The organism is Nonomuraea sp. NPDC047529, from assembly GCF_040642995.1.
Classification (GTDB): domain Bacteria; phylum Actinomycetota; class Actinomycetes; order Streptosporangiales; family Streptosporangiaceae; genus Nonomuraea.
On the sequence record NZ_JBEYTJ010000005.1, the window covers coordinates 220,148 to 320,757 of the forward strand.

Annotated in this window: 96 protein-coding genes, 1 pseudogene and 1 riboswitch; of the genes and pseudogenes, 48 read left to right on the plus strand and 49 right to left on the minus strand. The window is 71.4% G+C overall.

Annotation, left to right across the window (positions count from 1 at the left end; translation table 11 throughout):
* Positions 1–180: 180 nt before the first annotated feature.
* Together ABZ815_RS11220 and ABZ815_RS11225 are read left to right on the plus strand one after the other, a co-directional pair.
* Complete coding sequence (locus ABZ815_RS11220; protein WP_357696478.1) at positions 181–3,060, plus strand: BTAD domain-containing putative transcriptional regulator; 2,880 nt, start codon at positions 181–183, stop codon at positions 3,058–3,060.
* A gap of 232 nt (positions 3,061–3,292) precedes the next feature.
* A complete protein-coding gene (locus tag ABZ815_RS11225; protein ID WP_357696672.1) occupies positions 3,293–4,249 on the plus strand; it encodes an acyl-CoA desaturase in 957 nt (318 codons plus the stop codon).
* Positions 4,250–4,252: 3 nt separating this feature from the next.
* Here the strand turns inward: ABZ815_RS11225 and ABZ815_RS11230 are convergent, their stop codons facing one another.
* A complete protein-coding gene (locus ABZ815_RS11230; RefSeq protein ID WP_357696480.1) occupies positions 4,253–4,468 on the minus strand; it encodes a hypothetical protein in 216 nt (71 codons plus the stop codon).
* A gap of 47 nt (positions 4,469–4,515) precedes the next feature.
* On the opposite strand from ABZ815_RS11230, the gene ABZ815_RS11235 reads away from it, so the two are divergent.
* The 4 genes from ABZ815_RS11235 to ABZ815_RS11250 all read left to right on the plus strand — a co-directional run bounded on the left by ABZ815_RS11235 (position 4,516) and on the right by ABZ815_RS11250 (position 8,458).
* The gene (locus ABZ815_RS11235) at positions 4,516–5,637 is read left to right on the plus strand and encodes a sensor histidine kinase (protein ID WP_357696482.1); all 1,122 of its coding nucleotides are present in this window, start codon (positions 4,516–4,518) and stop codon (positions 5,635–5,637) included.
* Positions 5,634–6,302, plus strand: coding sequence for a response regulator transcription factor (locus tag ABZ815_RS11240; protein WP_357696484.1), 669 nt, complete (start codon positions 5,634–5,636; stop codon positions 6,300–6,302). The genes ABZ815_RS11235 and ABZ815_RS11240 overlap by 4 nt, the downstream gene beginning before the upstream one ends.
* Positions 6,303–6,400: 98 nt before the next feature.
* The gene (locus ABZ815_RS11245; RefSeq protein ID WP_357696486.1) at positions 6,401–7,651 is read left to right on the plus strand and encodes a cytochrome ubiquinol oxidase subunit I; all 1,251 of its coding nucleotides are present in this window, start codon (positions 6,401–6,403) and stop codon (positions 7,649–7,651) included.
* A gap of 66 nt (positions 7,652–7,717) precedes the next feature.
* Entirely contained in the window at positions 7,718–8,458 is a 741-nt protein-coding gene (locus tag ABZ815_RS11250; protein WP_357696487.1) for a cytochrome d ubiquinol oxidase subunit II, read from the plus strand.
* A gap of 116 nt (positions 8,459–8,574) precedes the next feature.
* On the opposite strand, the gene ABZ815_RS11255 is transcribed toward ABZ815_RS11250, so the two are convergent.
* Genes ABZ815_RS11255 through ABZ815_RS11265 form a run of 3 tightly spaced genes read right to left on the minus strand, consistent with a single transcriptional unit; the run spans position 8,575 to position 11,858 of the window.
* Positions 8,575–10,326: a 5'-nucleotidase C-terminal domain-containing protein gene (locus ABZ815_RS11255; protein WP_357696489.1), complete on the minus strand. Its 1,752-nt coding sequence runs from the start codon at positions 10,324–10,326 to the stop codon at positions 8,575–8,577.
* A 25-nt stretch (positions 10,327–10,351) separates the two neighbouring features.
* Complete coding sequence (locus ABZ815_RS11260) at positions 10,352–11,125, minus strand: alpha/beta hydrolase (RefSeq protein WP_357696491.1); 774 nt, start codon at positions 11,123–11,125, stop codon at positions 10,352–10,354.
* A gap of 10 nt (positions 11,126–11,135) precedes the next feature.
* The gene (locus tag ABZ815_RS11265) at positions 11,136–11,858 is read right to left on the minus strand and encodes an SDR family oxidoreductase (RefSeq protein WP_357696493.1); all 723 of its coding nucleotides are present in this window, start codon (positions 11,856–11,858) and stop codon (positions 11,136–11,138) included.
* A gap of 68 nt (positions 11,859–11,926) precedes the next feature.
* On the opposite strand from ABZ815_RS11265, the gene ABZ815_RS11270 reads away from it, so the two are divergent.
* Positions 11,927–12,520: a TetR/AcrR family transcriptional regulator gene (locus tag ABZ815_RS11270; RefSeq protein ID WP_357696495.1), complete on the plus strand. Its 594-nt coding sequence runs from the start codon at positions 11,927–11,929 to the stop codon at positions 12,518–12,520.
* Between the two features lie 69 nt (positions 12,521–12,589).
* Here the strand turns inward: ABZ815_RS11270 and ABZ815_RS11275 are convergent, their stop codons facing one another.
* The gene (locus ABZ815_RS11275) at positions 12,590–14,254 is read right to left on the minus strand and encodes an alpha-amylase family protein (protein ID WP_357696497.1); all 1,665 of its coding nucleotides are present in this window, start codon (positions 14,252–14,254) and stop codon (positions 12,590–12,592) included.
* Positions 14,255–14,446: 192 nt separating this feature from the next.
* Between ABZ815_RS11275 and ABZ815_RS11280 the strand changes: the two genes are divergently transcribed.
* Complete coding sequence (locus ABZ815_RS11280) at positions 14,447–14,911, plus strand: MarR family transcriptional regulator (protein ID WP_357696499.1); 465 nt, start codon at positions 14,447–14,449, stop codon at positions 14,909–14,911.
* Between the two features lie 13 nt (positions 14,912–14,924).
* On the opposite strand, the gene ABZ815_RS11285 is transcribed toward ABZ815_RS11280, so the two are convergent.
* Entirely contained in the window at positions 14,925–16,037 is a 1,113-nt protein-coding gene (locus ABZ815_RS11285; RefSeq protein WP_357696501.1) for an FAD-dependent oxidoreductase, read from the minus strand.
* Between the two features lie 163 nt (positions 16,038–16,200).
* Between ABZ815_RS11285 and ABZ815_RS11290 the strand changes: the two genes are divergently transcribed.
* From ABZ815_RS11290 to ABZ815_RS11300, 3 genes are all read left to right on the plus strand, one after another.
* On the plus strand, positions 16,201–16,608 hold the full coding sequence (locus tag ABZ815_RS11290) for an SgcJ/EcaC family oxidoreductase (RefSeq protein ID WP_357696503.1): 408 nt from the start codon (positions 16,201–16,203) through the stop codon (positions 16,606–16,608).
* 34 nt (positions 16,609–16,642) lie between these two features.
* Complete coding sequence (locus tag ABZ815_RS11295; protein ID WP_357696505.1) at positions 16,643–17,620, plus strand: sigma-70 family RNA polymerase sigma factor; 978 nt, start codon at positions 16,643–16,645, stop codon at positions 17,618–17,620.
* Between the two features lie 61 nt (positions 17,621–17,681).
* Positions 17,682–19,085: an MFS transporter gene (locus ABZ815_RS11300; RefSeq protein WP_357696507.1), complete on the plus strand. Its 1,404-nt coding sequence runs from the start codon at positions 17,682–17,684 to the stop codon at positions 19,083–19,085.
* Between the two features lie 4 nt (positions 19,086–19,089).
* Here the strand turns inward: ABZ815_RS11300 and ABZ815_RS11305 are convergent, their stop codons facing one another.
* On the minus strand, positions 19,090–20,073 hold the full coding sequence (locus tag ABZ815_RS11305; RefSeq protein WP_357696509.1) for an aldo/keto reductase: 984 nt from the start codon (positions 20,071–20,073) through the stop codon (positions 19,090–19,092).
* 62 nt (positions 20,074–20,135) lie between these two features.
* On the opposite strand from ABZ815_RS11305, the gene ABZ815_RS11310 reads away from it, so the two are divergent.
* Entirely contained in the window at positions 20,136–21,014 is an 879-nt protein-coding gene (locus ABZ815_RS11310; RefSeq protein WP_357696511.1) for a LysR family transcriptional regulator, read from the plus strand.
* Between the two features lie 17 nt (positions 21,015–21,031).
* On the opposite strand, the gene ABZ815_RS11315 is transcribed toward ABZ815_RS11310, so the two are convergent.
* Positions 21,032–21,547 carry a GNAT family N-acetyltransferase gene (locus ABZ815_RS11315; protein WP_357696513.1) on the minus strand — a complete coding sequence of 172 codons (516 nt, stop codon included), beginning with the start codon at positions 21,545–21,547 and terminating at the stop codon, positions 21,032–21,034.
* Positions 21,548–21,689: 142 nt separating this feature from the next.
* On the opposite strand from ABZ815_RS11315, the gene ABZ815_RS11320 reads away from it, so the two are divergent.
* Positions 21,690–21,890: an EF-hand domain-containing protein gene (locus ABZ815_RS11320; protein ID WP_357696515.1), complete on the plus strand. Its 201-nt coding sequence runs from the start codon at positions 21,690–21,692 to the stop codon at positions 21,888–21,890.
* 78 nt (positions 21,891–21,968) lie between these two features.
* Here ABZ815_RS11320 and ABZ815_RS11325 read toward each other — a convergent pair whose 3' ends face one another.
* Positions 21,969–23,255 (minus strand): hypothetical protein, encoded by a 1,287-nt coding sequence (locus ABZ815_RS11325; protein ID WP_357696517.1) that lies wholly within the window; start codon positions 23,253–23,255, stop codon positions 21,969–21,971.
* Between the two features lie 227 nt (positions 23,256–23,482).
* Here ABZ815_RS11325 and ABZ815_RS11330 point away from each other — a divergent pair, with 227 nt between their 5' ends.
* Positions 23,483–24,727 (plus strand): MFS transporter, encoded by a 1,245-nt coding sequence (locus ABZ815_RS11330; protein WP_357696519.1) that lies wholly within the window; start codon positions 23,483–23,485, stop codon positions 24,725–24,727.
* Here ABZ815_RS11330 and ABZ815_RS11335 read toward each other — a convergent pair.
* The 3 genes from ABZ815_RS11335 to ABZ815_RS11345 are packed head-to-tail and all read right to left on the minus strand — an operon-like array spanning position 24,719 to position 27,086.
* Positions 24,719–25,198: a hypothetical protein gene (locus ABZ815_RS11335; RefSeq protein WP_357696521.1), complete on the minus strand. Its 480-nt coding sequence runs from the start codon at positions 25,196–25,198 to the stop codon at positions 24,719–24,721. The two genes, ABZ815_RS11330 and ABZ815_RS11335, sit on opposite strands and share 9 nt — an antisense overlap.
* Before the next feature lie 58 nt (positions 25,199–25,256).
* Entirely contained in the window at positions 25,257–26,411 is a 1,155-nt protein-coding gene (locus tag ABZ815_RS11340) for an FAD-dependent oxidoreductase (RefSeq protein WP_357696523.1), read from the minus strand.
* A gap of 39 nt (positions 26,412–26,450) precedes the next feature.
* A complete protein-coding gene (locus ABZ815_RS11345) occupies positions 26,451–27,086 on the minus strand; it encodes a hypothetical protein (RefSeq protein ID WP_357696525.1) in 636 nt (211 codons plus the stop codon).
* 91 nt (positions 27,087–27,177) lie between these two features.
* Between ABZ815_RS11345 and ABZ815_RS11350 the strand changes: the two genes are divergently transcribed.
* The 7 genes from ABZ815_RS11350 to ABZ815_RS11380 all read left to right on the plus strand — a co-directional run bounded on the left by ABZ815_RS11350 (position 27,178) and on the right by ABZ815_RS11380 (position 33,756).
* Positions 27,178–27,807 (plus strand): helix-turn-helix domain-containing protein, encoded by a 630-nt coding sequence (locus tag ABZ815_RS11350; protein ID WP_357696527.1) that lies wholly within the window; start codon positions 27,178–27,180, stop codon positions 27,805–27,807.
* 77 nt (positions 27,808–27,884) lie between these two features.
* On the plus strand, positions 27,885–29,054 hold the full coding sequence (locus ABZ815_RS11355) for a homogentisate 1,2-dioxygenase domain-containing protein (RefSeq protein WP_357696529.1): 1,170 nt from the start codon (positions 27,885–27,887) through the stop codon (positions 29,052–29,054).
* Entirely contained in the window at positions 29,036–29,809 is a 774-nt protein-coding gene (locus ABZ815_RS11360; RefSeq protein WP_357696531.1) for a hypothetical protein, read from the plus strand. Before ABZ815_RS11355 ends, ABZ815_RS11360 begins: the two co-directional genes overlap by 19 nt.
* Positions 29,806–30,909, plus strand: coding sequence for a fumarylacetoacetase (fahA, locus tag ABZ815_RS11365; RefSeq protein WP_357696533.1), 1,104 nt, complete (start codon positions 29,806–29,808; stop codon positions 30,907–30,909). Before ABZ815_RS11360 ends, fahA begins: the two co-directional genes overlap by 4 nt.
* 78 nt (positions 30,910–30,987) lie before the next feature.
* Positions 30,988–32,139 (plus strand): Ig-like domain-containing protein, encoded by a 1,152-nt coding sequence (locus ABZ815_RS11370; protein ID WP_357696535.1) that lies wholly within the window; start codon positions 30,988–30,990, stop codon positions 32,137–32,139.
* 89 nt (positions 32,140–32,228) lie between these two features.
* Positions 32,229–32,660, plus strand: coding sequence for an NfeD family protein (locus ABZ815_RS11375; protein ID WP_357696537.1), 432 nt, complete (start codon positions 32,229–32,231; stop codon positions 32,658–32,660).
* A gap of 4 nt (positions 32,661–32,664) precedes the next feature.
* Positions 32,665–33,756: an SPFH domain-containing protein gene (locus tag ABZ815_RS11380; RefSeq protein ID WP_357696539.1), complete on the plus strand. Its 1,092-nt coding sequence runs from the start codon at positions 32,665–32,667 to the stop codon at positions 33,754–33,756.
* A 33-nt stretch (positions 33,757–33,789) separates the two neighbouring features.
* On the opposite strand, the gene ABZ815_RS11385 is transcribed toward ABZ815_RS11380, so the two are convergent.
* The 5 genes from ABZ815_RS11385 to ABZ815_RS11405 all read right to left on the minus strand — a co-directional run bounded on the left by ABZ815_RS11385 (position 33,790) and on the right by ABZ815_RS11405 (position 39,702).
* Complete coding sequence (locus ABZ815_RS11385) at positions 33,790–34,959, minus strand: Gfo/Idh/MocA family oxidoreductase (protein ID WP_357696541.1); 1,170 nt, start codon at positions 34,957–34,959, stop codon at positions 33,790–33,792.
* 26 nt (positions 34,960–34,985) lie between these two features.
* Positions 34,986–36,608: a hypothetical protein gene (locus tag ABZ815_RS11390; RefSeq protein ID WP_357696543.1), complete on the minus strand. Its 1,623-nt coding sequence runs from the start codon at positions 36,606–36,608 to the stop codon at positions 34,986–34,988.
* Positions 36,609–36,624: 16 nt separating this feature from the next.
* Positions 36,625–37,506 carry a carbohydrate ABC transporter permease gene (locus tag ABZ815_RS11395; RefSeq protein WP_357696545.1) on the minus strand — a complete coding sequence of 294 codons (882 nt, stop codon included), beginning with the start codon at positions 37,504–37,506 and terminating at the stop codon, positions 36,625–36,627.
* Positions 37,503–38,414 (minus strand): ABC transporter permease subunit, encoded by a 912-nt coding sequence (locus tag ABZ815_RS11400; protein WP_352325034.1) that lies wholly within the window; start codon positions 38,412–38,414, stop codon positions 37,503–37,505. The genes ABZ815_RS11395 and ABZ815_RS11400 overlap by 4 nt, the downstream gene beginning before the upstream one ends.
* A 154-nt stretch (positions 38,415–38,568) precedes the next feature.
* On the minus strand, positions 38,569–39,702 hold the full coding sequence (locus ABZ815_RS11405; RefSeq protein WP_357696547.1) for an ROK family protein: 1,134 nt from the start codon (positions 39,700–39,702) through the stop codon (positions 38,569–38,571).
* 170 nt (positions 39,703–39,872) lie between these two features.
* Here ABZ815_RS11405 and tdh point away from each other — a divergent pair, with 170 nt between their 5' ends.
* From tdh to ABZ815_RS11425, 4 genes are all read left to right on the plus strand, one after another.
* Entirely contained in the window at positions 39,873–40,901 is a 1,029-nt protein-coding gene (gene tdh, locus ABZ815_RS11410; protein WP_357696549.1) for an L-threonine 3-dehydrogenase, read from the plus strand.
* Entirely contained in the window at positions 40,901–42,073 is a 1,173-nt protein-coding gene (locus ABZ815_RS11415; RefSeq protein ID WP_357696551.1) for a glycine C-acetyltransferase, read from the plus strand. The genes tdh and ABZ815_RS11415 overlap by 1 nt, the downstream gene beginning before the upstream one ends.
* A 13-nt stretch (positions 42,074–42,086) precedes the next feature.
* Entirely contained in the window at positions 42,087–42,989 is a 903-nt protein-coding gene (locus ABZ815_RS11420) for a LysR family transcriptional regulator (protein ID WP_357696553.1), read from the plus strand.
* A gap of 123 nt (positions 42,990–43,112) precedes the next feature.
* Positions 43,113–44,270, plus strand: a complete 1,158-nt coding sequence (locus ABZ815_RS11425; RefSeq protein WP_357696555.1) for an MFS transporter — start codon at positions 43,113–43,115, stop codon at positions 44,268–44,270.
* Between the two features lie 6 nt (positions 44,271–44,276).
* Here the strand turns inward: ABZ815_RS11425 and ABZ815_RS11430 are convergent, their stop codons facing one another.
* The 6 genes from ABZ815_RS11430 to lhgO all read right to left on the minus strand — a co-directional run bounded on the left by ABZ815_RS11430 (position 44,277) and on the right by lhgO (position 51,903).
* Entirely contained in the window at positions 44,277–45,884 is a 1,608-nt protein-coding gene (locus tag ABZ815_RS11430) for a YfjP family GTPase (protein WP_357696557.1), read from the minus strand.
* A complete protein-coding gene (locus ABZ815_RS11435) occupies positions 45,881–47,746 on the minus strand; it encodes an ABC transporter (protein ID WP_357696559.1) in 1,866 nt (621 codons plus the stop codon). Before ABZ815_RS11435 ends, ABZ815_RS11430 begins: the two co-directional genes overlap by 4 nt.
* Positions 47,747–47,856: 110 nt before the next feature.
* Positions 47,857–48,516, minus strand: a complete 660-nt coding sequence (locus ABZ815_RS11440; protein ID WP_357696674.1) for a response regulator transcription factor — start codon at positions 48,514–48,516, stop codon at positions 47,857–47,859.
* A 74-nt stretch (positions 48,517–48,590) separates the two neighbouring features.
* The gene (locus ABZ815_RS11445) at positions 48,591–50,003 is read right to left on the minus strand and encodes a HAMP domain-containing sensor histidine kinase (protein ID WP_357696561.1); all 1,413 of its coding nucleotides are present in this window, start codon (positions 50,001–50,003) and stop codon (positions 48,591–48,593) included.
* Positions 50,003–50,695, minus strand: a complete 693-nt coding sequence (locus tag ABZ815_RS11450; protein ID WP_357696563.1) for a response regulator transcription factor — start codon at positions 50,693–50,695, stop codon at positions 50,003–50,005. Before ABZ815_RS11450 ends, ABZ815_RS11445 begins: the two co-directional genes overlap by 1 nt.
* Before the next feature lie 17 nt (positions 50,696–50,712).
* On the minus strand, positions 50,713–51,903 hold the full coding sequence (gene lhgO / locus ABZ815_RS11455; RefSeq protein WP_357696565.1) for an L-2-hydroxyglutarate oxidase: 1,191 nt from the start codon (positions 51,901–51,903) through the stop codon (positions 50,713–50,715).
* A gap of 72 nt (positions 51,904–51,975) precedes the next feature.
* On the opposite strand from lhgO, the gene ABZ815_RS11460 reads away from it, so the two are divergent.
* Complete coding sequence (locus ABZ815_RS11460) at positions 51,976–52,347, plus strand: hypothetical protein (RefSeq protein ID WP_357696567.1); 372 nt, start codon at positions 51,976–51,978, stop codon at positions 52,345–52,347.
* Between the two features lie 4 nt (positions 52,348–52,351).
* Here the strand turns inward: ABZ815_RS11460 and ABZ815_RS11465 are convergent, their stop codons facing one another.
* Positions 52,352–53,356, minus strand: a complete 1,005-nt coding sequence (locus tag ABZ815_RS11465) for a hypothetical protein (protein WP_357696568.1) — start codon at positions 53,354–53,356, stop codon at positions 52,352–52,354.
* Between the two features lie 35 nt (positions 53,357–53,391).
* The gene (locus ABZ815_RS11470) at positions 53,392–54,663 is read right to left on the minus strand and encodes an MATE family efflux transporter (protein ID WP_357696570.1); all 1,272 of its coding nucleotides are present in this window, start codon (positions 54,661–54,663) and stop codon (positions 53,392–53,394) included.
* Between the two features lie 70 nt (positions 54,664–54,733).
* On the opposite strand from ABZ815_RS11470, the gene ABZ815_RS11475 reads away from it, so the two are divergent.
* A complete protein-coding gene (locus tag ABZ815_RS11475; RefSeq protein WP_357696571.1) occupies positions 54,734–55,702 on the plus strand; it encodes an aldo/keto reductase in 969 nt (322 codons plus the stop codon).
* A gap of 146 nt (positions 55,703–55,848) precedes the next feature.
* Here ABZ815_RS11475 and thpR read toward each other — a convergent pair whose 3' ends face one another.
* The 4 genes from thpR to ABZ815_RS11495 all read right to left on the minus strand — a co-directional run bounded on the left by thpR (position 55,849) and on the right by ABZ815_RS11495 (position 59,648).
* On the minus strand, positions 55,849–56,406 hold the full coding sequence (thpR, locus tag ABZ815_RS11480) for an RNA 2',3'-cyclic phosphodiesterase (RefSeq protein WP_357696573.1): 558 nt from the start codon (positions 56,404–56,406) through the stop codon (positions 55,849–55,851).
* A gap of 30 nt (positions 56,407–56,436) precedes the next feature.
* Positions 56,437–57,645, minus strand: coding sequence for an MFS transporter (locus ABZ815_RS11485; protein WP_357696575.1), 1,209 nt, complete (start codon positions 57,643–57,645; stop codon positions 56,437–56,439).
* 56 nt (positions 57,646–57,701) lie between these two features.
* Positions 57,702–58,148: a MarR family transcriptional regulator gene (locus tag ABZ815_RS11490; protein WP_357696577.1), complete on the minus strand. Its 447-nt coding sequence runs from the start codon at positions 58,146–58,148 to the stop codon at positions 57,702–57,704.
* 126 nt (positions 58,149–58,274) lie between these two features.
* Positions 58,275–59,648, minus strand: a complete 1,374-nt coding sequence (locus ABZ815_RS11495) for an NCS2 family permease (RefSeq protein WP_357696579.1) — start codon at positions 59,646–59,648, stop codon at positions 58,275–58,277.
* Between the two features lie 154 nt (positions 59,649–59,802).
* On the opposite strand from ABZ815_RS11495, the gene ABZ815_RS11500 reads away from it, so the two are divergent.
* Positions 59,803–60,015: a DUF2530 domain-containing protein gene (locus tag ABZ815_RS11500; RefSeq protein WP_357696581.1), complete on the plus strand. Its 213-nt coding sequence runs from the start codon at positions 59,803–59,805 to the stop codon at positions 60,013–60,015.
* A 104-nt stretch (positions 60,016–60,119) separates the two neighbouring features.
* The gene (locus tag ABZ815_RS11505) at positions 60,120–61,580 is read left to right on the plus strand and encodes an alpha/beta hydrolase (protein WP_357696583.1); all 1,461 of its coding nucleotides are present in this window, start codon (positions 60,120–60,122) and stop codon (positions 61,578–61,580) included.
* Positions 61,581–61,664: 84 nt separating this feature from the next.
* Here the strand turns inward: ABZ815_RS11505 and ABZ815_RS11510 are convergent, their stop codons facing one another.
* Both ABZ815_RS11510 and ABZ815_RS11515 read right to left on the minus strand, forming a co-directional pair.
* Positions 61,665–64,697: a hypothetical protein gene (locus ABZ815_RS11510; protein ID WP_357696585.1), complete on the minus strand. Its 3,033-nt coding sequence runs from the start codon at positions 64,695–64,697 to the stop codon at positions 61,665–61,667.
* Between the two features lie 87 nt (positions 64,698–64,784).
* Positions 64,785–65,585 carry a DUF3027 domain-containing protein gene (locus ABZ815_RS11515; protein WP_357696587.1) on the minus strand — a complete coding sequence of 267 codons (801 nt, stop codon included), beginning with the start codon at positions 65,583–65,585 and terminating at the stop codon, positions 64,785–64,787.
* A gap of 125 nt (positions 65,586–65,710) precedes the next feature.
* Here ABZ815_RS11515 and ABZ815_RS11520 point away from each other — a divergent pair, with 125 nt between their 5' ends.
* On the plus strand, positions 65,711–67,219 hold the full coding sequence (locus ABZ815_RS11520) for an MFS transporter (RefSeq protein WP_357696589.1): 1,509 nt from the start codon (positions 65,711–65,713) through the stop codon (positions 67,217–67,219).
* On the opposite strand, the gene ABZ815_RS11525 is transcribed toward ABZ815_RS11520, so the two are convergent.
* Both ABZ815_RS11525 and ABZ815_RS11530 read right to left on the minus strand, forming a co-directional pair.
* Complete coding sequence (locus tag ABZ815_RS11525; RefSeq protein WP_357696590.1) at positions 67,216–67,611, minus strand: cold-shock protein; 396 nt, start codon at positions 67,609–67,611, stop codon at positions 67,216–67,218. The genes ABZ815_RS11520 and ABZ815_RS11525 overlap by 4 nt on opposite strands.
* 90 nt (positions 67,612–67,701) lie before the next feature.
* Positions 67,702–68,310 carry a haloacid dehalogenase-like hydrolase gene (locus ABZ815_RS11530; RefSeq protein WP_357696592.1) on the minus strand — a complete coding sequence of 203 codons (609 nt, stop codon included), beginning with the start codon at positions 68,308–68,310 and terminating at the stop codon, positions 67,702–67,704.
* A gap of 124 nt (positions 68,311–68,434) precedes the next feature.
* On the opposite strand from ABZ815_RS11530, the gene ABZ815_RS11535 reads away from it, so the two are divergent.
* The gene (locus ABZ815_RS11535) at positions 68,435–68,824 is read left to right on the plus strand and encodes a hypothetical protein (RefSeq protein ID WP_357696594.1); all 390 of its coding nucleotides are present in this window, start codon (positions 68,435–68,437) and stop codon (positions 68,822–68,824) included.
* 34 nt (positions 68,825–68,858) lie between these two features.
* Positions 68,859–69,476, plus strand: coding sequence for a helix-turn-helix domain-containing protein (locus ABZ815_RS11540; RefSeq protein ID WP_357696596.1), 618 nt, complete (start codon positions 68,859–68,861; stop codon positions 69,474–69,476).
* On the opposite strand, the gene ABZ815_RS11545 is transcribed toward ABZ815_RS11540, so the two are convergent.
* The gene (locus ABZ815_RS11545; RefSeq protein WP_357696598.1) at positions 69,469–70,167 is read right to left on the minus strand and encodes a hypothetical protein; all 699 of its coding nucleotides are present in this window, start codon (positions 70,165–70,167) and stop codon (positions 69,469–69,471) included. The genes ABZ815_RS11540 and ABZ815_RS11545 overlap by 8 nt on opposite strands.
* 46 nt (positions 70,168–70,213) lie before the next feature.
* Between ABZ815_RS11545 and ABZ815_RS11550 the strand changes: the two genes are divergently transcribed.
* Positions 70,214–72,544: a helicase-associated domain-containing protein gene (locus ABZ815_RS11550; protein WP_357696600.1), complete on the plus strand. Its 2,331-nt coding sequence runs from the start codon at positions 70,214–70,216 to the stop codon at positions 72,542–72,544.
* A gap of 22 nt (positions 72,545–72,566) precedes the next feature.
* On the opposite strand, the gene ABZ815_RS11555 is transcribed toward ABZ815_RS11550, so the two are convergent.
* Both ABZ815_RS11555 and ABZ815_RS11560 read right to left on the minus strand, forming a co-directional pair.
* A complete protein-coding gene (locus tag ABZ815_RS11555) occupies positions 72,567–73,922 on the minus strand; it encodes a hypothetical protein (protein WP_357696602.1) in 1,356 nt (451 codons plus the stop codon).
* A complete protein-coding gene (locus tag ABZ815_RS11560; protein WP_357696604.1) occupies positions 73,919–74,104 on the minus strand; it encodes a hypothetical protein in 186 nt (61 codons plus the stop codon). Before ABZ815_RS11560 ends, ABZ815_RS11555 begins: the two co-directional genes overlap by 4 nt.
* A 241-nt stretch (positions 74,105–74,345) precedes the next feature.
* On the opposite strand from ABZ815_RS11560, the gene ABZ815_RS11565 reads away from it, so the two are divergent.
* The 3 genes from ABZ815_RS11565 (at position 74,346) to ABZ815_RS11575 (ending at position 77,963) form a co-directional block, all read left to right on the plus strand.
* A complete protein-coding gene (locus ABZ815_RS11565; RefSeq protein WP_357696606.1) occupies positions 74,346–75,821 on the plus strand; it encodes an AMP-binding protein in 1,476 nt (491 codons plus the stop codon).
* Positions 75,822–75,889: 68 nt separating this feature from the next.
* Positions 75,890–76,243 (plus strand): hypothetical protein, encoded by a 354-nt coding sequence (locus tag ABZ815_RS11570; RefSeq protein WP_357696608.1) that lies wholly within the window; start codon positions 75,890–75,892, stop codon positions 76,241–76,243.
* A 67-nt stretch (positions 76,244–76,310) separates the two neighbouring features.
* The gene (locus ABZ815_RS11575) at positions 76,311–77,963 is read left to right on the plus strand and encodes a DNA repair helicase XPB (RefSeq protein WP_357696610.1); all 1,653 of its coding nucleotides are present in this window, start codon (positions 76,311–76,313) and stop codon (positions 77,961–77,963) included.
* Positions 77,964–78,263: 300 nt separating this feature from the next.
* On the opposite strand, the gene ABZ815_RS11580 is transcribed toward ABZ815_RS11575, so the two are convergent.
* Positions 78,264–79,448 carry an MFS transporter gene (locus tag ABZ815_RS11580; protein ID WP_357696612.1) on the minus strand — a complete coding sequence of 395 codons (1,185 nt, stop codon included), beginning with the start codon at positions 79,446–79,448 and terminating at the stop codon, positions 78,264–78,266.
* Positions 79,449–79,531: 83 nt separating this feature from the next.
* Between ABZ815_RS11580 and ABZ815_RS11585 the strand changes: the two genes are divergently transcribed.
* Both ABZ815_RS11585 and ABZ815_RS11590 read left to right on the plus strand, forming a co-directional pair.
* Positions 79,532–80,131 carry an NADPH-dependent FMN reductase gene (locus ABZ815_RS11585; protein WP_357696614.1) on the plus strand — a complete coding sequence of 200 codons (600 nt, stop codon included), beginning with the start codon at positions 79,532–79,534 and terminating at the stop codon, positions 80,129–80,131.
* A complete protein-coding gene (locus ABZ815_RS11590; protein ID WP_357696616.1) occupies positions 80,131–80,775 on the plus strand; it encodes a TetR/AcrR family transcriptional regulator C-terminal domain-containing protein in 645 nt (214 codons plus the stop codon). The genes ABZ815_RS11585 and ABZ815_RS11590 overlap by 1 nt, the downstream gene beginning before the upstream one ends.
* 46 nt (positions 80,776–80,821) lie before the next feature.
* Here the strand turns inward: ABZ815_RS11590 and ABZ815_RS11595 are convergent, their stop codons facing one another.
* Together ABZ815_RS11595 and ABZ815_RS11600 are read right to left on the minus strand one after the other, a co-directional pair.
* Positions 80,822–81,991, minus strand: a complete 1,170-nt coding sequence (locus ABZ815_RS11595) for a HAMP domain-containing sensor histidine kinase (RefSeq protein ID WP_357696618.1) — start codon at positions 81,989–81,991, stop codon at positions 80,822–80,824.
* Positions 81,988–82,644, minus strand: a complete 657-nt coding sequence (locus ABZ815_RS11600) for a response regulator transcription factor (protein ID WP_357696620.1) — start codon at positions 82,642–82,644, stop codon at positions 81,988–81,990. Before ABZ815_RS11600 ends, ABZ815_RS11595 begins: the two co-directional genes overlap by 4 nt.
* A 140-nt stretch (positions 82,645–82,784) precedes the next feature.
* On the opposite strand from ABZ815_RS11600, the gene ABZ815_RS11605 reads away from it, so the two are divergent.
* The 4 genes from ABZ815_RS11605 to ABZ815_RS11620 are packed head-to-tail and all read left to right on the plus strand — an operon-like array spanning position 82,785 to position 86,108.
* Positions 82,785–83,225, plus strand: a complete 441-nt coding sequence (locus ABZ815_RS11605) for a hypothetical protein (protein ID WP_357696622.1) — start codon at positions 82,785–82,787, stop codon at positions 83,223–83,225.
* 11 nt (positions 83,226–83,236) lie between these two features.
* The gene (locus ABZ815_RS11610) at positions 83,237–84,262 is read left to right on the plus strand and encodes a peptidoglycan-binding protein (protein WP_357696624.1); all 1,026 of its coding nucleotides are present in this window, start codon (positions 83,237–83,239) and stop codon (positions 84,260–84,262) included.
* Positions 84,259–84,921 (plus strand): ABC transporter ATP-binding protein, encoded by a 663-nt coding sequence (locus ABZ815_RS11615; protein WP_357696626.1) that lies wholly within the window; start codon positions 84,259–84,261, stop codon positions 84,919–84,921. The genes ABZ815_RS11610 and ABZ815_RS11615 overlap by 4 nt, the downstream gene beginning before the upstream one ends.
* On the plus strand, positions 84,918–86,108 hold the full coding sequence (locus ABZ815_RS11620) for an ABC transporter permease (protein ID WP_357696628.1): 1,191 nt from the start codon (positions 84,918–84,920) through the stop codon (positions 86,106–86,108). The genes ABZ815_RS11615 and ABZ815_RS11620 overlap by 4 nt, the downstream gene beginning before the upstream one ends.
* Positions 86,109–86,117: 9 nt before the next feature.
* On the opposite strand, the gene ABZ815_RS11625 is transcribed toward ABZ815_RS11620, so the two are convergent.
* Positions 86,118–86,453 (minus strand): hypothetical protein, encoded by a 336-nt coding sequence (locus ABZ815_RS11625; RefSeq protein WP_357696630.1) that lies wholly within the window; start codon positions 86,451–86,453, stop codon positions 86,118–86,120.
* A 120-nt stretch (positions 86,454–86,573) separates the two neighbouring features.
* Between ABZ815_RS11625 and ABZ815_RS11630 the strand changes: the two genes are divergently transcribed.
* Entirely contained in the window at positions 86,574–88,574 is a 2,001-nt protein-coding gene (locus ABZ815_RS11630; protein WP_357696632.1) for an AAA family ATPase, read from the plus strand.
* Positions 88,575–88,636: 62 nt separating this feature from the next.
* Entirely contained in the window at positions 88,637–89,167 is a 531-nt protein-coding gene (locus ABZ815_RS11635; protein WP_357696634.1) for a YbhB/YbcL family Raf kinase inhibitor-like protein, read from the plus strand.
* Positions 89,168–89,334: 167 nt separating this feature from the next.
* Here the strand turns inward: ABZ815_RS11635 and ABZ815_RS11640 are convergent, their stop codons facing one another.
* The 6 genes from ABZ815_RS11640 to ABZ815_RS11665 form a co-directional block, all read right to left on the minus strand.
* Entirely contained in the window at positions 89,335–89,760 is a 426-nt protein-coding gene (locus tag ABZ815_RS11640) for a hypothetical protein (RefSeq protein WP_357696636.1), read from the minus strand.
* A gap of 152 nt (positions 89,761–89,912) precedes the next feature.
* Positions 89,913–91,541 (minus strand): chaperonin GroEL, encoded by a 1,629-nt coding sequence (gene groL / locus ABZ815_RS11645; protein WP_357696638.1) that lies wholly within the window; start codon positions 91,539–91,541, stop codon positions 89,913–89,915.
* A 344-nt stretch (positions 91,542–91,885) separates the two neighbouring features.
* Positions 91,886–92,086, minus strand: coding sequence for a cold-shock protein (locus ABZ815_RS11650; protein WP_068927743.1), 201 nt, complete (start codon positions 92,084–92,086; stop codon positions 91,886–91,888).
* A gap of 243 nt (positions 92,087–92,329) precedes the next feature.
* Positions 92,330–92,605 carry a MoaD/ThiS family protein gene (locus ABZ815_RS11655; protein ID WP_357696640.1) on the minus strand — a complete coding sequence of 92 codons (276 nt, stop codon included), beginning with the start codon at positions 92,603–92,605 and terminating at the stop codon, positions 92,330–92,332.
* Between the two features lie 25 nt (positions 92,606–92,630).
* Positions 92,631–93,863, minus strand: coding sequence for a threonine synthase (gene thrC, locus ABZ815_RS11660; RefSeq protein WP_357696642.1), 1,233 nt, complete (start codon positions 93,861–93,863; stop codon positions 92,631–92,633).
* A 13-nt stretch (positions 93,864–93,876) separates the two neighbouring features.
* Positions 93,877–94,017, minus strand: a riboswitch (SAM riboswitch).
* Between the two features lie 79 nt (positions 94,018–94,096).
* Positions 94,097–94,651 carry an RNA polymerase sigma factor gene (locus tag ABZ815_RS11665; protein ID WP_189654051.1) on the minus strand — a complete coding sequence of 185 codons (555 nt, stop codon included), beginning with the start codon at positions 94,649–94,651 and terminating at the stop codon, positions 94,097–94,099.
* 31 nt (positions 94,652–94,682) lie between these two features.
* On the opposite strand from ABZ815_RS11665, the gene ABZ815_RS11670 reads away from it, so the two are divergent.
* Entirely contained in the window at positions 94,683–96,107 is a 1,425-nt protein-coding gene (locus ABZ815_RS11670; RefSeq protein WP_357696644.1) for a trehalose-6-phosphate synthase, read from the plus strand.
* A 41-nt stretch (positions 96,108–96,148) separates the two neighbouring features.
* Positions 96,149–97,333 (plus strand): hypothetical protein, encoded by a 1,185-nt coding sequence (locus ABZ815_RS11675; protein WP_357696646.1) that lies wholly within the window; start codon positions 96,149–96,151, stop codon positions 97,331–97,333.
* On the opposite strand, the gene ABZ815_RS11680 is transcribed toward ABZ815_RS11675, so the two are convergent.
* The 3 genes from ABZ815_RS11680 to ABZ815_RS11690 all read right to left on the minus strand — a co-directional run bounded on the left by ABZ815_RS11680 (position 97,311) and on the right by ABZ815_RS11690 (position 99,110).
* Complete coding sequence (locus tag ABZ815_RS11680) at positions 97,311–97,892, minus strand: hypothetical protein (RefSeq protein WP_357696648.1); 582 nt, start codon at positions 97,890–97,892, stop codon at positions 97,311–97,313. The genes ABZ815_RS11675 and ABZ815_RS11680 overlap by 23 nt on opposite strands.
* A 108-nt stretch (positions 97,893–98,000) precedes the next feature.
* Positions 98,001–98,771 carry a trehalose-phosphatase gene (gene otsB, locus ABZ815_RS11685; protein ID WP_357696650.1) on the minus strand — a complete coding sequence of 257 codons (771 nt, stop codon included), beginning with the start codon at positions 98,769–98,771 and terminating at the stop codon, positions 98,001–98,003.
* Between the two features lie 39 nt (positions 98,772–98,810).
* Positions 98,811–99,110: a DUF3263 domain-containing protein gene (locus tag ABZ815_RS11690; protein WP_357696652.1), complete on the minus strand. Its 300-nt coding sequence runs from the start codon at positions 99,108–99,110 to the stop codon at positions 98,811–98,813.
* 120 nt (positions 99,111–99,230) lie between these two features.
* Between ABZ815_RS11690 and ABZ815_RS11695 the strand changes: the two genes are divergently transcribed.
* Both ABZ815_RS11695 and ABZ815_RS11700 read left to right on the plus strand, forming a co-directional pair.
* Positions 99,231–100,046, plus strand: a complete 816-nt coding sequence (locus tag ABZ815_RS11695; protein WP_357696654.1) for an SAM-dependent chlorinase/fluorinase — start codon at positions 99,231–99,233, stop codon at positions 100,044–100,046.
* Positions 100,047–100,184: 138 nt separating this feature from the next.
* Positions 100,185–100,610, plus strand: a pseudogene (locus tag ABZ815_RS11700) (hypothetical protein); the annotation flags it as partial.

The window sequence follows — 100,610 nt, forward strand, 5'->3', positions numbered from 1 at the left end:
CCACACCGCTCGGCCTCTTCGACCGGCTCTTTCGGCGGGCTGAGCCACACCGCGCGCCCTTGCCCGAGCTGCTCGAACGCGGTGCGTGCGGGCTCCGCGCCGGAAACCGGTCGTGGGCGGGCGCGGTCGCGGGCCGTCCGTGCCGGCCTGCCCGGTGCCGCCGGTGCGTACGGTGGGGGCATGCGGATCGGGGTTCTGGGGCCGCTCCAGGTGGCTGGGGCCGAGATCGGCGGCGCCCGCGTACGCGCCCTGTTCGTCCGCCTGGCGCTCGACCCCGGCCGGGTGGTGACCGCCGACCGGCTGATCGACGACCTGTGGCCCGGCGAGCCGCCCGCGCATCCGGCGGCGGCGCTGCAGTCCCTGGTGTCGCGGGCTCGCCGGCAGGCGCCGGGGCTGATCTCCTCGCACCCGGCCGGCTACCTGCTGGACGTGCCGCCCGGCGAGGTGGACGCGTCGGCGTTCGAGCGGCTGGTGCGGGCCGGTGACCCGCGCGGCGCGCTGGCGCTGTGGCGCGGGCCCGCGCTGGCGGACGCGGCCGGCCTGCAGTTCGCCGCCGCCCCGGCCGCCCGCCTGGAGGAACTACGCCTCACCGCCCTCGCCACCGCGATGGCCGCCGACCTGTCAGCCGACCCGGCGGCCGGGAGACCCGGGCCCGGGGTCGTGGCGGAGTTGGAGGGGCTGGTGGCCGAGTTGGAGGGGCTGGTGGCGGCGCATCGGCTGCGGGAGCCGTTCCACGCCCTGCTCATGCGGGCGCTGGTGGCGCGCGGGCGGCGGGGCGAGGCGCTGGAGGTCTTCGAGCGGATCAGGGCCGACCTGGCCGACGAGCTGGGCGTCGATCCCGGCCCCGAGCTGCGCGCGGCCCACATGGCGGCGTTGCGCGACCCGGCCCCCGCGCCGAGGGGCAACCTGCCCGCCCGGCTCACCGGCTTCGTCGGCCGGAAGGGCGACGTCGCCCGGCTGCGCGCACTGCTGGACGGCCAGGACGAGCGGCTGGTCACGCTCGTCGGCCCCGGCGGCGTGGGCAAGACCCGCCTGGCGCTGGAGACCGCCTCGGGGCTCGACGTGCCGGACGGGGTGTGGCTGGTCGAGCTGGCCTCCGCCACCGGCGTGCGGGCCGCGGTGGAGAGCATGCTGAGGACGACCGACGTGGTCCGCACGCTGCGCGGCACGTCGCCGCTCATCGTGCTGGACAACTGCGAGCACGTCGTCGAGGAGGCCGCCCTGGTCGCGCGGTGGCTGCTGTCGGAGGTGGCCGGGCTGCGCGTCCTGGCGACCAGCCGGGAGCCACTCGACGTCCCCGGCGAGAACCTGCACCCCGTCCTCCCGCTGCCCGAGGCCGCCGAGCTGTTCCTGGCGCGGGCCGCGGCGGCCAGGCCCGGCCTGGAGGTGGGCGCGGCGGACGCCGAGCGCATCTGCCGCGAGCTCGACGGCATCCCGCTGGCGATCGAGCTGGCCGCCGCCCGGCTGCGCACGATGCCGGTGTCCGTGCTGGTCCGGCAGCTCGGTGACCGGCTGACCTTCCGCGGCGGCCGCACGTCGGAGCCGCGTCACCGTACGCTGCGCGACGTCATCGACTGGAGCTGGAACCTGCTGTCCGCGTCCGAGCGCGAGCTGCTGCGCGGGCTGACGGTCTTCTCCGGCGGCGCGACGTACGAGGCCGTCGCGGAGGTGTGCGGCGGCGACCCGGACGACCTCGCCTCACTCGTGGACAAGTCGCTCGTGTCGGTCTCCGGCGACCGCTACTCGATGCTGGCCACCATCAGGCAGTACGCCGCCGCCGACCTGCCCGCGCTCCGGCAGGCCCACGCCCACTACTACACCCGGCTGGCCGAGGACGCCGAGCCCCTCCTGCGTACCGGCGAGCAGCTCGCCTGGCTGGAGGTGCTGGACGCCGAGCAGGACAACCTCGACGCCGCGCTGCGCCACTCCGACGACCCGCTCAGGCTGATCCTGCCCCGGTTCTGGCCGTGGATCATGCGTGGACGGCGGCGTGAGATGAGCGAGCGGGCGGCGGCCGTGCTGCGCCGGGTCGGCGACGTGCCGCCGCCGGGGCGCGAGCTGGCGCACGGGCTGTGCCGGGTGCTGACGGGCGGCGAGCCGACCCCGGCGGTGCTGGGCTCCGGCCATCCCGCCGCGCTCAACTTCTGGGCCATGAGCGGCGCGCGACGTCCGCCCGCCGAAGTCGTCGAGCTGACCGAGGACACCGTCGAGCGCCTGCGCGACTCCCCCGACCTGTGGACGCGCTCGGCCGCGCTGCTGCTCGGCGGCATCGTCCGGTTCGAGTACGGCACGGTCGCGGGCGCCGAGGACCTGCTCGGCCCGGCCCTCGACGGCTTCCGCCGCACCGGCGACCGCTGGGGCCAGTGGGCCTCGCTCTACTGGCTGTCGCTGGTCGCCGAGAACCGGGGCGACTTCGCCGCCGCGCTGGCCCGCGCCGAGGAGCCCGGACGCCTGGCCGAGGAGCTGTCGGGCCTGGACGCGCCGCTCGGCCCGATGACGTACCTGCTCCGGCTCGGGCAGCTCAAGGCGCGGGCGGGCGACCACGAGGGGGCCGCGGTCACGCTGGAGGAGGCGTGGCGGTCGGCGCTGCGGGCCGAGGACGCGGTGACCCAGGCCAGGGTTCTGCACGCCCGCGCCGAGCTGGCCCGGCGCACCGGCGACCGGACCGGGGCGGCCCGGCTGCTCGACCGCGCGCTGGCGCTCGGCAGCGGGGAGGGGCCCGCGCAGTTCAGGGCGTTCATGCACGTCGAGCTGGCCCGCGTGGCCGCGCCGGAGCCGTCGCTGCGCACCGCCCTGGAGCTGATGGAGACCTGCGGCGACCGGACGGCCCGCGCGGCCGTGCTCGAAAGCGCGGCCGAGCACCTGCCGCCCCGGGCGGCGGCCGAACTGCTGGGCGCCGCCCGCGCGCTGCGCGGCATCGACGGCTCCGCCGATCCCCTCGTCGTCGCCCTCGACGGGCGGTGCCGCTCCGCGCTCGGCGCCGACGCCTTCCACGAGGCCCTGACCAGGGGAGCCGCGCTGCCGGACCCCGAACGGCACGCGCTGTTCCTGCTGGGCTGAGCCCGTCGCGTGCGCGGCACGGGGTGTCGCACCATATGGTCTGGGGAGAGGCCACGGAACCGACGACGAGCCCCCTTCTCCACCGCTCCCCGGATGACCACGGAACACCTTCCGGTTTTGCGGTGGATACGCCAGGGTTGTGGCAACTTTCCACCGCAATGTGAGGAGATCTGTGGCCAGTCCTAGTGTGGTCGACACCCGGGGCAGTGACTTCGCCCGACTAGCCCGCCGAATCTCGGACGCCGGTCTCCTCGACCGGCGTCCCGTTTATTACGCGGTGCGGCTCAGCATCGTCGTCGCCGCGTATCTTGGCTGCTGGGCGCTGTTCGCCTGGGTGGGCGACTCGTGGTGGCAGCTCCTCGTCGCGGTCGCGCTGGCCGTGGTCTTCGCCCAGTTCGGTTTCGTCTCCCACGACCTGGGCCACCGCCAGGTGTTCAGGACGCGGCGGCCGAGCGACGTGACCGGTCTCCTCCTCGGGAACCTCGGCATCGGCCTGGGCTGGGGGTGGTGGACCACCAAGCACAACCGCCACCACGCCAACCCCAACCACGAGGACCACGACCCGGACGTCTCGCCCGCCGTCCTCGTCTGGTCGGACGACCAGGCGGCGCGGAGCGTCGGCCTGCCCCGTTTCGTCGCCAAGTACCAGGCGTTCTGGTTCTTCCCGCTGCTCACCCTTGAGGCCTGGCACCTGCACGTGGCCAGCTTCAAGGCGCTGCTCGCACCGTCGGCCAAGCGGCCGTGGGCGGAGCTGGCGCTGCTGACCGGCCACTTCGTGCTCTACTTCGGCGCGGTCTTCACCGTGCTGCCGTTCGGCAAGGCCCTGGTGTTCCTGGTCGTGCATCAGGGGCTGTTCGGCCTCTACCTGGGGTCGACGTTCGCGCCCAACCACAAGGGCATGCCCGTCCTCACCAAGGACGACAAGCTGGACTTCCTTCGCAAGCAGGTGCTGACCTCCCGCAACGTCAGGGGCGGCCTGTTCACCGATGTGGCGCTCGGCCAGCTCAACTACCAGATCGAGCACCACCTGTTCCCGAACATGCCCGCGCCCAACCTGCGCAAGGCGCAGCCCATCGTCGAGAGCTACTGCGCCGAGGTCGGCGTCAGCTACCTGCAGACCGGGCTCGTCGCCTCCTACGGCCAGGCCCTGCGCCACCTCCACGAGGTGGGCGCCCCGCTGCGCCGCTGAGCCTCAGCCCTCCTCCTCGACCCGTCTCTCCAGGTCGGCACGGCGTCGTTCGAGGTCGGCGATCAGTTCGGACTGCTCGTCGGCCTGGGCGATCATGGCCGAGGTCTCGATCTGGTCGGTCGCGCCGATGTCGCCCACCTGGTCGCGCAACTCCTGGTTCTCCGCCTTAAGCCGGGCCAGGTCCTCTTCGACCTGCCGGAGCTCATCCTTAGTCGTCATCCCGCTCAACTACCCCATGACCCGCATGACCATACAAAATGGAGCACATGCGCAGATTGCAGGCGAGCACCACGGTGTCCCTCTTGGTGGTCGCCGTCGCGCTCGCCGGCACTGTGGTCGCCGCGTTCCGGAGCGTGCAGCCTCCCAACGTCCTCGACGTGGTGCTGCCGATCGTGTCGTGCGGCGCGCTGATGCTGCGGCGGCGCCTCCCCGTCGCGTCGCTGATCGTGGTCGTCGCGGCGGTGTCCGTCTACTACCCGCTCGCCCGGCTCGACGGGCCGCTGATCGTGCTGGTGTTCGTGGCCCTGTACACCGCCGCCGACCAGGGCCGGCTGGTCGCGGCGATCGCCACCGGGGCCGCCGTCCTGCTGGCCATGGGGTTCGGCGAGGCCCACGGGGTCAGGCACGTGGACGACAGCATGTTCGGCGCGATCACCGGCTGGGTGGTGGCCGCGATCGCGTTCGGCGGGGTCACCAGGAACCGCCGGGCGTACCTGCTGGAGGCGCAGCAGCGCGCGCTGGACGCCGAGCGCTCCAAGGAGGAGGAGGCCAGGCGGCGCGAGAGCGAGGAACGGCTGCGCATCGCCAGGGAGCTGCACGACGTGCTCGGGCACAACATCTCCATGATCAACGTGCAGGCGTCGGCCGCGCTGCACGGGCTCGCCAGGCGCCCGGAGAAGGCCGAGGCCGCGCTGCGGACCATCAAGGAGACCAGCAAGGAGACGTTGCGCGAGCTGCGCACCACGCTCGGGGTGCTGCGCCAAGTGGACGAGGACGCGCCGACCGCCCCCGCGGGCAGTCTCACGCGGCTGCCGGACCTGGTCGCGGCGTCGGGGCTGGAGGTGGCCACCGAGCTGTCCGGCCCGCTGGACGACGTGCCGACCGAGGTCGACCTGGCCGCCGCGCGCATCATCAGGGAGTCGCTGACCAACGTCGCCCGCCATTCCGGCACGACGAAGGCCACCCTCGCGGTCAGCAACTCATCCGGAAATATCCTGATCCGGGTCGATGACGACGGCCCGGGTGTCACATACACCGAAGGCAGCGGCTTCGGCCTGCAGGGCATGCGCGAGCGCGCCACCGCGCTCGGCGGCGACCTGGAGGCCGGCCCGCGCCCCGAGGGCGGCTTCCGCGTCGTCGCCCGCCTGCCACTGAACGGAGCCCGATGATCCGCGTACTGCTCGCCGACGACCAGACCCTGGTACGCGCCGGGTTCCGGTCCATACTGTCCGACGAGGACGACATCGAGGTCGTCGGCGAGGCCGGCACCGGCGCGGCGGCCGTGGCGGGCGCCCACGAGCACCGGCCCGACGTCGTGCTCATGGACATCCGCATGCCCGAGCTCGACGGCCTGGAGGCCACCCGGCGCATCGCGGGCGACCCGCGGCTCGACGGCGTCAAGGTCATCATCCTGACCACCTTCGACCTCGACGACTACGTCTACGGCGCGCTGCGCGCGGGCGCGGGCGGGTTCCTGGTCAAGGACACCGAGCCGGCCGAGCTGATTCACGCGGTCAGGGTCGTGGCCAGGGGCGACGCGCTGATCTCGCCGTCGGTGACGCGGCGGCTGATCGCGGAGTTCGCGGGCCGGGTCAAGCGGCCGGAGCCGGGCCCCGAGCTCAACGCGCTCACCGAGCGGGAGCGGGAGGTCATGGGCCTGGTGGCGGCCGGGCTGTCCAACGACGAGATCGCCGCCCGGCTCGTGCTCAGCCCCGCCACGGCGAAGACGCACGTCAGCCGCATCATGACCAAGCTCGCCGTGCGCGACAGGGCCCAGCTCGTGGTGCTCGCCTACGAGGCCGGGATGATCACCCCGGGCTGGCTTACAACTTGAGTCGTACGTCCAAAGTGATCTTCCGCCCGGGGTTGTACGCCGGATTGCAGACCCCGGCATGACGCGGCGGAGCACGACGTAACGCCAAGCTTTCCGGCATGGACACCGTGGACCTCGCCCGCCTGCAGTTCGCGTTCACCGCGGGCGCGCACTTCCTCTTCGTCGCGCTGACGCTCGGCCTGGCGACGCTGGTGGCCGTCGTCCAGACCCGGGCCACCTTCAGCGGCGACCCCGTCCACCTGCGGATGACGAGGTTCTGGGGGCAGCTCTACATCATCAACTACGCCATGGGCATCGTCACCGGCCTGGTCATGGAGTTCCAGCTCGGCCTGTCGTGGAGCGGGCTGACCGACTACGCGGGCAACGTCTTCGGCGCCTCGCTGGCGATCGAGACGCTGGTGGCCTTCTTCGTCGAGGCCACGTTCCTGGGCCTGTGGATCTTCGGCTGGAACCGGCTGAACCGCTGGGCGCACCTGGCGCTGATCTGGGTCGTCACGCTGACCGCGTACGCGTCGGCGTTCTGGATCATGATCTCCAACGGCTTCCTGCAGAACCCGGTCGGCTACGCCCTCGACGGCGGCAGGCTGCGGCTCACGGACTTCGGCGCGATGGTCGCCAACCCGGCCGCGCAGATCGCGTTCGGGCACGTCATGGGCGGCGCGATGATCGTCGGCGGGTTCTTCATGGCCGGGGTGAGCGCCTACCACCTGCGCAGGCGCACGGCCGAGCAGGCCCTGTTCAGGAAGTCGCTGCGCATCGGCGTCGGCGTCGCGCTGCCGGCCTCGTTCTTCACGGTGACGTTCGGCGGGCTCGGGTTCCAGACCCTGCAGCCGTCCAAGGCCGCGGCCTGGACCGGCCAGGCCGACCGGCTGGCCGCCGTGCAGGCGGACATGGCGGCCCGGTTCGGGCCGGGCGACTACCTGCCCGCGACCGGCTGGGTGCAGGGGGCCGGCATCACGATGATGATCCTCTGGGTGGTGATGACGATCGTGGCGGGGCTGAGCCTGCTGCTGATGTTCTTCCCGCCGGTCGTGCGCGGGTTCCGGGCCTGGCACTGGCTGCTGACGCTGATGATCCCCGTGCCGTTCGTCACCATGCTCGCCGGGTGGACGTTCCGGGAGATGGGCCGCCAGCCGTGGGTGGTCTACGGGCTGCTGAAGACGTCCGACGCCATGTCGCCGGTGACGGCGGGCCAGATGCGGTTGTCGCTGACGGCGTTCGTGACGGTGTTCACGGTGCTGATCGCGGTCAACTACTGGCTGCTGGCCAGGGCGGCCCGGCGCGGGCCCGACGCGGTCGCGCTCGGCGCCCTCCCGACCGAGACGCCGGTCCCGGTCCCCGCCTTCTGACCGGTCCCCGCCTTCCAGCCCGTCCCCGCCTTCGCCCCTCCCCTCCTCGCCTTCTAGGAAGCGAACATGGAAATCTTCGTCCTGGCCTTCTTCGCGCTCGGCTATCTCGTGCTGGGCGGGGCCGACATCGGGGTCGGCATGGCGCTGCCGTACCTCGGGCGGTCGGCGGGCGAGCGGCGCGAGGTGATCGCCGCGATCGCGCCGTTCTTCCTCGGCAACGAGGTGTGGCTGGTGGCCTCGGCCGGGGTGATCGCCGGGCTCTTCCCCGAGTTGGAGGGCCACCTCCTGAGCGGCAACTACGTGGTGGTCGTCGCGCTGCTCGTCTCGTGGGTGGTCCGGGACATGGGCCTGTGGCTGCGGGGGCGGGTGCCCGGCGCGCGGTGGCAGGCGTTCTGGGACGGCGGGATCGTGGCCGGGAGCTGGGGGCTGGCGCTGAGCTGGGGGCTGCTGCTCGCCGAAGTGCTGCTCGGCATGCGCGGCCCGCTCGTGCTGCTGGCCGCGCTGGTGGTGGCGGCGCTGTTCGCGGTGCACGGGCTGGCGTTCGCGGCGCTGCGGCTGCGCGGATCGCTGCGGGAGCGGGCCGGGCTGCTGTCCGGCGAGGCCGGCGAGGGCCGCACGTACGCGCTGACGGCCGGCGCGATGCTGATGGTCGGGGTGCTGGCCGGGCTGCGGCTGCCGCTGACGGCGGGGTCGTCGGGCGCGTTGCTGACGCCGGTGATCCTCGTCCTGATCCCGCTGCTGGTGGCCTCGCAGGGGTGGGTGTGGTGGACGTTCAGGCACCGCGTGACCGGCCCGTCCTACCTGTGACAAGGCGGGTGGCTGGTCCTGCTGTCCGGGACAAGGCGGGTGCCGGTTCTGCCACCTGAGGACCGCTGGCTGTGACGAGGCGGGCGGCCTTCATGGCGCGCCCGCCCTGTGTCAGGTCAGAACAGCGGAGCCCCGTCGCGGGTCAGCTTCCAGTTGGCGGAGGCGAAGTCGGCGGGGTTGATCGTGCCCTTGGCGGTGGCGTACTCGATCAGCGCCTGGCGGATCTCCACCTGGGCGTTGTACAGCACCGGGGCCGTGGTGACGTGCGGGAACCCGCCGCCGCCCGACTGGCGGTAGTTGTTGATCGCGACCACGAACTCCTTGTCGGCCGGGATCGGCGCGCCCTCGAAGGTGAGGTTGGCGATCCGCTGCCCGGCGGGCTTGGCCACGTCGATGTCGTACGAGACGCCCGAGAGCTGGTCGTAGTTGTAGTCCGGGGTGTTGGCGGCGTTCGTCAGCTTGGTGACGTCCACCGGGTCGCCCGGGTTGAGCTGGTTGAAGTAGCGGGCCGAGTACTCCAGATAGTCCTTGATCTGGGCGCCGGTCAGCTTGATCGCCAGCAGCGTGTTGTCGTAGACGTAGAGCCCGGCCACGTCCCTGACCCGTACGTCCCCGGCGGGGAAGACGGCGGTGCGGCTGAACGGCGCGGCGATGGACAACACCGGCAGCGTGTTGCCCGGCAGGGCGGCCTTCACGGTCTCGGTCTGCACCTGCTGGATGTAGTCCAGGATCGGCGTGTCCTTGTACGGCGACTCGGCCGCCGACAGCTCCTCGGCCGACTTGGCGACGACCTTGTTGACGTAGCCGACCGTGGTGTCGTGCTGCGGCTTGAGCAGCGAGACGATCTTCGGGTCCTCGGCGACCGTGTTGGTGTTGAGCGTGGCGGAGGTCTTCCCGGTGACGACCCACTTGCCGCGCTGCTTGGCGAGGGTGAAGTCGAGCCGCGACAGGCGCTGGCCCCACTTGCCCGGCTCGGTGAGCAGCACCTGCTGCCCGGTGGCCTTGTTGGTCACGAAGCGCTGGGCGACCTCGTTGTGCGCGTGCCCGAACAGCACCGCGTCGATGCCCGGCACCTGCTCGGCGACCATCGCCGAGGCGTTCTCGACGGGCAGGTCGGTGCCGTAGGAGGAGATGCCGCTGTCGCCCGCGTGCGCGGTCACGACGACCACGTCCGCGCCGAGGCCGCGGATGACCGGCACCCACTTCCTGGCCGACTCGACCAGGTCGGTGAAGCGCAGCTTGCCCTCGACGTTCGCCTTGTCCCAGATGGCCACGCCCGGGTTGGTCAGGCCGAGCACCCCGACCTTGATCGGCTTCTCGCCCTTGACCTTCATGGACTTGATCACGAACGGCTCGTACGCCGGCTTCCCGCTCCCGGCGTGCACGGCGTTCGCGCCCAGCACCGGGGCCTTCATCTGCTTGATCCAGGTGGCCAGCAGCGGCAGACCGTAGTTGAACTCGTGGTTCCCGAGGGTGACGGCGTCGTAGCCGATGGCGTTCATGGCCTTGGCCATCGGGTGGGTCTGCCCGGTCTCGGTGATCGGCTCGACCTTGGCGTAGTAGTACGCCAGCGGCGTGCCCTGGATCGTGTCACCCGAGTCGAACAGCAGCGTGTGGTCCGCCCCGCGCTCGGCCCTGACCTTGTTGACCAGCGACGACACCTGGGCCAGGCCGATGGTGTTGCCCTGCTTGTCGGAGTAGGCGGCGTCCTTGAAGTAGTCCCAGTTGAGGACGTTGCTGTGGATGTCCGACGTCCCCATCACGGTGACGGTGACGCTCTTGTCCCCGCTCGCGTGGGCGGGGAGCGCCCCCAGGGCCAGCGCGGTCAGCGCGGCGGCCCCGGTGGCGGCGAGCTTCTTGGTCTGCATGTGCCTGGAGAGTAACTAGGACAAATTACTCGTTGGTTACGAAATCGCGGATCAGGGCTGTCACCTCTTCAGGACGTTCGTGCACCACCATGTGACCGCTGTCGAGCTCGGCGTACCGGCTGCCGGGCAGCGCGGCGTGCAGGGCGCGGGCGTGCCCGACCGGGACGAGGTGGTCCTGGGTGCAGCCGATCACCAGCGTGGGGGCGGTGATGCTCGGGAGCAGGCCCCTGATGTCGGTCCGCAGGTCCAGCTCGATCTGGCGTACGATGCCGGGCGGCGGGTCGCCGGCCATCATGGCCTTCACGCCCTCCTCGCCCAGGCCGCTCACGAAGGCCGGGCTCGATCCGACCAGCGGGCCGTACGCCGCGAAGCTCTCGGGGTCAGTGGCCGCCAGCCGGGCCCAGGTACGCAGGCCGAGCCGCAGACGCGGGTCGCCGGCGTGCGTCCAGCCGGCGATCAGCACCAGCCGCCTGACCAGCTCGGGATACCGGGCCGCCACCCCGGCCGCGACCAACGCCCCCAGCGAGAAGCCGACCAGGTCGGACGGGCCGCCGTCGGGGAAGGTCGCCGCCATTTGCTCGATCAGCAGGTCGAGCGTGAGGTCGCCGCCGGGGTCGGTGGTCTCGCCGCTGCCCGCGTAGTCGGGGGTGATGACCGTGCGGATGTCGGTGAAGTTCTGGACGAGGTGGCCGTAGTTGCCGGCGGCGTCGCCGCCGGAGCCGTGGACCATGACCAGGCCGGGGCCGCTGCCCGCCCGGTCGAAGTGCACGTGTCCGCCGTCGTGGATGACCGTGGGCATGAGGTGACTCCTAGAGGTTTCCGCCGCCGGTGGCGTCGAGGGTGGTGCCGGTGATGAAGCTCGCCTCGGGCGAGACGGCGAACGCGACCACGTTCGCGATCTCGCCGGGCTCGCCGATGCGGTTGAGCGCGTGCCTGCTCGCGGCGTACGCGCGGGCGTCGGGGTCCTGCAGCCAGCCCGCGTTGACGTCGGTGTCGATGATGCCGGGCGCGACGTTGTTGACCGTGATGCCACGCGACCCCAGCTCCTTGGCCAGGGCCAGCGTGAACACCTGCACCGCGCCCTTGGTCATCGAGTACGCGATGCCCTCGGGGAAGGCGATGCGGGCCACGCCGGAGGTGATGTTCACGATGCGGCCGCCGTCCGGGATCAGCGGCAGCAGTTGCCGGGTGAGGAAGAACAGGCCCTTGACGTTGACCGCGAACACCCGGTCGTAGCCCTCCTCCGTCTCCTGCGCGATGGGCCTGGACATGCCGATGCCCGCGTTGTTGACCAGCACGTCGAGCACATCCGTCTCGTCGGCCACCCGCCGGGCGAGCCGGTCCACGTCCTCCGGTACGCCCAGGTCGGCCTGTACGGCCACGGCGTGCGCCCCGATCGTCCGGACGACCTCCTCGGCGGCGGCCGCGTCCCTCGCGTAGTTCACGATCACCCGGAACCCGTCTTCGGCCAGGCGCAGCGCGATGGCCCGGCCGATGCCTCTGCCGGCTCCCGTGACCAGGGCAGTCCTCATCGCTCGAATCCTTTCTTTAGCGATCGATACAGAAAACCATAACATAGCGATCGCTATAGAATGGCGGCATGGCGAGGCAACGGGCATTCGACAGGGACACGGCACTGGAGAGCGCGCTGCGCGCGTTCTGGACCCACGGCTACGAGGCGACCTCGATCGCCGAGCTGACCGCCGCCATGGGCATCAGGCCCCCCAGCCTGTACGCGGCCTTCGGCGACAAACGGCGGCTGTTCGAGGAGGCGGTGCGCCGCTACCAGCTCACCTACGGCGCCTTCACCACCAGGGCGCTCACCGAGGAGCCCACCGGCCGGCAGGCGGTCGAGCGCGTGCTGCGCGAGTCGGCCGCCGAGTACGCGAGCGCGGACCACCCGCGCGGCTGCCTGATCATCAGCGCCGCGGTCAACTGCGGGCCCGAGTCCGCCGAGGTGGAAGAGCTGCTGCGGGGGTTCAGGGAGGAGGCGAAGGCGGCGATCAGGAGGCGCGTCGACGACGACGTGGCGGCCGGCCGGCTGGCTCCCGGCACCGACACGGGAGCCCTGGCCACCTTCTACGCGTCGGTGATCCAGGGCATGTCCACGCAGTCACGCGACGGCGCCCCCTACGCCGACCTGCTGAAGGTCGCCGAACTCGCGATGACCGCCTACCCGCCCCCCACGCCTTGACCACCGCACGGCGGCTTGGCCGTGCGGTGGCGCGGATCAGGGTGGTTCGATCCTGCGCGGCCGCACGGGTCATTGCGACATGACGCTCGCGTCCTCCGGGGGCAGCTCGGGGGGCGACGCGCGCAGCCAGCGGCAACCGTGCGGTCCCAGCGCGAGCTTGGCCGTGCCGTCGGCCGACACCTTGATCGTGCCGTCCACCAGCAGGTCCGTGAGGTCGCAGTGCTCCAGGCCGTCCAGCCGCAGCTCGACGTCCTTGGCCGTGTCGCACAGGTTGTGGGCGACCACGACCGTCGCGCCGTCGGCGTCGCAGCGGTGCGAGAAGATCGCGTCGTCGCCGGTGTCCAGCACGGTGTACTGCCCCCACGCCAGCTCCGGGCACTCGCGGTACCGCTCGATGAGGAGCTGGAACCAGCGCAGCAGCGAGTCGGTGTCCCGCTTCTGGTCGGCCACGTTGACCCGGTCGGGCGCGAAGGAACCCTCCGGGATCTCGCGGACCGTGTCCTCCGTCTGGCTGAAGCCGCCGTCCTCGGACCACTGCATGGGGATGCGGACGGCCATCCGCCCCTCTTCGTCCAGGTTCTCCCCCATGCCGATCTCCTCGCCGTAGAAGACCACGGGGGTGCCGGGCAGGGAGAACAGCAGGCTGTAGGCCATCTTGATGCGCCGCAGGTCGCCGCCGAACATCGTGGGCAGCCGCCGTCGCAGCCCGCGGCCGAAGATCTGCATGTCCTTACGGGGGCCGAACGCCTCGAAGACCTCCTGGCGTTCGGCGTCGGTGAGCTTGTCGAGGGTCAGCTCGTCGTGGTTGCGGAGGAACATCGCCCATTGGCAGTCCTTGGGGGCCCGGGGGCGTTCGCGCAGGGCGTCCATCAGGGGGCGGGCGCTGTTGCGGGCGAAGGAGAGCCAGCTGCTCTGCATACCGATGAAGTCGAAGCACATGGTGATCTGGTCACCGAGCCCTTCACCGAAGTACCGCAGTAACTCCTTGTAGGGCACGTTGACCTCGCCCAGCAGGATCGAGCCGCCCTTGCGCCTGGTCATGAAGGCCCGCAGGTCGGCCAGGAACTCGTGCGGGTCGGCCAGCTTGGGGCTGACGTTCTCGATGAGGAACGGCACCGCGTCCACGCGGAAGCCCGACAGCCCGAGCTCCATCCAGAAGCCGAGGATGCGGGTGATCTCGTCCCTGACCTCGGGGTTGCCGACGTTCAGGTCCGGCTGGTGACGGTAGAAGCTGTGCAGGTAGTACTGGCCGCTGCCCTCGTCGTACTGCCAGATCGAGTCCTCCTTGTCGGGGAAGACCACCTGCTTCGGGTCGTCCGGCTCGGGGGTGTCGGACCAGACGTACCAGTCGCGCATCGGCGAGTCCTTGCTCTTGCGCGCCTCCTTGAACCATGGGTGCTGGTCCGAGGTGTGGTTGACGACCAGGTCCGCGATCACCCGCAGGCCCCGGTCGTTGGCCGTCCGCATGAACTCCACGAAGTCGCCCAAGGTCCCCAGCCGGGGATCGATGCTGTAGAAGTCGGTGATGTCGTAGCCGTCGTCCCGGTTGGGGGTGGGGAAGAACGGCATCAACCAGAGACATGTCACGCCGAGGCCCGCGAGATAGTCGATCTGCTGGGTCAAGCCGCGGAAGTCGCCCACACCGTCGCCGTTACCGTCCTTGAACGTCTCGACGTCCAGGCAGTACACGACGGCGTTCTTCCACCAGACGTCGGAGGTGTACGTCAGTCGCATGGCGGCCCCGCTACCCACCCGCCCAGAAGAAATGTCCCCTTGGCGGTCTCCGTCCGGTTCTGATCGCCTGACCTCGGGCGACGACGGCATGGCCAAACCCCGGCCTGCGCGCGGATCCTGTCTTCGAGCGGTTCCCGGCGCGCTTCGTCCGGGCCAATAGTTCGGTAGCCGAACTGATGTTAGACTGATCTTATGGCCAAGCCCGAGGAGCAGCTGGGAGTCGTCTCCGCCCTGGTGCGGTCGACCTTCCTGGTCAACGCCGTCTACGCCGAGTCCGCCCGCGAGTACGGCCTGACCTCGCAGCAGGGCCAGCTCCTGTGCGTGCTGATGGCCCAGCCGTACGGGATGAGCGAGCTGGGCTCGATGTTGCGCCTGGCCAAGTCCAGCCTCACCGAGCTGGTCGACCGCACCGCGCAGCGCGGCATGGTCCGCCGCGAGCCCAATCCCCGCGACCGTCGCGCGGTCCAGGTCACGCTGACCGAGCAGGGCGCCAAGCTCGCCGACGAGTTCTACACCGAGGCCTGCCGGCGCATCGACGAGCTTCCGTCGGGGCTCGACGAGAGCGAGCGCGCCACGCTCGCCGACCTGCTCTCCCGGCTGGTGCGGGACAACAACGCCCCTACGGTCTTCATCGAGCGCGCCGCCGAGGTCTCCTGACCTCCGGCCGGGGTCAGACCCCCGCCGTCGCCGGCTCCCCGGCGATCCCGAACAGCTCCGCGAACCGTCCGGTGAACAGGTCCCTGCCCTTGTAGTCGGCGACGGACTCGGCCGGCAGCACGATCGGCCCCTCGGGCGAGGGCAGCTGGCCGACGCCCCCCTCGGCCCCCAGCGGCAGCAGGACGAACGGCAGCGGCGAGGGCCGGTACACCGAGGAGGGCTGCTCGCCGCGCACCTGGGCGATGATGTTCGCCGCCACGACCTCGGCGTGCTGCATCGCGTTCCCGGCCATCTTGGCCTCGGCGAGGTCGGTGATGTCGCCGATCGCGTAGACGTGCTCGTGCCCCTCGACGTTGAGCCGTTCGGTCACCCGTACGTGGCCGCGGGGCGTGCGCGCGTCGCCGAGGTCCCCGCCGAGGTAGCCGGTCCGGACGCGCACGCCGTACGCGCGGAACCAGATGTCGGCCGACAGCTCCCCCGCCGTGGACCCGACGGTGAACGGCCCGGCCAGCCCGGGCTCGGCGGGCGGCTCGGCGTCCAGGGCGGTGCCGAGCAGCAGCTCCACCCCCAGCTCGTCGAGCTGCCTGCGCAGATCGGCGCGTACCGCCGGCTCGAACCCGGGCAGCAGCTCCGTCCCGTGGTCGACGATCGTGACCTGCTTGCCCGGCCACACGGCCTTGATCTCCCCGGCCAGTTCCAGCCCGACCGGCCCGGCCCCGGCGATCAGCACCCGGCCGGCCTCCGCCAGCTCGCCGTGGACGGCGCCGATGCGCTCCCGCGCCTGCCCGGCCAGGTCGTCGTCGAACTTGAACGGGAAGGGATACCCCGAACCGGTGGCCAGCACGAGATAGTCGGCCTCGACCCGCTCCCCGGACGCCAGCAGCACACCCCGTGAGTCCACCGAGACCGCCCGCTCCCGCACGATCCGGCCACGCCGCATCAACCCGTCATAGGGGAAGAACATCTTCTCGGCCCATTCGGGCCGGGCCAGCGCCCGCATGGACGCGGCGTTCTGCACGAAGGCGTCCTTGGGCTCGACGAGGACGACGTCCGCGTGCTCGTCCAGCGCCTTGGCGGCCGCCGCGCCGCCGTAACCCCCGCCGATGATCGCCACAGTTCGGCTCATGGTGCACAACTCCCCGTCGAGACAACGACTTGTTCGTGATACGAACCATAATAGTTCGCAACCCGAACTGCAACTCGCGAAAAAGATCTCCAGGAGCGCGATGAGTTCCGGGAGCCTCGCCGGTATGTATCCGTGAACCGTCACGAACGATGAGGAGACAGTCATGACCGAGAACCGAGCGCACGACGTGGCCGCCATCAAGGCCGTGCTGGAGGACCTGTACCAGGCCTGGGCCGCGGGCGACGCGGACGCCTTCGTCAAGGACTACACCGAGGACGCCACCGCGATCATGCCCGGCAGCCGGCGCACGTCGAGGGAGGAGGTCCGCCGGAACATGGCCGAGGGCTTCGCGTCCTACCTCAAGGGCAGCACGACCGTCGACAGGCTGGAGAGCCTCCGCTTCCTGGGCGATTGCGCCGCCATCGCGGTGAGCGAGACCGGCGTCAAGTTCCCGGGCGAGACCGAGGTCCCCGCCGAGCGCATGGTGCACGCGACCTGGGTGCTGGAGAAGCGGGACGGCGCCTGGCTGCTCGCGGCCTATCACAACAGTCCGGCTGTGGCGGCCGGCTGATCTACCCATAAGGTGCAGGGGGCGAGGAAAGGGCGTGGGCGCGGTGACGCCAGGAGAAGAGGGCTTCGACCTCCGGATCGAACCGTTCCGGACGGAGCTGCTGGCGTACTGCTACCGGATGCTCGGCTCGGTCCACGACGCCGAGGACCTGGTCCAGGACACCTACCTGAGGGCGTGGCGGAGCCGGGACCAGTACGACGAGACGCGCAGCTCCCTGCGCACCTGGCTCTACCGGATCGCGACGAACGTCTGCCTGACCGCCCTGGAGGTGCGGGGGCGGCGGCCGCTGCCGTCGGGGCTGGTGGCGGCGTCCGAGCCGCTCGCGCCGTTCGTCCAGGGGGAGAACCTCGCCTGGCTCCAGCCCCTGCCCGACTCGATGCTGGACGGGGGCGACCCGGCCGGCGCCGTGGTCGCGCGCAGCGGCCTGCGCCTGGCCTTCGCCGCCGCCCTGCAACACCTGTCGGCGCGGCAGCGCGGCGCGCTGATCCTGCGTGACGTGCTGAGCTTCTCCGCCTCGGAGGCGGCGGAGATCCTCGGCACCACCGTCGTGTCGGTGAACAGCTCCCTGCAGCGGGCGCGTGCCCGGGTGAAGGAGGCCGGGGTCCGGCGGGAACCGCTCGACGAGCCGCCCGCGGCCGAACAGCGCGGCTGGATCGACCGCTACATGAAGGCGTTCGAGCACGCCGACGTCGAAGGGCTCAAACGGCTGCTCACCGAGGACGTCATCATGGAGATGCCGCCGATGCTCAACTGGTTCGCCGGCCGCGTCAACTACGGCCTGTTCATGGAATGGGTCTTCCAGGCGGCCGGCACCGACTGGCGGCTGGAGGCGATCACGGCCAACGGCCAGCCCGGGTTCTGCGCCTTCCAGCGCGTCGGCGACCGGTACGAGCCCCACACCCTCCAGATCTTCACCGTCACCGCCGAGGGCATCAGCCGCAACTCGGTCTTCCAGGGCGCCGAGCTCTTCGCTCCCTTCGGCATGGCGGCCGGCTTCGACGCCACGCGATGACCACGGCCGGCGCGCAAATTTCTTCAAGACCGGGCGGGGGCGGGCGGCCGATGCTGGACGCGTGATCCTTTCCGCTCCTCCCCGGGCGACGGCCGTACGCCCTGGCCCGATGCTCGCCGTGCTGCTCACCGGCCAGGTCATGGCCTCCATGGACGGCTCGATCGTGTCGGTGTCCGCGCAGAGCATCAGCGAAGACCTCCACGCCGGCGGCACGGCGATCCAGCTCGTCGTGTCGGGCTATCTCCTGACCGTCGGCGTGCTCCTGGTGACCTGCGCGCGCATCGGTGACGTCGTCGGGCAGCGGCGGGCGTTCCTGCTCGGGCTGGGCTGGTTCACCGGCGCCTCGCTGCTGTGCGGGCTGGCCCCCGACGTGGGCGTACTGGTGCTCGCGCGCGTCGCGCAGGCCGTGGGGGCGGCGCTGCTCACCCCGCAGATCTTCTCCCTCATCCAGACGCACTGGGAGGGCGTGGCGCGCCGCAGGGCGATCGGCCTCTACAGCATGGTGCTCGCCCTGGGCGTCGCCTTGGGGCAGGTCGTCGGAGGGCTGGTCGTCAGCGCCGACCTCCTCGGCCTGTCCTGGCGGCCCGTCTTCCTGATCAACGTCCCGATCGGCGTGATCGCGCTGGCCGTGGGCCCGCGCCTGCTGCCGGCCTCCGCCGGGGACAGGCGGGCGCGCCTGGATCCGGGCGGCGTGGCGCTCCTGACCGCGGCCATGGCCGCGATCACCGTCCCGCTGATCTTCGGCCGCGACCTGGGCGGGCCCGTCTGGGTGTGGATCTCGCTGGCCTGCGGCGCCGCGCTGTCGGTGGCGTTCGTCCGTCATGAGACCAGGGCGCGCCATCCGCTGCTGGACCTGGCCTCGGTACGGCCAAGCGGGGTCAAGCCGGGGCTGGCCGCCTGCTGGACCGTCATGGGCTGCTACACCGTCTTCCTGCTCACCCTCACTCTCCACCTCCAGACCGCGCTGGGGTACTCGCCGTTGCAGGCGGGGCTGGCCTTCGTCCCGTACGCCCTGGGCTTCGGCGCGCTCAGCCTGAGCTGGACCCGCTATTCGCCGGGGTTGCGGCGCGTCCTGCCGGTCGTAGGTCCGATCGCCTTCGCGGCCGGAGCGGGCCTGCTGGTGCTCCTGTGCCGTGACCAGTGGCGGCCGGTGGTGGCCGTACCGCTGCTGCTCCTGGCCGGGGCCGGGCACGCCGCCGGGTACAGCCCGCTGATCGCCCGCATCACCACGCTGGTCGAGCCCCGGCTGGCCTCGGCGATCTCGGCCCTGAACGCCACCGGGCCCGTGCTCGCCGGGGTGACCGCCGTCGCCGGGCTCGGCAGCGTGTACTTCGCCGCGCCCTCCTCGGCCGACGGTCTCCTGCGGGTCGTCGTCGCGGTCATCGTCCTGCTGGCGGGCGGGGCCCTGTGCGCCCTGCGGGTGGTCCTGACCGGCCGGAGCGCGGACTCCCCCGCGACGCCCTGAGCGTTCAGAGGAGGGTGCCGCCGCTCACGTCGAACCTGGCCAGCGCCTCGTCGATCCTGGCCAGAGTGTCGGGGTGCAGGGTGAGGTCGGCCGCGGCCAGGTTCTCCCGGATGTGGGCCGGGGTGCGGCTGCCCGGGATCGCCACCACGTGCTCGTCCTGGTGCAGCAGCCACGACAGGGCCAGTTGGGCGGGGGTGATGCCGAGGCTGGTGGCCAGGGCGCGGATCGGGGCGTACCGGTCGTTGTTGCCGGCCAGGTTGTCGGCCGAGAACCGGGGCGCGTTGTGGCGGAAGTCGCCTTCGTCCAGCCGCTGGACCGTGCCGGTCAGGAACCCGTTGCCCAGGGGGCTCCAGGCCACCAGGCCGACGCCGAGCTCGCGGGCCGCGGCCAGGAGAGCGGGCTCCACCGGCCGCCACATCGACCACTCGTTCTGCACGGCCGTCACCGGATGGACGGCGTGCGCGGCCCTCAGCTGCTCCGCCGTCACGTTCGACAGGCCGATGTGCCTGATCAGGCCGTCGCGCACCAGGTCCGCCATCGCGCCGGCCGTCTCCTCCACCGGGACGCCGGGGTCCGGGTAGTGCAGGTAGTAGAGGTCGATCACGTCGGTGTCCAGGTTGCGCAGGCTGCGTTCGGCGTAGCGGCGGACCAGGCGCGGGTCGGCGTTCACGCGGAGCTCGTTGAACGCGTACCCGACCGGGTGCGGGCGGCTCGGCTCGCCGTCCGGGATCGTCAGGCCGAACTTGGTGGCCACCACGACCTCGTCCCGGTTCCGTCCCTTGAGGGCGCGGCCGACCAGGCGTTCGTTGTGGCCGTCCACCCCGTAGGCGTCGCTGGTGTCGATGTGGGTGGCGCCGGCGTCCAGGGCCGCCCGCAACGCCGTCGCGGCCCGGGTGTCGTCGATGTCGCCGTACACGCCGGGCGAGAGCACCATCGCGCCGAAACCGAGCGGGGGGACCTGCAGTGTTCCGAGTTCACGTGTCTTCATGACGGAGATCGTGCCGCCGGAGGGCGCGCGGCGTCCAAGACCCTTTGCTATAACCAACGGTTATGGACGTGCATCTGCGGGAGCTGCGCTACTTCGTCGCGGTGGCCGAGGAACTGAACGTGACGCGCGCCGCCGAGCGGCTCTTCGTCTCGCAGCCCGCCCTGTCCAAGCAGCTCAGGGTGCTGGAGCGGCAGCTCGGCTTCGCGCTGCTCGAACGGGTGCACAGCGGCGTCACACTGACCCGCGAGGGCGAGGCGCTGCTGCCGGTGGCCCGCGACCTGCTCGGACGCTGGGCCGCCGGGGTGGAGACGGCACGCGCCGCCGCCCCCGCCGGGACGCTGGTCATCGGGATGCAGACGGCCGTCGGCCGCGGGTTGCAGCAGGAGGCGCTGCGGCTGTTCCGGCAGGCCCGGCCGGGATGGGAGGTCTCGCTCCGGCTCGTGGGCTGGGACGACCCGAGCGGCGGCCTGGCCGACGGCTCCTCCGACGTGGCGTTCATCTGGCTGCCGGTGCCGCCGGGGCTGGAGACGCACGTGCTGGTCACCGAGGAGCGTGGGGTGGCGATGCCGGCCGGGCACCGGCTGGCGGGGATGGCCGAGGTCCCGTTCGCCGAGCTGCGGGACGAGCCGTTCATCGCGCTGCCCGCCGCCGCCGGCCCGCTGCGCGACTTCTGGCTCGCCCGCGACGCGCGAGACGACGACCCGGTCGTCGGCGTCACCGCGAACACGCCCGAGGAGGTGTTCGAGGCGGTGATCAGCGGCCTGGGCGTCGTCCTCGTGGCCGAGGGGAACGCGGCCCTGTACAAGCGTCCTGGCATGGTCTACCGCCCGGTGACCGGCCTCTCGCCGGGCCGGCTCGCCATCGCCTGGCGCCGCCAGGACGTCCGCCCCCACGTCACCGCCTTCGTCGACGCCCTGAAACAGGCCGCCACCACGGTCTGACGCGGCGGGGGGGCCGGTCAGGCGAGCGAGCGCCGGTAGCGGACCTCGGTGAGGACGAAGCCCCGGCTGCCGTCCTCCTTGGCCACGCCGTCGTCGTGCCATCCGGCGGCCTCGTAGAACCGTCGGGCGCGGACGTTGGTGTCCAGCACCCACAGGACGGCCTCCTGGTAGCCGGCCTCGGTCAGGGCGGCGAGGACCGCGTCCATCAGCGCCCGGCCGATGCCCCGCCCCCAGCTCTCCGGCGCCAGGTAGATCGTGGCCACCTCGGCGACCGTCGCGCCGTCCTCGCCGTCCCGGGCGGGCAGCACGCCGGCGAAGCCGACGACCCGTCCGTCGGACTCGGCGACCAGCGCTCCCTGCCTGGGCCAGGCCGTACCGGCCAGCCAACGCTCCCAGCCGGGCCTCCGTGCCGCGGGGTCCAGGCGGTCGAGATGGTCCTGAGGGACGAGCCCGCGGTACGCGGCCTGCCAGGACCGTACGTGAACCTCGGCGATCGCCTGGGCGTCGGCCGGGGTCGCCTTTCGGATACGCATCCATCCGTGCTATCACCCCGGGAGCCGCAAATCACGCAAAGCCCCGCTCTTCCGGCGATCACCCCGAATTCATCGGCCTGTTTCGGGAAGTCGCCACTAAGGTCTGACCCGACGCACCGGTAACACAGGAAAGGCACCCCCTATGAACGACCATGCCATCACCTTCGACCTGATCGACGCCGACAAGGACGGCCGCATCTCCGCCGTCGAGCTCGTCCGCCTGATGGAGGTGCTCGGCCAGCCCGTCACCCTGGAGGCCGCCCAGGCAGGCGTGCGGAAGCTGGACAAGGACGGCGACGGCCTCATCGACGTGGACGAGTTCGGCGCGTTCCTGCAGAAATGACCGAGCCGCCCCCTTGCTAGGCGAACTCCTGCCGCCCGCCCCCCGTACGGGCGGGCGGGCGGAACCGGGCGGTTTCCGTCAGGCGGTGTGCAGGTACACCTGGCCGAAGACCTCGGACAGGTTCTTGATGTCGGTGGCGACGTCGGTCTCGGGGCTGCTGTAGTCGTAGACGGTGGCCAGCCTCGGGCGGACGGTGCCGAGCTTCTTGAGCTGGTCCCAGGTGGCGTTGGCCGCCCACTTCTCGCCGTACACGCGGTTGACCTGGCCCTGCGCGTCCTGCCAGCGGCTCCACAGGACGACCGTCTCGGCGGCGTCGGCCTGGAGCGGGGCGGCGATGCGGTCGGTGATGGCCTGGGTGGCCTGCTCGGCGGTGAGCTTGGAGGTACCGGCCGCCGTGAACCCGGCGTCCTCGGCGGCGATCTGGGCGTAGGCGTCCCAGGCGCGGGCGCGGACCTGGATCCACTGGTTGCGCTGGGCCTCGTTGGCGTCGATCTTCCAGGTGGCGTACTCGGTGGCCATGTGGCCGGTGTCCAGGGTCAGCTGGTCGATCTGGCCGCCGGACAGCCAGGCGCCGATGCGGGCCGGGTCGAGCAGCGGGTACTTCTTGGTCATCTCGGCCTTGCAGGCGTCGTTGGCGCCACAGCCGAACAGCGGCACCACCGTGTGCGCCGCGAGCTTCTTGCCGGGCACGAGGTTGCGCAGCGCGGTCGTGGTCTCGGTGACGAACTTGTCCAGCTCCTCCGCCGTGGCGAAGGTCTGGTTGTAGCCGAGCTGCGAGGTGAACCTGATCCCGACGACCCCCGGCTGCGCGGCCAGGGCGGCGACCTTCTTGGCGGCCTCCGCCAGCTTGCCGGCCTTGTAGTCGTCGGCCAGCTCGGTCTCGATCCAGGTTCGCAGGCCGGCGCCGACCGCGCTCTTCACGGCCTGGCCCGCCGGGCTCTCGGCGGCGGCGGTCTTCGCGGCGGCCGAGATCTCGTCAGGGTCGACGTAGCACTTCTGGCCGTCCTGGCAGTCGTCGGGGGTGCCGCCGTCCTCGGCGCCGTCGACGTCCGGGGAGCCGACGTCGTGCATCTCGCCGTCGCCCTCGGAGTCGGTCGCGCACTCGTTGCCCGGCTCGGTGCAGTCGACCACGATCTCGCGCATCGGGCCGGAGTCGATCATGTTCTTGCCGTCGTTGTCCAGCCAGAACCGGGCGATGTCGGCGGCCTCGTCGGGAGTGGCCAGCCAGCGGCAGACGACGTACGCCGGGGTGTCGGCGGACATCAGGTCGTTGCAGCCCCGTGGATCGTCCTCCGACCAGGCGGGAACACCGACGCCGAGCAACGACAGGGCCAGTCCGATGACGAAGATCTTCCGCAGTCGCATGGCGCCTTTACTCCCATGTGGGGGTGATCGTGGGCAGATAGCACAATATCTGGACGATCAACAACGTTCAATGAGATCCACCCCGATTCCCCACAGCCAGCAAGCCCCTCGGTCGAGCCGGCCACCGGCGACTCCCCACGACCGTCACGCCGAATATTCGGACGACAGCACCCGCGCAAGGACGGCAGAATAGTTCGGCTTTGACCGTTTTTGAGGGGACCGGCCCAGTGCACAGCTACCTCCGCGACCTCGGGCTGCTCCGCGACCGCAAGTTCGCCCTGTTGTTGTCCGCGCGGACCATCTCCATGCTCGGCAGCGCCTTCGCGCCCGTGGCGCTCGCCTTCGGCATCCTCGAACTGCCCGGCGCGAACGCCACGACGTTGTCGGTGGTGCTCACCGCCGAGTCACTGCCCATGATCGTGTTCATGCTGCTCGGCGGGGTGATCGCGGACCGGCTGCCGCGGCAGCGGGTGATGATGGCCGGCGAGCTGCTCATGGCGCTGGGCTATTTCGCGCTGGCGGCGATGCTGCTGACCGGCTGGGCGCCGCTGCCCGTGATGAGCGTCGCGGCGGCCGCCTGCGGCGTGGGCATGGCGATCATGTTCCCGGCGCTGACCGGCATCATCCCCGAGGTCGTGCCCGCCGAGCGGCTGCAGGCCGGCAACGCGCTGCTCGGCCTCGGGGCGAACGCCTCGCGCGTGGCCGGGGTGGTGCTGAGCGGCGGCACGGTGCTGCTGTTCGGCGGCGGCTGGGCCCTGCTGGTCAGTGGCGCGATGTTCGCGCTGGCCGGCGTGCTGATCGCGCTGCTGCGCCCGACCCCCGCCGAGCGCGCGGCGGCGGAGCGGCACTCGGTGCTGGCCGACCTGCGCCACGGGTGGCGGGAGTTCAGCTCGCGGCAGTGGATCTGGGTGGTGGTCGCCCAGTTCTCGGTGCTGGTGATGGCGATCCAGGCCGGGCACGGCGTGCTCGGGCCGCTGCTGGCCAAGGAGACTCTGGGCGGGCCGGCGGCCTGGACGGCGTTCCTGGCGGGCGAGGCCGTCGGGACGATCGCCGGGGTGCTGGTGTCGTTGCGGCTGCGCCCGCGCCGGCCGATCCTGCTCGGCACGCTGTTGTGCCTGCCGACCGCGCTGCCGTACGTGCTGCTCGGGCTCGACGCGCCGCTGTGGGCGATCGTGGCGGGGGCGTTCGTGCTGGGTGTGTGCTTCGACGTCTTCGGCGTGCTGTGGCAGACGACGATGCAGCGTGAGATCCCGGCCGAGTCGTTGTCGCGGGTCAGCTCGTACGACGCGCTCGGGTCACTGATGTTCGGGCCGATCGGGCTGATGCTGGCCGCGCCGGCGGCGGTGGCCTTCGGCACCGAAGGGGCGCTGCTCGGCTGCGCCGCCCTCGTCGTGCTGTCCACGCTCGCCGCGCTGGCCGCGCCGGGGGTGCGCAACCTGCGCGCCCCCGAGCCGGAGCCGGTCTCACCGTGAGCGGAACCAGGCGTTGGCCCTCGGCTGGAACATCAGCGTGACGGCCCCGAGCACGGCCGTCAGGTGCAGCACGCGGCTGATCGTGAAGAGCCAGACGACCGTGTCGGCCCCCGCGGCGGCCTCGGCGATCGAGCCGCCGTGCAACAGCCACTGGACGGGCCCCACGACCAGCGACAACGTGCCGAACACACCGAGCCCGACGGCCAAGGTGAGCCTGGCCCAGTTCTGACCCCGGCGCATCCGCAGCGCCAGGACGACCGCGGCGACGAAGACGACTACCCGGAGCCCGGCGCCGGGCAGCAGGTCCACGACGCCGGACGTGCCCTCGTACAACTCCCTGCCGACGGCGAGCACGGTCTCGAACGCCCCCGCCGCCACGGCCGACAGCCACAGCAGCGTGGCGGCGTGCACGACGGGCGGCGGCTGGGGGGTACCGGGCTGGGCGGCATGCGAGGCGAGGGCGGTGGTCATGGCGGGCTCCCTGTATTCGTCGGTTACAGGGGAAGTCTGCGCCCTGCGCCCGCGCGGATCACGCCCGTCGTCCCCCGAATCCCGGTGAGGCGGGCCCTACCCCGAGGTCACCGCTCGTCCGCAGGCCACGGGCCGCCGCGCGCTCGTGCCCGAGCCCGAAACGCGGTTCGGGGACGCGTTCGCCGTCCAGGATCGCGGCCACGTACGCGGCCAGGGCCGGGGCGTGCTTGAACCCGTGCCCGGAGTCGCCGCCGAGCAGCCACACGCCGGGCGAGTCCTCGGCGATGATCCATTCGGCGTCGGGGGTGAGCGCGTACTGGCAGACCTGGCTGAACAGCACCGGCGCGTCCGCCAGCGACGGGAACCTGCGCCGCAGGTAGCCGCGGGCCTGCTCGACCGCGGACGGGTCCACCACCCGGTCGCCCTCCTCCGGCTCGTACGGCTCCCCCTCGGCGTCGGAGGTGGCCTTCACGCCGACCCCGTCCACGTCGCCGTGCCCGTAGGCCGAGGAGCCGTAGTCCACCCAGGCGGGCGTCTCGGGGGTCGACCAGGCGGCGGGCGCGGCGAAGTGCACCGTGTCCTGCCTGGTCACCGTGACCGGGACGGCGAACAGGCCCGGCAGCCAGGCCCCGCACGCCCAGACGACCCGGTCGGCCCGCCGGATCTCGCCGTCCACCTCGACCGCGCTCAGCCCCGGCACGGGCGCCGCCTTGGCCCTGACCAGCCGTACCCCGGCCGCCACGGCCAGCCGGGCGGTCACCTGGGTGGCCCGCCGCGCCCTGAGCACGCCCGCGTGCGGCTCCCACAGCAGGAAGCTCAGGTCGTCGCCGCGGTAGTCGGAGAAGAACCGCCGTCCGTCGGCCGGATCGAGCACCTCAGCAGGTATATCCAGATTTTTCAGCACTTGGGCGCTGGCGTGCTCCCACCCGTCCGGCCGGGCCGCGAACCACACCATGCCCGACTCCAGGAACAGTTCCTCGCCGGCCCGCTCGCCCAGCCGCCGCCAGCCCTCCCGCGCCTCCCAGGCCAGCCGCGCGTACCAGTCGTCCGTGCCGTGGGCGCAGCGCAGAAGCCGCGTCTCACCCGCGCTGGCCTGCCGGACGTGTCCGGGCTTGTACTGTTCGACCAGAGTCACCTGCCAGCCGGTTTCGGCCAGCCGCAACGCCAGCGACGACCCCCATATACCGGCTCCGACCACAATGACCGATTTCATGGAACCACCGTGACCTCAGGACCGCGCCCGCGCAAGAGCTCAGACGATGATCAACCGGACCACGACGCCCGCGCAGTTGCCCGCCACGCAGACGCGCACCGGGACCTCGGAGATGCCGGCCGCCTGGGGCACGCCGCCCACGTGCCCGTCGGGGCCGATCGTCACGCCGGCGGGCAGCTTGGCGTGGTCGGTCACGCTGAAGGTCGGGATCACGCCCTGGGGGCCGCCGTTGATGCCGATCTCGCCGCCGAGCGCGATGCCTGTCCGGCCGGGGAAGGTCAGCTCGCGCGGCTCCCATGGAACGTTCCCGAGCACGACGAGGGTGATGAGCTGCTCCTCGCACGACTGCCCTGTGCAGAGCCCGACCGGGGCGATGAACGTGCCCACGCGTGAGGGCGTGCCGTACAGCCGCCCGCTCGCGTCGACCCTGACTCCCACGGCGACGTAGCCGGGGCGGAAGGCCACCCCCTTGGCGACCGGCAGCAGCCACTGGCTCACCGTGATGCCCTGGGTGAGGTAGAAGGTGTCCTCCACCAGCCGCTCGCTCGCCCGGTCGGGCGGGTCGATCAGGGTCTCCCTCGCCATGTGCGCGATCGGCGTCGTGAGCGACGGGACGGGGGGCGGCAGGGCGCAGAGAGCCAGCCCGGCAACCAGGAACAGCCACCTCTGCCGCATCTTCCCCCCCGACGCTTCTTGTCCTACGTACCCCCTCGCCGCGCTCTTTCACTGCTCTTCCACCGTCGCCCGCCACTCCATAATCGAAGTCATGGCCGCCGAATCCGCCCAGACGCTCGAACGCGGGCTGCGCCTGCTGCGACTTCTCGCCGACGGGAAGGGCGGGCGCACCCCCACGGAGCTGAGCACCGAGCTGTCGCTGAGCCGGCCGGTGGTCTACCGGCTGCTGACGACGTTGCTGAACGAGGGGTTCGTCCGCCGCGACGCCGAGGGGCGGGTGCACCTCGGGTTCGGGGTGCTGGTGCTGGCCCAGGCCGTGCAGCCGTTGCTGCGGGCGGCGGCGGTGCCGACGCTGCGCCGGCTGGCCGAGGAGGTGGGGGCGACCGCCCACCTGACCGTGGCCGAGGGCGACGACGGGCTGGCGGTGGCGGTGGTGGAGCCGTCCTGGACCGACATGCACGTGGCCTACCGGGAGGGGTCGCGTCATCCGCTGGCGAAAGGCGCGGCGGGCCGGGCGATCCTGGCCCTGCGCGAGGGCCGGGACGAATACCTCGTGACGGAGGGGCAGTTGCAGGAGGGGGCGCGGGGCATCGCCGCCCCCGTGACCGGACTGCCGTGGCTGGAGGCCTCGGTGGGGGTGGTGACGTTCGGCCCGCTGGAGGAGGGGACGGGGCCGCGCGTGGTGGCGGCGGCCGCCGAGCTGGCCGCCGCGCTGGGTTGACATCTCCACACCGATGGCGGACGGTAGTCACACATAGAGGACACATGCGTCCGGTAATCGGACAACATGGAGGGCGGATGCCGTACTACCGCGTCGTTGGGGAAGTGCCACGTAAGCGGCACACGCAGTTCAGGCGGCCGGACGGCGGCCTCTACGCCGAGGAGCTGATGGGCGAGGAGGGCTTCTCGTCCGACTCCTCGCTGCTCTACCACCGCTACCTGCCCACCGCGATCATCAAGGCCGAGGCGGTCACACCCACGTCGGCGACGCGGCTGGAGCCCAACCTGCCGCTCTCCCCGCGCCATTTCCGCACCCAGGAGCTGGCCGGCGCCGGTGACCTGGTCGACGGCCGCATCCTGCTCGCCGGCAACGCCGACGTCCGGTTGTCGTACGCCACCAGCGACCAGCCGAGCGAGCTGTACCGCAACTCCATGGGCGACGAGTGCGTCTACGTGCAGCGCGGCTCGGTCCGCTTCGAGTCCACGTACGGTGTCATCGAGGCCGGCGAGGGCGACTACGTCATCATCCCGACCGGCACGATCCACCGCTGGGTCCCCGACGGCCAGGTCAACGTGCTGGCCATCGAGGCGTCCGGGCACATCAGGCCGCCCAAGCGCTACCTGTCCCAGTACGGGCAGTTCCTGGAGCACGCGCCGTACTGCGAGCGCGACCTGCGCGCCCCTTCGCAGACCCTGCTCGTCGAGGGCGAGGAGGTGCCCGTCCTGGTCCGCACGCGGGGCGGCCTGACCAGGCTCGTCTACCGCAACCACCCCTTCGACGTGGTCGGCTGGGACGGCTACCTCTATCCGTACGCCTTCAACATCGACGACTTCGAGCCGATCGTGAAGAAGACGCACGCGCCGCCGCCGGTGCACCAGACGTTCGAGGGGCCCGGGTTCGTGGTCTGCTCGTTCTGCCCGCGGCCGCTCGACTACCACCCCGAGGCCATCCCGATCCCGTACAACCACCACAACGTGGACTCCGACGAGTTCATGTTCTACGTGGGCGGCGACTACACCGCGCGCAAGGGCTCGGGCATCGACGTCGGCTCGGTCTCGCTGCACCCGGCCGGGTTCACGCACGGCCCGCAGCCCGGCGCGGTCGAGGCGGTGATCGACGCGGTCGCCCGCGGCGTCACCACGACGAGCGAGATGGCCGTGATGGTCGACACCTTCCGGCCGCTCGACCTCGGGCAGGGCGCACTGTCCTGTGAGGACCCCGGCTACGCATGGACCTGGGCACGATGACTCTCTACACCGAACTGGTCGACGACGCGGGCCTGTTCCCGCCGACCTCCCTGCACATGGACGAGGCGCTGACCCGCAACCAGCGCGACCTGGAGCGCGGCGACGACGTGCTCACCCACCGCTTCCTCTGCCCGGCCAGCCGGCTCGACCGGCTGCGCGGGCACGCCTACCGGCCGCGGCGCATCGGGGTGATCGTGGACACGCCGGAGGTCCCCGAGTTCGGCGACCTGCCGGTGGACTTCGTGGAGATCCCGCTCGGGGCCGACGAGTCCGTCGCCGGCCTGGCCCGGCGGCTCGGCCTCCCCGCGCACGTACGGCTGTTCGTCGAGGTCCCGCCGGACAAGAAGGTCACCGGCGTGCCCGACGGGGTGGGCCTGAAGGTGCGCTGCGGCGGGCTGAAGGCCGAGGCGTTCCCGCCGGTCGAGCACCTCGCGGCGTTCATCCGGTCCTGCGTGGACGCCGACGTCCCATTCAAGGCCACGGCCGGGCTGCACCACGCGGTGCGGCACTTCGACCCGGCGCTCGGCGTCGACCGGCACGGCTTCCTCAACCTGCTGCTGGCCGTCTGCGAGGCTGTGGAAGGGCGCGATCCCGCACCCGTGCTGCGCACCACCGACGTCGGCCACCTCGTCCGGCTGGCCGGAGCCGTGACGGAGGAGACCGCCAAGCGGGCGCGGCGGCTGCTGGTCAGCTACGGCTCCTGCAGCACCGGCACGCCCATCGAGGACCTGCGGACGCTAGGAGTGATCCAGTGAGCTGGGGAGTGGACAACCTGCCCTACGGCGTGTTCTCCCGCCGGGGCGAACCGCCGAGAGTGGGCGTCAGGTACGGCGACAAGGTGCTCGACCTGGCCGCGGCGCTGCACGACGAGGTGTTCGCCGCCCCCTCGCTCAACCCGTTCATGGCCCGGGGCCGCTCGGCCTGGCACGACACCAGGGCCCTCATCCAGAACAAGCTGACCGGCGACTCCTCGGTCACCGAAGGCCACCTGATCCCGCTCGACCAGGTGCGGATGCATCTGCCGTTCGAGGTGGCCGACTACGTCGACTTCTACTGCTCGCTCGACCACGCGAGCAACATCGGCCGCATCTTCCGTCCCGACGCCGAGCCGTTGCTGCCCAACTGGCGGCACCTGCCCGTCGGCTACCACGGCAGGGCGGGCACGGTCGTCGTGTCGGGCACGCCGGTCCGGCGGCCGCGGGGCCAGCTCAGGGCCGGGGTCTACGGGCCGTGCGCCAAGCTTGACATCGAGGCCGAGCTGGGGTTCGTGGTCGGCGTGCCGTCCGAGCTGGGCTCCCCGGCGGGGGCGTTCGAGGACCACGTGTTCGGGGTGACGCTGGTCAACGACTGGAGCGCGCGCGACATCCAGGCGTGGGAGTACGTGCCGCTCGGCCCGTTCCTGGGCAAGTCGTTCGCGACCTCGGTCTCGCCGTGGGTCACGCCGCTGGAGGCGCTGCCCAGGATCCCCGGCCGCGCCCAGGACCCGGAGCCGCTCGACTACCTGCGCAGGCAGGGCGACTGGGGGCTGGACATCGCCGTCGAGGTCCTGCTCAACGGCGACGTGATCTCGCGGCCGCCGTACCCGAGCATGTACTGGACGCCCGACCAGATGCTCGCCCACATGACCGTGAACGGCGCCTCCCTGCGCACCGGTGACCTGTTCGCCAGCGGCACGATCTCCGGCCCCGAACGAGACCAGCGCGGCTCGCTCATCGAGCTGACCTGGAACGGCGCCGACCCGATCAAGCTGTCCGGCGGCGACACCCGCACCTTCCTCCAGGACGGCGACACGGTGACGATCCGGGCCACCGCCGGCGACCTGACATTGGGCGAGGTGTCCGGAACCATCGGATAAGTAACTCAGGGTGCTTCGGCCGTCGCTCACCGCTAACCTGGGAACTCCCCTTCCCTCGGAAAGCCCTCGGAGAGTGACGTGCGGCGTGCCGCGATCCTGTGTGTCGGCTTCCTCCTGGCCTGCTGCGGCTGCGGTCCCGTCTCGGAGTCCGCGGCCGCGCCCGCGGTCGTGCACGTCTTCCCCGCCCTCGACTCCAAGCGGGCCCGTCCCGACAAGGGCCTGGTCATCACGGCCCGGGGCGGCCGGCTGTCCCAGGTCCTGGTCTACGAGGGAGGCGAGCACGTCCCGGGCCGGTTCGACGCCTCGCACACCACGTGGCGCTCCGACTGGACGCTCAAGCCCGCGACCGAGTACACGGTGACCGCCACGGCCGCGGGCGAGAACGGCCCGTCCACCGTCTCCATGGGCCGCTTCCGCACCCGCGCCGCCGAGCAGACGTTCGGGGTGGCCGCCACCGCGCCGCTGCCGGGCGAGACCGTCGGCGTCGGCATGCCGGTCGTCATCGACTTCGACACCCCGATCCAGGACAAGGCGGCCGTCGAGCGCTCCCTTGAGGTCACGACGAAGACCCCGGCCGAGGGCGCCTGGCGATGGACCAGCGACACCCAGGTGGTCTACCGCACCCGCCGGTTCTGGGCCTCCGGGCAGCAGGTGATGGTCAGCGCCCACCTGGCCGGCGTGCACCCCGCGCCGGGCGTCTACGGCACCCTCGACTCCACCTTCGCCTTCACCGTGGGCCGCAGGCAGACCAGCACGGTCGACACCCGCACCCACCAGATGGTCGTGCGCCGCGACGGCAAGGTGGTGCAGCAGATGGCCATCAGCGCCGGCATGGCCACCACCCGCGAATACACCACGACCAGCGGCATGCACCTGACCATGGACAAGGGAAACCCGGTCCGCATGATCTCCCCCGGCCGCTCCAAGGGCGACCCCGGCTACTACGACCTGCTGATCGAGCACGCCGTGCGCATCTCCAACAGCGGCGAGTACGTGCACGCGAAGGACAATGTCTGGGCCCAGGGAAAGGAAAACGTCAGCCACGGCTGCATCAACGCGCGCCCCGACCAGGCGTCCTGGTTCTACGCCGGTTCGCTGCGCGGCGACCCCGTCCTGATCACCGGCACGGCACGCGAGCTGGAATGGGACAACGGGTGGGGTTTCTGGCAACTCCCGTGGGACAAATGGCTCCAGGGAAGCGCGTTGCCCGCGCCGCCGTCCAGCAGGTGACGGGTGCCTGCGGACGAATGGGGGATTACGGTGGTAAGGGGGAACCAGTCACACACACAGGCCCGTTATAGGTTCAGGAGGGCCGGAGCATGGATGAATGGGTCATCTGGATAATCCTCGCAGTCGTCCTCGGTGTGGCCGAACTGTTCACTCTCACGGCGGCGCTGGGTCTCCTGGGCGTGGCCGCTCTCCTGACCGCCCTGACCGCCGCCGTCGGGCTGCCCGTCCCGCTGCAGATCCTCGTGTTCGCCCTGTCGTCGGCGGCCGGGATGGTGGTCATCCGGCCGCTCGCCCTCCGCCACCTCCAGCAGCCGCCGTTGCAGCGGTTCGGTGTGGAGGCCCTCGTCGGCAAGCCCGCGTACGTGGTCGCCGAGGTCACCGGCCGCGACGGGCGGGTCCGCATCGGGGGTGAGGAGTGGTCCGCGCGCGCATATGACGAGACCCTGGTGATCCCCACCGGGGCCACCGTCGACATCATCGAGATCGAGGGCGCCACAGCCCTCGTGTATCCACGGGAGTGAGCACATGGACCCGTTGCTGATAGCCGGACTGCTGATCATCCTTTTCGCCGCGTTCACCGTGCTCAAAGCCGTGCGGATCGTGCCCCAGGCGCGGGCGCGCAACGTGGAGCGGCTCGGCCGCTACCACCGCACGCTCAAGCCGGGCCTCAACTTCGTCATCCCGTACGTCGACCGCGTCTATCCGATGATCGACCTGCGCGAGCAGGTGGTGACGTTCCGTCCCCAGCCGGTCATCACCGAGGACAACCTGGTCGTCGAGATCGACAACGTCCTGTACTTCCAGGTCACCGACCCCCGGGCGGCGGCGTACGAGATCGCCAACTACATCACGGCCATAGAGCAGCTCACCGTCACGACCATGCGGAACGTGATCGGCTCGATGGACCTGGAGAAGACGCTCACCTCGCGCGACACCATCAACAGCCAGCTGCGCGGCGTGCTCGACGAGGCCACCGGCAAGTGGGGCATCCGCGTCAACCGCGTCGAGGTCAAGGCCATCGACCCGCCCAAGACCATCAAGGACGCGATGGAGAAGCAGATGCGGGCCGAGCGCGACAAGCGGGCCGCGATCCTCAACGCCGAGGGCGCGCGACAGTCGCAGATCCTCACGGCCGAGGGTGACAAGCAGAGCCGCATCCTGCGGGCCGAGGGCCAGCGTTCGGCCGCCATCCTGGAGGCCGAGGGCCAGTCGCGCGCCATCGACCAGGTCTTCCAGGCCGTCCACCGCAACGACCCCGACCCCAAGCTGCTGGCCTACCAGTACCTTCAGGTGCTGCCGCAGCTCGCCCAGGGCAACGGCAACACGTTCTGGGTCATCCCGAGCGAGGTCACCTCGGCGTTGCAGGGCGTCTCGAAGGCGTTCACCGAGGCGCTGCCGAAGTCGGCCGCCACCCGCGAGGATCAGCCCCGGCCGTCGGAAGAGCTGGACAAGGAGATCGCGGCGGCCGCGGAGGCGGCGGCCGAGGCGGTCGCCGACGCGCAGCAGGCCGAGAGCCCCAAGGGGCCGCGCCAGATCGCCCAGGCCGTGAACGAGCCGTCCCCGTTCGCCGACCTGGACCGCGAGCGCGAGAGCGCCCCCAAGGAGAGCGACCGCTGACGTCCGCCGGGGCCCGCGCGGCCCCGGCGTCGCTCAGCGCTGGCCGTTGTCGAAGTAGGCGGCCAGCTCCGGGTCCAGCGGCGGCACGTCGTACGGCATGCCGCCGTCGCGCAGCGACATCGTGGCCATGTATCCGGCCGCCACGCTCATCCTGGCCGCCACGGGTGAGGTGTCGGTCGCTCCGCCTTCCCTGACGAACCTGCAGAACTCGGCCAGGATCTGCGGGTCGGCCCCGCCGTGTGTGCCCTTCGCGGCCGGCACCTGGTAGGCGATGTCGCAGTCGTCCCGGTAGGAGGTGGGGCCGGTGTTCCACACCTTGACCGTGTCCCCCGGGCCGTCGCCGAAGTTCTCCAGGCGGCCCTCGGTGCCGATGACGGTGTAGTTGCGCACGTAGTCGGGGCTGAAGTGGCACTGCTGGTAGGCGGCGATGACGCCGTTGTCCAGGCGCATGTTCATCACCGACACGTCCTCGACGTCCACCACGTGGTGCAGGTCCCGCCGCTCGGTGGGCGGCCAGTCGAAGTCCCGCAGCCAGCCCTCCGGCCGGGGCGTCCCGGGCTCGCGGCGCGGCAGGTCGCCGTAGACCATCAGGTCGCCCAGGGCGTTCACGCGGGTGGTGTAGCCGCCGGCCAGCCAGTGGATCACGTCGAGGTCGTGCGCCGCCTTCTGCAGCAGCAGGCCCGTGGTACGGGTGCGGTCGGCGTGCCAGTCCTTGAAGTAGTAGTCGCCGCCGTAGGACACGAAGTGGCGTACCCACACGGTCTTGGGCTCGCCGATCACACCCTTGCCGATGATGTCGCGCATCAGCCGCACCACGCCCATGTGGCGCATGTTGTGCCCCACGTACAGGCGGGTGCCGGTCTCGCGGGCGACCCTCAGGATGTTGTCGCAGCCCTCGACGGTGATCGCCATCGGCTTCTCCAGGTAGACGGCCTTGCCTGCCTGGAGGGCGTCGATCGCGATGCGCTCGTGCGTGTCGTCGGGGGTGTTGACGATGATCGCGTCGAGGTCCGGCCGGTCGAGCAGCTCGCGGTACTCCCCGGTCAGGAACTCCGCCTCGAACCGCTCCGACTTCGTCTTGAGCACTGCCGGGTCGGAGTCGCACAGCGCCGCCACGACCGAGCCCTCGCCGGGCCGGTGCGCGGCCAGAGCGAGGCTCGTCCGCAGCCCGAGCCCGATGACTCCGATGCGCAGGTCTTCCACAAGTGTCCTTTCAAACGATAGAACGGTCAGCCCTTGGCGATGGAGGCCTCGTACTCGGCCCGCATCGCCTCGCCGCCCCTGCCCAGCCACTTCTTGACGAAGGCCGGCCAGTCCGACATCGACTTACGGCCGGTCACGATGTCGTCGACCATGTCCTTGCCCATGGTGCTCAGCTCACCGTTCTTCTGCGTGTAGGTGTCGGAGAAGTGGCCGGTGGTGACGCGCTCCTGAAGCATAGGGGCGACCTTGGTCTCGAAGTCGTGGATGAGCTTGGTGCGCTCGGGCTGGCCGGGCAGGAACAGCGCGGACGGTGAGCCGATCACGAACGAGAGCGGCTGCTGCGTGGTGGGCACCTCGGCCGCGCCCTTGTCGGTGAAGGCGAGGTCGCCGTCCTTCTTGGTGAAGTGGGTGCCCTCGACGCCGAAGTTGACGCGCTCGTACTCCTCCGTGCCGAACGGGGCGGCCAGGTAGTTGAGCACGCCGAGCATGGTCTCGATGCGCTTGGGGTCCACCTTCTTGCTGATCGAGGTGAAGCCCACCGAGCCGAGGCCGGCGTTGTAGACCGGCTTGGACGACGGCGTGGCCGCGAAGGGCACGATCGCGCCCAGATTGTACTTCTGGGTCTTGGCGTCGTTGAGGAAGCCGGGGAACGACTCGACGTACGCGCCGATCTGGCCGTTGGCGACCTTGTCCTTGATGGTGGCCAGGGCGGGGTCGGGCCAGAACAGGTTGGCCTTGAAGCACTTGACCGCGAGCTCCAGGGCCGCCTGGTACTCGGGCGTCTCGAACTGGTGGGTCAGCTTGCCCCCGGCCAGCTTCCAGGTGTTGGGGGCGCCGTACCAGTGGCTGAACATGTGCACGTGGTTGTAGTAGCTCGGTTCGAGCGGGTACTTGTTCTTCTTCACGTCCAGCAGCTGCTTGGCCTTGGCCAGGAAGTCGTCGGCGCCGGTGAAGGCCGTGCCGCCGACCGGCTCCCAGTAGTCGGTGTTGACCAGGAACACCTGCCCGAACCGGCTGTAGGCCACCGCCACGCCGTACAGCTTCCCGTCGGTGACCGCGGACTTCCAGGTCACGTCGCCCAGGTTGGCCAGGTTCGGATACTTCTTGATCGCGTCGCCGCTCAGGTACGACGTCAGGTCGTGGAACTTGGCCGCCAGCAGCTCGGGCACCCGCTGCAGACCCTGGTTCGGCGGGAACCAGACCAGGTCGGGCAGGTCGTCGCTGGCGATGATGGCGTTGAACTTGTCGGGGTAGCCGTCGCCCACCACGATGTTCATGCTCCACTCGGAGCCCAGGGCCTTGCCCAGCTCCTGGAGGTAGGTGTTCTGGCCGGGCGCGGGCGGCGCGACGTCCCACGTCTGGGTGAGCGAGGTGATCTTCTGGCCGTCGCCGGGCGCGGTGGCGACGGACTTGACCAGCTCGCTCGGGTACTTCAGGTACGCCGGGTCCTGGCCCGCGTCGATCGGCAGGTCGGGCGTGGGGATCTTGGCGGCGGTGTACGTCGGCAGCGTCAGCTTCTTGGACAGATCGGCGCCGCCCTGCTTCACACCCGCGGGGCCGCCCTCGCCTCCGCAGGCCGCGAGCCCGGCTACCGTGGCGCCGGCGAGCGCGAGTCCGAGGAATCCACGACGGGACATGATGGATGACATGGTTGCTCCCGGGTTCTCAGCCCTTGATGGCGCCGGTGAGGACGCCCTTGGTGAAGTACTTCTGGAGGAAGGGGTAGGCGAGCAGGATCGGCACGAGCGCGATGATGAGCACCGCCATCTGCACCGATGAGGCGGGCAGGTCGCGCACGATCGCGACGTCCGAGCCCGTGGCCGCGGTGCCGCGGAAGATGAACTGCCGCAGCACGACCTGGATGGGGTGCTTGGTCTGGTCGTTGATGTAGAGGATGGCGTTGAAGAACGTGTTCCAGTACGAGACCGCGTAGAACAGGCCGACGACGGCGATCACCGCCTTGGACAGCGGGAGCGCGATCCGCCACATCATGCGGAACTCGCCGCACCCGTCCATGCGGGCGGCCTCGAACAGCTCCTCGGGCAGGTTCTGGAAGAACGACCTGACCACGACCACGTTGAACGCGTTGACCAGCACCGGCACGATGAGCGACTGGTAGGTGTCGATCATCCCGAGTTCCTTGACCATCAGGTAGCTCGGGATCATGCCGGGCGTGAACAGGAACGTGGCCAGCACCATGAGCAGGATCGGCTTGCCGCCGAGCATGCCGCGCCGCGACAGCGCGTAGCCGAGGAAGACCGTGCAGATCAGGCTGAGCGCGGTGCCGGTGAGCGTGATGCCGATGCTGATCAGCACCGACCGGGTGACCGCGCCGCCGGACAGGATCAGCGAGTACGCCTCGAACGTGGGGTGCGAGGGCCAGAGCACGTAGCTGCCGCCGTTGGCGATGCTCTCGGCGCGTCCCATCAGGCTCGTGCCGACGGCCAGCCCGAACGGGTACAGCACGACCACGGTGATCGCGGTCAGCACGACGAACTTGAGCGTGCGCCCGGCGACGGTCGGGCGCTCCATCCACGGCGGCCTCATCGATAGATCCCTTGCTCTCCGAAGCGGTGCGCGAGCTTGTTCGCCGCGTAGATGAGCGCCGCGCCGATGAGCCCCTTCATGAGGCCGGCCGCGGTGCTCATGCCCCAGTCGCCGTCCCGGATGCCGTGGTAGTAGACGTAGGTGTCGATGACCTCGGCCGCTCCGGCGCCCACGGCCTCCCGTTGCAGGACCATCTGCTCGAAGCCGACGGACAGGATGTCGCCCAGGCGCAGGATGAGCATCATGAGGATGACCGAGCGGATGCCGGGCAGCGTGACGTGCCACAGGCGGCGTTTCCAGTCGGCGCCGTCGATCGCGGCGGCCTCGTACTGGCTCATGTCGATCGCGGTGATCGCGGCCAGGAAGATGATCGTGCCCCAGCCGCAGTCCTTCCAGATCACCTGGGCGGTCACGAGGAGCTTGAAGGTGTCGGCGTTCGACATCAGGTTGCCGATGGTGACGCCGTGCGAGTTCAGGAACGAGCTCACCGTGCCGGCCCCGCCGATGACCTGCTGGAACATCGCCACCACGACCACCCACGACAGGAAGTGCGGCAGGTAGACGACGGTCTGGATGAACCGCTTGACGCGGTGGCCGATCAGGGAGTTCAGCAGGAGCGCGAGCGCGATCGGGGCCGGGAAGTAGAGGACGAGCTGCAGCGCCGTGATCTGCAGGGTGTTGCCGACCGCGCTCCAGAACTCGGGCTCCTCCAGCAGCATCACGAAGTTGTCCAGGCCCACCCAGGGGCTGCCCGCGATGCCGAGGAACGGCGCGTAGTCCTTGAAGGCGATGACGTTGCCCAGCAGCGGCACGTAGAAGAAGGCCACGAAGTACAGGACGCCGGGCAGGCACAGGGCCAGCAGCGTCCAGTCGCGCTTCAGCCGCTCAAGCAGGGTGACAGCGGCCACACGCTCACCTCCAGTCGGGTCGGGATTGGCTGGAGGCTAGTACCGATTTATGCAAATAACTAGCTTAAATCGAGCAGATCTACGCATGACCGCTGGATCGATGTCACCCAGCGACATGGCCGTGACAGAACGGTGACCTAATTAACCAAGAAAGCTACGTAAAGAGCAGCCGATTCGCCTGGTCGAGGGCAAAACGGACAGCACCCAGCGTGATGCACTCGCTGCCCAGCCCTGACGCGACCACCTCCGGCGGATAGAGGCAGTACTCCTCGAACACCTCGCGCACCGGCTCGACCAGCAGGTCTCCGGCCGAGGACAGGCTGCCGCCGATGACCACCATGTCCGGGTCGAGCGGATTGACCACCGTGATGAGCCCGGCGGCCAGGCCGCGCGCCAACTCCCTGACCGCCCGGCCCGCCCGCTCGTCGCCGGCGCGGGCCCTGGCGATCGCGAACTCGGCGCTCTGCCTGCTGGAGCGCAGCTCGCCCGGCTCGACGGCCATCGCGTACTCCAGGACGTGCCGGAAGGCCGTCCAGTTGTTGTGCGGCTGGGCGCCGATCTCGCCGCCGGCCGCGTGCGCCCCCCGGTACGGCCGGCCGCCGATGAGCAGGCCCATGCCGATGCGGTCGCCGGTGAACAGGTAGACGACGTCGTCGCGGCCCTGGGCGGCGCCCCGCCAGTGCTCGGCGAGGACGGCCAGGCGCATGTCGTTCTCGACGAGCACCGGCGCGGGGATGCGGGCCGACAGCTCGCCCTGGAGGTCGATGCCGGTCCAGTCGGACAGGGCGACACTCTTCACGACGCGCCCGGAGCCGTCGACCGTGCCGGTGGTGCCCACGCCGACGACGGTGACGTCCGCGAGCGCCAGCCCTGCCTGGGCGGCGGTCGCCGAGGCGAGCTCGACGATCTCGTCCAGCCGCTCGGCGGCGGGCATGTCCCGGTGGTTGGGCGCGCGGCGGGTGACCGTGATCGTGCCGTTCAGGTCGGCCAGCATGGCGCGCAGGCTGGAACCGCCGATGCCGACGCCCAGCACGTGCCCCGCCGAGGCGCGGAACCTGAACCGCTTGGCCGGTCGCCCTCGCTGGCGGTCGCCGGCCTCCTCCTCGCACTCCTCCGCCCAGCCCTCGGTGACCAGGTCGTCGACGATGACCTCGGCCGTCGGCCTGGACACCCGGGCCGCCCTGGCCAGCTCCGACAGCGTGGCCACGTCGGCCTCGCGCAGCACGCGCAGGATGGCCGCCGAGTTGAGCTTGCGCAGGAGCGAGGCGTCGCCGCTCTGCTGTCGCACCGATACCTCCGAGTCGACGGGCAGGTCATCTACAAGCTTATTTCGTAATTGTGCCTGGTCCCGCTGCCGCGTGAAGCTGAGCTGTGGGGGCACTTAAGAATCCCTCGATGGACAGGTTCCGAGGGGAGCGGGCACAGTGCGTTAGGTTCGGAACAGGGGGAAGTGAATCGATGAAAGCGCTGGTCAAGCAGAAGGCCGAGCCCGGCCTTTGGCTGGTGGACGTGCCGGAGCCCGAGGTTCGGCCGGGCGAGGTGAAGATCCGGGTGCTGCGTACCGGCATCTGTGGCACCGACCTGCACATCCGCAAATATGACGACTGGGCGCGGCACACGCTGAAGCTCCCGCTCGTCGTCGGACACGAGTTCAGCGGCCACGTGGTCGAGGTCGCGCCCGGTGTGGAGGACATCGCCGTCGGCGACCTGGTGAGCGGCGAGGGCCACATCGTCTGCGGCAAGTGCCGCAACTGCATGGCCGGACGCCGCCACCTGTGCCGCAACACGGTCGGCCTCGGCGTGAACCGGGACGGCGCGTTCGCCGAGTTCGTCACCCTGCCCGCCTCGAACGTGTGGGTGCACCGGGTGCCCGTTCATCCCGACGTGGCGGCCATCTTCGACCCGTTCGGCAACGCCGTGCACACCGCACTGTCCTTCCCCCTGGTCGGCGAGGACGTGCTGATCACCGGCGCCGGCCCGATCGGCCTCATGGCCGCGGCCGTGGCCACGCACGTCGGCGCGCGCAACGTGGTGATCACCGACGTCAGCGACGAGCGCCTCGACCTGGCCGGCAAGCTCGGCGTCTCGCTCGCGCTCAACGTCTCCAGGGCGTCGATCGGCGAGGGCGTGCGCCAGCTCCACATGCGGGAGGGCTTCGACGTCGGGCTGGAGATGTCCGGTAACCCAGGGGCCATGCGAGACATGATCGCGAACATGACGCACGGAGGGAAGATCGCGATGCTCGGTCTTCCCGCCGAGGAGTTCGCCGTCGACTGGGCGACCGTGGTGACCTCGATGCTCACGATCAAGGGCGTTTACGGCCGGGAGATGTACGAGACCTGGTACAACATGTCAGTCCTGCTGGAAAAGGGGCTCGACCTCTCCCCCGTGATCACTGATCGGTTTTCGTACCACGACTTCGACGCCGCCTTCGACACGGCCGCGAGCGGCCGTACGGGCAAGGTCATCCTCGATTGGAGCGCTTGATGTTCACGAACGTGCGCGAGCAGCTGCGTACGACGCTCGACGAGATCACCGAGGCCGGGCTGCTCAAGCCCGAGCGGGTGATCACCACCCCGCAGAGCTCCCAGGTCGGCGTGGCCGGGCGCGAGGTGCTGAACTTCTGCGCCAACAACTACCTGGGCCTGGCCGACAACCCCGAGGTGGTCGAGGCGGCCAAGCAGGCGCTCGACCGCTGGGGCTTCGGCATGGCGTCCGTGCGGTTCATCTGCGGCACCCAGGAGGTGCACAAGGAGCTCGAATCGCGCCTGTCGGACTTCCTGGGCATGGAGGACACCGTCCTCTACAGCTCGTGTTTCGACGCCAACGGCGGCGTCTTCGAGACCCTGCTCGACGCCCAGGACGCGGTGATCTCCGACGCGCTCAACCACGCGAGCATCATCGACGGCATCCGGCTGTCCAAGGCCCAGCGCTTCCGCTACGCCAACCGTGACATGGCCGAGCTGGAGGCCAGGCTCAAGGAGGCGTCCGACGCCCGGCGGCGGCTGATCGTCACCGACGGCGTCTTCTCCATGGACGGCTACCTCGCCCCCCTGCGCGAGATCTGCGACCTGGCCGACCGGTACGACGCCATGGTCATGGTGGACGACTCCCACGCCGTCGGCTTCGTCGGCCCCACCGGCCGCGGCACGCCCGAGCTGCACGGCGTGACCGACCGCGTCGACATCATCACCGGCACCCTGGGCAAGGCGCTCGGCGGGGCCAGCGGCGGCTACGTCTCGGCCCGCAAGGAGGTCTGCGAGCTGCTGCGCCAGCGGTCGCGGCCGTACCTGTTCTCCAACTCCCTGGCCCCCGTCATCGCGGCGGCCTCGCTGCGCATCCTCGACCTGCTGGAGACGTCCGGCGAGGCGCGCGAGCGGCTGCGCTCGAACACCGCGCGCTTCCGCGGCGAGATGACCAAGGCCGGGTTCGACATCCTGCCGGGCGATCACCCGATCGTGCCCGTGATGATCGGCGACGCCGGCGAGGCGGGAGCCATGGCCGAACGCCTCCTCGACCTGGGTGTCTACGTGATCGGCTTCTCCTACCCGGTCGTCCCGCACGGCCAGGCCAGGATCAGGGTGCAGCTCTCGGCCGCCCACTCGGCCGAGGACGTCGACCGGGCCGTGGCGGCGTTCGTCCAAGCTCGCCAGGGTTGAGTATTCTCGCTGCGTGATTGACACGCGGCGGCTTCGCACACTGCGGGCGGTGGCCGACCACGGCACGGTCACCGCCGCCGCGGCGGCGCTCCACCTGACCCCTTCGGCGGTCTCCCAGCAGCTCGTGGCTCTGGAGCACGAGGTGGGCCACCGGCTGTTCACGCGTGACGGCCGGGGCGTGCACCTCACCGCCGTGGGCAAGATCATGGTGGGGCACGCCAACGAGGTGCTGGCCCAGCTCGAACGCGCCGAGGCCGAGGTGGCCGCGTACACCACGGGCGAGGCCGGCGAGGTGACCGTTGCCTGCTTCGCCACCGCGATCAGCGCCGTGCTCTCCCCCGCCATCGCCGCCCTGCGCGCCACCGCGCCCGCCCTCAAGGTCCGGGTGCTCGACGCCGAGGGCGACCACAGCCTGGCCATGCTGCTCGACGGCGGGGCCGACCTGGCGGTGACGGTCGAGTACCGGGGCGGGCCCGACGCCGCCGACCGCCGGCTGTCGCGCATCCCCCTGTACGCCGAGCCGTTCGACCTGGTCCTGCCCGAGGGGCATCCGGAAGCGGGGTCGGCCACGCTGGTGTCGCTCGCCGCCGACACCTGGATCGGCCCCTACCCGGGCAATCCCGTGCACGACGTCATCACCTTCGCCTGCCAGCAGGTGGGCTTCACGCCCAACGTCGTCCACTGCTCCGACGACTTCCGGGCCGTGGTGGCGCTGGTGGGGGCGGGGGCGGGGGTGGCGCTCGTACCGCGGCTCGCGCTCCGGGACATGGCGCTGACGGGGGTCGTGGTGCGCCACACGCCGGGGCCCGACCGCCGGGTCTTCGCCGCGATCCGCCGGGGCTCAGACGCACACCCCCTGCTCCTCCCCCTGCTCTCCGCCCTGCGCACGGTCGCCGCCTCCCTCACCTCCGACTGACCGCCCCCGAAGGGCCGCTCCAGGGCCGTCGCGACCCTGTGGAAGGCCGGGGCGGCGCTCTGCCGCCTTCCGGACGGGGAAGATCGGCGATCTTGGGGTTAGCGTGGGCGTATGGGAATGGATATGCCGTATCGGGGCCTGTTCAGGATGCCGGGGGTCGGGGCGCAGGCCGTGTTCGGCTTCCTTTCCCAGCTCACGCAGCAGGTCGCGCCCGTAGGGATGGTCCTGGTCGTGCAGGCGGCGACCGGGTCGCTGGCGCTCGCCGGGACGTGCGCGGCGGCGTTCTCGGTGGGCGCGGGCATGGGCAGGCCCGTCCAGGGGCGGCTGATGGACCGGCGCGGCCCTCGGGCGGTGCTCGCGGCGACGGCGTTCCTGCACGTCGCCGGGCTGATCGCACTGGTCGCGGCGGCGGCGGGCGGCTGGCCGGCGTGGACGTTCGTGGCGCTGGGCTGGGTCGCCGGGGCCGGGCTGCCGCCGATCTCGGTGAGCATGCGCGTCGAATGGGGGCGGCAGGTCGGCGACGACGCCCGTACGGCCGTCTACAGCCTGGTCTACCTGGTGCAGGAGCTGGCCATGCTGGTCGGGCCGCTGCTGTTCGGGCTGGTGATCGCGGCGGCCTCGTCCTCGCTGGCGCTGGGGGTGGTGGCGGTGGCCGCGGGGGCGGGCACGCTGGCCTTCTCGCGGGCGCTGCGGGCCGACGGGGCGGCTCCCGTACGGGAGGGCGGGCGGGTCTTCGCCGACCGCGGGATGCTGGTGCTGCTGGCCGTGGTGCTGCTGCTCGGCGGGACCATGGGCGCGCTGCAGGTGGGGGTGCCCGCGATGGCCGCCGCCCGGGACGTGCCCGCCGCCACCGGGCTGCTCGTGGCGGCGCTCTCACTGGGCGGCATCGCCGGGGCGGCCGGGTACGGGGCCCGTACGTGGGCGTCCTCGCCGGCGGCGCGACTGGTGGGGTTGATGCTGGTGCTCGGGGTCGTGCTGGCGCCGCTGGCGGTGGTCGGGGCGTTGCCGGCGTTCTGGGCGGTGCTGTTCGCCGGGGGGCTGGTGCTGAATCCGGCGCTGACGACGTCGTCGCTGCTGGTGGACCGGTTCGCGCCCGGGGCCCAGGGGGAGGCGTTCGGGTGGTTGTCCACGGCCATGGGGATGGGCGCCGCGGCGGGATCGGGGGTGGCGGGGGTGGCCGGGCAGTGGTCCGGGGCGTCGGCGCCGTTCCTGGTGAGCGCGGCGTCCGCCCTGCTGGGCGCCCTGCTCGCGGTCCCACTGCTCGGTAGGAGAAAAGCGTGACGACGGTCAGGAGCGGGCTGTGGTGACGGCGTCCGTGAAGCGGGTGTAGCGGTCGAGTTCGGCAGTCACGGGGTCCAGCACGTAGTTCTCGGCGACCTCGCCGATGGCGGTACGCAGGGCCCGCGCCGTACGTCCGGCCCTGCGCCGCCCGCCCGCCCACGCGGCCAGTCGGGACAACAGCGCGATCACCACCCCGGCCAGCGCGCCGCCCGCCAGCAGCACGGTCGGCCACGGCACCGCGCCCAGGGTGGGGAGCGGCGGCTGCGGCAGGCGCAGGTAGTCCATCCCGAACAGCACGCCCAGCCACAGGGCGCCCGCCGCCATGGTGGCGAAGACGACCCACTGCAACACGTTCACCATCCGCCACCACCGCGGCCTGCGGGTGGTCCCGGCGGTGGTGCGGCCCACGGCCCGGTCGACCGCGTCGGCCAGTTCCGGGGAGCGCGAGCGCGCGGCCTGCCGCACCGCCGCCGCCCACGGGCCGGGCAGGTCCGCCGCGGCCGCCTCGCCGACGTCCCTGATCGCCGTCTCGACCTGCGTGCGCTGTACGGCCGACGCCGCCGGCACCGACGTACGCCCCACGATCTCCTTGTCCGGCCGCCCCACCCCGATCCTGAGCCTGCGCAACGGGTCGGGACGGAACCTGCGCAGCCACCGGGTGACCGGCCAGCCCGTGGCGACCACGGCACGGTGCCGGTGCCCCTTGGCCACGGCCTCCAGGACCAGCGGCACCCCGGCGGCCTGGGAGAGCGCGCCCGTGAGCCGCCGGTCCAGCCCCGCCACCCGCTTGGCGCCGGGGCCGGGCGGCGGGCCGTCCACGGCCAGGTGGCCGGCGGCGGTGGTGACGTCGGCGGCCAGGCGGGCGGCCCACGACTCGCGCCGGGCGACCCGGTCGGCCAGGATCGAGCGCAGCTCCGGCAGGCCGGCGCCGGTCCTGGCGGAGACCGGCAGCACCGGCACGCCCGCGAGCCCGTCCTCCTCCAGGAGGCGGCGCAGGTCGGCCACGCAGCGTTCCACAGCCTGTGGAGGCAGGCGGTCCACCTGGTTGAGCACCACCAGCATCACGTCGCGATGTCCGGCCAGCGGACGCAGGTAGCGCTCGTGCAGCGCGGCGTCGGCGTACTTCTGGGGGTCGACGACCCAGACGAGGAGGTCCACCAGCGCCACCAGGCGGTCCACCTCAAGGCGGTGGGAGAGCCGGATCGAGTCGTGGTCGGGCAGGTCGAGGAGGACGAGACCGGACGTCCCCGGCGCCTCGGCGGCGGAGTGGCGGCGCGGGACGTCGAGCCAGTCCAGCAGCGGACCGGCGCCCTCGCCGTCCCACAGGGCGGCCTGGGCGGTGGAGGTCGTGGGCCTGGTGACGCCCACGGCGGCCAGTTCCTCGCCGGCCAGGGCGTTGTAGAGGGAGGACTTGCCGCTGCCCGTCGCGCCGGCGAGCGCGGCCACGGTGTGGTCGACCGAGAGGCTGCGGCGTGCGCCGGCCCGTTCCGCGACGGCCCGCGCGGCGGACACGTCCTGCTCGGGGAGGCGTCCCTCGGCCAGTTCGGCGGCCTCCAGCAGGGCGGCCAGCCGGGCGTCGAGCGAGGGCCCCTCCTTACGGCGCAGCAGCTTCACGGCCCCTCCGCACGGTCGGGAGCGGGCGACTCGGCCGTGGGACCGTCAGGAGCGGGCAGCTCGGCTGTCGGGGCCTCAGGAGCGGGGAGTTCAGCTGTCGGGGCCTCAGGGGCGGGGAGTTCGGCCGTGCGGGCGGTGGGGGTGGGGAGTTCGGCGCGGTGGTCGTGGATCGCGCGGGCCGCCGCGCGCAACGCGTCGGCCGTGCCCTTGGGCGGTTCGACGGTCTCCAGCCGGGCGGTGAAGCGGGCGGCCTCCTCCGCCAGCAGCACGCGCACCCGTTCGCGCAGGTCCTCGCGGGCCCGCGCGGTCAGCGAGCGCACGGCCTGGTCGCCGAAGACGGCCTCCAGCAGCTTCTGCGACAACACGCTCGTCCCGCCCGCGATGCCGACCTCGATCCCGGTGAGCCCGCCGGTCGAGGCGAACACGGCCAGCATGAGCAGCAGCCCCGCCCCGTTGACCCCGAACGACGCGAGCCGCGCCGTGGTCCGCTTCTCCGCCCCCTCCTCCCGTACGAGGTCGAGGACGAACTCCTGCCAGCCGCGCACCGCCGCCTCGGCCCGCCTGCCCAGGTCCGGAGAGGCCCGGCCGAGCCGCGCGGCCTCCATGGCGCCGAGCCGGTCGAGCAGCCCGCCCCCGCCGGGCGCGGCCGACCACCCTTCGAGCGCGCGTTCGGCCGCGCCGTCGGCCGCGCCCCTGATCAGCGACTCGACGCCGCTCTCCAGGGCGTCCTTGAGCTCGACGGCGGGGGCGCGGCCGGTGAAGAAGCCGACGATCCGGTCACGCAGCCACCCGACCCGGCTCTCCAGGGACCGCATGAGGTCGCCGGTGCCGATGAAGTCCTGCCAGCGGGCCAGCACCTCGCCGCGCAGCAGGGAGCCGTCGCGCATGCCCTCGTCGAAGTCGGCCATGCCGCCCGCGTACGCGCCGGTCACGATCGTCCGCAGCCCGTCGAAGGCGGCCTGCTGGCGCTCGACGGCCGTGGCCAGCGCGGGGACGCGGGTGTCCAGGCTGTCCAGGGCGCCCGACAACGTCTGGCGTACGACCCGGGACCGTTCGGCGGCGTCGGCGGCCAGCCCCGTGAGCCAGGAGACGATGGGTCGCACCGACTCCTCCGGCAGCCGCGCCTTCTCGTCGGGCAGCGCGGCCTCCGGCACGGTGAACAGCCGGGTGCCCGACAGGCCGTTCTCCGCCAGGAGGCGGTCGAGGTCACGGGAGACGGGCTCGACGGCCTCGGGCGCGATCCGGTCGAGGACGACGGCCAGGGCCGTGCTGCGTTCGCGGGCCGAGCGCAGGAAGCTCCAGGGCACCTCGTCGGCGTACCGGGCGGCGGTGGTGACGAACAGCCACAGGTCGGCGGCGGCGAGGAGCTGCGCGGCGAGCTCCCGGTTGGAGGTCACCACGGAGTCGATGTCGGGGGCGTCGAGCAGCGCCAGCCCGGCGCCGAGCGCGTCGGACACGACCACGCGCAGCGAGCCGGCACCGCCGGCAGCACTGGGCCTCCCGGGGCCGCCGGTGGCGCGGGACAGGCCGGGCAGCACGTTCTGGCCCGTGAACCAGTCGCGGTCGGCCGGGCTGACGACGAGCGTGGGCACCAGCGTGGTGGGCCGCAGCACGCCCGGCTCGGCCACGTCGGCTCCGACCAGCGAGTTGACCAGCGTGGACTTGCCCGCCCCGGTGGACCCGCCGACGACGGCCAGCAGCGGCGCGTCGATCGCCCGCAGCCGCGGCAGCAGGTAGTCGTCGAGCTGGCCGGTCAGCTCGCGCAGGGCACGCCGGTCCGCCGCGGCCTCGCCGATCGCCAGCGGGAACAGCTCGCGATCGAGCGGGCGGCGCAACGACTCCAACGCCCCCAGCAGCTCCATAGGTGCCAACCCCGCTTCCCGCGGTACGCCGCTCGACACCTCGCGCCCGCAGGTCCACGCTACGGTGAGCGTGCCGGGACGGTCCACAGCGCGTGGCCGCGGGCCGGGGATCAACCGGCGGGCGGCGGCTCCCTGAGCACGTACCCGACGCTGCGCAGGGTGTGGATCAGGCGGGGCTCGACGTCGTCCACCTTGCGCCGCAGGTAGGAGACGTACGACTCGACGACGCCGGCGTCGCCGCCGAAGTCGTAGTTCCACACGTGGTCGAGGATCTGCGCCTTCGACAACACCCGTCCGGCGTTGACCATGAAGTAGTGCAGCAGCTTGAACTCGGTCGGGGACAGCCGGACCTGGCGGCCGGCCCGCCAGACCTCGCGGGCGTCCTCGTCCAGCTCCAGGTCGGCCACCTTGAGCCGGCTGACCGGCGCCCCCTCGGTCCTGGTACGCCGCAGCACCGCCCGGATCCTGGCCTGCACCTCCTCCAGGCTGAACGGCTTGGTGACGTAGTCGTCGCCCACCCGGAGACCGGCGATCTTGTCCTCGGTGGCGTCCCGGGCGGTGAGGAACAGCACGGGCGCGTCGATCCGTCTGGCCACCTCGAACCCGTCCAGGTCGGGCAGCATGACGTCGAGCACCACCAGGTCGGGCGCGGCGCGTTCGGCGACCTCCACGGCCTCCTGCCCGTCGGCGGCGGTCAGCACCTCGAACCCGGAGAAGCGCAGGCTGGCGGAGAGCAGGTCCCTGATGCTGGGCTCGTCGTCCACCACCATGATCAACGCCTCGCGGACCTCGGGTTTTGTCACGATTCCAGGGTGGCTCAGGCACCTGAGGGTTAGCTGAAGGCTCACTCCAAGGCGAGTGGGAGTTCGACCCTGAAGGTCGAGCCCTCCTCGGGCGAGCTGGTCAGCGTCACGGTCCCGCTGTGGGCCCGGACGAGCGCCTGCACGATGGCCAGGCCCAGCCCGCTGCCGCGGTCCTCGGAGGAGCGGCGGCGGCTGCGCGCGGAGTCGGCGCGGTAGAAGCGTTCGAAGACCCGCTCGACCTGCTCGGGGGGCAGGCCGGGGCCGCTGTCGGCGACCTCGGTGAAGACCGTGTCGTCGGTCGCCCCGGCGCGTACGACGATGGGCGTGCCGGGCTCGGTGTGCACGATGGCGTTGGTCATGAGGTTGCTGATGACCTGCCGCAGGCGCACTTCGTCACCGGAGACGATGAGGGCCGCGCCGCCGACCACGTCCAGCTTCACCGTACGGTCGGGCGCGAGGATCCGGGCGTCGTGCACGGCGTCGGCGACCAGGGCCAGCATGTCCACCGGGCGCATCTGCAGCGGGCGCTGCTGGTCCACCCTGGCCAGCAGCAGCAGGTCGTCGACCAGCAGGCTCATGCGCCCGGCGGCCTTCTCCACGCGCTGCATCAGCTCGGCGGGGTCGGCGCCGGGGTTCTGGCGGGCGTACTCGGCGAAGCCGCGGATCGAGGTCAGCGGGGTGCGCAGCTCGTGGGAGGCGTCGCCGACGAACTGGCGCATGCGGTCCTCGGAGCGGCGGGCCGCCGCCTCGGACGCCGAGCGCGCGGCGAAGGCGGTCTCGATCTGCGCCAGCATGCCGTTGAGCGACTTGGCCAGGCGGCCCACCTCGGTACGGGGGTCGGCGTCCGGCACCCGGCGGCCGAGCTCCCCGCCCGCGATGGCCTCGGCCGTGCGCTCGATCTGCCCGAGCGGCCGCATGCTGCGGCGGACGATGGTGACGCCCGCGACCGCCAGGATGAGCAGGATGCCACCGCCGCCGAGCAGCTCGATCAGCACGAGCCGCCGGGTGATGGCGTCCACCTCCTCCAGGTCCACGGCGACGACCAGCGTGCGCCGCTGGAGCACGCTCTGCAGCACCCGCCACTCTCCGTCGCCGCCGACGGCGGGCGCGGTGTAGGCGTCGCCGCCGGGCGATCCGCGCAGGACGGGCTTGGGCTTGGCGTCCACGTCGCGGTCGCGCAACATCGGGACGAACTCCTCGCCCGGCTCCTTGACCAGCGCGATCGCGTCGGACTCGATGAGGATCGGGCGGTCGGGGGTCTCCCTGTCCCGCCGCCAGTCGCTCATGACCTTCTTGTGCATGCGCACGCTGAGCAGGTTGAGCTGGCTGTCCACCCGGTCCATGAGGTAGCCGTGCAGCACCGAGACGCTGACCAGGCCGACGAAGGTCATGCCGCAGCCGAGCAGCGCCAGCATCGCCGCGATCAGCTTGACCCTCAGCGGCAGGGCTCTCATCAGGGGCTCGGTGGCAGGCGCAGCACGTATCCGACACCCCGCAGGGTGTGGATGAGCCGGGGGCTACGGTTGTCGATCTTCCTGCGCAGGACGGACACGTACGACTCCACGATGCCCACCTCGCCCCTGAAGTCGTAGTCCCAGACGTGGTCGAGGATCTGGGGCTTGGACAGCACGCGGCCGGCGTTCGTCATGAAGTAGCGCAGCAGCTTGAACTCGGTCGGCGAGAGCGAGACGGCGTGGCCGCCGCGCCAGACCTCGTGGCTCTCCTCGTCCAGCTCGATGTCGGCGAAGGTCAGCCTGGGCGGCGCGGCCTGCGCGTCCCCGCTCGTGCGCCGGAGCACCGCGTGGATCCTGGCCACGACCTCCTCCAGGCTGAACGGCTTGGTGACGTAGTCGTCGCCGCCGATCGTGAGCCCGCGGATCTTGTCCTCGGTCTCGTCGCGGGCGGTCAGGAACACCACGGGCGTGTGCAGCCCGCCGCTCCGCATCCGCCGGACGATCTCGAAGCCGTCCAGGTCGGGCAGCATGACGTCGAGCACGACGAGGTCGGGCCGGTGCCGTTGCACGGCGCTGACGGCGTCGAGGCCGCTCTTGGCCGTGGTCACGTCGAAGCCCGCGAACCTCAGGCTCGCGGCGAGGAGTTCGAGGATGTTGGGGTCGTCCTCGACTATCAGCAGGCGTGATTCCATCACATCCAAGGATGCCCTCATCGGGACAGTGCTGGAACAATTCCGGCAATATGCCGGGCAATTGCCAGACTTGACGTCGCCGCGGGCGAAGGGGCGTTGCGGACCAGGACCACGCCGCCCTGGACGTCGACCACGAAGTCGTCCACCAGCCGCCCGTCCCTGGCGACGGCCTGGGCCCGGACGCCGCCACCGGTCCTGACGAGGTCGGCGGCGGTGAGCTCGGGCACGTACCGGCGGGCGGCCCTGACGAAGGCGCTCTTGACGACGGAGCCGTATACCTCTTTGATCCCGGTACGCCAGTGGGCGCGCGCCATGCGAAGCGTTCCCGGCCAACGCATAATTTGACCGAAATTTCGTACATCTCGCCATCTGTAGCCTTCGTAGGCCAGAGCCAGCACCGCGTTCGGCCCCACCAGCACCTCGTCGTCGATGTGCCTGGTCAGGTGCACGCCCAGGAACGGGTAACGCGGGTCGGGCACCGGGTAGATCAGCCCGCGCACCAGCTCCTTGGCCGCCCCGGCCAGCGCGTAGTACTCGCCCCGGAACGGCACGATCCGCACGTCCCCCGGCGCCCCGGCCATCCTGGCGACCGCGTCCGTGCCGAGCCCGCCGCAGACCACCAGCCGGTCGAAGGTGAACCGCCGGCCGCCGGCCAGCACCTGGACGCCCTTCGACGTCTCGCGGATCGCCCGTACGGGGTGCGACAGGCGTACAGAGCCGCCCATCCGCGCCACGTCGAGCGCCAGCGCGCGGGCGACGGCGGGGAAGTCGGCGACGGCGGTGTGCGGCGAGTGGATCGCGGCGACGCCGACCGCGTGCGGCTCGATCTCGCGCAGGCCGAGGGCGTCCAGCTCGGCGAGGCCGGGCACGCCGTTGGCCCGCGCCCGCTCGGCCAGCGCCCGCAGCGGCGCCCGCTCGGCCCGCGTACTGGCCACGACCAGCTTGCCGACCTCGCGGTAGGGCAGCCCGTGCTCGGCGCAGTACGCCTTGAGCAGCGCCACGCCCTCCCGGCACAACCTGGCCTTGAGCGAGCCCGGCGGGTAGTAGATCCCGGCGTGCACGACGCCGCTGTTGTGCCCGGTCTGGTGGGCGCCGACGCGCGGCTCCTTGTCCAGCACGGTCACCTCGGCGCCCCGGGCGGCGGCCAGCTCGCGCGCCACGGCCAGCCCGACGATCCCCGCCCCGACGACACCGATCTTTTCCGTCACACACCCGATTTTCCTGCTAAAGGCCACCCTGCCGCCATACCTGGGCGAATCGAACATGAGTACGATGGCCTCATGTACGTCCCGCCAGAGTGGCCCGCCGAGGTCCGCCCGCCCAGCGTCCCCGACTGGGAGACCTCGGCGGTGGCCTGGCTGCTCGACGCGGTGCCGCCCGACTACCGGGCCTACGAAGTGCTGAGGCGGCACCCGGTGGCCCTGGCCTTCATGGCCAGGCACCACGTCCGGGCGGCGGTCGAGGCCGCCCGCGCGGGCTATCGCGGCGCGGCCGTCGACCTCAAGGGCCACCTGCCGCCGCACGCCGTCGAGGCCGTGCTCGACACCTACCGCCAGGAGGGGCCGCGGCTGGTGCGCCTGTCGCGCTCGATCGAGGTGGTCGAGCGCGCGCTGCGCGGCGACATGTTCACCGCCACCATGCGCAACCCCTGACGGCTCAGCGGGTGCGGCGCGCGATGAAGGTGATCACGCCGGTCGCCCCCGCGGCCGCGGCCAGCCAGATCAGCACGTCCTTGGCCGTCAGGCCGCTCGGCTCCGCGGTGTCGGACGGGCGCGCGCTCTCCTGCGCGGCGACGGGCTTAGGCGTGGGCGTGGGCGTGCGCGTGGCCTGGGCGCGCTCGGGGAGCGGCACCCGGTAGACCGGGCTGTTCGGGCCCTCGGAGCCGACCAGCAGGGCCTTGCCGTCGGCGGTGTAGGCGACCGACTCGGCCTGCCGCAGCTCCGGCATGGTGACCCTGGCGAGAGTCTCCCCCGAGGGCCGGTAGAGGGTCGCCGAGAAGTACGTTCGGATGACGTAGGAGGAGCCGTCGGGGGCGTAGGCGGCGTCCGTGGCCATGATCGGGGCCGCGGCGACCCGGCGCAGCACGTTGACCTTGTCGGTGCGGAGCTTCTTCGGCGCGGCGTAGACGGACCCGGAGAACTCCTTGGACACGACGTAGAGGCGGCCGGTGCGCGGGTTGATCATGATGCCCTCGGCGTTGCGGCCGCCGCCGGCGTAGCGGAAGCGGTAGCGGGTGGCCGGCAGCGTGGCGTCCCGGAGCGTGCGCGGCTCGGCGACCTTGTAGATCGACACGTCGGGCCAGGCGCCGTCGAGGTTGTCGCCGATGTCGGCGAACCAGAGCGCGCCCTGCCCGGTGGCGGGGTCCTTGGTCGCGGCCATGGCCTCCCAGTCCCGGGCCTCGGCGCCGCGCAGGTGGAAGGTGGCCTTCGTACGCCCGTCGGGGCCGACCGCGTAGAAGACGGGGGCGGCGGAGCTGTCGTTGTGGGTGTAGAAGACGTTCTGGTGCGTGGGCGACACGGCCAGGCCGCTCGACTCGGTGATGTTCCGGTCCTTGAACGTGAACAGCTTCTCCGGCCCGTCGTCGTCCGCCCACGCCGGAGCCGCCGACAGCGCGAACGTCGCCGCCACGGCGGCCAGAACCCGGAACACGACATCCCCCACCTCGCCATCATGCCCCACGACTCGGCCCGGGACGCTCAGGCCACCGCCTCGGCCGTGCCCACGCGGGCGCTGTGGCGGCGGAACCCGGCCCCCTGGAGCACCAGCAGCAGGCCGTTGGCCGCCGCCATGGCCACCCAGAGCCCGGTGATCCCCCACGTCCGCGCCACCGGCACGGCGACCGCCAGGAGCGCGCCGTAGCCGAGGACGAAGTAGGCCAGGCTCGCCCCGGACCTCTTCAGCGCGGTCAGCCCGACGCCCTGCACGGCCTGCGCGGCGTCGGCCAGCGACGACAGCAGCATCAGTGGCAGCAGCCCGAGCGCCCGCTCGCGTACGGCCACGTCACCGGTGAACAGCCCGAGCACCTCCTCGCCGAACAGCAGCAGCGCCAGGGCGGCGGTCAGCGTGCCGGCGACGGCGAGCAGCGCGGCGGTGCGGTTGGCCCGGCGAGCCCCGGCCGGGTCTCCGGCACGGGCCACCTCGGGCACCGACGCCTGCGCCACCGACAGCGAGGCCATCATGATGAGGCCGGTGAGCGTGGTCAGCACCGCGTGCGCGGCGGTGTCGCGGGCGCCGGTGGTGCTCGCGGCGAACGTGACCACGCCGAGCACCCCGAACTTGATCAGCACGGTCGCCGCCAGCGGCACGCTGACCCTGGCCAGCCGGACGATCTCGGCCACCCGGGGCCGCGCCTGCCCGATCGGCCGCCCGAGCGCGCGGCGCAGGTTGAGGCTCGCCACGACCGCGGCCGCCACCCCGGCCGCCACCCAGGCCAGGCCCACGCCGTCGAGCCCGAGCCGCGGCGCCAGCAGCGCGGTCAGCGCGCTCAGCACCAGGCCGAAGGCCAGATTCGCCCACAACACGTCGCGGCTGCGGCCGAGCGCCACCAGGATCGTGCTCGCGCCGCCGGTGGAGGCGAAGACCAGCAGGTAGGCGGCGAGGAGCCAGGGCAGCAGGCCCAGCTCGCCGACCACCTCGCCGGGCACCCCGCTCACCCGCGCGAGCGCCGGCACGCAGAGCACCGCCAGCGCCCCCAGCGTGCCGGTGGCCAGGCTGAGCCAGCGCGCGTCCCGGACGACGGGCACCGCCGCGCCCGGATCGTCCCGGTACGGCGCCACGAACGGCCCGAGCCCCCGCAACGCGCCCTGCACGGCGGCGGTGGCGGGATTGAGCACCGCCGTCATCACCGCGAAGGCGGCCAGCGCGACCGTCTCGTGGTTGCCGAGCACGGACGTGACCACCAGCGTGCCCACCATGCCCGTGACCATCGCCAGGAAGATCGGCAACGCGGCGCGGAGGAGAACGATCACGACGACTCCGCGCAGATCATGAACTCAGCCTATGGCCTGGAGCGCACTCCAGGTATTTAGTGTGGACCCCATGGACTATGTCAACCTCGGACGCAGCGGCCTCCAGGTGAGCCCGCTCTGCCTCGGCACGATGAACTTCGGCCCGCTGACCTCGGAGGAAGACTCCTTCGCGATCATGGACAAGGCCCACGACCTGGGCATCAACTTCTTCGACACCGCGAACGTCTACGGCTGGAAGAGGGGCGAGGGCATCACGGAGAACATCCTGGGCCGCTGGTTCGCCCAGGGTGGTGGCCGCCGCGAGCGCACGGTCATCGCGACCAAGCTCTACGGCGACATGGGCGACTGGCCCAACGAGCGCCGCCTGTCGGCGCTGAACATCCGCCGGGCCTGCGACGCCTCGCTCAAGCGCATGCAGACCGACTACATCGACGTCTACCAGGCCCACCACGTCGACCGGAACACGCCTTTCGACGAGTTCTGGGAGGCCATGGAGATCCTGCGCCAGCAGGGCAAGATCATCTACGTTGGCTCGTCCAACTTCGCGGGCTGGCACATCGCCAAGGCCCAGGAGACGGCGGCGCGGCGCGGCACGTTCGGGCTGACCAGCGAGCAGAGCCACTACAACCTGCTCACCCGGACGGTGGAGCTGGAGGTGCTGCCCGCCTGCGAGGACTACGGCATCGGCGTGATCCCGTGGAGCCCGCTGGCCGGCGGCCTGCTCGGCGGCGTCCTGCGCAAGATCGACAAGGGCCGGTCGGCCTCCGACACCATGGTCAGGGAGCTGGACAAGCACCGGGACAAGATCGAGGCGTACGAGAAGCTCTGCGACGAGCTGGGCGAGGACCCGGCGTACGTGGCGCTGGCGTGGCTGCTCAGGCAGCGCGCGGTCACCGCCCCGATCATCGGCCCGCGCACGCTGGAGCAGCTCGAAGGCAGCATGCGCACGCTGGAGATCGAGCTGGACGACGCCACCCTGGCCCGCCTGGACGAGATCTTCCCCGGACATCGCACCGCGCCGGAGGACTACGCCTGGTGAGAGCGCGACCGGCCGGGCCCGGCACGACCACGGCCCGGCCGCTCGGGGCGGCTCAGGTCAGCAGGGCGCCGAGGATGACGATGAGGAACAGCAGGCCCAGCACGAGGGGCAGCAGCCAGGGGCGAGGACGGTCCACGCCCTGGAGCCTAGCCCTGCTTCACCGGTGCGAGCGCCCAATCGCCGAGTGACTCGTGCCTCACCTGGGGGCCGCCGTGGCTGCGGAACAGGTGCAGCCGCTCGGCCCGCCAGGGCGTCCCGGCGAACGCCGCCAGCGACTCCACCAGCTCCCTGAGGTCCGTGTCGGTCCGGGCCCTGGCCAGGGTGAGGTGGGGGTGGAACCGTTTCTCGTCGGTCTGCACGGCCCCCGCGCGGCGGCCGGCCGCGCGGGCCGAGTCGGCCAGCCGGGTCAGGGGGTCGCCCGCGACCCCGGCCCACAACACCCTGGCCCGCCGCGCCGAGGAGAACGCCCCGGCCCCGGCGAGGGCCAGGTCGAGCACCGTGTGCCGGTGGGCGGCCCGCGCCAGGCGCGTCTCCAGGTCGGGCAGCGCCCGCTCGGGCACCTCGCCGTAGAAGGCCAGCGTGATGTGCCAGGTGGGGCGGCCGGCCCAGCGCAGCCCCGGCACCTGCCCGACGTACGGCGCCACGGCGCGCTCGACCTCGTCGAGCGCCTCCTCAGGCGGGACCACGGCCGCGAAGAGCCTCATGTCATGCGATTGTCCCCGGACCGGGACGGCTCACGCCATCGCCAGCGCCGGTCTGGCCATCCGGTTGCCGATCAGCTTGGTCACCAGCACCGCCAGCCCGGTGCCCACCAGGACGAGCACGCCCGACAGCAGCACGCCCGTACGCGGCCCGCCCAGCTCCGACAGCCACCCGATCAGCGGCGCCCCGACGGGCGCGCCACCGGTGAAGACGAGCATGTAGATGCCCATGACGCGGCCCCGCATCTCGGGGGACGTGGCGATCTGCACGCTGGCGTTCGCGGCCGTGTTGATGGTGATCAACGCGATGCCGGTCGGGATGAGTAGCAGCAGATAGACCGGGTAGAAGGGGGCCAGCCCGGTCAGCACCTGGAACAGCCCGAACCCGATCGCCCCGGAGAAGAGCACCTTGCGCGAGAGCCTGGCCCGCCGCGCCGCCAGCAGCGCGCCGCCCAGCGCGCCCACCGCGAACATGCTGGAGGCCAGCCCGAACGACGACGCCCCCGCGCCGAACACCTCGCGGGCCATCAGCGCTATCGACATCGAGAACGACTGCGAGAACATCGACACGAAGGCGATCAGCAGGATCGGCATGAGCAGTTCCTGGCGTCCCAGGACGTACCGCAGCCCCTCCCGGAGCTGGCCCTTGGCCCTCGGCACCGGCTCGGACAGGTTGAGCTCGGAGCTGCGCATGAAGATCAGGCTGGAGATCACCGCGCCGAAGGTGAGCGCGTTGATCAGGAAGATCGGTCCCGTGCCGCCCAGCACGGAGATCAGGATGCCGGCCAGCGCCGGGCCGACCACGCGGGCCAGGTTGAAGATGGAGCTGTTCAGGGCGATGGCGTTGGGCAGGTCCTGCCGTCCGACCATCTCGACCACGAACGCCTGCCTGGTCGGCACCTCGACACAGGAGATCATGCCGAGCAGGAAAGCCATCACGAACACGTGCCAGACCTGCGCGGTGCCGGTCATGGTCAGCACGCCGATGGTGAGCGCGAGCACCGCCATCATCGACTGGGCGGCGATGAGGATGGGCCGCTTGGGGTAGCGGTCGGCGAGCACGCCGCCGAAGAGCCCGAACAGCAACATCGGCAGGAACTGCAGCGCGGTCGCCAGGCCGAGGGCCGCCGCGCTGCCTCCCGCGCCGTGCGGGCCCTTGGTCAGGTCGAGCACCAGCCAGTCCTGGGCGGTGCGCTGCAGCCAGGTGCCGACGTTGGAGACGGCGCCACCTGCCGCGAACATGCGATAGTTGCGAACCTTGAGCGACCGGAACATCCCGGTCTTGGGTTGCTCGGGTTCTATATCTTGCTGAGCTTCTCCAGGATCGGCGCCGCCTGCCGCAGGATCGACCGCTCCTCCGGTGAGAGCTCCTTCAGCCGCTGTGTCAGCCACGCCTCCTTGCGGCGGCGTTCCTCCTTCAGCAACGTCTGGGCGGCCTCGGTCACGGTCACGGTCACCTGACGCCGGTCGGTCGGGTGCGGGGTGCGTGCGACCAGGCCGCGTTCCTCTAGCGCGGCGATCACGCGCGTCATCGAGGGCGGTTGCACCTTCTCTAGCTCGGCCAATTCGCCGGGGGTTATCCCGGAATGCCGTTCCACGGCGGCGAGCGTCGCGAACTGGGTGGGCGTCAGCGAGTGCGCCGCCGCCTGACGCCGGAGTCGCCTGGTCAGCCTTGCCATCGATACGCGCAGGGCTGAGGCCAGGCCCGCGTCGCTGCGCAGGTCCATCTTGGGCTGGTTGTTCATTAGCACGTCTCATTACCTTTGCTAACTATATGCGAAGGCAAGATATTTCCCTAGGTCAGATTCGTCTCACCCCTTGATACCCCGAAGCCGCCCCACATGTGCGGGGCGGCTCCGAGAATGTCGAGGTCAGATCCCGATCGCGGCCCGGATCGGGCCGATGGCGAAGTAGAGCACGAACAGCGCGGTGACGCCCCACAGCAGCGGGTGCACCTCGCGCGCCTTGCCCCGTACGACCTTGACCAGCACGTAGCTGATGAAGCCGGCGCCGATGCCGTTCGAGATGGAGTAGGTGAACGGCATGACCACGATGGTGAGGAAGGCCGGGATGGCGATCTCGTAGTCGTCCCAGTCGATGTCGCGGATGGCGGTCATCATGAGGAAGCCGACGACGACCAGCGCGGGCGTGGCGGCCTCGTAGGGCACGACGGCGACCAGCGGCGCGAAGAAGATGGCCACCAGGAACAGCACGCCGGTGACCACGCTGGCCAGACCGGTCCGCGCGCCCTCCCCGACGCCGGCGGCCGACTCGATGTAGGTGGTGTTCGACGAGACCGAGCCGGCGCCGCCCGCCGCCGCGGCGATCGAGTCGACGAGCAGGATCTCCTTGGTCCGCGGCAGCGTGCCGTCGGCCTGGACCAGGCCCGCCTGGCGGCCGACGCCGACGATCGTGCCCATCGTGTCGAAGAAGTCGGTGATGAGCAGGGTGAACACGAACAGCACGGCCAGCAGCACGGAGATCCGGCTGAAGGCGCCGATCGGGTCGAACTCCGTGAACAGCGTCAGCGGGTTGTGGAAGCCGAAGATCTCGCCGGCCTTGGGAATGGCGGGAACGTTGAGCTGCCAGCCGCCGGGGCTCTCCGGCGTGGCCCGCTCCAGCTTGGTCAGCACCTGGACGACGACCGCCAGCACGGTCGAGACGACGATGCCGATCAGGATCGCGCCCTTGACCTTCCGCGCCACCATGGCCGCCGTGGCCAGCAGGCCGACGATGAACACCAGGACCGGCCAGGACGTGAGCTGGCCGCCGATGCCCAGCTCCAGCGGCGTGCCCGCGGCCTTGCGCACGAAACCGGCGTCCACGAAGCCGATCAGCGCGATGAACAGGCCGATGCCGACGCTGATGGCGGTCTTGAGCTGGGCCGGGATGGCGCGGAACACCGCCGTCCGCAGGCCGGTCAGCACCAGGACCGCGATGATGACGCCTTCGAGGAAGACCAGGCCCATGGCCTCCTCCCAGGTCATCATCGTGGCGATGTTGAAGGTCACGAACGCGTTCAGCCCGAGCCCGGCGGCCATCGCGAACGGCACCCGGCCGACCACGCCCATGATGATCGTCAGCACGCCGGCCACGAACGCCGTGCCCGCGGCGACCAGCGGCACCTGCGGGGTCGTGCCGTCGCCGATGACCTGGCCTTCGATGTCCTTGCCGTAGGCGAGGATGATCGGGTTCAGCACCACGATGTAGGCCATCGTGAAGAACGTGGCCAGGCCGCCGCGCACCTCACGGGAGATCGTCGAGCCTCGTTCAGAGATTGCGAAGAAACGGTCTATTGCATTACGCATGTCACTCACGCGCCGAAGAGTGACAGTAGTGGTGAACTGGGAAAAGTGTCCGCAATCGGATCGAGACCCGATTGGAAGCTAGGCTGGACACGTGAAGCAGCAGTGGCACCCCGATCCCGAGCCGATCAAGACCAACGACACGGCCGCCGTCGGGGTCGGCACCGCCCTGTGGGCCGTCGCGCTGATCGTCCTGCTCATCTTCCGCCCGGCGCCCGAGAACACGTGGTGGATCTGGACCTGCGTCACCGGGGTCGGGTTCGGCCTCTTCGGCATGTGGTTCGTCCGCCGTCCGCGCCGGGGGTGACGTTCGTCGTCCTCCGCACATCCTCGAAGTCGTCAGGAACCCATGTCTCTCCCCACCACCTGGACCGATGCCGTGTCCGATGCCGTGTCCGCAGGCCGGCCGGCATGAAGAAGGCGATGTCGGCGCTGCTCGTGGGAGCCGCCGTTCTCGCGGGCTGCGGCACCACGGGTGGGCCCGCGAAGCAGCCCGGTCCCGCCGGGAGCGCCGTCGCCTGGAGCCCGTGCGCCGGGCTGACCGGGCCCGACGGCAAGCCGCTGCCCGCCGACGCGTCCGTCCAGTGCGGGGCCGTGCGGGTGCCCCTCGACTACGGCGATCCCGGCGGCCGGAAGATCGACCTGGCGTTGATCCGGGTGAAGGCCACCGGCGAGCCCCTCGGCTCGCTGGTCTTCAACTTCGGCGGGCCCGGGGCGTCCGGCGTCGACACGCTGGCCCAGGTCGCGAAGGCGTTCGGCAGCCTGGGCGGCCGCTACGACCTCGTCAGCTTCGACCCCCGCGGCGTCGATCGCAGCGCCGGCGTCAAGTGCGGCGGCGAACTCGACGCCCTCCTCGCCGCGCCCACCGGCGCCGACGGCGACGCGACGTCGAAGAAGTTCGCCGCGGCCTGCGAGAAGGACTCCGGTCAGATCCTGCCCCACGTGGGCACCGTGGACGCCGCCGAAGACCTCGACCGCATCAGGGCCGCCCTCGGCGACCGGCGGCTCAACTACTTCGGCTTCTCCTACGGCACCCACCTCGGCGCCGTCTACGCCACCCGCTTCCCCGCGAACGTCGGCCGCTTCGTCCTCGACGGCGCCTTCGACCCCACGGTCACGTTCGAGGAGCGCGCCGTCACCCAGGCCACCGGCTTCGCCCGCGCCTTCGAGGCGTTCGCGAAGGACTGCGTGGCGCAGACCTGCGACCTCGGCCAGGACCCGGCCGCCGTCAAGAGCGCCGTCGAGAGGCTGCTCGACGCGCTCAGGAGCAAGCCGCTCAAGGTCGGCGACCGGGAGCTCACCTACGGCCTGGCCCAGCTCGCCGTCATCACCCCGCTGTACGCCAAGTCCGCCTGGCCGGTGCTGGAGCAGGCCGCCGCGGCCGGGATCAGGGGCGACGGCGCCACCCTGCTCGCCCTGGCCGACGCCTACACCGGACGGCGCCCCGACGGCACCTACTCCACCATGATGACCAGCCTGCAGGCCATCACCTGCGCCGACACCACCGAACGCCCGAGCGCCGCCGACATGGCCCGGGTCGACGACCGGATCAAGAAGATCTTCCCCATCCTGGCGGCGGACGGCGCCGCCACCGCCTGCGGCCACTGGCCCACGCCCGGCGACGACGCGGCCAAGCGCATCGACGCCACCGGCTCGGCGCCCATCGTGGTCATCGGCGGCAAGGGCGACCCGGCCACGCCGTACGAGTGGGCCACCGCGCTCAACGCCAAGCTCAGGACCGGCGTGCTCATGACGTACGAGGGCGAGGGACACGGCGCCTACCTGAGCGGCGACAGGTGCGTGACGCGCACGGTGGACACATACCTGCTGACCGGGAAGGTGCCCGCGGCGGGCACCACCTGCGCAGCCTGAACGGGAAAATGCCCGCGGCCGGGACCGCCCGCGCGGTCTGACAGCGGCGGGCCGCCTCCGCGACGGGGAGGCGGCCCGCCGGTCTCAGGACAGGTCGGCCTCGGCCAGCAGCAGCGGCACCGCCTCCGGGTCGCGCAACATCGCGGCCACGGCCAGCCGGTCGTTCCACTGGCCCGTGGCCCAGGCCAGCCCGCGGGCCAGCCCGTCGACGCCGGTGCAGTGGACCGCGCCCTCGAAGAAGCGCCATGTGCAGGCGACCCCGTCGACCAGCAGCTTCTCGTGCTCCACGTACGTCTCGGGCGCCGTCGGCAGCAGGGAGCGCACCTGCGGCGGCACGTCGCGCACCTCGCCCTGCGAGGTCACCTCACCGGTGGCCAGCTCGCCGGCCAGCGGCAGGTCGAGCAGCTCCGACAGCGCCTCGGCCAGGTCGTAGGAGGCCAGCACGAGGGGCCGGTCGGTGACGAGCTGCAGCAGGTCGGGGGCCTCGACCACCACCGCGTCCTCGGCGGCGGCCACCACGATGTCGCCGCCGAGCACCGCGCGCACCCGCGCGGGCGGCTCGACCCGGGCCGGGTCGACGGCGGCCAGCGCGATCCACAACGCCCGCAGCTGGGCCCGGTCGACCTCGATCGCCGGGTCGGCCATCAGCTCCAGCAGTTCTTCCGGCCCGCCGTGGGCGGCCAGCAGGTCGGTGAGCGTGGTGCGCACGCCGAGCATCGACAGCGCCGCCTCGTCGAGCCCGGCCGGGGCGTCGGCGTAGAGGCCCTGGAGGAGCGGGTCGGCGCCGGGCAGCCGCAGCTCAAGCGGCTTCCGGCCGCCGAGCACGGGACGGTGGGCCAGCCACCACGCGGTGTAGGAGGGCACCTCCACGCCCTCGACCCGCAGCGGGTGCAGCGCGGCCCGCAGCGGCGGCCGGGTCAGCAGCGGGAGCGCGGCCTCCCAGTCGGCCACCAGCTCAAGGTCGCGCACCGCCGCGAACTCGGCCACCACCGGCGGCACCGCGAGGTCGGGCAGCAGGTCGAGCACGTGGTCGAGCCAGTCGGCCTCGCCGTCGAGGTCGTGGTCGCAGTCGTCGTGGTCGAGCAGCACGTCGGAGTCGTGCGCGACGGCGAACCCGTCGAGCACGCCCGCCGCCGCCAGCACCCGCGGCCCGTAGGTCTCCTCCAGCTCGGGCGCGGCCACGCCGAGATGGGTGTCGGCGGCGAGCAGCCCGGCCAGCGCCCCGTCGGCGAGCATCAGCTCACCGGCCGGGTAGAGCTCGCCGTCGGCGCCGCGCAGCGCCAGCTCGGCCAGCCACGGCGCCTCGCCGGGAACCAGCCCGGACGCCGCCACCAGCGACAACACGGCCCGCGCGACCGGCTCGGGGTCGGAGCTGTCGAGCGACTGCGCGACGGCGGCCTTGGTCAGCGGGTCTTCCAGCACGGTACGCGGGGTCGCCTCGGCCGCGCCCAGCCTGAGCAGCGCCGGATGGGCCGCCTCCGGATGCACGATGCGCAGCCCGAGCGGGGTGAGGTCGAGGTCGGCCCCGCCGTCGGTCAGGATGAGCGTGCCGCGCGGGCCGCGCACCACGCGGCCGTCGGTCAGCGGCACCGGCAGCGCGCCCAGCGACTCGGGGTCGTCGGCGGGCAGCACCGCGTACAGGGAACGCCACCAGGACGGCTCACGCGCCTCCACGGCCTCGCCGGACAGCAGGTCGACCACGTCGGCCAGCTCCACCCGGCGCACGCCCAGGGCCACCATGGCGGGATGCCTGGCGGGCCACCCGGCGGGCAGCAGCCCCGGCACGAAGTCGGCCACGGTGTCGAGCAGCTCGGCGGTGGCGCCGGCCACGACGGCCGCTTCCCGGCCCGCGACCACCCAGCCGTCGCCCTCGGGCTCGCGCGCCGGATGCTCGACCCGCCACTCGGCGTCGGGCTCGTAGACCTCGGCCTCGGCGAAGGAGGGAGTGTGGACCGCGGGCGCGGGCGCCGACAACGCGGGCAGCAGCGGCGCGGACGGCAGGCGTTCGAGCACGGCCCGCCGGACGCGGGCGTCGAGCTCGCCCTTGCCCATGAGGGACGGCACCAGGTCGAGCAGCCTGGACGTGCGGGGCAACTCGCCCAGCAGCCGGACGTAGGCGTCGGCCACCCGCTCGACCAGGAAGTCGGTGAGCGGCCCCTTGGCGACGTGCCGCCGGTCGGTGGCCATGGGGAAGGACGCGATCAGCAGCGCGGGCAGGTCGATCGGCTCGTCGCTGGGCGTCGGGGCGTGCACGACGGGCGGCACGGCGGCGGGCAGCGGGCCGGGCTCGCCGGTGCCGGTGACGGGCACCGCCCAGCGCAGCGACCAGAAGGGCCGCGCCCGCTCCTCGGTCGGCCGGTCGGCGAACAGCCTGGCGACCTCGTCGGGGGTGAACTCGCCGGACTCCGACACGACGTGCCAGCCGTCGGCCACGACCGTGCGGGTGGCGCCGTCGAGGTCGATCTCGATGGCCTCCAGCGCGGGCAGACCGAGCAGCAGCGCCGGGCTGGTCTCGGCCAGCATCACCCGGACGGCGTCGACCGCCGCGGCATCGCGCAGCGGCAACCGGACGATCGTGTCGAACCCGTCGGGCACCTCCATCGGCGGCGCGTCGAACGGCAGCCTGAGCAGCGGCACGTGGCCCGCCCGGTCGGCCAGCTCCCCCGCCAGCACGGGAACGTCGGCGACCAGCTCGGACGTGCCGGCCCGCGACCAGCGCACCGAGCTGCCGCCGCGCGAGCCGATGGCCGGTTCGTCGCAGACGGAGACGACGGCCGCGAAGCCCACGCCGAACCGGCCGGCCGCGCCGATCTCGTCGCGTTTGCCCGACACGCGCAGCGTGGACAGGCCCTCCACGCCGGTCGCGTCGAGGGGGGCGCCGGTGTTGGCGGCCGTCAGCACGTCGCCGCGCAACGTCAGCCGCAACACCCCTGGCACCCCCGCGCGCAGCGCCGCGTCGGCGGCGTTCTGGGCGAGTTCGACGATCAGCCGGTCGCGGTAGCCGCCGAGCGCGAAGTCCTCCTCGGCGTTGGCGTCCTCGCGGAAGCGGGCGGGCGAGGCCGTCCAGGCGGAGAGGACGGCGGCTCGCATCCGGTCAGTGCCAAAGGTGTCGGTCATCGATCACGATCCTGGTCGAGTGAAGAGGGGCCAGGGTAGGTTAGCCCCCCTGACCGACGAAACCGCCGTTCCGCGCTCGCGCCCCGGTCAGGAGTGTCCGAGCTCCTCGGTGGCGGATTCGTCCACCGAGCCCTCTTCCTCCTCGATCAGGTCGTAACCCAGGTCGTCGAGGATCGGGCTGGCCTGCTCGACCGGCGGGGGCAGCACGGCCGCCTCCGAGTGGGCGCCGCAGCCGTGGTCGGCGGCGACGACCTTGCCGTCGTCGGGGGCGTACTCGTTGGTGCAGACGCCGAACGACAGCCGCAGCTCACCGGAGAGCAGCCAGTAGAACCCGCAGGTGGAGCACTGCGCGGGCGCGGCGTGTGCGATCGGAGTGTGCGGCCCGTGCTCGCCCGCGTGCCAGCGTCTGGCAGCCCGGTCCCTGCCGATGGCCGAGAGCACACGGGCTCGGCCCAGGCCGTACTCGAAAACCATCTGGCGGTCGGCATCTTCGTCGAGCTCGGTGAAACCGGGCGCCAGCCTGTCGTCGTCTTCCGGGGACGGCAGCAGGTCGCCGACGCCCAGGTCGCCCGGCCGCAGCCGCTCGCTCCACGGCAGCCACTCGGGGGCGAGCAGCGCGCCCGAGCCGGGCAGCAGCACGGCCTCGCTGACCGTGACCTTCTTCGCGCGCGAGGCACGGGTGACCGTGACGGCCCACCGCCAGCCGCGATAGGCCCGGTCGAGGCAGGCGAAGTAGTGGGTGACGATCCGGTCGCCCTCGCTCTCGAAGCCGAGGTGCTCGCCGGCCTCGCCCGGGTGCGCCAGCTCCTGCGCCGCGGCGCGCGCCAGATCGACTGCGGCGACACAGGCCTGGTCGGGAGCGGGGACGCGGGCCCGGGTGCGGCTCATCGGGCCGCCTCCGCCTGAAGGTGCTGTTCGCTCACACTTCATTCTCACCCATGGCCGGACCGGGCAGGCCCACAACCGCCGATCCGAGGCTGAGAACAGGGGTGAATCGGGTAAGACTGGTAGACGTGGGGGGCGGCTGGGAGCAGGCTCGGGAGATCTCGCGGCGGGTGGGTCATGCCATCGGCGGCGCGGGTCGTGCCGGCGTGCGCGCGGGCCGGGCCACCGCGAGCGGCACCGTCCGGGCCGGCCGCGCCACGGCCAGGGGCGCCCACCAGGTCGGCAGGGCGACCAGGAAGCTCACCTACGCGGGCGGCGCGGGCCGTACCGGGCTCGGGCGGCTGATCGAGCTGTCGGCCGGCAACAGCGCCGCCGACGCGCTGGTCACCGTCGCCCTGGCCAGCACGGTGTTCTTCGGCGTCCCGGTCGGCGAGGCGCGCGGGTCGGTGGCGCTCTACCTCGTCATCACGATGTTGCCGTTCGGGCTGCTGGCGCCGTTCGTGGGGCCGATCCTCGACCGGTTCAGGTCGGGGCGCCGCTACGTGATGGCGGGCACGCTGTTCGGCCGGGGGCTGCTCTGCTTCGCCATGGCCGCCGCGGTGGGGGCGGGCGACCTGCCGACGCTGTTCATCGGCGCGCTGGGCGTGCTGGTGTTGTCGAAGGCGTACAACGTGTCCAGGGCGGCGATCATGCCGAGCGTGCTGCCCGCCGACATCACGCTGGTCTCGGCCAACGCGCGGGTGGCGCTGTTCACGCTGGTGGCGGCCGGGGTGGCGGTGCCGGTCGGCGCGGGCCTGACCGCGTGGCTGGGCAGCGCCGTGGTGCTGCGCGTGGCCATGCCGGCGTTCCTGCTGCTCGGCGTCGCCGCCGTACGCCTGCCGCGGCACGTCGACTCGCCCGACCAGGAGGAGGAGGGCGTGGCGCCGCGCTGGCGCACCCTGCTCAAGGTGGGCCCGGCGGTGGCCGAGGCGGTCTGGGCCAACGTGGCGCTGCGGATCTTCTCCGGTTTCCTGGTGTTCTTCCTGCTCTTCCTGGTCCAGGACCAGGCGGTGCCGTGGCTGGCCCGGCCGACGGCGGCCACCTCGTTCTTCGACGTGCCGAAGACGATCGCGCTGCTCGCCCTCGCCGCCGGGCTGGGCGGCCTGGTCGGCGCCGCGGTCGCCAACTGGACGCGCAACCACGCCCCCCAGGTGATCGTGCTGGTCACGCTGGCGGTGACGGCCGCGACCACGATCGCCACGGCCGTCTTCTTCGACCTGTGGACGGCGCTGGCGGTCTCGCTGGTCACCGCGTTCGCGCAGGAGCTGGGCAAGCTCGCGCTCGACGCGATCGTGCAGCGGGAGATCGGCGAGGAGGTGCGCTCGTCCACGTTCGGGGTGGTCGAGGCGGTGCTGCAGTTCGCCTGGGTGTTCGGCGGCCTGCTCGGGCTCGTGCTGTCGCTGGCCCGCAGCGCCCTGGCCGGGTTCGTCGCGCCGGCGGTCGTGCTGACCGGCGTGCTGGGCTGGCTGCTGGTCACCAGGCGCGGGCGGGTGCGGGCGGCCGACGCCAAGCTGGCCAGGCAGCGGGCCGAGGCCCCCGATCAGCAACGGACCGAGACCCTCGACCGCACCAAACCCCTGACGAACCCCAACGGTTAGGCGTCGAGGTCGTCCGCGACGGCCCTGAGCACCTGGGCGATCTTCTTGGCGTGCGCCGCCTCGGGGTGCTTGCCGCGCTGGTAGGAGGTGGAGACGTCGTCGAGCAGTTTGATCAGGTCTTCGACGATGACGACCATCTCGTCGGGCGTCTTCCGCTTGGTCTTGGGCTTCGTCTTGGCCAGGGTCGGCGGCTGCTCCAGGATCCTGACCGACAGCGCCTGCTGGCCCCGGCGTCCCTCGGCCACGCCGAACTCCACCTTCTGGCCTGGCTTGAGCGGGCCGGCGTTTGTGGGAAGCGCGGAGGAATGCACGAAGACCTCACCGCCGTCGTCACGGGTGAGGAAGCCGAAACCCTTGTCGGCGTCGTACCACTTGACCTTGCCACTCGGCACAGGAGGACCTCGTTCAAACAGTCGAAAAGGATGAATGGATGTAGGTTATGCCCCGAAGCGCGCGGAGGCGACCGGGAAAATGCGGGGCAATTACCGTAGTTCGTCGCGGGCACGCCAACCGGCGAACCAGTCGGCGAATTCGGTCAGGTCGCCGAGCGCCACATCGGCTCCGTGCTCACGCAGCTCTCCCACTGTGTAAGGGCCCGTCGCGACGGTGACGCTCATGGCGCCGCCCGCGCGTGCCGCCTCGATGTCGGCGACATGGTCACCAACATAAGCCGCCGCGCCGAAGCGCGCGAGTGCCGATCCCTTGGCTGCGCCGAACACCGATCCGACCACTTCGTCCACGGCCAGCCCGAGCAGTTCGACGGTGCCGGCGGCGTCGCGCGGGTTCTTGCCCGTCACCACGATCACCCGGCCGCCGCGGGCCCGTACGGCGGCGATGGCCTCGTACGCGCCCGCCATCGCGGTGTGCACCGGAACGCCCACCGCGGGATAGATCTCGCGGAACAGCTCGGCGGCCGCGGGAATGGCCTCCGCGGGCATCCAGTTGGCCAGCTCGTACTCAAGCGGCGGCCCCAGCCGGGTGACGATCTCCCCGCTGTCGATGCGCACACCCAAACGGCTTGACAGCTCGTCGTAAACAGCCGCGATGCCTGATCGCGTGTCGGCCAATGTCATGTCCAGGTCGAAACCCACTGAGGTAGTCACCCGTGCAGGATGCCAAACGCCGCATCGACGTCGGTAACGGCCCTTGTTGTGAGACTCGTTGTGGGACTCTGGGAATGGGCAGAAAGGAATTACTTATCGGAGAGGAGTGACCGTGTCCGAGACCCCCCGCACGACCGGCACGGAGGACCGGCTCGCCGCCGCCGCTCCCCGCCCCCATCGGCCCGCCCGGCCGCGCGGCACGCCGGCGACGGTCTGGCAGCGGGTCGTGGCGATGGCGGCGTACGTGGTGCGGCTGGCGTCCAGGGCGGCGGCGCTCTCCTTGGTGTTCCACGCGCTCTTCACGGTGTTCCGGGCCAACCCGGCCAACCCCTGGTACCAGCTCGTCGAGTCGCTGGCCTCGGGGGTGTCGCTGGGGCTGGCCGACCTGTTCCAGCTCGCCGACCCGCGCTGGACCACGTTCGTCAACGACGGCCTGGCCGCGGTGGTGTGGCTCATGGCCGGTTCGGCGGTCGCGGGCCTCGTCAGGCGCGCGGCGGCCTAACGACTACTCTCATTACGGAGGTATCTGCACAGACATGACCAGATCGACCCGTGAGCGGATCATCGACGAGGCCCTGCGGCTGTTCGCCGAGCGTGGCTACTCCGCCACCTCCGTGGCCGAGATCGAGGCCGCCTCAGGGCTCTCCCCCGGCGCCGGAGGGCTCTACAGGCACTTCAAGTCCAAGTACGAGGTGCTCGCGGCCGCGATCAACGAGCATGCCACCCGCACCAGGAGCCAGGTCGCCGAGAGCCTGGCCGAGCTGAGCACCATGGAGGCCGCCGCCGGCCTGGAGGAGCGCCTGTCGCTGCTGTGCCGGGCGGGTCTGGCCAAGGTGCGGGAGGAGTCCGAGCTGACCCGGGTGTTCTTCCGCGACCTGAGCCAGTTCCCCGAGCTGGTCGCGGTGGTCCGCGAGGGCCTGCTCCAGCCCATGTTCGACGCGATCACCACCTGGTTCCGCGCCCAGCCCGAGTACGCCGACACCGACGTCGACTGGACGGGCATCGCGGCCGTGCTCGGCGGCTCGGTGGTCCACTACCGGCTGTTCCAGGAGACCGTGGGCGAGATGCCGGGCCACGCGGAGAAGGACCAGTTCGTCACCGCCTGGGTACGCCTGGCCGTCGGCCTGCTCCCCAGCCCCGCGCCGGTCAGCTGACGTCGAGCAGCCGGTAGCCCAGCCAGGCGGCGCCCAGGGCCGTACCGATCATGAACATGACCCCGCTGACCTCGAAGAACCGGGCGACGAACGCCTCCAGGTCCGGCTCGGCCACCTGCAATCCGGCGACGAGCACGCCGCCGACCGTGTAGCCGAACAGCGGCGCCCCGGCACCGGCCAGCTTGTCGCCCACCGTCCACGTGTCGCTGAACAGCACGGCCGCCGCCCCCGCCGCCCAGACCAGCACCGGAACCTGGAAGATCGCCACGGCCGGCAGCCCGAACGGCACCAGCGACGCGGCCAGCACCAGCATCACGATGGCGGCGACGTCCCGCGGACGTTCCCTGAGGGCCCTTCCGCGGGCGGCCACCGGGCCGGTCGCGGCCGTGACGGCCGGGAGACGCAGGGTGGACCGCGCGCCCGCAGGCGTTCTCGGTGAGCCGGTGGCGGGGGCCGCTGGTGGTCGGGCCAGGCGGTGGGCCTCGCGTTCCGCCAGGGCCGCCGGGTCGCCGAAGCGTGCCAGCACCTTCGCGACGTCCCGGGCGTTCGGGCTCCCCCGGCGCTCCGCCTCGATGTCGGCCCGCAGCCGCCGCGCGAAGTCGAGCCGCTGGTCGGGCCTGAGCACGCCGTGGGCGGCGTCGGCCGCCTTGCTGACGTAGTTCAGCACCATTTGGTCCGCACGCTCTGTCACGTCCGGCAATGCTGCCCCCGATCAGGGGGGACATACCATGGCAACGATGGAGTTCACGGAGTGGATCAGGGGGCGCACCGACGAACAGCTTCGGGCGCTCGTCTCCGCGCGTCCCGAGTTGATCACTCCGGTGCCCGCGCATCTGGAGGGGCTGGCCGCGCGGGCCGCCAGCCCTTCGGCGATCGGCAGGGTGCTCGACCGGCTCGACCGGTTCACGCTGGCCGTCGTCGAGACGCTGGCCGTACAGGACGGGCCGGTGACGAAGGCGGCGCTGCGCGGCCTGGTCGGGCGGGCGCTGGCGGCGGGCCGGCCCGAGCCCGCGCTCACCGCGGCCCTCGACCGGCTGCGTGACCTGGCGCTGGTCTTCGGCCCCGACAACGCGCTCGACCTCGGGCCGGGCGTGCGCAAGGTGCTGGAGGAGCCCGCCGGGCTCGGCCCCAGGGCCGCCGACGTGTTCCGGCACCACCCGCCCGAGCAGCTCGACGAGATGGCCGACGACATCGCCCCCGGCACCGCCGGCCCCGGCAAGGAGCGGCTGGCCGCCGTGCTGGCCAGCCCCGAGGCCCTGGTGGAGGCGGTCTCGCCCGAGGCCAGGGGCGCGCTCGACCAGCTCGTGTGGGGGCCGCCGACCGGGCGGGTGCCCAACGCCAGGCGCGAGGTGCGCGTGGCCTCGGCGCGTTCGCCCATCGAGGAGCTGCTGGCGCGCGGGCTGCTCGCGGCCACCGGCGAGGAGAGCGTGACGATGCCCCGCGAGGTGGGCCTCCACCTGCGCGGCGGGCGCGTCCACCGTGACCTGCTCGCCGTGCCGCCCGCGCTCGGCGGGGCCGCGCGCGACCGGGAGCTGGCCGACCGCACGGCGGCGGGCCAGGCGTTCTCGTTCGTCAGGTCCGTGGAGGAGCTGTGCGAGCGGTGGAGCGTCGATCCGCCAGGGGTGCTGCGCACCGGCGGGCTCGGCGTACGCGACATGAAGCGCACCTCGACCGACCTCGACCTACCCGAATGGGCGGTGGCGCTGGTCGTCGAGGTGGCGCACGCGGCGGGGCTGGTCGCCGCGGGCGGCGGCGTCGACGGCGAGTGGCTGCCGACCTCCGGCTACGACCTGTGGCGGGTCAGGGCCACCGCCGACCGCTGGGTGACGCTCGCCGCGGCCTGGCTGCACATGGACCGCGTGCCCGGCCTGGTCGGCGAGCGCGACGAGCGTGACCGGCCGCTCAACGCCCTGCACACCGACCTGCGCCGCGCCTCCGCGCCGGGGGTGCGCAAGGCCGCCCTCGGCGTGCTGGCCGCCGCGCCGGGCCTCGCGCCCGACCGCGACTCGGTGCTCGAACGCCTCGCCTGGGAGCAACCGCGCCGCCGCGGGCCGCTGCGCGAGCAGCTCACCGAGTTCGCGCTGCGCGAGGCCGAGCAGATCGGCGTGACCGGGCTCGGCGCGCTGTCCGGCCACGGGCGGGCGCTGCTCGAAGGCGGCGACGCGGCCCGGTTGCTCGCCCCGCTGCTGCCCGAGCCCGTCGATCACGTGCTGCTGCAGGCCGACCTCACGGCCGTCGCCCCCGGGCCGCTGACCAGCGAGCTCAACCGCTGGATGACGCTCACCGCCGACGTCGAGTCCAAGGGCGGGGCGACCGTCTACCGCTTCGGCGAGAGCTCGATCCGGCGGGCGCTCGACGCGGGGCACGGCGGCGAGGAGCTGCTGGCCATGCTGTCCCGCCATTCGGCCACGCCGGTGCCGCAGGCCCTGTCGTACCTCGTGACGGACGTGGCCCGGCGGCACGGGCGCATCCGGGTGGGCACGGCGAGCGCCTACGTCCGGTGCGACGATCCGGCGCTGCTCGACCAGATCACCGCCGACCGCCGCGCCGCCGCGCTGCGCCTGCGCCGGCTGGCCCCCACCGTGATCGCCTCGCGCTCGTCCAGGGCGGCGCTGGTGGACTCGCTGCGGGCCATGGGGTACGCGCCGGTCGCCGAGTCGCTCGACGGCGACGTGATCATCTCTCAGCTCGACAGCAGGCGTACCGAGGGGGTGGCGCCCGTACGCGCCGTGGCCTCGGTCAACGGGCTCGATCCCGAGGTGGCCTCGGCGGCCGTACGCGCGCTGCGCGCGGGCGACGCGGCCCACCTGGCGCGGCGCGAGCCGGTCGACGCCCCGGGCGGCGCGGTGCCCCGGGGCCCCGCCACGGCCACGATCTCGGCCCTCCAGGACGCCATCAAGCAGGGCGTACGGGTGTGGATCGGGTACCTCGACTCGCAGGGCAACGCCACCTCACGCATCCTGGAGCCGGCCCGGATGGAGGGCGGCTACCTGACGGCGTACGACGAGACCAGGGCGGCCGTCCACCGCTTCGCCCTCCACCGCATCACCGGCGTCGCCGGCCTCTGACGGCGTACGCGCCGGGCCGGGGTCAAGCGGGCCCGAGGGTGAGCGCGTGGGCGGCGAGCCGCCCTGTGGACCCCTCGGCGGTGGACAGGCGTCGCAGGTGGGTCGCCGCGTCGGCCGGGTAGCGCAGGGACAGCCCGCCGCACAGCCCCACGACCGCCGCGACCGCCCGTGGATCGGCCGGGTCGCCGGCCCAGGTGAGCGCGAGCCGCAGGGCCTCGGGGGCGAGGGCGTCGTCGGCGCAAATGTACGACAGCGCCTCGCCCGCCGCCAGCCGTTCGGCCGGCCGCCCCTGGGCCCACACCTCCAGGAACTCCTGTTGCGCCTCCTTGAGCGAGCAGGCGGCCAGCAGCGCCACCCCCTCGGCCGCCCGCGCCCGTACGTCGTCCCCCTCGCCGGCCAGCGAGCGCGCCCATTCGCGCAGCGGCTGCCACAACCAGAAGCCGTACCGGGCGACCAGCTCCCCGAGCACCTGCGCGCGATGGTCCGGGACGCGGAAGACGACGCGGCCGTCGTGCACGGCGATCAGCGGATGCGGCGCCCCGGCCGGCCGCGGCCCCGCCTCGTGGGCCTCCCTGGTCCGCTCGAACCCGGCCAACCGGCGGGCGAACTCCGGCTCGGGCAGCCCGTGCGCGAACGCGAGCGCCGCCACCGCGCGTACCTCGTGCATCGGCGGCTTGGTGTCGAACCAGGCGGCCACCTCCTCACCCGCGGGTTCGTCGTCCCGCACCAGGCGCGTGGCCAGGCGGACGACCTCGGCGGGCGTGGGCAGCGCCAGCGCGCGGACCCGGGCGGTGGCGGCCCCGGCGGGCGCGTTCCGGCCGCCGAACGCGCTCAGGTACAGGTCGAACAGGTCACCGGGGTCGGGCGCGCCCCACGGCTGCTCCACCTCGACCGCCTGCGACGGATCGCCGTTCCTGGTGATCACCAGGTACGACCCCAGCTCGGCGAGCTTGCGGGCCAGGTTGAGCAGCTCGATCCGGTCGGTGCTGCCGGCGATCCAGTCGTGCAGCAGGTACGCCCGCCCCGGCCCGTACTCGGTCCTGGAGAGCAGGTCGGCGGCGCTGCCGGCGGGTGAGAGCACGGTGATCCTGCCCTCGGCCAGCGACATGCGCGACAGCAGGGCGATGGCGCCGAGCCGCTTGCCCATGTCCGCCTCCCCCACCAGCACGAGCAGGTGGCGCATGGACAGCCGGCGCACCGCGTCGGCGAAGCCGGCGGGCTCCAGGTACGAACGCAGCAGGGTGTCGGCCGCGCGCCGGTCGAGGTCGCGGGCCACCGGGACGACCAGGGGCCCGAGCTGCTCGATGATGGCGATCACGCTCTGGGTGAGCGTTTTGTCGTCGAGGTCGGTCCCGCCTGGTTCAGGCGTGTCGATCACGAAGTCCCCTCGGGCCTGACGGGAAAGTTGTCTACGGAAAAAGTTTTTCCCGAAACTTTTTGTCCGGCAAGTTGTTTCCCCGGCTTATGGATTGAGCGTGCGCCGCCTGGCTGCCGCCGTTCCGACCAGGCGTTCCTCGCGAAGCTCGCGGCCACGGCCGCCGGCGCGCGCATGTCGATCATGTCCTCCATTGCTCTGGGCGACGGGCCGGTGACAAAACCGAAGTAGGTGCCATCTGGTAGCACGGATCCCTACTTATCTCACCAATACACGATCTAGCGCCACCCGAAAACTCGAATGACCCTCTAGGCCGATATTGGACATTTACTGGGCATGAGAGCATCATCCACAATCGTCAGTCAAGGGTGGACACGAGGACGATCAGGGTTGACTGCGCACGGGCCGTCCCATCAGGTTGTGCATGTGACCGAGCAAACGCTGGGCCAGCTGGCCGAGGAGTCATGGAACCGGTTCGACGACCACGACTCGGTGTTCTACGACGGGGTCTGGCACCGCAGCCACGCGCTCGCCGAACGTGCGCGGCGGATGTGCGGCGGGTTCGTCGAGGCCGGGATCCGGCCGGGTGACCGGGTGGTCGTGATGATGGCGACCTCCCCCGAGGTCCCGATCGTCTACCAGGCGTTGTGGGCGGCGGGCGCGGTGGTGACGCCCGTGGTCTTCCTGGTGGGGGCCGAGGAACTGCGGCACATCCTGCTCGACAGCGGCGCGTCCGCGGTCGTCACCTCGCCCGAGCTGGCCGAGACCGTACGGGCCACCGCGGTGGACGTCCCCATATATGTGGACACGGCCGAGCTGGAGACCGCCGCCGAGCACGAACGGGTGCGCAGGGACCCCGGCGACCTGGCCGCGCTCATGTACACCGGCGGCACCACGGGCGTCGCCAAGGGCGTCATGCTGAGCCATCGCGGGTTGTGGAAGGTCGCCAAGGACGCATACGAAATTTCCCACCAAGAGGGGAAAAATCGTGCGATTGTGCCTGTGCCGCTCTCGCACGCGTACGGGTTGATCATCACCGTGGCCGGGCTGCACGCGACCGAACCCCAGCAGGCCGTGCTCATGCGCTGGTTCGAGCCGAAGGCGTTCCTGAGCCTGGCCGCCGAGCAGCACGTCCAGTACGGCACCGTCGTCCCCGCGATGATCCACATGCTGCTCGCCGAGCCGCTGGAGGCCCATCCGCTCCCCGACCTGGCCTACCTCACCTGCGGCGCGGCTCCGCTGGGCCGGGAGGCGCTGCAGGAGTTCGAGCGCCGGATGCCGGGCACGCAGATCCTGGAGGGCTACGGCCTGACCGAGACCAGCGCCGTCACCACTTTCAACCCGCCGGGCAGGCGGCGGCCCGGCAGCGTCGGCCTGCCGCTGGCGGGCTACACGATCACCGTCCGCGACTCCGCCGGAGAGGCGGTGGAGTGCGGCGACGTCGGCGAGATCTGCGTCAGCGGCGACTCGCTGATGCTCGGCTACTGGGGCGAGCACGAGCCCGACCCCGAGGGCACCGCACTGGACGGCGACGAGCTGCGCACCGGCGACCTCGGCTGCGTGGACGACGACGGCTACCTCTACATCGTCGACCGCAAGAAGGACCTGATCATCCGCGGCGGCTTCAACGTCTTCCCCCGCGACGTCGAGGACGCGCTCAACCAGCATCCCGATGTGGTCATGTCGGGCGTCGTCGGCCGCCCCGACCCGCGGCTGGGCGAGGAGGTCGTGGCGTTCGTGCAGCTCAGGCCGGGGGCCGAGGAGAGTGCCGAGGAGCTGATCGAGTGGGCGCGCGACCGGGTCGGACGGGTGAAGTACCCGCGCGAGGTGCGGTTCGTCGAGTCGATCCCGGTCACCAGCGTGCTCAAGCTCGACAGGAAGGCCCTGCGCGGCCGGTTCTGACCTTCCGCGCACACCGGGCCAGGCGCGTCCGTATTCCGTGATAAACGTTGACGTGTCTGGAGGTGAACGTGAGTCAAGAAGATCCGTCCGGCTACCCGTACCTGCCCTACGGGGCGCCCTACGGCGAGCAGCCACCTCCGCAGTACGGCTACGGCTACGGCGTCCCGCCGCGGCGCGACGAGGGCCCGCAGGCCGGCGCCATCGTCGCCGTCGTGCTCAACTTCCTGTCCCTGGCCTCCTGCCTCAACGTGCTCGGGCTGCCCGGCGGCATCCTCGCCGCCGTGGCGCTGACGCGGGCCCGCGAGCAGCCCGGGAGCGCCCGTTCGCTGCTGCTCTGGAGCTGGGTGCTGTTCGGCGCCGGTCTCGTGCTGAACGTCGCGCTCTTCCTCTTCCTGGGCCTCACCGGCCGCCTGGACGACTGATCGATTACCCGTTCCGGGACTGTTCCTGCCGTCGTGTGTGTTGGATAAGGGTCAACCGTAGGAAGGGATGTCCGTGAACGACGGCCCGCTCATCGTCCAGTCGGACAAAACGCTGCTGCTCGAAGTCGACCACGAGAAGGCCGACGCGTGCCGCAAGGCGATCGCGCCGTTCGCCGAGCTCGAACGCGCGCCCGAACACGTCCACACCTACCGCGTCACGCCGCTGGCCCTGTGGAACGCGCGTGCCGCCGGCCACGACGCCGAGCAGGTCGTCGACGCGCTGATCGGCTTCAGCCGCTACCCGGTGCCGCACGCGCTGCTCGTCGACATCGCCGAGACCATGGCCCGTTACGGCCGCCTGCGCCTGGAGAAGGACCCGGTCAACGGCCTGGTCCTGACCTCGACCGACCGCGCGGTGCTCGAAGAGGTGCTGCGCTCGAAGAAGATCCAGCCGATGCTGGGCGATCGTCTCGGCGCCGACTCGGTCATCGTGCACCCGAGCGACCGCGGCAACGTCAAGCAGGCGCTGCTCAAGCTGGGCTGGCCCGCCGAAGACCTGGCCGGCTACGTCGACGGCGAGCACCACCCCATCAAGCTGCTCCAGGACGGCTGGGAGCTGCGCCCCTACCAGCGCGAGGCGGCCGACGCCTTCTGGCACGGCGGCTCCGGCGTGGTCGTGCTGCCCTGCGGCGCGGGCAAGACCATCGTGGGCGCGGCGGCCATGGCCCACGCGCAGGCCACCACGCTGATCATGGTGACCAACACGGTCAGCGCCCACCAGTGGAAGACCGAGCTGCTCAAGCGCACCACGCTGACCGAGGACGAGATCGGCGAGTACTCCGGCAACAAGAAGGAGATCCGCCCGGTCACCATCGCCACGTACCAGGTGATGACCACCAGGCGGAAGGGCGTCTACAGCCACCTGGAGCTGTTCGACGCGCGCGACTGGGGCCTGATCGTCTACGACGAGGTCCACCTGCTGCCCGCGCCGATCTTCAGGATGACCGCCGACCTCCAGGCCCGCCGCCGGGTGGGCCTGACCGCGACGCTCGTGCGCGAGGACGGCCGCGAGGGCGACGTGTTCTCCCTCATCGGCCCCAAGCGCTACGACGCGCCGTGGAAGGAGATGGAGAACCAGGGCTGGATCGCGCCCGCCGACTGCGTCGAGGTGCGGGTCACGCTGACCGACGAGGAGCGGCTGGCGTACGCGATGGCCGAGGCCGAGGAGCGCTACCGCTTCTGCGCCACCACGCCGTCCAAGACGTACGTGACCGAGGCGCTGGTCCGGCGGCATCTGGGCGAGCAGGTGCTGGTCATCGGCCAGTACATCGACCAGCTCGACGAGCTCGGCGAGCACCTCAACGCGCCGGTCATCAAGGGCGAGACCAGGGTCAAGGAGCGTGAGCGTCTCTACCAGGCGTTCCGCGACAAGGAGATCCAGGTGCTGGTGGTGTCGAAGGTGGCGAACTTCTCCATCGACCTGCCCGAGGCGGCCGTCGCGATCCAGGTGTCGGGCACGTTCGGGTCGCGGCAGGAGGAGGCGCAGCGGCTCGGACGGGTGCTGCGGCCCAAGGCCGACGGCGGTGGCGCCCGGTTCTACACGGTGGTCAGCAGGGACACGGTCGACCAGGAGTTCGCCGCCCACCGGCAGCGCTTCCTGGCCGAGCAGGGGTACGCGTACCAGATCATCGACGCCGACGACGTGCACGACGAGGTGTGACGGGGTTGAATGCCCGGCCGCTCGTTGCCTGAGCGGCCAGGCACGGCGTTTATGTCACGTCCACGAGACTCCACGGGTCGTCGACATCGAACCACCCCCCTCACCTGCGTACTATCACGCCGCCTGCGACATACCCTCATGATCCGACAAACGCACCTGAAATGCCCGACTTTTTCGGTATTCCCACGTTCACTCAGAGATACGTTCTTTGCCGGGTTCGCTACCTGGCCCCGGAACTCCTACGGCTCCAGCCAGTCGCCAATGGGCTGATCGAGAGTTCGGCTCTGACGCCGGGTCGGTTCACGCGAGCAGGAGTGTGGCCAGTGCCGGGCCGAAGGCGCCGCCCAGCTGGTAGCAGAGGGTGAACAGGCTCACGGCGGTGGCCCGGTGCTCGTGCGGCACGACCTCGCCGACGCGGGCCGCGTACCAGGCCATCGCCGCTGTGGCGGCGAACACCGCGAACGCGGTGGACGCCACGACGAGCACCGGCCAAGGGGAGAGCAGCGGCAGGGCGACAGCCACGGCGCCCGTGGTCAGCAAGACAGGTCGGGTGACGGCCGCACCGAGCCGGGAGGTCCACCTGCTGAACGACAGTGAGGCGATCGAGCCGGCGGTCAACATCATGAGCGTCATCAGCCCGATCCGCTCGGTCGTCCAATGGTGTTCCAGCAGCCGGGGCACGGTGTAGAGCAGGGCGAAGTAGGAGGTGGACAGCGTGCCGGCCGCCGCTGCCGCGGTGACGAACGCCCGGGAGCGGATGACCGGCCGAGGGACGAACCCCGCGGGCTTCCTGCGGACGCGCAGGGTCAGCAGCAGGCCCGTCACGGCGGCGGCGGCAGCCGCCGCCAGTTCGAGACGCGGGATCAGGACCAAGGCGCTGACCAGCGTCACCACCAGCAGGACCCCGATGACGTCGGTGCGGGCGGCGGTGGCTTCCCGGCTGCCGTGATGCGCGGCGTGGCGGAGGACGGCGGGGACGGCCAGCAGTGCGGGCAGGGACAGCAGCAGCGGCACCCGCCAGGAGATCACCGACAAGGTCGAGCCGGCCAGCGGGCCGAACGCGCCGACCAATCCGACCCCGGCGGTGATGGCGCCTGCTCGCGAGGTGGTCCCGGCCAAGGTGATGGCGATGGTGACCAGGCCTCCTCCGCCGGCGGCCTGGGCGGCGCGGCCGGCCAGCAACACCGGCAGCGCGGGTGCGCCGGCCACCAGAAGTGTGCCGAGAAGTATGAGGGTGGCATTGACGAGTGTGGCGGCGCGCATGCCGCGGGTGCGCAGCAGGGCGGCGGTGAGCGGAGCGCCGAGGACGCCGCCCCAGCCGAAGGCCGTGGCGGCCCAGGTGGCTTCGGCGGCCGAGACGCCCAGGGCACGGGCCAGCTCGGGGATGACGGTGATGGTGCTGTTGGCGCTGAGTGAGGTCGGCGTGGCCAGGAGAACGAGGTAAAGGACGGCGATGTGTCTCTTCTGCGCGGTTGCGGGGATCACCCGCCTCAAAGTACACCAATCAGTTTCCCATTGACACTGACTAGTATACTTTGGTCGCGTTGTCTGAACTCCCGAGGAGAGACATGCCCGAGCTCACCGTCCTGGCCTTGTCCGGCAGCCTGCGCGCGGGCTCCCACAACACGGCCCTGCTGCACGCGGCCCGCGCGCTCGAACCCGGCGGGTTCGTCATCGACATCGATCACGACCTGGGCCGGCTGCCCCTCTACAACCAGGACCTGGACACCGGCACGCCACCGGCGTCGGTCACGACGCTGCGCGCCCGCATCGCCGCCGCCGACGCCTTGCTGATCGCGACGCCGGAGCACAACGCCTCCGTCCCGGCCGCGCTGAAGAACGCCATCGACTGGGCCAGCACGGCCCCCGAAGGGCTGCTGCGGGGCAAGCCCGTGGCCATCGCCGGCGCCTCGCCTGGACCGTTCGGCTCGGTACGCGCCCAGCTCGCCCTTCGCCAGATCCTGGCCTCGGTGGGAGCGGAAGTCGTCGTCAAGCCGGAGGTGACGGTCTTCCACTGCGACACCCGCTTCACGCACGACCGCCGACTGACCGACCCGGACACCACCGACCTGCTGCGCGAACTGCTCGACGCCCTGGCCCGCAAGGCCCGCCAGAGCCCCGGACGCCCCTACACTGCACCGAGGAGTTTCCAGCGGGAAGGACGTTGATGACCCTGCGCCAGGCCGAGCCGTACGGCCGACCGGAAAAGCGCCAGGCGATCACCCGTGCCGCCCGTCGCGTGTTCGGCCGCGACGGCTACACCCGGGCCAGCGTAGACGCGATCGCCGCGGCGGCGGTGGTGTCCAAACGGACCATCTACCGGCACTTCACCGACAAGGAGCAACTGTTCCTGACCGTCGCGCTGGAAGGCGCGGACGAGGTCACCGCAGCGATCGCACAGATCATGGACCGACACCTGCACAAGATCGTGGATCTGGAGCAGGACCTGATCGACTTCTCCCTCGACCGGGTCGCCGCGGTCACCGCCTTCCCCGACCACTTCGCCCTGGTGCGGGCCATCGAGGCGGAGGCGGCCCACATCCCACCGCCGATCCTCAAGGCATGGGTCGCGGCCGGCCCGCAGACCGGGCACCTGCGCCTGGCGCCGTACCTGCGCCGGATCGCCGAGCGCGGCCTGCTACGGATCGACGACGCCGACGTTGCCGCCGCCCACCTCACCCTGCTGACCGTCACCGACGTGAACCAGCAGACCTTCTACGGTGCCATACCGCTTTCCACGGAGGAGATCACCCGGCTCGTCACCGCGGGCGTGCAGGCCTTCCTCCGCAGCTATGCCGCCACCGCCGGGTAGCACACCGACACCGCTCAGCCCGGTGCAGGTCATGTGGGCAACGGCGTCACAGCGGGGGCGATGAGGGCAGGCGCACGGTCACCGTCAGCCCGCCTTCCTCGCGTGGTTCGGCCACCACCGTGCCTCCATGGGCTCGGGCGGTAGCACGCACGATGGACAGGCCCAGCCCGGTGCCACGGTCGGAGCGCACCCGGTCGGCTCGCAGGCGGCGGAACGGCTCAAAGATCGTTTCCAGGTCGTAGGCGGGCACGATCGGGCCGCTGTTGGCCACGGACAGCTCCGCTTCCCCGTCGCCCAGCCTGGTCGTCACCCATACCTCGCCGCCCTGGACGTTGTGCCTGATGGCGTTCTCCACGAGATTCTGCGCCAGCCGTTCGAGCAGGACGGGGTCGCCCTTGGTCGGCGCGGGCGTCAGCGCCTGGTGCAGGACGATGCTCTTGGCGTCGGCCTCCTCACCGGCGTGGTCGGCGACGTGGGAGGCGACCTCGGACAGGTCCACGGGCTGATGGCGTTCCAGGACGGGCCTGTCGCTCTCTGCCAGCGCGAGCAGGCCGTCGATGAGACGCTCGTGCCGAGTGTTGACGACCAGCAGTGATTCGCCGAGCCGCTGGGTGTCAGGGGTGGCGTCGGGCCTGCGCAGAGCCACGTCCACCAGCGTCCGGTTGATCGCCAGGGGTGTGCGCAGCTCGTGCGAGGCGTTGGCGATGAAACGTTTCTGCACGTCGAAGGCGTGCGCCAGGCGGGCGAGCATCAAATCGAAGGTGTCGGCCAGGTCCTTCACGTCATGGTTGGAGCCGTTGTAGGCGATGCGCTCGGCGAGATTGTGGCCGTGGGCGACCCGCCGCGCGGTATCGGTGACCTGGTAGAGGGGCTTGAGGACGCGCCCGCTCACCATCCAGCCCGCAATCGTGGCGAGCGCCCCCAGCAGGACGACGACCAGCCCGGCCTGGAGGAGGAAGCGGGTCATCGTCGCCTGCTCGTAGTTCTGCTGGCCGTTGAGCACGTCCCGCTTGGAGACCTTGACCAGCACCACCTTTCCGCTCGGCTCCAGGATGGCGTGGCTGGGCAAGAACTCGGGGGCGGCCTGCAGCCTGAGGCGGGTGTCGTCCAGGATTCCCCGGACGATCAGGAAGCTGATGCCCAGCACCAGCACGCCGGAAATGAAGAAGATTCCGCTGTACAGCAACGTGAGCCGCAGGCGGACGGACAGCTTCACAGGATCCGGTACCCCACTCCCTGGACGGTCTCGATGACCTGAGGCTCGCCCAGCTTGCGGCGCAGGCGCATCATCGTCACCCGCACGGTGTTGGTGAAGGGGTCGGCGTTCTCGTCCCAGGCCTTCTCCAGCAGTTGCTCGGCGGACACGACGGTGCCACCCGCCTTCAGCAGCTCGGCGAGCACGGCGAACTCCTTGCGGGCCATCGCGACGTAGCGCCCGTCGCGGTAGACCTCGCGGCGGGCCTGGTCGAGCCGGATCCCGGAGCGTTCCAGCTGCGGCGGGTCGGCACGCGAAGCGCGTCGGCCCAGTGCGTGGATGCGGGCCAGCGGCTCTTCGAAGGCGAACGGCTTGGTGAGGTAGTCGTCGGCGCCCAGCGACAGCCCCGAGACCCTGGACGGCACGTCCGAGGCGGCAGTGAGCATGAGAACGCGCACAGCGCATTCAGATCCGACCACTGTCCTGGCGACGTCGTCACCGTGCACGCCAGGCAGGTCACGGTCCAGGACGAGCACGTCATAGTCGTGGACGCCGAGTCGTTCGAGCGCGCTCTCCCCGTCATAGGCGACATCCACGGCCATCGCCTCGGCACGCAGCCCTTCGGCGATCGAATCCGCGAGCATCTCCTCGTCCTCGACGATCAACACGCGCAAGGGAGTCCCTCCTTCACCTGAAGATGCCAAACCTGCCGAACGCGGCATAACCCCGACATAACACGATTGCGTAACTGCGATGTTAGGGCGATCTAGATCTACTCGACTCGCATCCACCGCCAGCCGGATCGAGGGGATCCATGAAGAAGCTCACCGTCCTGCTCCTGCTCGCCTTGGCCACCGCGTGTTCTGGAGGCGGCACGCAGGCCTCGCCCCAGGCCCAGCAGTCGCTCTACGCCTCCGATGCCGAGGTGAAGTTCGCCCAGTGCGTGCGCGACAACGGCATCGACGACTTTCCGGACACCGTCGGCGATGAGGGCTACGCCGTCAAGGACCTCGCCGCCTTCGACAAGGCCCAGCAGACCTGCGCCAAGTGGAGGGAGGCCGGGGGGCTGGCCAAGAAGGTCGACGCCGCCCACATCGACGCCGTGACCGCATTCGCGAAGTGCATGCGAGAGCGCGGCATGCAGGTTCACGACCCCGACCCCAAGACCGGCAACTACCAGGTCGACGTCGACGACAAGGACCGCGCGGCCTTCGAGAAGGCGCAGAACGAGTGCCGTCACCTGCTGCCTCGATGAAAGGAACAGAGATGAAACGCATGCTCGTCGGCCTGGCCGCCGCCGCGGCTGTGGTGACGGGAACCGCCGCCGCCCTGTCCATGGGCGGCGAGAGCGACACGGCCGCCGCTTCGCCGCCACCACAGGCCACGGCGGACGTCGTCCGCGGTGACCTGACCGACACGACCTCGCTCTCCGGCAAGATCATCTTCACGGGAGAGCAAGCCGTGCGCGGTCACATCGCCGGGACGATCACAGCGGTGGCCGCCCCTGGCCGGATCCTGCGTCAGGGCCAGGTGCTCTATCGCGTGGACCGCAGGCCCGTCGTGCTGATGTACGGCAAGCTGCCGCTCTACCGGCCGCTCCGCCAGGGAGTCAAGGGCGGGCCCGACGTTCGCCAGCTGGAGAAGGCACTGAAGGCGCTCGGCCACGGCAAGGACGTCACCATCGACGACCGGTTCTCGTGGGCCACCGCTCGCGCCGTACGGGCGTGGCAGAAGCGCGCCGGCCTCCCGCAGACCGGAGTCGTGGACGCCGAGCAGGTCGTGTTCCTGCCATCGAAGATCAGAATCGCGAAGGCGGACGTGGCAGTCGGCGACAGCATCTCCCCTGGCCGCCAGGTGTTCGCAGCGACCGGCACCGACCGCCTCGTCCACCTCGACCTTGACGTCGCCGACCTTGCGCTGGCCAGGAAGGGCGCCATGGTGAAGGTGGAGCTGCCCGGCGGCGGCACGGTCGCCGGGACGTTGGTCACGGTCGGCGCGGTGGCCAAGTCGCGCGAGGGCGACGCCACCATCGACGTCGGCGTCCGGCTCGCCAAGTTCAAGAGTGGGCTCGCTGACCAGACGCCCGTCACCGTGCTGCTGGAGAGCATCAGCAGGCGCGACGTCCTGAGCGTCCCTGTCGAGGCGCTGCTGGCCACCGCCGACGGTGGTTACGGGGTGGAGATCGGTGGGCGCGTGGTCCCCGTCAAGACCGGTGCGTATGGCGGAGGGCGTGTCGAGATCTTCGGCCCTGGGCTGGAAGCGGGCATGAAGGTCGGGGTGCCGGCTACATGATCATTGAGGTCGAGAACGTCAGGAAGCGCCACAACGACACTGTCGAGGCGCTGCGCGGCGTGAACCTGAAGGTCGCCGAAGGAGAGTTGCTGGCCATCATCGGCCCATCCGGATCGGGCAAGTCGACGCTGCTCAACCTCCTGGGTACCCTGGATCGCCCCACGTCCGGCACCGTCCGCATCGCTGGGCACGACGTCAGCACGCTGACCGATCGCCAGCTGTCCGTCCTGCGCGCGCTCCACCTGGGCTTCGTCTTTCAGCAGTTTCACCTGGCCGCCGGGGTCCCGATCCTCGACAACGTGGCTGACGGCCTCCTCTACGCGGGACGTCCGCTGACCGAACGCCGCGAACGCGCCCGGGCGGCGCTGGAACGCGTCGGCCTCGCTCACCGGCTGGACCACCGTCCGCACCAGCTGTCCGGAGGCGAACAGCAGCGCGTGGCCATCGCCCGAGCCGTCGTCGGCGACCCGCCGCTGCTGCTCGCCGACGAACCCACCGGCAACCTCGACTCCGCCTCGGGCCGGCAGGTGCTCGCCGTTCTGCGCGAGCTGCACGCCGCGGGCACCACCATCGTCATGATCACTCACGACATGGACATCGCTCAGTGGTGCCCGAGACGGGTCCGCATCCAGGACGGCAGCATCGGGGAGGACGCATGACCTCACTCGCACCCGTCCGCCTGCGGCCACGCGACGTGGCCAGGGTCGGCGCCGCGGGCCTGCGGGCCAGAACATCGCGCGTGGTGATGTCCGCGCTCGGTATCGCCATCGGCATCGCGACGATGATCTCGGTGATCGGCATCTCGGCGTCCGGCCAGGAGCAGTTGCTGCGTCAGCTCGATCAGCTTGGCACCAACCTGCTGCGGGTGGAACCCGGCAAGGCGCTCATGGGCGATCCGGTCAAGCTGCATCCGGACGCCGCCCTCATGGTACGCAGGATCTCCGGCGTCACCGACGCCAGTGTCACCGGCACCGTGGACGCGAGCGTCCGCAGGACCGACCGCATTCCCAAGGAGGACACAGGCGGGCTGACCGTTCAGGCCACCTCCCTGGACCTGCTGAGCACACTCGATGGACGCGTGGGCACCGGACGCTGGTTCGACGAGGCGATCGCCCGCCAGCCGGCCGTCGTCCTCGGCTCGGTCGCCGCCCAGCGGCTCGGCGTCAGCCGTACCGGAGTCCAGGTGTGGGTGGGCGACCGGTGGTTCGTCGTGACCGGGATCCTCGCCCCGTTGCCGCTCGCGCCGGAGATCGACCGTGCCGCGCTGATCGGTTTCCCGGTCGCGCAGGAGCGGCTCGGATTCGACGGTCACCCCACCACCGTGTACGAGCGGTCGAGTGAGGAATCGGTGGAGCAGGTCAGAGGCGTGCTTGCGCGGACGGTCAGCCCGGAGCGACCGCACGAGATCGCGGTCTCCCGCCCGTCGGACGCGCTGGTCGCCCGCGCGGCCGCTGCGGGCACCTTCACCAACCTGCTGCTCGGACTTGGCGCAGTCGCACTGCTCGTCGGCGGCGTGGGCGTGGCCAACACGATGGTGATCTCGGTGCTGGAGCGCCGCAAAGAGATCGGGCTACGTCGCGCGCTGGGCGCCACACGCGGGCAGATCAGAATCCAGTTCTTGACAGAGTCGCTGCTGCTGTCGGTGCTCGGCGGAGTGGCAGGGCTCGCGCTCGGCGGACTGGTGACCGCCGGGTACGCCCTGTGGCAGGGCTGGCCCCCCACGGTGCCCGCGTGGGTGCTGGCCGGCGCCTTCGCCGCCACGCTGGCCGTCGGCGCGATCGCCGGGATCTACCCGGCGATCAGGGCCTCCCACCTGCCTCCCACAGTGGCCCTGGCGTCCAGCTGACGCCAGGACCTACCTGGCGAGCAGGCCGCCGAGGAACAGCACCCCTCCGGCGACGATCCACGTGGCGACGCCCGTCCCCATGAGGCGGCCGAACGTGCGCGGGTCGTGTCGCGACGCGGGGACCAGCCAGGCGGCCAGCGTGGAGCAGGCGGCCACCGCGGCGAACACCCCCGACACCGTGGAGACCGTGCCGAGGCGTTGAGAGCACGCCGACGAGGGCCCGCCGCCCGCGCAGAACGCCTCCAGCCCCCAGCCGGCGAAGACCGACAGGCCCCAGAGCGCCGCCAGCAGGAAGCTCGCGACCGTGGGGATCATCGGCGAGAAGCCGAGGCGAAGCCGCGCCACCTTCCCTCTTTACCCCGCCGGGGACAGGTAAATGCTTTGGAGCCACCGGAAGGCCGCCGCTAAACTGGTCGATTCGCTGCCTTGACCACCTCCGTTTCCGACCTTGGGAGGCGCTTCCGCGTGCCCGCACATCAACTGGCCCCCGACATACCCTCCGACGTGCTCTCCGCCGAGCAGGCCCACCTGGCCGAGTCCAGGGCCGCGCTCACGGCGATGCGGGCCCACGCCCAGTCGTTGTCGGCCGACGCGGCCGGCGACTGGGTCTCGCAGCAGATCCTCCAGTCGCTGCTGGACCAGCGCGTGGCCGCCCTGGCCGACCATCCGGACACGCCGCTGTTCTTCGGCCGGCTCGACCGCGAGGGCGGCGACGACCTGCCGGTCACCATCTACGTCGGCCGCCGCCACGTGCACGACGGCACCAGCCGGCCGCTGGTCATCGACTGGCGCGCGCCGGTGTCCCGCGCGTTCTACCAGGCCAGCCCCGCCGAACCCATGGGCGTCGTACGCCGCCGCCGCTTCGGGTACCACGGCGGCGCGCTGACCGCGTTCGAGGACGAGCCGCTCGGCGAGGGCGGCGAGGTCGGCCCCTCGAAGATCCTTACCGAGGAGATCGAACGCCCGCGCACCGGCCCGATGCGCGACATCGTGGCCACCATCCAGCCCGACCAGGACGAGATCGTCCGCGCGACGCTGGCCCAGACCGTGTGCGTCCAGGGCGCCCCCGGCACCGGGAAGACCGCCGTGGGCCTCCACCGGGCCGCGTACCTGCTGTTCACCCATCGCGAGCGGCTGGCCAGGTCGGGCGTGATGATCGTCGGCCCCAACCGGGCGTTCCTGTCCTACATCTCCTCCGTCCTGCCCGCGCTGGGCGAGGTCAAGGTCGACCAGACCACGGTGGCCGGGCTGCTCGGCGAGCACGCCGCCCAGGAGGACCCGGCGGTCTCCGCGGTCAAGGGCGACGCCAGGATGGCCGCGGTGCTCGAACGGGCGCTCTGGATGCACATCGTGAAGCCCGAGGACGGCCTGGTCTTCACGAAGGGCGCCTACCGCTACCGGGTCGCCGATCACGAGGTGCGCGAGATGGTGGCGTCCCTGCGCGGCACCACCCGCTACCTGCCGGGGCGGGCCGCGCTGGCCCAGCGCCTGGCCCACCAGGTGCTCGTACGCATGGAGCAGCGCGGCGAGTCGCCCGACGACCGGGTCCAGGACGCGGTGGCCAGGTCCAAGCCGGTCAAGCAGCTCGTCGAGGCCGTGTGGCCGAAACTGACGCCCGAACAGGTCCTTCACCGCCTGCTGTCAGACCCAGAATTCCTCACTAAAGCCGCCAAAACCGATTTGTCGCCCGACGAGCAGGAAATGCTGCTTTGGCGGAAGCCTTATCGGAGCTGGAAGTCGGCCAAATGGTCGGCCGCCGACGGCGCGCTCCTCGACGAGCTGAACGACCTCATGGAACGCACGCCGTCCCTGGGCCACCTCGTCGTGGACGAGGCCCAGGACCTGTCGGAGATGCAGCTGCGGGCGCTCGGCCGGCGCTGCCGCAACGGCTCGGCCACCGTGCTCGGCGACCTGGCCCAGGGCACCACGCCGTGGTCCACCAACTCGTGGGAGACCGTGCTGAAGCACCTCGGCCAGGACGAGGGCGAGGTGACCGAGCTGACGCTCGGCTTCCGCGTGCCGCGCGAGGTGCTCGACTACGCGGCCCGCCTGCTGCCCTCGATCGCCCCGGCACTGGCCGCCCCACGGTCGCTGCGTCCGGGCGCGGGCTCGCTCACGGTCCGGCAGGGCGGCACGGTCGCCGAGGCCGCCCGGGAGGTGCTGGCCAGGGAGGGCTCGATCGGCGTCATCGTCCCCGACGCGATGGTCGCCGCGGTGTCCGAGGCGCTGTCCGGCCTGCCGCACGCGGTGCTCGACCCCGACTCGGCGCAGGAGCACCGCCTGCTGATCGTGCCCGCCACGCTCGCCAAGGGCCTGGAGTACGACCATGTGATCGTCGTCGAGCCCGCCGACATCGTCGAGGCCGAGCCCCGCGGCCTGGCCCGCCTGTACGTGGTCCTGACCCGAGCGGTCACCTCGCTCACGGTCCTGCACGACAAGCCGCTCCCGGCGCAGCTCGGCGCCTGACGGAGGGCGGGCGCGGCCGCTTCTAGGATGGCCTGAAGGAGCTGTCAACCTAGGAGGATGCCGTGCCCGCACCGCTTCCGCATGAACACCTGCCCTCCGTCCCCGCGCTCGTGGTGGAGAGCGACGACATCCAGGACGGCGAGCGGCTGAACGACCTCCACGTCTTCAACGACTGGGGGATGACCGGCGGGAACGTCTCGCCGCAGCTGCGCTGGTCCGGCGCCCCGGAGGGCACCCGCGGCTACGCCGTCACCTGCCACGACCCCGACGCCCCCACCGGCAGCGGCTTCTGGCACTGGGTGCTGTTCGACCTTCCCGGCGACACCGCCGAGCTCCCCAGAGGCGCGGGCACCGGCCCCGACTTCAAGGGCCTGCCCGCCGGCGCGGTCCACGCCCGCAACGACTACGGCACCAAAGACTACGGCGGCGCCGCTCCCCCGCCCGGCGACCCCCACCGCTACGTCTTCACGGTGCACGCGCTCGGGGTCGACAAGCTGGGCGTCGGCAGCGACGCGAGCCCGGCCGTGGTCGGCTTCAACATCACCGCCAACACGCTGGCCCGCGGTCACGTCATCGCGCACTTCGGCATCTGAGTTCAGCGTCCGGGTTCAGCGTCCGGGTTCAGCGTCCGAGTTCTGGGCCCGGGTTCGGGGGCCGAGTTCGGCACAACACCGCGGCGAAGGCGCCCCGTTCGCGTACGGAGCGCCTTCGCCGTGGTGCCGCGTCGGGTCTCGTACGCCCCCGCGTCACCCAGACGGGTTCAGTCGTCCTGCACGGTGCCGTCCGCGAACGTGATGTCCCCGGGAGCGTCGGTCGAGGTGTCCTCACGCTCGTCCGCCGACATGTCCTCGCCCTCGTCGGAACCCTCGTCGGAACCCTCGTCGGCGCCCTCGTTCGCCGAGGCGTCCTCGCTCTCTTCCGACACGTCCGCGCGATCGTCGGACGACTCGTCCTCGAAGGCGTCCGACAGGTCCTCGCGCTGGTCCGACGACGTCCACCTCGACGGCGAGGCGCAGTAGTCGCGGTCGTACAGCTCCAGGTAGCCCGCGCAGTAGGGTACGTCCACGTACTCCAGCGACTCGTCCAGGTAACCGTGGTCGTCGGCCTCGGCCGGCATGGTCATGGCGGCAGCGGCGGCCAGCATGACGGCGCCAAGCCCGAGAACGCGCGCGGTGCGGGAATTCATGTAACTACTCCTTTTGTGCGGTGAATGTCACTTCGTGTCGTTACTTTCCGTAGTCAATAACTACTAAACGTGACCGCACTGGACACAACAAAAGGCGGCCGGATCCTTGGAGATCCGAACCGCCTTCTGATGCGTCAGCGACCAGGCGAAGCCTAGAAGTCCATGTCGCCGCCGCCGGGCATGCCGGCCGGAGCAGCAGGGGTCTTCTCGGGCTTCTCCGCGATGACGGCCTCGGTGGTCAGGAAGAGCGCCGCGATGGAGGCGGCGTTCTGCAGCGCGGAGCGCGTCACCTTGGCCGGGTCGATGATCCCGGACTCGAACATGTTGACGTACTCGCCGGAAGCGGCGTTGAGGCCCTCGCCCGGGGTCAGGTTGCGCACCTTCTCCACGACGACGCCACCCTCGAGACCGGCGTTGACCGCGATCTGCTTGAGCGGCTCCTCCAGAGCCTTCTTCACGATCGCCGCGCCGGTGGCCTCGTCGCCGTTGAGCTCGAGCTTGTCGAACGCCTTGGCGCCGGCCTGCAGCAGCGCCACGCCACCGCCGGGGACGATGCCCTCCTCGACGGCCGCCTTGGCGTTGCGCACGGCGTCCTCGATGCGGTGCTTGCGCTCCTTGAGCTCGACCTCGGTCGCCGCGCCGGCCTTGATGACCGCCACGCCACCGGCCAGCTTGGCCAGGCGCTCCTGCAGCTTCTCACGGTCGTAGTCGGAGTCGGTGCGCTCGATCTCGGCGCGGATCTCGTTGACCCGGCCGGAGATCGCCTCGGCGTCACCGGCGCCGTCGACGATGGTGGTCTCGTCCTTGGTCACCACGACCTTGCGGGCGCGGCCGAGCAGGTCGAGGGTGGCGGTCTCCAGCTTGAGGCCGACCTCCTCGGCGATGACCTGACCACCGGTCAGGATCGCGATGTCGCCCAGCATGGCCTTGCGGCGGTCGCCGAAGCCCGGGGCCTTGACGGCCACGGAGCGGAAAAGGCCGCGGATCTTGTTGACCACCAGGGTCGCCAGAGCCTCGCCGTCGACATCCTCGGCGATGATCAGCAGCGGCTTGCCGGACTGCACGACCTTGTCGAGCAGCGGCAGCAGGTCCTTGTTGGCCGAGACCTTGCTGTTGACGATCAGGATGTACGGGTCTTCGAGCACGGCCTCCATACGGTCGGAGTCGGTCACGAAGTACATCGACGTCATGCCCTTGTCGAAGCGCATGCCCTCGGTGAGCTCGAGCTCGAGACCGAAGGTGTTGCTCTCCTCGACGGTGATGACGCCTTCCTTGCCGACCTTGTCCATCGCCTCGGCGATGAGCGAGCCGATCTCGGGGTCGGCGGCGGAGATGGAGGCGGTGGAGGCGATCTGCTCCTTGGTCTCCACGTCCTTGGCCAGCTTGGAGAGCTCCTCGCTGACGCGCTCGACGGCGGCCTCGATGCCCTTCTTCAGGGCCATCGGGTTGGCGCCGGCGGCGACGTTGCGCAGACCTTCGCGCACCAGCGCCTGGGCGAGCACGGTGGCCGTGGTGGTGCCGTCGCCGGCGACGTCGTCAGTCTTCTTGGCGACTTCCTTGACCAGCTCGGCGCCGATCTTCTCCCACGGGTCCTCGAGCTCGATCTCCTTGGCGATGGAGACGCCGTCGTTGGTGATCGTGGGAGCGCCCCACTTCTTCTCCAGCACGACGTTGCGCCCCTTGGGACCAAGGGTCACCTTGACGGCGTCGGCGAGCTGGTTCATACCGCGCTCGAGACCGCGCCGGGCGTCCTCGTCAAACGCGATCATCTTGGCTGCCATAAGGCTAGACCTCCCAGATGCAGGGTGGCGTGTGCTGGACCGAGCCGACGCCCGCGACGGCATGGGTCTGCATCTCCGTTCGGCAGACCCCATCGTCTCGATCCGGGTTGTTGGCACTCTGCCATACAGAGTGCCAACGAACTGTTTAGCACTCTACCCTGCCGAGTGCAAGCCACGGGCCCCCTGCCCCAGGTCATGGGGCAGGTCATCGGGCACACCGGTTCGTACGGCGAGCCGCCCCAGGAGGTGCGGCCCGCCGTGCGAAGCCGACGGAGGAAACAGTGGCGGGCTCACGCGGACTGCGCTGCCGCGCGTGCCGCCCGGTTCACACCGGCGACGGTGGGTCAGACCGCGCGGACGGACTCCGCCTGCGGCCCCTTCTGGCCCTGCGTGATCTCGAACTCGACGCGCTGACCCTGTTCGAGAGATCGGTACCCGTCCATCATGATCGCTGAGTAATGGACGAATACATCCTTACCACCGTCTACCGCGATGAAGCCGTAGCCCTTGTCCGCGTTGAACCACTTGACGGTGCCCTGCGCCACTTCCGACTCCTCTTACTGGGCTCGCAGATCTCGCCCATTCCTCCGCGAGACCTGTAATCGCCTGACTTTTGGGAAAATCAGCCATACGATCGCCCTCGACCATACCTGTGGCACGGGGTTTGGCAACAGAGTCAATCGACAAACCGCTAATTTCATCGAAGGCTGAGTCGTTCGAGTTGAATTGGGTTCTAAAACAAGAAGGCGCCCACAAGGGGCGCCTTCAAGAGTCGGGGGGTCCGGCGGTCAGCCGCCCGCGACGGCGGGGATGATGGAGATCTGCGTGCCTTCGGGGGCGGGAGTGTCCAAGCCTTCGACGAAACGGACATCCTCTTCGCCAACGTAAACGTTGACAAAACGACGAATCTTGCCCGATTCATCCAGAATTCTCGCGCCGATCCCCGGGTAGTCGGAGTCGAGCTTGGCGAGAACGTCACGAAGAGTCGCCCCTTCGCCACTCACTTCGGCGTTACCCCCGGTGTAAGTGCGCAGGATGGTGGGAATCCGCACAGAAACGTTCATGGTTTTTGTTGCCTTTCCTGGATTGTCAGACAGTCGCGCGGAACGCGTCGAGAGAGGGCCGGATCACGGCGGTGGGCCGCGCGTCGTCGCTGATCGCGTCGAGCGTCTTGAGGCCGTCGCCGGTGTTCAGGACCACGGTCTCGGCCTCGGGGTCGAGCCTGCCCGTCTCGACGAGCTTCTTCAGCACGCCCACCGTGACGCCGCCCGCGGTCTCGGCGAAGATGCCCTCGGTGGAGGCCAGGAGCTTGATCGCGGCGACGATCTCCGGGTCGGTGACGTCCTCGACGCCCCCGCCGGTACGCCGGGCGATGTCCAGCACGTACGGCCCGTCGGCGGGGTTGCCGATGGCCAGCGACTTGGCGATCGTGTCCGGCTTGACCGGCTGGACCACGTCGTGCCCCGCCTTGTACGCCGTCGAGACCGGCGAGCACCCGGCCGCCTGCGCCCCGAACACCTTGTACGGCGTGTCCTCGACCAGCCCGAGCGCGATCAGCTCCTTGAACCCCTTGTCGATCTTCGTGAGCTGGGAGCCCGAGGCGATGGGGATGACGATCTGCTCCGGCAGCCGCCAGCCGAGCTGCTCGGCGATCTCGTACGCGAGCGTCTTGGACCCCTCGGCGTAGTACGGCCGCAGGTTGACGTTGACGAACCCCCACCTCTCGCCCAGCGGGTCGCCGATCAGCTCGGAACAGAACCGGTTGACCTCGTCGTAGGTGCCCTCGATCCCGACCAGCCGGCCGCCGAACACCCGGGCCATGGCGATCTTGGCCGCTTCGAGGTCGGCCGGGATGAACACGCACGCGTCGAGGCCGGCCCGCGCGGCGGCGGCGGTGACCGCGCCGGCGAGGTTGCCCGTGGAGGAGCAGGAGAGCGTGTGGAACCCGAAGTTCCTGGCCGCCTCGACGGCGATGGCGACCACGCGGTCCTTGAAGGAGTGGGTGGGGTTGCCCGAGTCGTCCTTCACGAACAGGGACCGGAGGCCGAGCGCCTTGCCGAGGTTGCCGGCCTTGACCAGCTTCGTCCAGCCCGGGTTCATGTTGGGCTTGCTCGCCACGTCGGCGGGGACCGGAAGCAGGGAACGGTAGCGCCAGATGTTGGCGGGGCCGGACTCGATGTCCGCGCGGGTCACCTGGCCGAAGGAGTAGGCCGCTTCGAGCGGCCCGAAACACTCCAGGCAGGCGAAGCTGGGGCCCAGGGGGTAGCGCGTGCCGCACTCGCGGCAGGACAGAGCGACGGCAGGACCAAAGTCGAGCGACATGAAGCGAGGCCTTCCCTCATCTTCGCCCGCGGCCACCTTGACCGCGAACCGGAATTGGCACCTTGTCCCGGTCGGCCTCGCCAGGTCGCGAGTACAAGCCGGGAGGGTTGCCGGGGCTTCGCAGGGCCGGTCCCTCCACCCCTCTGGATGAGCAATATTCAGTTGTCGAAAGGGACTCTACCTTCTCAAGTGGCCGAAACGGCCACCCATCTCAGAAGGTGAGAAAGCTTGTCTCACCGATAGTCCTCCCCGAGGACTCCCTGCACGTACTTGCGGGCCTGGTGGATGCGGGACTTGGCGGTGCCGAGCGGGATGTTGAGCTGCTCGGCCACCTCGTTGTAGTCGAGCTGGACGATGTCGCGCAGCACCAGCGCCTGGGCCAGGTCGGGCTTGTCGGCCTCCAGCGCCTCCATCGCGTCGAGCAGGTCGAGCCGCGAGCCGGCGATCACGCTGACCCGCCGCGCGTCCGGCTTCTGCATCGGCAGCTCCTCCGACGTCTGCTCGGCGGCCCTGCGCTTCAACGACCGGTACGTGGTGCGCGCGCAGTTGGCGGTCACGATGTGCAGCCAGGTGCTGAACCTGGCCCGCCCCTCGAACCGCCCGATGTTGCGCGCCACGGCCAGCAGTGTGTCCTGCGAGGCTTCTTCCGCGTCCTGGTGATAGGGCAGGATCCGGGCGCAGTGGCGCATCACGTCAGGCTCGATCCTGGCCAGGAGCTCGCCGAGCGCGCGATGGTCTCCGGCCGCGGCCGAGCGGGCGAGTTCCTCGGTTAGCTCATCTAGCGCCATAGCTGGGATCCTATGGGCGAAGGGAGCCCAAATGAACAGCGTTCTCGTGGCGTCCAACCGCGGGCCGGTCTCCTTCACCGTCGACGACGACGGTGAGCTGACCATGAAACGCGGTGGTGGGGGCCTGGTCTCGGGCCTGTCGGGGGTGGCCAAGGAGCACGGCGTGCTGTGGGTGTGCGCCGCGCTGTCCGACGGCGACCGCAGCGCCGTACGCCTCGCTCCGGGGGGCCGGCTCGACCGGACGGGCTACGACACGGGCGCGTTGCGGATGCTCGACATCCCCGCGGCCACCTTCCACCGCGCCTACAACGCCGTGGCCAACTCGACCCTGTGGTTCGTCAACCACCTGCTGTACGACATCCCCAACTCCCCCAGCTTCGGCACCAAGTTCCGGCGCGAGTGGGAGTCCTACCGCGACTACAACGGCGCGTTCGCGCTGGCGCTGGCCGAGGAGGCCGGGCACGGCGCACGCGTGATGGTCCAGGACTACCACCTGACGCTCACCCCGGCGATGCTCCGCGCCGAGCGCCCCGACCTGCGCATCGCCCATTTCAGCCACACGCCGTGGGCGCCCCCGGAGTACTTCTCCCTGCTGCCCGACGCGGTGACCAGGGAGGTCCTGGACGGCATCCTGGGGGCCGACCACGCGGGCTTCCTCACCGCGCGGTGGGCGGCGGCGTTCATGGACTGCTGCGAGGCGCTGCTCGGCGCGCGGGTGGACCGCGCGGCCCGCACGGTCACCCACGAGGGCAGGAAGACGCGCGTCGGCGTGCACAGCCTGGGCGTGGACGGCGCTGCGCTGTGGGCGCGGGCCTGCGAGCCCGACGTCGAGTCGCACATGGCCGCGCTCGCCGAGCAGGTGGCCGGGCGGCGGCTGATCGTCCGCATCGACCGCACCGAGCTGTCCAAGAACATCGTGCGCGGGCTGCTGGCCTACCGGGAGTTCCTGGCCGCCCATCCGGAGTGGCACGGCAAGGTGGTCCACCTGGCCTTCGCCTACCCGAGCCGGCACGACCTGCCCGAATACCGCGAGTACACCGCGTCGGTGCAGCGCTGCGCGCGCGAGATCGAGGACGAGTACGCCACCGAGGACTGGGACCCGGTCATCCTCAACGTCAACGACGACTACCCGCGCTCGCTGGCCGCCTACCGGCTGGCGGACGTGCTGCTGGTCAACCCCATCCGCGACGGCATGAACCTGGTGGCCAAGGAGGGGCCCGTCCTGTCGCCGCGCTGCGCCCTGGTGCTCTCGCGCGAGGCGGGGGCGGCGGCCGAGCTGGGGCCGTACGCGCTGGTGGTCAACCCCTACGACGTGAGCGGCACGGCGGCCGCGCTGCACGAGGCCCTGGTGATGCCCGAGGACGAGCGCAGGCGCCGCCGCGACCGGCTGTACGAGGCGGCCACCGCGCTGCCGCCGCACAAGTGGCTGGAATCCCAGCTCGATGCCCTGCTTTAACATGAGAAGTCGGATTCACTGCCAATGACGGAGGCTGCCGGGTGTCGACGGTCTCAGTGCCCATCCGACTCGTCCGGGATCGTCCGACCTGGCTGATCTACCTCCTGCTCGGCGCGTTCGCCACCTTCATGTACGGCCTCAGCGCCGCCCTGCCGCTCCTGCGCGCCGACCAGCGCACCACGGCCACCGTCGCCGGGCTGCACGGCACCGCCATGGCGCTCGGCACGGTCGGCGCCGGCCTCACCCTGCCCCTGCTCACCAGGGTCCTCGGCCGGCGCGTGACGTGCTGGGTCGGCCTGGCCGGGATGAACGCCGGCGTGCTGCTGGTCATGGCCACCTCCGCGCTGCCCCTGACGCTGCTGGGCTACGGCGTGGCCGGCGGCTTCGGCTCGGTCATGCTCTACGCGGCGATGGCCGAGCTCAGCGACCACCACGGCCCCGCGGGACCGGCCGCGCTCAGCGAGGCCAACGCCGTGGGCGTGCTGGTGGGGATCGTGGCGACGTTCGTGCTCAGCCAGGTGGCGCAGAGCGCGCTCGGCTGGCGGGCCGCCCTGCTGATCACCCCGGCGGTCAGCGTCCTGCTCGCACTGGCGCTGGGCCGCTCCTGGCCCGCGCCCCGGCAGGGCATGGAAGGGGAGGACGACGTGGTCGCCCTGGGCGGCGTCCAGGCGCGGGTGGGCGGCCGGTGGCGCTTCCATCTGGCCGGGGCCGTGCTGTTCTGCTGCGTGGCCCTGGAGTTCTCGTTCAACCTGTGGGCCGCCGACCTGTTCGCCCTCAGGACCGGCGTGACGGCGGCCGTCGCGGCGACCGGGCTGACGGCGTTCGTCAGCGGCATGGCGGCGGGCAGGTTCGCGGGCGCGCAGCTCGCGCTGCGGCTGCCGGCCACGCCGCTGTTCGTCGGCGCCCTGGGGCTGATGGCGCTCGGCTGGCTGCTGTTCTGGACGAGCGGCGCGCCGGTGCTGTCGTACGCGGGGCTGGCGCTGAGCGGGCTGGGCGCGTCGCTGCAGTTCCCGCTCGCGCTGAGCTCGCTGATCGCCGCCTCCGGCGACCGGGCGGACCGGGCGGCGGCCGCCTCGCCCGTGTGGGCGGGCGCCGCCATGGCGGTCGGCCCGCTGCTGCTCGGCTCGCTGGCCGACGGCTACGGCACCGGGACCGCGTTCGTGCTGGTGCCGGTGATCATCGCTGTCGCGGTGACCGGGGTGCTCATGTCCAGTCGGCGTACTTGAGCGTGTCGGCCAGGCCGGGCGTGTCCCACTGGTCCACGACGAGGATCCGGCTCTTCGGCAGGTACCACTCGCGCTGCGTGAAGCGGGCCTTCACGCCGTTGCCCGAGTAGCTGACGCACTTGGCCTGCCAGGCGTTGTAGGCGGCCTTGTGCCCGGCCCCCATCTGCCGGTAGCCCCTGGTGACCTTGGGGCCGATGACCTCGCCCCACTTCCGGTTGAACGGGCAGGGCTGCACGTCACTGGCCGGGTAGTACGGGTTCTTGCCCGTGTAGGGCCCGAAGCCCTCCGCGCCCCGCTTGATCGCGTCGGGGCCGAGGATGTAGAACGCGTCGCACTCGGGCGAGCCCCAGCCCTGTGGCTTGGCGCAACGGCCGGTGACCACCTGCACGTAGTCGGCCCCCTGACGGTGGACCACCCACTCGATCGGGATGTAGAGCGTCAGGCCGCCGCGCAACTTGAGCTGCTGGGCGGGGGCGGCGGAGGCGGCCCCGGGCACGGCGAGCACGGCCGCCAGGGACGCAACCGAGACGGCGGCGACAGCGAGAGATCGTCTTGACATGGGCACCAACGTAGAACCCGCCACTTGCAGCCCAATCACGAACGACTGAAAGCCGTGAGCCGGCTCGAAGACGGCGAACGCCGCGAGCCGGCTCACGAACGGCTGAACTCAGGGACGGCTGAAGGCCGTCGTCAGCTCCCGCAGCAACGCCACCACGCCGTCGGGCCCGTCGACCACGATGTCGGCCCGTTCGGCCAGCGCGGTCACCTCCGCCGAGCCGCTGCACACGGTCACGCCGGGCAGCCCCGAGGCGCGTACGGCCTCGAACGCGGCCAGGTCGCCGAGGTCGTCGCCGACGAACATGACGGACCTGGCGTCCCGCTCGGCCAGGAACAGCCCGAGCGCGTGGCCCTTGTCCATGCCGGGCGGCCGCAGCTCCAGGACCATGCGTCCGGGCTCGATCACCAGCCCGTGCTTGTCGGCCAGCCCGGCCAGCGGCTCGCGCAACGCGGCCAGTGCGCCCTCGGGGTCGGGGGCGCGCCTGGTGTGCACGGCCACCGCCCGGCCCTTGTCCTCGATCACCACGCCGTGCAGCCCGAGCGAGTCGAGCAGCAGCGGCAGCTCGGCCCGGGCGCGGGGCACGCCGGGCGGAGGCGGCGGCGCCGAGACGCGTCCGTGCTCCCACCGCTCGAAGCCGTAGTGGCCGAGCACCACGAGACCGGGCACGTCGGCCAGGCCGGGCCCGAGTTCGAGCGCGGTGGCCGCCGGCCTGCCGGTCACGATGGCCACGGCGCCGACGTGGGCGCCCAGCTCGGCGAGTACGGCGGGGGCCTCGGGGTGGATCCGGGCGGAGGCGGGATCGGGCACGATCGGCGACAGGGTTCCGTCGAAGTCGAGCCCGATCACGGCGCCGGACGGATCTTTAAGGATCGCTTCCATTCCAGGGATGTTCCTCACGCGGCTGCCGTACCCAGCCGGTCAGGGGCGCATGCCGAGCCGTCTCGCCGCACGGTCACGCTGACGGGTGGAGCGCAACCTTCGCAACCGTTTGACCAGCATCGGGTCCTGCTCCAGCGCCTCCGGTCTGTCGATCAGCTCGCCGAGCAACTGGTAGTAGCGGGTGGCCGAGAACCCGAAGGTCTCCTTGATGGCCTGCTCCTTGGCGCCCGCGTGACGCCACCATTGGCGTTCGAAGGCGAGGAGTTCGAGATCGCGGTCGGTGAGGGGTGGTCTGGACGGTTCCTGGGCAGCACTGTCACCGCTGAGCGGTGCTCCCATGATGTCCTCCTCGGGAAGGGGCGTGCGACGATCACATCGCACGCGTCGCGGCCCGTGGCCAATCGTAATGTGCGATGTGCGGCTGTTCACGGCGGATTGCCGGACGTACAGTCACGAAATGTGACCCCAGTCATCACGCTCCTCACGGACTACGGGCTCGAAGACGGCTTCGTGGCCGCCTGCCACGGAGTGATCGCCGGGATCGCGCCCCAGGCGCGGGTGATCGACGTGAGCCACCTGGTCCCGTCCGGCGACGTTCGGCGTGGCGCGGCCATCCTCGCCCAGACCATCCCCTACCTCCCGGCGGGCGTGCACATCGGCGCGGTCGACCCCGGCGTGGGCGGCGCGCGGCGGTCGGTGGCGGTCGAGGCGGGCGGCCGGGTGTTCGTCGGCCCCGACAACGGCCTGCTGTCCTGGGCGGTGCACGCCAGCGGCGGCGCGCGGGCCGCGTACGCGCTCAGCAACGAGGAGCTCTTCCTGCGGCCGGTGTCGCCCACCTTCCACGGCCGGGACGTCTTCTCGCCGGTCGCCGGGCGGCTGGCCGGCGGCCTGGACCCGGCCGAGCTGGGCCCCCCGGTGCCGGTCGAGCGGCTGGTCTCGCTGCCCGCGCCGACCTCGCTGCTGCGCGAGGGCTCGGTCGAGGGCGAGGTCGTCTCGGTGGACCGCCACGGCAACACGCAGTTGTCGATCGCGGCGGGCGACCTGGACGCGCTGGGCGTCCAGGTGGGCGACACGCTGGGGGTGTGGCTCGGGCGGCGGCGGCTCGCGATGCCCTTCCGCACGTCGTTCGCGGCGGTGCCGCCGGGCGAGCTGGTGGCGTTCACGGACTCGGCGGGGCTGATCGCCATCGCGGTCAACTTCGGGGACGCGGCGCAGCGGCTGGGGCTCCCCCCTGGGGCACATGTCCGACTTTCGCCCACACCGCAGGGCGAATAACCGCATAACTACAATTACTCCGCGTATCGGACTGTTTACCGAAGCGTCGGAACGACTCGCCGGCCACGTGCCAGAATGCACGGCAGATCGGGCGTCCCTCCTCTCCCGTTCGAGGTTGACGTGTACCAACTGTCCGTTGTGCTGCTCTCCATCCTGTCCGTGTTCTGGCCGCAGGCAGACGCGCCCGTGCCGGAGCGCTGGCACGCCTGGCCGGTGGCGCGGATCTTCCCGCTGGCCGTTCCCGGCGTCAGCCCGTCGGGGGCCAGGGTGACGTACGTGCTGGCGGGGGTGGCCCCCGAGGCGCCGTGCCGGGTGGCGTTCCAGTCCGCCGCGGTGCGGCCCGGCTGCCTGACCGCGCTGCGGGCCACGTACGCCGACAGCACCCAGACGTACGTGGCCACCGTCGGGATCGCCGTGCTCGACGCGCCCTGCCCACGCCCGTGCCCACGCCCGTACGGCGGGGTGCGCCCGGCCACCGTGCGGCCCGTCGCCTTCCCCGGCGGCCCGGCCGAGCGGTTCGGCGAGCGGCAGTACTTCGCCGGGGCGCTGGCCGGCTCCGGCGCC

What these genes read in the sequence shown, in the direction of transcription:
- ABZ815_RS11510 (WP_357696585.1), bottom strand. Translation starts at nt 64,697, where the DNA reads ATGACCGACACCTTTGGCACTGACCGGATGCGAGCCGCCGTCCTCTCC.
- ABZ815_RS11355 (WP_357696529.1), top strand. Translation starts at nt 27,885, where the DNA reads ATGCCGTACTACCGCGTCGTTGGGGAAGTGCCACGTAAGCGGCACACG.
- ABZ815_RS11485 (WP_357696575.1), bottom strand. Translation starts at nt 57,645, where the DNA reads ATGTTCGCGGCAGGTGGCGCCGTCTCCAACGTCGGCACCTGGCTGCAG.
- ABZ815_RS11310 (WP_357696511.1), top strand. Translation starts at nt 20,136, where the DNA reads ATGGACGTGCATCTGCGGGAGCTGCGCTACTTCGTCGCGGTGGCCGAG.
- ABZ815_RS11245 (WP_357696486.1), top strand. Translation starts at nt 6,401, where the DNA reads ATGGACACCGTGGACCTCGCCCGCCTGCAGTTCGCGTTCACCGCGGGC.
- ABZ815_RS11240 (WP_357696484.1), top strand. Translation starts at nt 5,634, where the DNA reads ATGATCCGCGTACTGCTCGCCGACGACCAGACCCTGGTACGCGCCGGG.
- ABZ815_RS11265 (WP_357696493.1), bottom strand. Translation starts at nt 11,858, where the DNA reads ATGAGGACTGCCCTGGTCACGGGAGCCGGCAGAGGCATCGGCCGGGCC.
- groL (WP_357696638.1), bottom strand. Translation starts at nt 91,541, where the DNA reads ATGGCAGCCAAGATGATCGCGTTTGACGAGGACGCCCGGCGCGGTCTC.
- ABZ815_RS11380 (WP_357696539.1), top strand. Translation starts at nt 32,665, where the DNA reads ATGGACCCGTTGCTGATAGCCGGACTGCTGATCATCCTTTTCGCCGCG.
- ABZ815_RS11375 (WP_357696537.1), top strand. Translation starts at nt 32,229, where the DNA reads ATGGATGAATGGGTCATCTGGATAATCCTCGCAGTCGTCCTCGGTGTG.
- ABZ815_RS11475 (WP_357696571.1), top strand. Translation starts at nt 54,734, where the DNA reads ATGGACTATGTCAACCTCGGACGCAGCGGCCTCCAGGTGAGCCCGCTC.
- ABZ815_RS11315 (WP_357696513.1), bottom strand. Translation starts at nt 21,547, where the DNA reads ATGCGTATCCGAAAGGCGACCCCGGCCGACGCCCAGGCGATCGCCGAG.
- ABZ815_RS11640 (WP_357696636.1), bottom strand. Translation starts at nt 89,760, where the DNA reads ATGAATTCCCGCACCGCGCGCGTTCTCGGGCTTGGCGCCGTCATGCTG.
- ABZ815_RS11395 (WP_357696545.1), bottom strand. Translation starts at nt 37,506, where the DNA reads ATGAGGCCGCCGTGGATGGAGCGCCCGACCGTCGCCGGGCGCACGCTC.
- ABZ815_RS11610 (WP_357696624.1), top strand. Translation starts at nt 83,237, where the DNA reads ATGAAACGCATGCTCGTCGGCCTGGCCGCCGCCGCGGCTGTGGTGACG.
- tdh (WP_357696549.1), top strand. Translation starts at nt 39,873, where the DNA reads ATGAAAGCGCTGGTCAAGCAGAAGGCCGAGCCCGGCCTTTGGCTGGTG.
- ABZ815_RS11335 (WP_357696521.1), bottom strand. Translation starts at nt 25,198, where the DNA reads ATGACCACCGCCCTCGCCTCGCATGCCGCCCAGCCCGGTACCCCCCAG.
- ABZ815_RS11445 (WP_357696561.1), bottom strand. Translation starts at nt 50,003, where the DNA reads ATGAGAGCCCTGCCGCTGAGGGTCAAGCTGATCGCGGCGATGCTGGCG.
- ABZ815_RS11220 (WP_357696478.1), top strand. Translation starts at nt 181, where the DNA reads ATGCGGATCGGGGTTCTGGGGCCGCTCCAGGTGGCTGGGGCCGAGATC.
- thrC (WP_357696642.1), bottom strand. Translation starts at nt 93,863, where the DNA reads ATGTCGCTCGACTTTGGTCCTGCCGTCGCTCTGTCCTGCCGCGAGTGC.
- ABZ815_RS11670 (WP_357696644.1), top strand. Translation starts at nt 94,683, where the DNA reads ATGAACAGCGTTCTCGTGGCGTCCAACCGCGGGCCGGTCTCCTTCACC.
- ABZ815_RS11460 (WP_357696567.1), top strand. Translation starts at nt 51,976, where the DNA reads ATGTACGTCCCGCCAGAGTGGCCCGCCGAGGTCCGCCCGCCCAGCGTC.
- ABZ815_RS11260 (WP_357696491.1), bottom strand. Translation starts at nt 11,125, where the DNA reads ATGCCCACGGTCATCCACGACGGCGGACACGTGCACTTCGACCGGGCG.
- ABZ815_RS11340 (WP_357696523.1), bottom strand. Translation starts at nt 26,411, where the DNA reads ATGAAATCGGTCATTGTGGTCGGAGCCGGTATATGGGGGTCGTCGCTG.
- ABZ815_RS11540 (WP_357696596.1), top strand. Translation starts at nt 68,859, where the DNA reads ATGACCAGATCGACCCGTGAGCGGATCATCGACGAGGCCCTGCGGCTG.
- ABZ815_RS11305 (WP_357696509.1), bottom strand. Translation starts at nt 20,073, where the DNA reads ATGAAGACACGTGAACTCGGAACACTGCAGGTCCCCCCGCTCGGTTTC.
- ABZ815_RS11665 (WP_189654051.1), bottom strand. Translation starts at nt 94,651, where the DNA reads ATGGCGCTAGATGAGCTAACCGAGGAACTCGCCCGCTCGGCCGCGGCC.
- ABZ815_RS11280 (WP_357696499.1), top strand. Translation starts at nt 14,447, where the DNA reads ATGGCCAAGCCCGAGGAGCAGCTGGGAGTCGTCTCCGCCCTGGTGCGG.
- ABZ815_RS11235 (WP_357696482.1), top strand. Translation starts at nt 4,516, where the DNA reads ATGCGCAGATTGCAGGCGAGCACCACGGTGTCCCTCTTGGTGGTCGCC.
- ABZ815_RS11490 (WP_357696577.1), bottom strand. Translation starts at nt 58,148, where the DNA reads ATGAACAACCAGCCCAAGATGGACCTGCGCAGCGACGCGGGCCTGGCC.
- ABZ815_RS11270 (WP_357696495.1), top strand. Translation starts at nt 11,927, where the DNA reads ATGGCGAGGCAACGGGCATTCGACAGGGACACGGCACTGGAGAGCGCG.
- ABZ815_RS11415 (WP_357696551.1), top strand. Translation starts at nt 40,901, where the DNA reads ATGTTCACGAACGTGCGCGAGCAGCTGCGTACGACGCTCGACGAGATC.
- ABZ815_RS11615 (WP_357696626.1), top strand. Translation starts at nt 84,259, where the DNA reads ATGATCATTGAGGTCGAGAACGTCAGGAAGCGCCACAACGACACTGTC.
- ABZ815_RS11440 (WP_357696674.1), bottom strand. Translation starts at nt 48,516, where the DNA reads ATGGTGGTGGACGACGAGCCCAGCATCAGGGACCTGCTCTCCGCCAGC.
- ABZ815_RS11360 (WP_357696531.1), top strand. Translation starts at nt 29,036, where the DNA reads ATGGACCTGGGCACGATGACTCTCTACACCGAACTGGTCGACGACGCG.
- ABZ815_RS11230 (WP_357696480.1), bottom strand. Translation starts at nt 4,468, where the DNA reads ATGACGACTAAGGATGAGCTCCGGCAGGTCGAAGAGGACCTGGCCCGG.
- ABZ815_RS11435 (WP_357696559.1), bottom strand. Translation starts at nt 47,746, where the DNA reads ATGGAGCTGCTGGGGGCGTTGGAGTCGTTGCGCCGCCCGCTCGATCGC.
- ABZ815_RS11690 (WP_357696652.1), bottom strand. Translation starts at nt 99,110, where the DNA reads ATGGGAGCACCGCTCAGCGGTGACAGTGCTGCCCAGGAACCGTCCAGA.
- ABZ815_RS11515 (WP_357696587.1), bottom strand. Translation starts at nt 65,585, where the DNA reads ATGAGCCGCACCCGGGCCCGCGTCCCCGCTCCCGACCAGGCCTGTGTC.
- ABZ815_RS11680 (WP_357696648.1), bottom strand. Translation starts at nt 97,892, where the DNA reads ATGTCAAGACGATCTCTCGCTGTCGCCGCCGTCTCGGTTGCGTCCCTG.
- ABZ815_RS11250 (WP_357696487.1), top strand. Translation starts at nt 7,718, where the DNA reads ATGGAAATCTTCGTCCTGGCCTTCTTCGCGCTCGGCTATCTCGTGCTG.
- ABZ815_RS11590 (WP_357696616.1), top strand. Translation starts at nt 80,131, where the DNA reads ATGACCCTGCGCCAGGCCGAGCCGTACGGCCGACCGGAAAAGCGCCAG.
- ABZ815_RS11425 (WP_357696555.1), top strand. Translation starts at nt 43,113, where the DNA reads ATGCCGTATCGGGGCCTGTTCAGGATGCCGGGGGTCGGGGCGCAGGCC.
- ABZ815_RS11575 (WP_357696610.1), top strand. Translation starts at nt 76,311, where the DNA reads ATGTCCGTGAACGACGGCCCGCTCATCGTCCAGTCGGACAAAACGCTG.
- ABZ815_RS11605 (WP_357696622.1), top strand. Translation starts at nt 82,785, where the DNA reads ATGAAGAAGCTCACCGTCCTGCTCCTGCTCGCCTTGGCCACCGCGTGT.
- ABZ815_RS11350 (WP_357696527.1), top strand. Translation starts at nt 27,178, where the DNA reads ATGGCCGCCGAATCCGCCCAGACGCTCGAACGCGGGCTGCGCCTGCTG.
- ABZ815_RS11505 (WP_357696583.1), top strand. Translation starts at nt 60,120, where the DNA reads ATGAAGAAGGCGATGTCGGCGCTGCTCGTGGGAGCCGCCGTTCTCGCG.
- ABZ815_RS11290 (WP_357696503.1), top strand. Translation starts at nt 16,201, where the DNA reads ATGACCGAGAACCGAGCGCACGACGTGGCCGCCATCAAGGCCGTGCTG.
- ABZ815_RS11655 (WP_357696640.1), bottom strand. Translation starts at nt 92,605, where the DNA reads ATGAACGTTTCTGTGCGGATTCCCACCATCCTGCGCACTTACACCGGG.
- ABZ815_RS11390 (WP_357696543.1), bottom strand. Translation starts at nt 36,608, where the DNA reads ATGTCATCCATCATGTCCCGTCGTGGATTCCTCGGACTCGCGCTCGCC.
- thpR (WP_357696573.1), bottom strand. Translation starts at nt 56,406, where the DNA reads ATGAGGCTCTTCGCGGCCGTGGTCCCGCCTGAGGAGGCGCTCGACGAG.
- ABZ815_RS11325 (WP_357696517.1), bottom strand. Translation starts at nt 23,255, where the DNA reads ATGCGACTGCGGAAGATCTTCGTCATCGGACTGGCCCTGTCGTTGCTC.
- ABZ815_RS11550 (WP_357696600.1), top strand. Translation starts at nt 70,214, where the DNA reads ATGGAGTTCACGGAGTGGATCAGGGGGCGCACCGACGAACAGCTTCGG.
- ABZ815_RS11560 (WP_357696604.1), bottom strand. Translation starts at nt 74,104, where the DNA reads ATGATCGACATGCGCGCGCCGGCGGCCGTGGCCGCGAGCTTCGCGAGG.
- ABZ815_RS11285 (WP_357696501.1), bottom strand. Translation starts at nt 16,037, where the DNA reads ATGAGCCGAACTGTGGCGATCATCGGCGGGGGTTACGGCGGCGCGGCG.
- ABZ815_RS11255 (WP_357696489.1), bottom strand. Translation starts at nt 10,326, where the DNA reads ATGCAGACCAAGAAGCTCGCCGCCACCGGGGCCGCCGCGCTGACCGCG.
- ABZ815_RS11620 (WP_357696628.1), top strand. Translation starts at nt 84,918, where the DNA reads ATGACCTCACTCGCACCCGTCCGCCTGCGGCCACGCGACGTGGCCAGG.
- otsB (WP_357696650.1), bottom strand. Translation starts at nt 98,771, where the DNA reads ATGGAAGCGATCCTTAAAGATCCGTCCGGCGCCGTGATCGGGCTCGAC.
- ABZ815_RS11450 (WP_357696563.1), bottom strand. Translation starts at nt 50,695, where the DNA reads ATGGAATCACGCCTGCTGATAGTCGAGGACGACCCCAACATCCTCGAA.
- ABZ815_RS11345 (WP_357696525.1), bottom strand. Translation starts at nt 27,086, where the DNA reads ATGCGGCAGAGGTGGCTGTTCCTGGTTGCCGGGCTGGCTCTCTGCGCC.
- ABZ815_RS11320 (WP_357696515.1), top strand. Translation starts at nt 21,690, where the DNA reads ATGAACGACCATGCCATCACCTTCGACCTGATCGACGCCGACAAGGAC.
- ABZ815_RS11585 (WP_357696614.1), top strand. Translation starts at nt 79,532, where the DNA reads ATGCCCGAGCTCACCGTCCTGGCCTTGTCCGGCAGCCTGCGCGCGGGC.
- ABZ815_RS11275 (WP_357696497.1), bottom strand. Translation starts at nt 14,254, where the DNA reads ATGCGACTGACGTACACCTCCGACGTCTGGTGGAAGAACGCCGTCGTG.